The organism is Clostridium sp. MB05 (genome assembly GCF_046581255.1).
In the GTDB taxonomy this organism is placed as follows: domain Bacteria; phylum Bacillota; class Clostridia; order Clostridiales; family Clostridiaceae; genus Clostridium.
The window spans coordinates 2841688-2957030 of the sequence record NZ_CP174370.1 but is presented as its reverse complement, the minus strand read 5'-3'; the positions used below and the strand labels follow the sequence as shown (position 1 = coordinate 2957030).

Sequence of the window (115343 nt, the reverse complement as noted above, 5' to 3'; positions counted from 1 at the left end):
AAATAGAAGTATCAAAGATATCAACTATAATAGAAACTGAACCTTGGGGATATGAAAATCAAGATAGTTTTAAAAATGCTGTTATAGAAATAAAAACTATATTAAATCCAAAAGAGCTTATGACTTTATTATTAAATATAGAAAAAGATATGAAGAGAGAAAGAATTATAAGATGGGGTCCAAGAGTAATAGATTTAGATATTATTTTCTATGATGATTTAATAACTAGCGATGATTTTGTGACAATACCACATCCTAGAATGGAAGAAAGAGAGTTTGTGCTAGCTCCATTAAATGAAATAGCTCCTAATATGATACATCCTTTAAATAAAAAAAGAGTTTTTAGAATGCTAGAAGAAATTAAAAATTAAAATATTAGAGACAGTATATAGATTTTGATTTTATACAAAATCTATATACTGTCTTTTTTAACCTTCGAATCCATTTGATACCTTTTTTATATACTCACAAAATTTATATAAATTATAATAATCTGAAACTTCCTCCATTGAAATAACATCTTCTTCATAAATTCCATCCCAAGGGTACAAGGAAACTAACTTATCATTGTATGCATTTATAATATATTTTGCATCTGAAAATTCTATTATTAACTTATATTGAGGAGTAAGTTCTTTTTCTACCTCAGCATCGTAATTTTTTTCGTTTAAAGAATCTATAAATTCAGGTAAAATGCTATGTTCTTCCTGACTAACATTATAATACTTATATATATCTAAATCAAAAATTTTAATATTATAAGGTTCTTTGTTGTTAAGTCTTTCATGTATTTCATTTGTATAGTAATTAATATTAGGTTTGGTATTTGGCCTTATGTATTGAGCTGTATTAATATTGCAACCAGGTAGAAAGACTATCAGCATTATAAGGATACAAGTAATAAAATGTTTCTTCACGATATGCCTCCTAAAATAATAAGTTATATATAAACTTATTCTGTAAAGAAAGAGTTTAGAACATTTTTAATTAAAAGAGAATAGTATAGATTAATAATAATTTTCCTTGGAGGAAGGGTGAAATACGGAATAGATATAAATAATACTAAAGTTCTAAATGCTATTTCACAGGAATTAAAAAAAAGTGGCAATTTCATTGTAAACTTATCACAAGAGGAAAATAAAAATCAAGGACAAGTATTATTAAAAAAAGTAGTAATAGCAAATATAACTAATATAGATTTTTATATTGGAATAGAATTCAACAGAGATATTTCAAAATGCCAGATATTTTATGATAACAACGAAAAGTCTAAAAAATGTAGTGAAATAATAAAAAATATTTTTCAAAAAAATTTTCAAAATATAACTTGTGAAATAGGTGAGCATCTTTATTTACTTAAGAACACAAATGCACCAGCCCTGTATATTAAAGTACCTTTAGAATATGAATGCACAATAGAAAAATTATATATAGAAGAGATAGTTAATGTATTAATTAATTTGGAAATATGAATTGGAGAAATAATGTTTATGAAAGATTTAAATATGACATAAAATTGCTAAAGATAGTTTTATGTCATATTTTTATGAAATTATATAATTTTATATTTGTAATAAAATTAATGAATCCGTAGTAGAAATAATTAATAACAATAATAGGGAGAGTATCATGCACATAATAGCAACAATAGGACCAAAATCTACAGATAAATGGGTTATTAAAGAACTTATAGAAAATGGAGCAGACATATTAAGATTAAATTGTTCTCATTTTAATAAAGAAGAATTTGAGCAGGTAGTAAAGGTAGCAAGAGAAATAAAAGGAGATTTACATATACTGGTTGATTTGTGTGGAAAAAAAATAAGAGTATCTAAAGAGTTAGATTATATATATAAAATTTATAGTGGACAAGAAGTATATTTTTGTGGAGAGGATTTTTATAAAATTATTGAGATTTCAAAACTTAAGGAAATGAAGCTTATTCCTCTAACAATAGAGACAGAAGAAATAATAAAAAGTGATATAAAGTCCATTTCAATGAAGGATAACTCAATGAACTTTGAAATTATTGAAGTAGATAAAGGGCTAATAAAGGCTAAGGTTCTTAGAGGAGGAATTATAAGAGGGGGAAAAGGATGCAATTTATCTAATATATATAATAACAAAAATTGCTTAAGTAAAAGTGATAAAGAAAGCATACTATGGGCTTTAAATAACGATATAGATATTATATGTCAATCATTTGTTGAAAGTGAAGATGATATAAATCTAGTAAGAGATTTAATTTCTAAGGAAGTTAAGAAGAATAGTTGTGATTTATGGGCTAAGGTAGAAACACCAAGAGGAATAAATAATCTTGAGAAAATATTAAAAGTAGCTAACTCAATAGTTATAGGAAGAGGAGATTTAGTTCCAGAAGCAGGAATTCTAAATGCTGTAGATCTTCAAGAAAAATCTATTAATATGATAAAAAGAAATAATAAAAAGGTGATAATAGCAACACATTTATTAAATAGCATGAAAAATGGACATCCAGCTACTTTGCCAGAAATTGAAAGTATTAGTAAGTTTGTAAAAATGGGTGTTGATGGATTTTTATTAGCAGGAGAAACATCTATAGGAAAAGTACCTATTCAAACAGTTAAATTTCTAAAAAGTGCAATAAATCATTATGATAAATAGGAGTTTTGTATGGATAAAAAAATAGAAACAATTATTAATTCAATATTGTGGGTGATTTTAGGAGTAGTAATGATTTTATTGTTTTTATATGTATATAAATGGGTGGGATAACCACTCTTTTTTATTCTTTAGGAAATTATAAAAAGTTTATTATGTGGATAACTTTTTATAATTTCCTTCCTTCACTTTTTTATTATAAAGTAAATAATAAATCAATAAGTTAATAAATTAATAAATTATATTAAAAAAATAAAGAAAAATATTTGATTTTACTGTATAATAAAATTAAAATAATGGCAAAAGGGGTAGATAAGATGTGTAATATAGTACATATTGAGCAAAGTGGCTTCTTTTCTAAATTAGTAGAGAGAATAGTTTTAGAAAAGGGTTATAGATACATTAATGTTAAAGATTTTTGTGAAGCAAAAGAAATCTTAGATTCACAAAATGTTAGTCTTATAATAACATCATTATATTCTAAATGTGGAAGTATCGAAGACTTTATAAAAGAAATAGATAAGAAGTTTGATATACCTATATTTGTAGTAACTAGTGATGATATGGGAGATACTAGAAAAGACCTAATTAATCTTGGAATAAGTGAGTATATATTAAAAAAAGATTTAGAAGAAGAAATAAAAAAATATTTAGACACTGTTTTTAGAGAAGATGAGTATATTAAGGATCTTCAAGAAGTGGCTATAGCTATAGTTGAAGATAATGACTTTTTTATAGATTTAGAAAAAGAAATATTAAAATCTAGAGGAATAACTAATGTAGATTATTATAAAGACGGAAAATCTTTAACAGAAAGCGGAAAAAAATATGATATATATCTAATAGATATTATACTGAAGAATGAATTTGGAAAAGACCTTATTAGAAAAATAAGAAGAAATAATATAGATGCATCAATAATAGCCGTGACTGCATTAGATAGTAATAAAGCTTTATCTAAAATACTAGATAGTGGAGCAGATGATTTTATAACTAAACCAATAGATGAGGAATTGTTTATAGCTAAGTTAAAATCAAATATAAGAATCTATAATCTTCAAAAAAAATTAGACAAGCTTAATAAAAATTAAATTTCTTAAGAAAAAAGAAATACTTTCTTATGTCTTTTGTAACAATATTGACATAAAGATATAGTAATATATTTATATAGTTGTTAGCGCAGTTTAGCAATTAATAATTTATCCCCTTAATAAAAAAAATGATATCCAATTTTGGATATCATTTTTTTATATATTATTCTCTAGAAAAGCTTTCACAATTAGTTTCACTATATAACTTAACATCACTACCAGAAACATTTATAGAATTTAATGAACATAATTCATTTTCGTTATATCTACAAGTGTTAACTTTACAAACTAAACAACTACAAGGCTCACCCTCATCATAAGTATTATTAGTTAAATTTCCGTAAATAGCTCTATCTAAGAATGATGCACAACATGTATCACATTCTTTATCTGAATTTTTTCCAACAACATTTGTACGATTGGAAAAACAAATATTTTCTTTATTATGAGAACAATTATTTGCACTACAATAAATTTTTTGCATAAAAATCTCTCCTTTTTAACAATTATTAATTAAAGTATCTATCTAGCAAGCCTTTAAATGCACAACCATGCCTAGCTTCATCTTTACACATTTCATGAACAGTATCATGAATTGCATCAAGATTATTTTGTTTAGCTAAATCAGCAAGCTTTTTCTTACCATCACAAGCACCATATTCAGCTTCAACTCTAGCTTGTAAATTTGCTTTTGTATCGGCAACAACAACTTCACCTAATATTTCAGCAAACTTAGAAGCGTGTTCAGCTTCTTCGTAGGCTATTCTTTTATAAGCTTCAGCTACTTCAGGGTATCCTTCTCTATCAGCTTGACGAGACATGGCTAAATACATACCAACTTCAGTACATTCACCTATGAAGTTAGCTCTTAATCCTTCTAAAATATCAGAATCAATATCTGCTAAAGTGCCAATTTTATGTTGGTCTGCCCATTTCATTTCATCAGTAATTTCTTGGAATTTTTCAGGTCCTACTTTACAAACAGGACAAAATTCAGGTGGATTATCTCCTTGATGGATATAACCACAAACGGTACAAACAAATTTTTTCATTTAGAATCCTCCTTAAAATAAATTTAGATAATGATCTAAAATGTAATAGTAGTATTTGCTAAAAATCATAAAAAATACATAATGTTATAAAAATATTGAAAAAGTTGTATTTTTGAATGAAAAATTTCTTTAGTTGTATATTTTATCTAATATTAAAATTGAATAAGGAAGTAACAAGCTAAATGTTATATATTTATTTGTATTTAATACTATATTTTGTTAAAATATAAGGGTAAAAGTGGAAAAATGTAGAGATGCAGATTGTAAAGACATTGAGCGGAGGATGAATTATGAGGTTTATAAGAAGTTTACTTAAAGTGATAAATGAAAACTTAAAAATTAAAATAGGATTATGTGTTTCTTTAGTAATAATTTTAATGTCCGTAATTATAGGAGGGATGATTTATTCTAACAACATAAATAAGAAAAACCTATCTCTAAAAGTAACTACAAAAAAAGTAAATGATCCTAAAAAAGAAGATAAAGAGAAAGATATAAAAAATGAGAAAGTTGAAAAGATAAACTCCATAAAAGATAAGATAAAAGAGTTGGATGCTAATATAGATTTAACAAAGACTGAAAATGATATAGATAAAGATTTATTGTTTTATGAAAATTTGTATAAGGATTTATTAGTAAAGAAAGAAGAGGAAGAAAAAGCAAAGAAAGAAGAAGAACAAAAAAACGAAGAAGACAACAATAGATTGATAGAAGATAATAGTAGTAATATCTCTACAGGAAATAGTAATTCAAATAATATTTTAGAAGAAGTAATAAAGCCACAACCAGAAGTGAAACCGGATCCAAAGCCAGAAGTAAAACCGGATCCACAACCAACACCAGATCCACAACCAATACCTGATCCAGTACCAGAAGTAAAGCCAGATCCGGGACCAGAAGTGAAGCCAGATCCACAGCCGGAAGTAAAACCAGATCCAGTGCAAGGAATAAAACCGGAATTGTAGAAAGAAGTAAAGTAAATAAAAATTTATTCAATAATAGAATGATTTAAAAAGGGTAGGAAGACAATCTTTCTACCCTTTCAATTTCATATTGTTTAAAATTACCATAAATAAAAAAAGCAAAAAGGTAAATCATAAGATGTAATGAATTTTTTAATTAATACAAAAACATCAAGTTACAAGGAGGAAAATAAATTGGAGCATAAATTGAAGAAATTTTTATTTCTTTCTGTAAGTATATTTCTTATTGCTTTTATATATGCACAAAATATGACAAGTATATCTGTAGATTCTATAATAGAAAATAATGAAGAGTTTGATGCAAATCTGAATAGTAATAATAAAAAAGTTATATATTTAACCTTTGATGATGGACCAAGTTATAAAGTAACAAATAAGATTTTAGATATACTAAAAGAAAAAGAAGTAAAAGCAACATTTTTTGTAATTGGTAATCAAATTGAAGATAGAGAAGATACATTAAAAAGAATTAATAATGAAGGTCATAGTATAGGATTACATACATTTAGTCATAAATATAACTGCGTTTATTGTAGTGAAGATATATTTATAAAAGAAATGGTTGATTGTCGTAATGAAATAAACAGAGTAACAGGAACTTCACCAAATATAATTAGATTTCCTGGAGGGAGTTATAAGCATTTAAATAAGAAATATTTAAAAAGACTACATGATAATGATTTTAAGATATATGACTGGAATGCAGATTCTACAGATGGCTTAAATCCAAAACTAGCACCTAGCAAAATATATAGAAAAGCAACAAAGGGAAGTGAAGATTTACAAACTATTAATTTACTTATGCATTGTACAGATATGCACAAGAATACTTGTGAGGCACTTCCAAAGATAATAGACTACTATAAAGAACAAGGATATGAATTTAAAACTATTGAAGAAGATACGCCAGAGATGTATTTTAGAGTATCATAAGAAATAATTAAATAATTAAATAATTAATAAACAAAATGCCGTATTATTCAAAACTTAATATATGGTATTTTTTATTTTATATTTATAAGATATTAAAGATAAATAATTAGTTACGTGAAAGGATAAATATTTATAAATTAAAATACTGTAATATAAAGCAAATTTTATATTAAAGAACAACTATGTAATGCTAAGAATATATTAAAGTATACAAAAGTGAGAAAGTTTTTAATTAATAAGTGTAATATTTGATAGGGGGAATGAAATTAATGAAAAAATATGGAGTTTATGTCCCAATGGCAGGATATATTTATAGGGAAATTGAAGCGAATAATAAAGAGGAAGCTTTAAATAAATTAGTAGAAGAAGGATATGACTATGAAGATATAACTGGATTAGTAATGTATAATGATATAGTTAAAGAAGTAATTGATGAATGGATTAAAGAGATAGATTAGTAGCTATAATTAGAGTAAGAAAGCAATATAATATATAATTTAGTGTAAATAAAAAGAAGTGACTTTGGTTGTTACTCCTTTTTATTTTATGTTAGATGATAGGGATATTAAATTAGTGTGTTAAATAGATAAATAAAAGGTACATTATTAATAATATACCTTTTATTTATAATATAGGTGCAAATTTAGTTTATCATTCCATAGTTGATTCAGTTTTTATTGTATTAATATCAGCTTGAGAAGCTGGCTGAGCAGGTTTATAGTATCCTTTTTCCTTTGCTTTTTGATAAATTGTATATTGACGTATTTCATCTTGATTTCTCATTTGTTGTACTGTTTGGCGCAATTCTTGATTGTCTGTTTGAGCTATTATACTAGCATATCCGGTTAAACTACTATTAATCATACTTAAATAATCATTCATTATATCTTTTTCTTTCATTTTAAATACCTCCTATTTTAAGAATGAAATTAATTTTTCTTTACTAGTTCTCGCTTCTTGAGCATCTCTTTGAAGCATTTGAGTTATTTGAGGATCGGTACATTGTTTTGCATATTCATCAAGCTTATTTGCAATTGTTCCATGGGCACCTATAAGATGTCTTAAATTTTGTAGTTCTAATTGATTTAAATTACACATAAGATCACTCCTTATTTAATAGTTCTATACTATTATGGCAATTAGCAATTTTAATTATTCTTATTATAAACAAAATAACTAACTAGTAAATTATGAAAGAATTTATCAAAATTTTTAATAGATTTACTTCATTTATAAAAGAGCTTAAAATTGAAAATATAAAAGGGGGGAATAAAAATTATAAAATAAGTTAATGTAAATAATCATAAAATAAATGTATTTACAAAAGGAGAAGGGAATGTAACTGTAGTTTTTACTGGAGGACTAAATGAGCCAAGCGCTTATGCAGATTTTTATCCTCTTTATAATGTAATTTCAAAACATGCTAAAGTAGCTGTTTATGATAAGCCAGGACATGGATGGAGTGAAATAACAGATGTCTCAAGAGATATTGATTCAATTGTGGATGAAATGCATACAACTCTTTCAGAATCTGGGCAAAAGCCTCCATATGTATTAGTTGGACATTCGTTAGCATCATTGACATCAATAAGGTTTGCACAAAAATACAAAGATGAGGTTTCAGGAATTGTATTAATTGATGGTGGTAGTCCTGAATATTATTTTGAAAATAATCCTGAAATAAGTAGTAATACAGGTTTTAAATATCAGATGCTAAAATCATTGGGAACTGCTAGACTAGCAATGTATCATACAAGTTATTCTTCAAAAATTGTATCAGGACAAAATAATCAAAAATTATTACCCGATGATTTGAAAGAGTTATATATGTCAATGACTCTTAAAACTATGTATAATAGAAATATTATATATGAAAGTAAGATGGCAAGTAATAATGCAAAAATAATTTTAGACAACGGGAAATTAGGAAATATTTCCCTTAGAATATTTACTGCTGAAAGTAATACTTTAGCAATTCCTGAATGGGAAAGTAGTCAGATAGACTTGAAGGAGTGGTCTACTGATAGTACTCAAATGGTTGTTAAGGGCTCAAGACACTCTATACATCAATTTGAGCCTGATATCATAAATGATGAGATAATAAAATTAATAAAAGAGTATTAGTATCTAAAGTACAAAATAACTAATAAAAATACCGTATTATTGAAAAAAAAATATGCAGTATATTTTATTATTCTGCAATTATAAAATATTAAAAAAGAAATTGAAGAGTTTTATGCGAAGTTAAGTGGAATACTAGAAGTATTTGAGCTTAGAGGTGATATAAATCTTAATAGGTATAGGACTATGGTTAATAGGTGTGGCTTTAATACTAATGTTTATTAGAGGAGCCACAAGAAAAGGTGGATAAAATAAAATATGTTCTTTAAATTTGAAAAATATGGTATAAAAAATATGTAATATAATATATAATTTTTTATATAACTTAATAGATTGTTTTATGTAGAGGGGGAGGTTACAGGTGGAAGTTGTGAGTGGTCTCCAGAAAAAGGATTTGTAGATAGAATATAGTATATATCCAGTGTTATGTTATTTTAATAAGATTAAAATATTAGAGATATTATCAAAAGAAGTAAATATAAAAAATACAAGAAAAGAATCTAAAATAGGTAAATATTATAGAGCTTATTTAGATATAGAGTAGGTACTAAGAAACGTATTGAAGTAACTACAAGGAAGTGATATAAATGTATTGTGTAATACAAGAAGTAGAACTTAAAAAAGAGAATGCTTATGGAGAATATAAGGAATTAAAATCTACAGTTAATGATTTTGTTATTTCGGGAGAGAGAAAAATATCATATAGTCATAATTATTCAGATGAAAGGTTTAGAAGGCCTATAAAGAAGGCTTATAAGATAAGTATTCATAAGAGCTATAGAGAGGATGGCAAGGTTAAAAAGAAACAATGGGTACTTGGTACTATGGATTATTATTATATAGCAACATTTGATGGATATATAGGAGACTTCTGTGATTTAGGGGAGAGAGCAGAAACGATAGGTATTACAGTAGATGAATTATTTGATATTGTATCAGTTAAGCTAGAGCCATTAAGGGAGAGAATAGAAAAAGAATATAAAGAAACAGAAGAATATAAAACGTATAAAAAACACAGAGAAATACTAACAAAATATTTAGAAGATAAAGCGAAATTTGAGAAAGCATATGGTTCAAATAGTTACGATTATTGCTATGATGTATTTGGAACTCTTAGAAATAAAGAAATACTAGAGAATATAAAAAGTCAATATGAATCAGCTAAAGAGCAGCAGCGTAAAGAATCTGAAAACTTTAAAAGTAATTACAATAATTATAATTCATATGGTAGTTATCAGAGTAATAAACATAGTAACTACAATGAGGAAGATAAAAGTAAATATAAGAAACTATATAAGACTTTAGCAAAAGCATATCATCCAGATATAGTAAAAGATAATGGTGAAATGATGAAGATAGTTAATAAGCTAAAAGAAGAATGGGGTATATAGTAGTTATCAAATAAAGTTATATAGTAACTACATTTAAAGTTTTGAAATATTTTGTATTAGAGCTTATATAAAATATATATTATTGACTTAAAAGTAGGTAAATATAAGTAATGGGAGAAGAAATTTTGAATAAATGTTGTTGTGAAAATACAAGGAAATCTTCTTGTAATATTGAAAAAAACAATTTATGTCCTGTGTGCAAAAAACAGGGTAATCCTGTAAAAAAAATCACAGTAAAACATATGGTAGTTGAGGAACTAACTGAACAAGTTAGACATGATGAGTATTCCTTATGTATGAGTGAGGAATGTGATATTACTTACTATAATACAGAATCTAATACCAAATTTAATAAACAGCAGATAAGAGTACCAATATGGTTTAGAAAAGATGCAGATCCTAAATATGTCTGTTATTGTAGTAAAGTTACAGAAGAAGAAATAATAAATGCTGTAGTGAAAGATGGAGCTACTAATATGATGGAGGTTTTAAAAATTACTGGAGCAATGAATAATTCACAATGTCAAAAGAAAAATCCATTAGGCAAGTGCTGTCATCAAATAATTCAGGATGCAATAGATAAAGGACTATCAATGAAATAAAATGTACCTTTTCTGAAGGAAGGTTTAAAAAATTAATTTAGGGAGAAGACATATGAGCATAAAAATGATACACCATATATGCATTCAAACAGAAAAATATGAAGAATCACTAGACTTCTATACAAGAATATTAGGATTTGAAATGATTAATGAGACACCCAATTTTCATGGAAGAGATTTTAATACGTGGGTAAAATTAGATAACTTTATGATAGAACTTCAAACGCCTAAAGAAGGTGAGAAATTCAATAAATGGAGTTCTTTAAATGCTGGGCCAGTTCATATGGCATTTATGGTTGACAATGTAGAACAGGAATATGAGAGAATTATATCTTTAGGATATAATGATTTCAAACTAAAAAATGGTCAAGTTGTTTATAAAGTACTTGGAGAAAGCCTATTTAAAATAAAGGCACCAGAGGGAACTGAAATAGAAATTAGAGATACTGAGATTAAATAAACTTTCTACATTGTAGTAATGTTATTTAATAATCAGCACTTAAATAGTATTAAGAAGTGTTAGGAGTTAAGAAAATGATACAATCAGTTGTCCATATAGCTCTAGTTGTTAAAGACTATGATGAAGCTATAGAATTTTATACGAAGAAACTTCACTTTACATTAATTGAAGACACATATCAACCTGAACAAGACAAACGTTGGGTAGTTGTGTCACCACCTGGTTCTTCTGGAACTACGATATTACTTGCAAGAGCATCTAATTCTAAGCAAGAGGAATTTATAGGTAATCAAGCAGGGGGGAGAGTCTTTCTATTTTTAGGTACTGATGATTTTTGGAGAGACTATACGGAAATGCTTTCAAAAGGTATAGAATTTGTAAGAGAGCCTAAAGATCAAACATATGGTACCATTGCGGTATTTAAAGATTTATATGGGAATCTATGGGATTTGGTTCAATTTAAAGAGAACCACCCCATTGCAAAACGAGTAAAATAAACAATTAAATATACAAGGTGATAATATGTTTTGTTCAGTAAAGAATGATAGTGAGAATAATAAATATAAAGATAAACATAGTAATAAAATATAATTAGTATTACACTTGAGAACGTGGAAGGTTTGTAAGGCCATGGAAATTATATCAGTTTAGACTGATATAATTTCCATGGCCTTTTTATTTTTAATAAATATAAGAAATTTTATTGATTTAAACAATAAAATATGTTCTTTGAAAATTGAATAATGAGGTATTAAAAGTAATCACAGCAATACAGCCTAAATATTAATATAATAAAATATAAGTTCATATTTAAGAACAATTATGTAATATTATGAATATACTAAAGTATACAAAAGAAGAAGGTGATTAATGTGGGCTTTGGATTTGGCGGATTCGGGTTTGGCGGATTTGGATTTAATAGATGTTGTTGCTGTTGTTGTTGTAGAAGACGTAGAAGACGTAGAAGACGTAGTTAAATTATACCATTAATTAATTGACTATAGCTAAATTAATAAATTAAGATACCGTATTATTCAAAAATGAATATGCGGTATTTTTATATTTAAATAATAAATGAGTGGACTACATAAGTAATCCACTCTATATACAATATGTTCTTTAAAAATTGAATAATGCAGTATTGGGAAAATATGCTATAATGAATAGATAGTCATAGCATATTGTTTATTTAAAAGGGAGATAGAAGTATGAGTTCACTATTAAAATTTATAGCAGGGATGGGCGAAATTACTATGTTTGTTACACCATTGACATTAGTAATAGGAATTATAAATGCTATAAAGAAACCTAAAGGAGAATCAAAGGGATATACAATAATGGCAGTAATAAGTGCATATTTAATTATTGTTCCTTTAATCTGGAATTCTTAAACAGTATAAAACATAATTAAATATTTATAGTGATACCGTATTATTAGAAAATGAATATGCGGTATTTTTTATTATTAAGGAGGGATAGAATGGATAGAGAACTATTTAGAAAGAAATAGTTAATCAACTAAAAGAGGAGTGGGGTATATAGTAGTTACCTAATAAATTCATGTAGTAACTACACTTAAATTGTTGATATAACAAGCTTTTAAAGATGTTTTATGCTGAAACAAACATAAACATAATAATTAAATAGAATTAGTACCACACTATTTTAGTAGATGGTTTTATATAGGAGGCTGTAGGAGGTATATCAGTTTAGGCTGAAGAATATCCTGCTGTCTTTTTATTTTTAATATAAGCAATTTTTGTTAATCTAAATAATAAAATATGTTCTTTGAAAATTGAATAATACGGTATATAAAATAATCTATCTAGCTATAAGTATATGGTATAATTTGTATATTGATAATTCGCGATTGTAAAATATTGTGATGATTTTATAATAATTTAAGAGGTAAATAGAAATGAAAAAAGTATATAACTTATTATTTGTTTTACATGTATTTGTGGGTTTAGGAGCCATAGGTGGAGGGAGTATGGCTATTCTAAATCCACAGGGGCCAGGGGGAATATCGACCGAGGTTTTAAAAAATTCACCTTTTAGTAATTTTCTTATACCCGGAATTATCTTATGTACAGTAATCGGACTTGGAAATGTATTTAGTGCTGTATCAATTATTTTTAAATCAAAATACCAAGGATATATAAGTAGTATTGTTAGTTGGGCTTTAGTAGTCTGGATTATTGTTCAATGCATAATGCTTGAAATGATTATTTATCTACATGTTATATTTTTTATAGTAGGTTTAGTCCAAGCCTTTTTATCAATTATTATATTGTTTAAACAGCATTTATTTCCTACAAGCATTATTCTCAATATTATAACAAAACTAGAAAATAAATTTCCTGAAAGTATTATTCTGAAGATTATAGCTAAATTAGGAAAGAAGTTTTATGGAGCGTAAGTTGAGTTATTTCGAGATTTTCTTATAATAAGTAACAACTATATAAATAAATAATTTTTTTAAAAATATCGTATTATTCAGTAATGGACTTTACCGTATTTTTATTTCTCAATTCTAATAAATGAGTGGACTACATAAGTAATCCACCCTATATAAAATATGTTCTTTGAAAATTGAATAATGCAGTATTTAAATATGGTATAATTTACTTAAAATAGAAATGTAAATTTGTTCAGATTTCTAATGGAGGTAAAAATAATGGGTATAATTGCGGTGCACTTTTATCCGATAAAAGAAAGAGATAGTATTTATTATGAAATGAATCTTGAGAAAGAATTAAACCTTGGAGAAAATGAGGAAATAGAAGAAAAATTAATAGATGTTATTGGAAATGAAATTTCTTTAGATTGTATAGATTATCTATATGATTTAGAGCAACATTATGTTATTTACATGAAATCAATAAATGTACTATCCTCTGTTAAAAAAATTTATAAATTATTGGATAAATTACTTCCACAAAATAGTGAAATTATTATAGAGATAAGTATATGTAATTCAGGAAATTATACTGTGCAAGAACCAATTTATAGGATACAGAGAAATTTAGGAGATAAAAATGGATGCAATAGAAATACTCAATGCTAATTATAATGGAACTCAAGAAAGTTTTATATATTTTCTTCATGAAGAATCAAAATTTCATAAAGAAAGTTTTTGGGATTATTATATTTGTCTTGTGGAACTAAGTAGGCAATCTATTTCTAATGGGATCGATAATGAAATTTCATACAAAATTATTTTTACTTATGGATATATATTAGAAAGTATTGCGCATCACTTTGACCCAAATGATTTGTATAAGATTAAATATTTTCCTAGGAAAAAATATAATTTATATCTTGAAAGACTTAGATTTGCAATGGATGGATATTTTTTAGGAAGGATTTATGAAGAAGATATTTTTGAATTAAATAATCCAAATTAATAAAGTGTGGATTTTATGATGAATTCTGGTCATATTAGAACATTATCAAGTTGAAATTGTTCTAATATGGGTACAAAGAGAGTATGTTTAAATCACAATTGTAGAAGAAAGAGAAGTCTAAATTAAAATAAAAAAATATTAAGGGAAATGTGGAGGAAAAAACAATGGAAATTAAATCGCAGACAATAATTAAAATGAAAATAATCAAAAAGAATGGATATTGCCCTATATTTAATGAAGGAGATGAAATAACTATAAAAAAACATTGTTTTGATATCTCCGAAAACAAATTACAGAAATATTGTTATGCAACGCTAACTGATATTTATCCGAAATATTCAAAACTCAGAGAAATGCCAATTGGAAGTAAAGATATTTTTAAGTGTAGAGATAATGGAATTATTGAAATTGAACTTGAAAGATATGAAGATGAGTTATATGATTTTGAAAGAAAATAATAAATAGAAATATAGTGTTAAATCTCAAGGTATATGGTGGTTTTGTAAAACTCAATTTTAAACGGTGTAGAACTTTTAGCACATTAATTAATAAACCTAAAATTTGTAATATCAGCTTTTATAAATATATATTATATTCAAGAAAGGTTTTTGAAATGAGAAGCCTTACTTGAAGGTAATTCAGAAGCTTATTTATATAATTGATAATGAATCAATTCCATCCTTTAAAGAAAATATCAGAGAAAGTCACAATTATTTTGACAGCACTTTTTAATTCGCATACTTCTATAAAGGTACAATAGCTATAAAACCAAATAATTTCTTAAAATACCGTATTATTCAAAAATGAATATGCGGTATTTTTATATTTAAATAATAAATGAGTGGACTACATAAGTAATCCACTCTATATAGTAGAGGTAAAATTAAGAAAAATAAAAAATAAGCTTTTAAGAAATAAACACGTTACCATTACCAACTATTACAAGTCTATAGTCTGGCTTTAAAGGAATTAAATTATATTTATCAGAAGTAGGGGATAGATGAATTGATTGCAATAAATTTTGATTTTCATCAAAAACCTGAATAAAAACACCACTATTTTGAGATATATTTTGAACAATATATTTATTTTCTGGTGAAAAATTGAAATCAGCTGCTTTATAAACGCCTTCATTAAAGATATTTACAGCATATGCAGATTGAGTAAAAATACCAAATGATAAAGATAAAGAAATTAAAAGCATAGCAATGAGTTTTTTCATTAGCAAAACCACCTTTCAAGGTTATTTTGGCTAGATAGATAATTAAATATACATAATAGATTAAGGAGAGATAGAATGGATAAAGAACTATTTAAAAAGACAGAAGAAAAGTTATATAGATATTATAATAAGATAAGTAAATAAATTTATTAATAATTATAATTAATATGGTAGTTATCAGAGAGATAAACATAGTAACCACAATGAGGAAGATAAAGACAAGTATAAGAAGATATATAAAACCTTAGCAAAGGCATATCACCCCGATATAGTAAAAGATGATGGAGAAATGATGAAAATAGTTAATCAACTAGAAGAGGAGTGGGGTATATAGTAGTTACCTAATAAATTCATGTAGTAACTACGCTTAAACCATTGATATAACTAGCTTTTAAAGAGGTTTTATGCTAAAACAAACATAAACATAATAATTAAATAGAATTAGTACCACACTATTTTAGTGAATGGTTTTATATAAGAAACTGTAGGAGGTATATCAGTTTAGGTTGAAGAATATCATGTGGTCTTTTTATTTTTAATATAAGCAATTTTTATTAATCTAAATAATAAAATATGTTCTTTGAAAATTGAATAATACGGTATCATTGTTAGACATATATTCCAAATTATACATTTAATATAATATATTGTATAATTTATATAAATTTGTGAGGTGAAACAGATGGATATAGAAAAGAGTAAGGAGCAAAAAAATTATTTTAAGATTATAATTAGTGCATTAGTTGGTACTATATTAGGGATAATAGCTTATTCAAATAATTGGTTGGGTTAATAATGTCGAAAATAAGTATATATTTTAAATTACAATAATTTGCTTCCATAACTTAATTTGATAATCTATAAAAAATAGAGGAATGGACTACATAAGTAATCCACTCTATATAAAATGGTTTAATTAAGAAACAAATAGCTTTCCATTACCAATAATTGAAACTCTATAATTAGGTGATAAAGGGAGTAGATTATATTTTTTAGATGAAGGATCTAAACGGATGGTTTGCATAGTAATTAAATTTTCATTAAAAACCTGGACATAAACCTGATCATTATTAGATATATTTTGGATAATGTATTCATGTCCAGATGGAAAATTAAAATCAGATACTTTATATACTCCTTCAGTATATACATTAGAAGCAGGATTAGGCTGAGCTTTAACAATATTAAAATTTAAAAATAAAGAAACTAAAATAACAGAAATAAATTTTTTCATTATAATAACCACCTTTCAAGGTTATTTTGGCTAGATAAGTATTTAAATATACAAAAATGTATAGATTAAGGAGAGATAGAATGGATAAAGAACTATTTAAAAAGACAGAAGGAAGGTTATATAGATAATATTATAAAAGAAAAAGCAAAATACATGAGATTAAAGAAAAAATAGCTTGTCTAGAAAATAAAAGAGAAACATAGAATATGATATTAGATATTCAAATGTAGTCATAGATTAGTATCAAAATGGAATAGGAATAAATAAATTAGTCTACCCTTTTTTTTACTGTCCTTGGCAAAGGATACAGTTTTAAATTAAATGGTAGATGCTTTTAATATATTCTTTTTTAGTATATTATTATATTAATAGTAATATATGGAGGGGTATGTATGAAGGGTATAGAAAGATATGTAGCATTATTATTATGTGTTTTAGGGATCCTTTTTGGGGGATATTATCTTTATTTAGGTAGTTATATAAAAGCTCTACTATTCTTAATACTTGGTATTGGTTGGGGTTATATTGTATTTTTAGGAAAGCGTAAAAGATTTCGCGGATGAACTATATAGAAAGCATTAAAATAAAGAATATACTTAGCTAGTATTTTAATTAAGCACTTACTTATGTAGGTGATTTTATTATCATTGTAACAAAAGTGAAAAAAACAAAAATGACCTTATCAAAAGGTGTTTAAACCTACTGACAAGATCATTTCTTTGAAATATTGGTGCCGGCAGTGGGAATCGAACCCACACGGTTTCCCGCATGATTTTGAGTCATGTGCGTCTGCCAGTTCCGCCATGCCGACTGACTGCAAAAATTATTATATCAGATGTGGATTAAAATAGCAAGAAGTAAAATTTTATACCATAAAAGACATTTTTTTATAAGATTATATTGTTAGAGTTATATTCATCTGTTATTATAGATATAGGATAAATTTATCCCAGTGGGTATAGATTTGTCCCGATTACTTGTAGTCTACATATATTAAAAAGGTGTTCATAAACCTAATAAGACTATAGCAATCTATAATTAGGGAGGAGATATAATATGATGTATTCAAGAGAAGTTGAAGAAATGTGCGTTGTTGCTAAGGGACCAAATCATGGGTCTGCGCCAATTCCTGTTGAAGGAAGATGGGTACAAGCTAAAGAGGTTAAAGACATTTCAGGATTAACTCACGGTGTGGGTTGGTGTGCACCTCAACAAGGAGCTTGTAAATTAACTTTAAATGTTAAAGATGGGGTAATCGAAGAAGCATTAGTTGAAACTATCGGATGTTCAGGTATGACTCACTCAGCTGCTATGGCGTCAGAAATCTTACCAGGAAAAACTATATTAGAAGCATTAAATACAGACTTAGTTTGTGATGCTATAAACACAGCTATGAGAGAATTATTCCTTCAAATAGTTTACGGAAGAAGCCAAACTGCTTTCTCAGAAGGGGGACTACCTATAGGAGCTGGACTTGAAGATTTAGGAAAAGGTCTTAGATCACAAGTTGGTACTATGTACGGTACAGTTGCAAAAGGATCAAGATATCTAGAAATGGCAGAAGGTTATGTAACTAAAATTGCTTTAGATGAGAACAATGAAATTATTGGATATAGATTCGTTCACTTAGGAAAGATGATGGAAATGGTTGCTAAGGGAATGGATGCTAACGAAGCTATGGAAAAGGCAACAGGCCAATACGGCAGATTTGACGAAGCAGTTAGAACTATTGATCCAAGACACGAATAGTTTGAAGGGGGAAAAGTATTATGCCATTATTTGAAAGTTATGAAAGAAGAATTAATCAAATCACTCCAGTATTAGAAAAATACGGAATGACTAAAATAGAAGATGCAAAAACTGTTTGCGATGAAAAGGGTATAGATGTTTACGATATCGTAAAATCAACTCAACCAATCGCTTTTGAAAATGCTATGTGGGCTTACACTTTAGGAGCTGCAATAGCTATAAAGAAAGGTTGCACAAAGGCTGCTGAAGCTGCTGAAGCTATTGGAGAAGGCTTACAAGCTTTCTGTATCCCGGGTTCAGTTGCAGATGATAGAAAAGTTGGTTTAGGCCATGGTAACTTAGGAGCTATGCTTTTAAGAGAAGAAACTAAATGTTTTGCTTTCTTAGCAGGACACGAAAGCTTTGCAGCAGCAGAAGGTGCTATAAAGATAGCAGAAAAAGCTAACAAAGTAAGACAAGAACCATTAAGAGTTATATTAAATGGTTTAGGTAAAGATGCTGCATACATCATATCAAGAATAAATGGATTTACTTATGTTGAAACTAACTTTGATTTCTACACAGGTAAATTAGAAATAGTTAGAGAAGTTCCATACTCAAAGGGACCAAGAGCTAAGGTTAAATGCTATGGAGCAAATGACGTTAGAGAAGGTGTTGCTATAATGCATCACGAAGGAGTTGACGTATCAATTACTGGTAACTCAACTAACCCAACTAGATTCCAACATCCAGTTGCAGGAACATACAAAAAAGAATGTGTTGAAATGGGCAAGAAATACTTCTCAGTAGCATCAGGTGGTGGTACAGGAAGAACTCTTCACCCAGATAACATGGCTGCAGGTCCAGCTTCATACGGTATGACAGATACTATGGGAAGAATGCACTCAGATGCACAATTCGCAGGATCTTCATCAGTTCCAGCTCACGTTGAAATGATGGGTCTTATCGGAATGGGTAACAACCCAATGGTTGGAGCTACAGTTGCTGTAGCAGTTGCTATAGAAGAATCAATGAAATAATTTGATCTTTAATTGTAGAATTAAAATGAATATTCCCAACTTATAAAAGACTTCTCCAAAGTCATAAAAAGTTTGGGAAGAAATAAATAGATAAATTAGCTCCGTGTTTAGCAAATGGCTTTATACGGGGCTTTTTTGAGGGAACTTTATTATAAGGGAACATAAATAAAATTACGATACACGTTATTTTATCAGAAATGCTAATGACGTGTATCTTTTTTAGATGCAAAAAGGATTGTTAATATTAAAAAAAATAATGAAGAGTTTTAAAATTTAATTGCTCAAAGTAGGTAAAAAAGCAATTTTGAATAATTAAAATATCAGTTTTATATAGATTTTGTCGATATGTGAAGGAATAGTAAATATTTTGCAGAATATAATGTTTAGAACTATTTTTTTATAATCTAAGAATGGAGTTGATAGTATGAAAAGTAACCAGAATAAAGTAAAATTGAAAAATCACAAATTAGAACTTTTATCATTATCAATTAGTTTTATACCGATAATTGGGATTGCTGGAATATTTATAATAACTATGATGATGGAGATATTTTTGCTCATTCCATATGACAAGAACATAAACATAAAAATATATATTGCAATGAATATATTTTTCTTAATTAATATTATAGGTTTAGCAATTGGAATTATGTCCTTCTTTAAGAAGGAATATAAAAAGACTTTAGCAATTCGGGGAATTATTCTTAATTCAATTATACCTATTTTGATGATTGTAAGTGTTCTGACAAATTTATATTTATAAAATTTAAGTTTTATTAAATAACCTATACGTATATAAGTGATAGAGAGGCTTTAGCATTTATTATATCTATTACAATCATAAGGGATTGGTAGATAAGAATGAAAATGGTATATAAAAATATAGTACACTTTATGTTAAATTTGACATAGAGTGTACTTTTTTATGCTCAGAGATGAGTATTATAAGCGTATAGTTTACATAAATATTATAATATTATTTAAAAAGCATAATATAAACTCATAATTATATTGTTTTTTAGTATACATTTAAGGAATGAGGTTTTCTTGTAAAAACTAAATAAATAATTAATTGGAGGTTTAGATATGAATAAACTTATGCAAATTTTAGTGTTCTTAATAATAACGGTATTCTTAATTTTTAATCCTATTTCTTTAACAGGTATAAATAACAATTTAGTAAAGGCTGAAACTATTACGGATACTCCGATAGCAAATTTCATGGTAGTTTCCGACATTCATGGTTACTTAGATAATTTAAAAAATGCTATTACCGATGCAAAAAATAATAATTGTAGTGCAATAATATTTAATGGGGATTTAACAGAGTCAGGAAGCGATTCTCAATACAATTCATTAATATCAACTGTAAATACAAATATAGCAAATAGTACACTTTCACCATATTATGTAACTGGTAATCATGATCTTAGATGGTTATCAGGAGGATATAATGAGGGGAAAAATAGATTTTTATCAAAAACAAATATGCCAGGTATGTATTATGATCAATGGATTAATGGGTATCATTTTATCTTTTTAGCTTCAGATCAAGATCTTAAAGATCAGGCAACACTTTCAGATACTCAATTAAACTGGTTGGATACAAAGCTTAGTGAGGATGCTAGTTCAGATAAACCAATTTTTATTTTTATACATCAAGCTTTGGTTAAAACAGTATCTGATACCTATCCAGAACAAGGATATAATAAGTCATATCCTGATGGAGTTGTACAAGATCAGCAACTTAGAAGTATTTTAAGTAAATATCCTCAAAGTATTCTTGTTACTGGTCATACTCATGCTCCTGTAACATCAAGTATGAATTTTTTTCCATCGTCATCATTTAAAATGATTAATGATGGTACTATAAAACAAAGTCAAGGTCTTCTTTTTAATATTTATAATGATAAGGTAGTTATTCAAGGAAGAGATTTCTCAAATAAAAGCACAGTATCAAGTTGGACTATTAAATATGGTGCGCCAGAAACACCTTTTGATAGTAATGCCTATTATACTATAAAAAATATTTTTAGTGAGAAAGTAATGGACGTAAGAGGTGAATCATATGCAGATGGTACAGATATAATTCAATATTCACCTAATAATAAATTAAATCAACAATGGAAATTTGTTAGTACAGAAGATGGTTATTACAAAATCGTAAGTAGATTAACTGGGAAGGTCGTATGTGTTACTAATGATTCTTTAGATAACAATGCAAAACTATCTCAATGTACAGATACTGGTGCTGACAATCAACTTTGGAAAATTGAAGATATGGATGGCGGAGTATATAAGTTTATAAATAAGAAGAGTAGCAAAATAATTGATGTTCCTGGAAGTTCAACTTCCAATAGCACTATCTTAATTCAATATTCAGATAACAACACAGCAAATCAATTTTGGAATATTAAGAGGGCTGAATAAAAATGAAATTTAATTATTATCATTTTGTTAATTAGTTATGACTAAGGTTGAAATGATGTTTTTATAAAGTTTTAAAAGTATAAGTCTCATGCATGATTTTTATAATATGTGCATGAGATTTTTTATTCTTTGGGAAATTATAAAAAGTTTACCCTGTGAATAACTTTTTATAATTTCCTTCCTTAAGCTTTGAAGTTCACCTATGTAATTTTGCGATGACTTGGAGCGAAGTGACGGAATAAGCAAAACTTACATAGGTGAACTTTTTTATTAAAGTAGTTAGTATATTATATCAGAATTCTAAAAGTATGAATTATTAGTAGAGTAATAGTTATTAAAACTTTGTTGGTGGTATAAATAATATAGTATGTCTATTTATTAGAGAAAATAACGATGCTATTATAAAAAAATAGTGACAAGTACTAAAGTTGAAAAGAAAAAGAGGAAAATGTACAAGAAAATGATGAACTATAGAAATAATAGTACTAAATAATTATGTTATAATAATTAAAATGGTATAAAAAATGTTTAACGGAGGTATTTATTTTGGGAGAGGATATTATTTTAAAACCTATAGGAATTATTCACAGTGAATTTAAGGATATAAAAAGCATGCCTATTCAACCTACTGGTGATAATGCTGATAAGGGTAGAATAGAAGTAGACTCTAAGTATTTAGAAGGACTAAAAGATTTAGATGGATTTTCACATATAATAATTATTTATAATTTTCATAAAGCAGAACAAGTTAAACTTACTGTAAAGCCATTCTTAGATGATAATACTCACGGAGTTTTTGCAACTAGAACTCCAGTTAGGCCGAATCATATTGGAATTTCCATTGTTGAAATTGATAAAATTAATGAAAATAATATTTTTGTAAAGAATATTGATGTATTAGACGGTACACCTGTAATTGATATAAAACCTTTTGTTCCAGGATTTGATGTACCTAAATCAGATGTTAGAATAGGATGGTTAGAATCAAATATAAAGAATGTTGCAACAAGACTTTCAGATGATAGATTTAAATAGTTTATATTAGCCTTGTGCTTAGAAAATAATCTAGGTACAAGGCTTTTTAGCATATTAAATTATCTTTTAATGTTTAAATATCATTGTAAGAATATCAAGTTTCTATTATCTAAATCATTAATATTCCATTGTAAATTTCCCGAATTATAAGTCTATAATTACTCAAAAAATAAAGTTATGTAAATATTATCACAAAAAATAATTTAAAAAAATAAAAAAATATTCGCATATATACTTGGCATTTATAGAAAAATGTTGTATTATAGTTCAGGGAATTATAAAATAAGACGAAAGAGGGATAAGATGAAAAATTTATTAGACAATTACTTTGGATTAACTGAAAAAGGAACAAATGTTAGAACAGAGCTTTTAGCAGGTGTTACTACATTTATGACAATGGCTTATATATTAATAGTTAACCCCTCAATACTTTCTGCTGCAGGAATGGATAGTGGAGCGGTATTTACAGCAACAGCAGTCTCAGCAGTTATTGCTACATTAATAACAGGGTTATATGCTAACCTTCCTTTTGCTCAAGCACCTGGAATGGGTTTAAATGCTTTCTTTGCTTTTACAATAGTACTACAGATGGGATATTCATTTCAATTTGCATTAACAGCAGTTTTTTTAGAAGGTATAATATTTATTTTACTAACTTTATTTAATGTTCGTGAAGCAATTGTGGATTCAATTCCTGACAATATAAAGAAGGCGATTTCAGTAGGTATAGGTCTATTTATTGCTCTTATTGGTTTAGAGGGAGCAGGGGTTGTGGTTAAAGGAGAAGGGGTTTTAATTTCTCTTGGTGATATAACACATGGACCAGCATTACTTGCTATTATAGGAATAGTTATAACAGGAATATTAATGGCTAGAAAAATAAAGGGTGCTTTATTTATAGGTATGATAATAACAGCTATAATAGGTATTCCTATGGGAATAACACATCTTCCAGAAGCTGTTTTAAGTGCTCCACCATCAATAAGTTCTGTGTTTATGAAATTTGAATGGAATAATATATTTTCAGTAGATATGGCAATAGTATTATTTACATTATTATTTATGGATATGTTTGATACTATAGGAACTTTAGTTGGAGTTACTACAAAGGCTAAAATGTTAGATAGTGAAGGTAAGGTTCCAAACATTAAGAAAGCTTTATTTGCAGATGCAGTAGGAACAACAATTGGAGCTTGTCTTGGAACTAGTACTGTAAGTACTTTTGTTGAAAGTGCATCAGGAGTTGCAGAAGGTGGTAGAACAGGTTTAACTGCAGTATCAACAGCTATTATGTTTGCCTTTGCTTTATTCTTTGCTCCTTTATTTGGAGTAATAACTCCAGCTGTAACATGTTCTGCTTTAGTTTTAGTAGGTTTATTTATGTTAGAACCTATAAAGGAAATAGATTTAGAAGATTGGACAGAAGCTCTTCCAGCTTTCTTAACTATAATAATGATGCCATTAGCTTATAGTATTTCGGATGGAATAGTATTCGGAGTTGTTTCATACATATTAATTAAATTATTTACAGGTAAATATAAAGATATAACTATACCAACAGTGATAGTTGGAGTAGTATTTGTTTTAAAGTTTATAATATAAATCTGTAAGCATAAAAGCTTAGGAATAATCTATTAAATATTCTTAAGCTTTTTAATATTATAAATAAAAATGAGGGAATTTGTAACATCATAAGAATTTTTGCTATATTATAAGAATATAATATAAATAATCATTAAAAAATAAAATATTATCAATAAAGTGTTAAAAAAATATCAAAATAATAAATTTATATTTAGTATAAAAATTTTAATATTGTGAGAACATATTGGGATTGATAAAATTATTAGGAATTAATTTTTTGTAATTTAATAATTGAGGAGGCACGTTATGGGAGAAGACGCTAAAAAAATTAGGTGGTATAACCTTGCGTTAATGGCCTTTGTATCTGTTTGGGGATTTGGTAACGTAGTTAACAATTTTGCAACACAAGGCTTAACCGTAGTTGTATCATGGGTATTAATAATCGCTTTATATTTTGTACCTTATGCTTTAATGGTAGGAGAGTTAGGCTCAACCTTTAAAGATGGAAAAGGTGGAGTAAGTACATGGATTAAACAAACTATGGGACCAACTCTTGCATATTTTGCAGGTTGGACTTATTGGGTTGTGCATGTACCTTATTTAGCTCAAAAACCTCAGTCTGTTTTAATAGCTCTTGGTTGGGCTGTAAAACAAGATGGAACTCTTATAAAAGGAATGAATACACTTGTAGCACAAGGCTTAACATTAGCAGTATTCTTAGTATTCCTATGGATAGCTTCTAGAGGAGTTACATCACTAAAGAAAATTGGAACAATTGCAGGTACTTCAGTTTTCGTAATGTCTATGTTGTATATATTACTAATGGTAGCAGCACCTGCAATAAGAGGTATAGAACCTGCTACTACTAATATAACTATTAAATCAATGATGCCACAATTTAATTTTGCATATTTTACAACATTATCAATGTTAGTATTTGCAGTTGGTGGAGCAGAAAAAATCTCTCCATATGTAAATAACATGAAAAATCCAAGCAAGGAATTCCCAAAAGGAATGATTGTATTAGCTGGTATGGTTGCAGTTTCAGCTTTACTTGGATCAATAGCTATGTCAATGATGTTTGATGCAAATAATATTCCAAAAGACTTAATGATGAATGGACAATACTATGCATTTCAAAAGTTAGGGGAATATTACGGTGTAGGTAATTTCTTATTAATAATATATGCTATTGCAAATATGTTAGCTCAAATTTCAGCGTTAGTATTTTCAATAGATGCTCCGCTTAAAGTTTTAATTGCAGATGCTGATGAAAATTATATACCAAGAAAATTAACTAAAACTAATAAGTATGGGGCTCCAATTAATGGATATATAATGACAGCTATATTAGTTGGTATATTAATAATAGTTCCAGCTTTAGGAATTGGAGATATGAATTCATTATTTGATTGGTTACTAAAGCTTAATTCAGTAGTTATGCCATTAAGATACTTATGGGTATTCTTAGCATTTATTATGCTTAAGAAGTATTCAGATAAGTTTAAGTCAGACTATAAATTTGTAAAGAATAATAAAATTGCACTAGGCTTTGGTATATGGTGCTTCTTCTTTACAGCTTTTGCTTGTATAATGGGTATGTTCCCAACTGGAGTAGAACTATACTCAAAGGATTGGTGGTTTAGAATATCACTTAATGTAATAACACCATTTGTATTATTAGGATTAGGGTTAATACTACCAAAGATTGCAAGAAAAGATAAAACTACATCTTAATAATATTAAGAGTTATAATAAACCTTTTAAAGAAATAAATTTTATCTCTTGTTGAAAATAATTTTTTGCTATGGTATAATAGTTTTAATGTAGTGAAAAATAACAATATTAAATAAAAGAGGTAGATTTATTATGAGTAATGGATTGAAGACAGGATTATACATAGTTAGTACAGTTTTACTAGTAGGAGTAATAACAGTTTTAGCTGTGCAACTTTTAGTTTGGGTGCTACCTATTATATTAGGTTTATATATTTTCTTTAAAATAAAAGGATATATCAATAATAAAAAAGGTAAAAGCGCATCAAGTACTAGTTACAATTCAGGAGCTCAAACAAATTTTAGTAATGACTATTCAACTAAAGTTGACGATTCTGTTGGAGAAGTAATTGATGTAGAATATGAAGATGTAAATAATAAATAATATTGTAGAACTCAGCATTTGCTGAGTTCTTCTATTATATAATAAGGGGAGGATATTGTGAATTTTAGGAAGCTTAAGATATTTTATGAAACTGCTATATACTTAAATATGACAAGGGTTGCAAAGGAAATGTATATAAGCCAGCCTTCTATAAGTCAGAGCATAAACGAATTAGAAGCAGAGCTGGGTGTAAAGCTGTTTGATAGAATAGGAAAGAAATTATTTTTAACACATGAAGGAGAAGTATTTCTAAATTATACTAGAAGAATACTTAATTTATATGATGAAAGTGTAAAAAGTATTAGGGATTTTGCAGATAATAAAAAAGGGAAAATAATAATTGGAGCAAGTACAACTATAGGAATTTATATATTACCAGATATAATTAAAGATTTTTCAAGCAAATTTAAAGATATAGAAATATCACTTATAATTGAAAATACAAAAAACATTGAAAAGCTAATACTTGAGAATAAAATAGATTTTGCCTATGTAGAGGGAGAAGTCCACTCTGATGAAATACATAAAGAAATTGCTTGGAAGGATGAATTAGTATTTATTTGTGGTGATGAAAATAAACTTAAAGATTTTAATGTTGTTTCAGCTAAAACCTTAGAAAGGGAAAAATTTATAATGAGAGAAGAGGGGAGCGGAACAAGAGAGCATACAGAGATGTTTTTAAAAAAGAATAAAATAAACTTTAATACCTTTTTAGAGCTAGGAAATACAGAAGCAATAAAAAGAACTGTTGAAGCTAACTTAGGTGTAGGGTGCATATCTTATAGGGCAATAGAAGATAATTTAAACCTTGGAAAATTATTTTACTTCAGATTAGAGGAAGGAAAAATTGAGAGAGATTTATATTTTATAATGCATAAGGATAAATTTATTTCAAATAATATGAGAATATTTATAGATTATGCCAAGAAGAAATATTCATATATAAGTAATTACTTATCATAATAATAAAATAATAATAGTTTAACTTTTAATTAATAATATTTATAATTAGTCTAGAAAACAAATGATTTAATTTATATATTTAGGAGTGAACATATAGTGAAAAAAGTAAAAGGTATATTGCCAGGATTAATAATTTGTCTAGTTATAGGTATTATTTCTCAGGCGTTAGGTAAAAAATTTTCTACAGTAGGAGCTGCAACTTTTGCCATATTTATTGGAATATTAGTTGGAAATACTATATTTAAAGGAAATAAATATGATAGTGGAACTAAGTTTGCAGAAAAAGATCTTTTAAACTATTCTATAGTACTTATGGGGGCCAATTTAAACTTAAGTGAAATATTAAAGCTTGGATTTAATGGACTTATATTTATAATAATACAAATGACATTAACAATTACAGCAGCATATTGGATAGGGAGAAAACTTAAATTTAATAGAAAGTATTGTTTACTTATGGCATCAGGAAATGCTGTTTGTGGATCATCAGCTATAGGTGCAACAGCTCCTGTTATTGATGCAGATGATTCTGATAAGGTAATAGCAATAACTATAGTAAATGTCATAGGAACTATAATGATGATTTCATTGCCTTTTTTAACAGCTTTTTTATATAATAATGAAGCACTGCACACATCAGCTTTAATAGGAGGAATTCTACAATCAGTAGGACAAGTAATAGGTTCTGCAAAATTTATTTCAGATGATGTTGTAAAATTAGCAACTGTTTTTAAAATAATAAGAATAATATTATTAGTTGCAGTTGTTTTAGTTTATGAAAGAATAGATTTTTCTAAAGAAAATAATAATCAAGAAAATAATAGTAAAATAAGTGAAAATGAAGAAAGAATTGAAAATAAATCAAAGAAAAAGAGAAGAATAAATATTCCATGGTTTATTAATGGATTTTTTATAATTTGTATATTATATACTATAGGGCTAGTACCTCAATTTATATCATCTAGTTTTAAATGGATTAGTAGCAATTTTGAAATAATAGCCCTTGCAGGTATAGGAATGAGAGTGAAAATAAATGATTTAGTAAAAGAAGGACCAAAGGCAATGCTTTATGGAGGTACTGTAGGGGTTTGCCAAGTAATTTTCGCTGTAACTCTTATTTCATTCTTATTCTAAAACTATATATAAATACTATTAAGTAAAAAATAAGATTATAAAGGTATAGCAATTTTTGCTATACCTTTATTGCATTATGAACTATATTAGTTTTATATATTTAAATATAATTGTAAAATAGAAGGTTATAATGTATAATTACTTTTAAATTATACACTTGGGGGGCTAAAAATGAATAAAATAAAGATGAAAACACCATTAGTTGAAATGGATGGGGATGAAATGACAAGAGTTCTATGGGGCATGATTAAGAAGGAGCTTTTAACTCCATTTATAGATTTAAAGTCAGAATATTATGATTTAGGATTAGAATATAGAAATAATACTAATGATAGTGTTACAGTAGAAGCTGCAGAAGCAATAAAAAAATATGGTGTTGGAGTAAAGTGTGCAACTATTACAGCAAATTCAGAAAGAGTTAAAGAATATAACTTAAAGGAAATGTGGAAAAGTCCAAATGGAACTATAAGAGCTATCTTAGATGGAACAGTATTTAGAGCGCCTATAATAGTAGACTCTATTAAACCTTATGTAAGCACATGGACAGAGCCTATTACAATTGCAAGACATGCTTATGGAGATGTTTATAAAGATGTTGAAATGAAAATAGAAGGCAAAGGAAAAGTTGAGTTAGTTTATACTAATGAAAATGGAGAGGAAAAAAGAGAACTTGTTCATAATTTTAATGGAGATGGAGTAGTTCTTGGAATGCATAACTTAAATAAATCTATAGAAAGTTTTGCAAGAAGTTGCTTTAACTTTGCAATAGATACAAAGCAAGATTTATGGTTCTCTTCAAAAGATACTATTTCTAAAAAGTATGATCACGCCTTTAAGGATATTTTTGAAGAAATATTTAATAAGGAATATAAAGATAAATTTAAAGAATTAAATATAGAGTATTTTTATACATTAATTGATGATGCAGTAGCGAGGGTCATTAAATCAAATGGTGGGTATATATGGGCATGTAAGAATTATGATGGTGATGTAATGAGTGATATGATTGCTACAGCCTTTGGATCTCTTGCAATGATGACATCAGTATTAGTTTCACCAGAGGGTTATTATGAATATGAAGCAGCACATGGAACTGTGCAAAGACATTATTATAATCACCTAGAAGGCAAAGAAACTTCTACTAACTCCATAGCAACTATATTTGCTTGGTCAGGTGCTTTAAGGAAAAGAGGAGAACTTGATAATATAGATGAATTAGTTCAATTTGCAAATAATTTAGAAAAAGCTTCTCTGCAAACTATTAATGAGGGATATATGACAAAGGATTTAGCTATTCTTTCAAACATAGAAAATATAACAGTTACAAATTCTTATGATTTTATAAAAGAAATAAGAAAAAGATTAGAAAAATTTTATAAAAATAATTAAATTGTAATAATAAAATATACTAGTATTATTAACTTGAATTTTAAAATATTGCTTAGAATAAAAACAGTTAATTGGCTTAAAATATATTTAAGACAAGGAGGTGTTTTTATATGGCACATAAGAATAATAAAAATTCAAAGAAAAATAAGAAGTCAGGGCAAAAAACTAGGACAGAATTAAAGAAAATGCAAGTAGAAGTAGCTGATGAAGTTGGGTACTCTAAGGAATCTAGAAAGCTTGGAAAAAATAAGCCAAGATCTGAAGATAAACATTAAAATTTCTATAAAAAAATAAAAGGAGAATATCCTTTTATTTTTTTATAATTAGGAAAGTATAAAAATTTAAAGTTTTGAAAATGTAACTATATAAGGATTTTAATAATTCAATGTGAAAAAGTAGATTTGTTTTATGCTTTCCTTTCTTCTCTTCAGTTTTCAAGTGAAAATATATAAGTTTACGTTGACTTGGAGCGAAGAGACGGAATAAGTAAACTTATATATTTCCACTTTCTTATAGAAATTTATTAGAAAAAATGTAATAATATTATTAATATAAGGTATAAAGAGGGGGATTCAAATGAGTGATTACACTAGAAGTATTGTAGTTAATAAACCTATAGAAAGGGTATTCAAAGTATTTATAGATTTAAATAAAAAGCAAATGCCTAAATTTAATGATAAAAATCCTACAGAAGTTAGTTATAAGAAAGTTATAAAAAATGTAGGAAAACAAAAGATAGAAATGGTAACTAGTATAACTGGGTATGAGAAAAATAAATTATATGAAGTAACAAATACAATAAATAATGATAAGTATGTTTCAAAGTATATATTTAATGAAATAGACTTAGACTCTACAGAGATAGTTTTAAATGAAAAGCAAGAAATTTACGCATTTTCATCTGCTGTAGCTTTGTTCTTTCAAAAAATTACTGCAAGAAAGAAGATAAAAGCTAAGATGGAAGGTATAAAAGGGGCATTAGAAGAGGAAATTGAAAGAAGAAACAGAAGAAATAATATTTCCAAAGGTGAAGAAGAATAAAAAAAGCTTCGGTCAAAATTTTGACTGAAGCTTTTTTGTTAAAGAGTTAAAATATTAGTAAAATTAAAATGCCCAATTTCCAGAAGTAAATATTTTAATTTCAGTATTATCAGAAGTATATCCTAATATATCTAAATCATCTGTACCAACCATAAAGTCTACATGGATTATAGAGTCGTTAGCTCCTTTTTTAGATAAATCCTCTGTGCTTAAATCTTCTCCATTAACTATACAAGTTGGATAAGCTTTACCAAAGGCTAAATGACAAGCAGCATTTTCATCAAATAAGGTATTGTAAAAAATTAAGTTAGAGTTCGAAATAGGAGAATCAAATGGAACTAAAGCAACTTCGCCTAAATAACTTGCTCCTTCATCACTAGATAATAATTCTTTTAAAGATTCAAATCCTTCTTCAGCAGTAAAGTCAACAACTTTACCATCTTTAAAAGTAAGAGAGAAGTTATTTATTAGGTTTCCACCATAGCTTAAAGGTTTTGATGACACTACAGTACCATTAACTCCATCTTTTTTAGGTAGTGTATAAACCTCTTCAGTTGGCATATTAGCATTAAAATCTATTCCAGAAGAACATTTTTCTGAACCACCAAGCCAAATGTGTTCTTTAGGAAGTTCTATAGTTAAATCGGTACCCTTAGAGTTTCTAAAGTGAAGCTTTTCAAACTTGTTAGAATTTAAAAATTCTAAGTTTTTGTCTATATTGCTATTATGTTCATCCCAAGCTTTAATTGGATCCTCTTTATCTAATCTAACAACATTAAATATAACATCCCAAAGCTTAGCTATAGCTTCTTCAGAGTTAGAATCATTAAATACTTTTAATGCCCACGCTTCAGTAGGAGCAGATACTACAGTCCAACGTATTTTATTTGCCATAGAATAATCGTAGTACTCTCTTAACGCTAGTTGACGATGTTTTTGGAATATAGATATTTTTTCCATTGGTATTCCTTTATAGGCATCAGGATCAAAAGCTGAGATAGATATAACAGCACATCCTTCTCTAGCATAAGAATTATAGGATTCAGATATCCAGTTTGGTACTTCTTTTAAAGTATCAACAGAAGCATACTCAAGCTTAAGTCTTTGTAGCTTTTGATCAGCATAATGAACTATAACCTCTTTTGCACCTTCTTTGTATGCAACTTCAGCAATGGCTCTTGCAAAGTCTGAGCATTCAACTAGTGAGTTGACAAGTAAAACTTGATCTTTTTGCAAGTTAACACCTTTTTTCACAGCTAACATTGCATATTTTTGTAACATATTTTTCATATCCATAAAATCACCTCAGTTTTTTAATTTTATACTATTTATTCTTACATAATATAGTAAAATAGTCTAGTTAAAAATATAGAGGTATAAATTACCTTGTGTATAATAATAATTATTAATATAATAGAAATACTTAGTTATAAAGGTAGGATAATCTAAAGATAGTAAGAGGTGATATTAGTGTTTAATTTATTAAATACATTAGTTGATAAAAATAGAAAATACGGTAAAGATGGAAAGCTTGCATCATACATTCCAGCTTTATTAGAAGCAAATCCTAATGATTTAGGAATATGTATAGTTGATTTAAATGGAAAAGAATATTATGCAGGAGAATGTGATACAAAGTTTACAATTCAAAGTATATCAAAGGTTGTTACTTTGATTTTAGCTCTTAAAGATAATGGAAGGCATAATGTTTTTAAAAAGGTAAATGTAGAACCTACGGGTATGGGTTTCAATTCAATAGTTAACTTAGAAGTTAGAGATAGAGTAAGACCATATAATCCAATGATAAATGCAGGTGCAATTGTAACAACTTCTTTAATAGACGGAAAAACAGTTGATGAAAAGCTAGATAAGATTTTAGAATTTATAAGAACTGTAACTAACAATAAAGATATATATGTAAATGAAAGAGTCTATTTATCAGAAAAAGAAACTGGAAATAGGAATAGGTCTTTAGCATATTTTATGAAAAGCACAGGTATATTAGATGGAGATGTAGAAGAAATATTAGATTTATATTTTAAACAATGTTCAATAGAAGTATCTGCAAGGGATTTAGCTAGATTTGCTTCAGTTCTTGCAAATGATGGGGTTATACCTTGGACTAATGAAAGAATTATGTCTAGAGAAGTGTGTAGAATCGTAAAAACTATTATGGTGACATGTGGAATGTATGATGCATCAGGAGAATTTGCAGTTCATGTTGGTATACCAGCAAAGTCAGGAGTTGGTGGAGGAATTCTTGCTGCTGCTCCAAGAAAATATGGAATAGGGATATATGGGCCATCTCTAGATGAAAAGGGAAATAGTATATCAGGACTACATGCAATTAAAGATTTATCTGAAGAATTAGATTTAAGTATTTTTTAATATTTATATATGAATTAATATATTGAAATGTGGAGATTTTTATAAGGAAAACAAATTTATTTATTAATTAAAATGTAATGATTTGTTATTGTAAAAATAGTATAATTTATATTAAACAAAGCTTTAAGGATTTAATTCCTTAATTGGAGGAAGATATGGAAAGATTATTAATTTTAGACTCTAACTCACTTTTAAATAGGGCATTTTATGCAGTTCCAGAATTAACAACTACAGATGGAATTCATACAAATGCAGTTTATGGGTTTACAAATATGCTATTTAAAATGAAGGAAGAGTTAAAGCCTGATTATATAGTTGCTGCTTTTGATAAAAAAGGACCAACTTTTAGACATAAAGAATATGAAGATTATAAAGCTGGAAGAAAGAAAATGCCACAAGAGCTAGCTGAACAATTTCCTATTGTAAAGGAACTTTTAGGTTTATTGGCTATAAGTAAATATGAAATTGATGGATTTGAAGCTGATGATATAATAGGTTCTCTTGCAAAATATGCTGAGAAAAACGAAATTGAAGTTTACATAGTTACAGGAGATAAAGATGCACTTCAATTAGCTTCAGAAAATATACACGTGGTAATAACTAAAAAAGGTGTTACTGAGACAGCTATATATGATTATAAAAAATTTGTTGAGGACTTTGGAGTTACACCAACTCAATTTATAGATGTTAAGGGTCTTATGGGTGATAAGTCAGACAATATACCTGGAGTTCCAGGAGTTGGAGAAAAGACTGCTTATAAATTAATTCAAACTTATGGTTCTGTAGAAGAAGTATTAAAGAATATAGATAATATTAGTGGGAAAAAATTAAAAGAAAATCTAGAGAATTTTAGAGAGCAAGCTATATTTAGCAAAAAGTTAGCTACCATAATTACAGAAGTGCCTATAGAGTTCGACTTAGAAGAGATAAAAAGTCAAGAATCTTACGATAAAGATGGATTAAGAAAATTATTTTTCAAACTTCAAATGAAGTCAATGTTAGATAAACTTCCTGAAAGTAATGAAGAGCTAAACATAGAAGAAGAAGAGTTAGATTTAATTACAATTAAAGATTCTAAAGAGTTAATGGATTTATCAAAAGTCTTAAAAGATATATGCTATATTACTTATGAATCAATAAATAGTGGAAAATATTCAGAAATAGAATTAAAGAACTTTTATTTATCAAACGATGGTAAAGTATATTTAGTTGATTTTAAAGAAGTTCAAAATTCTAATTCTAATGAAGCTTGTTTAGCTTTAAAAGAAATTATGGAAAATGAATCCCTAAAAAAAGTAATTCATGATGGAAAGTCTTTAGTTACCATATTAAATAAAATGGGCATTGTTACAAAGGGGTTTGAGTTTGATACTGCAATAGCTGCTTACTTAATAGACTCAGCAAGGTCATCATATGATTTGTTAATATTAATAAATGAATATTTAGGTCAAGACATAAGTGGTGATAAAGAATTATTAGAAGGAAAGATAAACTTTAAGCTAAAAGATATTTATGAGTTATTAAAGAAAAAGATTCAAGAAGAAAAAATGGATGAACTTTATTATGAAGTTGAACACCCATTAATATTTGTTCTTTCTTCAATGGAATCTTTAGGATTTAATATAAATAAAAATATGCTGGATGATTTAGCAGTTAAATTTAAAGAGGAGATTACTAGAACAGAAAAAGAAATTTTCGCTTTATCAGAAGAGGAGTTTAATATAAATTCTCCAAAGCAATTAGGAAAAATACTTTTTGAAAAGTTAGATTTACCTGTAATTAAGAAAACAAAAACAGGATACTCAACTAATGCAGAGGTTTTAGAAAAACTTCAAGATAAGCATGAAATAATACCAAAAATAACTTATTATAGACAAATAACAAAACTTAATTCTACTTATGTGGAAGGCCTTAAGAATGTTATAGATAATGATGGACATATACATTCTAGTTTTAATCAAACTGTAACTACTACAGGAAGATTATCAAGCACAGAGCCTAACCTTCAAAATATTCCTATAAAATATGAAATGGGAAGAGAAATAAGAAAGGTATTTATACCTAATGAGGAAAATGATATTTTATTATCTTGTGACTATTCACAAATAGAATTAAGGGTTCTTGCTGATATGTCAAAGGATGAAAATATGATAGATGCGTTTAATCATCATAGTGATATACACACAAAAACAGCATCTGAAGTATTTAAAGTACCATTAAATGAAGTAACATCATTAATGAGAAGTAGAGCTAAGGCTGTAAACTTTGGAATAGTTTATGGAATAAGTGATTTTAGTCTTTCTCAAGATTTACACATAACTAAAAAAGAGGCTTCAGAATATATGGAGATTTACTTTGATAGATACCCTAAAATTAAAGGATATTTAGATAGTGCAATTGAAGAAGCGAAAGAAAAAGGATATGTGTTAACAATTTTAAATAGAAGAAGATTTATACCAGAAATTAAGTCTTCAAATAGAATTGTTAAGGCTTTAGGAGAAAGATTGGCAATGAATGCACCTATTCAAGGAAGTGCAGCTGATATAATAAAATTAGCTATGGTTAAGGTTTATAATAAGCTAAGAGAAAAAGGATTAGAAAGTAAAATAATATTACAAGTTCATGATGAACTTATATTAAATGTTAAAGAAAAAGAGTTTGAAGAGGTAAAACAAATAGTAAAAGAAGAAATGGAAAATGTTTTGGAGATGAAAGTGCCTCTTGAAGTAGATATTAATATAGGTAAAACATGGTATGAGGCTAAGTAAGGGGGCTTAACTGAAAATGATTAAAATAGGGTTAACAGGAGGAATTGGTTCAGGTAAGAGTACTGTTTCAAAGATGCTTAGTGATAAGGCCTTTAAAATAATTGATGCAGATACAATATCTAGAGATGTCCTTATTAAGTACCCTGAAATTCTAGATAAAATAAATATAGAATTTGGATCAGGTTTTTTCGATTGGAGAGGGGAATTTAGAAGGAGGGAATTTGGAAATCATATTTTTAGGTTTCCAAAGCAAAGAAAAAAATTCGAGGATATAATAATTCCATATATAAAAGAAGAAATTTTTAAAAGCTTAGAGGAATATGAGAAAAATGGAGAGTCTATGGTGATACTTGATGCACCAACTTTAATAGAAAATAATCTTCATCAATATATGGATTATATAATCGTAGTTTGGGTTGATAACAATACACAAATAATTAGATTAAAAAATAGAGATAGGCTATCAAAGGACGAAGCTATAAATAGATTAAATGCGCAAATATCATTAGATAGAAAAAAAGAATATGCTCATATTGTTATTGATAATAATGGAGATTTAATAAAAACTAAAAATCAGGTAGATAAAGTTATGGGATTTTTAAAGGTAATTAGTAAGTAAGGAGAAAATAATGAAGTTTAAGCGTATAGTAACTATTCTAATTGTAATATTAATTACTTACTTTGGAATAACATTAATAATGAAAAACTATGTATATCCTTACAAATATACTGAGTATGTAAATAAGTATAGTGAGGAATATGAAATAGATCCATATCTTGTATTAGCAGTTATTAAAACAGAGAGTGATTTTAATAAAGAAGCAGTTTCTAAAAGAGAGGCTAAAGGGTTAATGCAAATAATGGATACTACAGGACAGTGGGCGGCAAAGGAAATAGGAATTAATTATTTTATGCCATCTATGCTTTTTGATCCAGAATTAAATATAAGAATGGGATGTTGGTATTTAAAAGCATTAGAAAAGGAATTTGATAATTTAGATTTAATTCTTGCAGCATATAATGGTGGGAGTGGGAATGTTAATAAGTGGCTAAGTGATGAAGAGTATTCTTCAGATGGAGAAAGTTTAAATTATATACCATTTCCAGAAACTAAAAAATATGTTGATAAAGTAAAAGCAAATTATAACATATATAAATACTTATATAATAAATAAAAGATGCACCTATTTTGGTGCATCTTTTATTTAAATGTAGCAGTTATCCACTCATTGGTTTGATATTTTTTTTCTAATTCAAATCCGTAGCTTTCTACAATGCTTTTAACTTTGTCAAAACTCCACTCGACTAATCCAGATACAAGAAGATTACCATTGTTATTTAAATGGGTTTTTATAAAATCCATAAACAATTCAGTTTCTTCTCCACCTATATTTATATAAATCCAATCATATTTATCTTTAATCTCAACTTCTTCAGTCAAAGCATTACCAACTAAAACTTCAACATTATATAATCCATTTAATGAAGCATTTAACTCAACTTCTTCTTTTACATCTCTTATATCTAGTGCAGTAACTTTAGCTGCTCCTATAATTGCAGATGCAATTGATAAAATTCCTGAGCCAGTTCCTATATCCAATACTGTTTTATTACATAAATCAATTTTAGTTAAGATTATATTTAGTAAATCCTTTGTTGTTTCATGTAAGCCAGTACCAAATGCACCTTGAGAAATAAAAGTGATTTTATGTTTATTCTTATCATTTATAACTTCATCAGGAGAGGCTAAAACCCAGTTATCATTTATATGAACTGCAGGTAAATCATAATTCTCATAATCATAATTTACCTCTTCAAAACTTATACAATCTGTTTCTAAAAGTGATGAAACATTTTCTTTAAATAAAGTTAAATTAGCATCATCTAATTCATAGGCAACTTTAATATCGATAGTGTCTACAGGTTTCTCTAAATAACCATAACCATATTCATCTGTGGTTATTTCCAAAGGACTTTCATAAAATACATTGAAGATATCATTTATTTGTAATATTTCAATTTTTTCATCCAGTTCTTCAAATTTAATTTTATAGGTTAGTATAAACATAGTTTAATCCCCCAATTTAATTAATTGTAACATTATAGAGTATAGATAGATTTTTAATTTATGTCAAGGAAAGCATTTAATTTTTACTTTCTTCTAGTAGGTTTTAAAGTTTTTTTCTTGGAGCTTCTTGTATTTGAATAAGTTTTCTTATTATTTTCTTTAGGCTTTTTAGCTACAGAAAATCCAAAGGAGCCTATAGCATTTTGAGGAAGTTTAAAGTATTCCCCATGACAATAGGAAATTAAATCACCCTTTTCAAAATGGATTTTGCCTTTATCATCTATTAAATTGTTATTTATATGTGAACCAACAACTTCAGCTATAAACATATCATGTGTACCAAGTTTGATTATATCCTTTACTTTACACTCTATAGCAACAGGACATTCATCTATGTAAGGAACGTTAACATTAGCACCTTCTTTCATGGTAAAGCCCATATCTTTTATTTTATCAAACTTTCTACCAGGCTTTACTCCACAATAATCAACAGCTTTAACCATTTTAGAAGAAGGCATATTAACGATAAATTCTTTTGTCTCTGATATATATTCATAAGATAATCTTTCAGGTCTAATTGATATAGAAAGCATTGGAGGTTTGGTACATATAGTTCCAGTCCAACCAACTGTAAATACATTATCTTTACCATCTTTATTTCTTGAAGTAATTAGTACAACTGGAACAGGATTTAAAACAACACTACCTTTAAAATCAGTTTTATTCAATAGTATCTCCCCTTTAAAATATTTTCTTTAGGATTATAGCATATATTTATAATTATTTATATAAACAAGATTTTAAATAAAAAAGTGGACATATGTAAGTTTACTTATTCCGTCGCTCCGCTCCAAGTCAACATAAACTTACATATGCCCACTTATAAACTGAAGGAAGGAAATTATAAAAAGTTATTCACAGGGGAATCTTTTTATAATTTCCTAAAGAATAAATAATAAAAGGCAGATTTAATCTACCTTTTATTTTAATAATAGTATCTTCTTCTTCTTCTCTTTTTCATATTTATAATTTTAACTATAAATATTATTAAAACTAATATAACAACAATTATTAATAATGATAATAAATATATAGGTAAATTTGTTTTAATAAGTTCTAAAGCAGAAACTTTTATAATCCCAGATATCTCTTCAGTATGACCTGGAGTAGAGAAAGTTAATTTAACTTCCTTATCACCACTTAACTTCCAAGCATCTTTTACATCACCATTATAAGAAATTAGAGCGTTTTTATCGTTAAAATCATTTTTGTAATATTCTACATCTTCTTTTACAACTATAGGAGCCTTAATTTGTTTTTCAGGACCAAAAAATTTAAATGCTTTATAAGATAAATCTATACTACCAACTTCATCTCCAGCATTTTTATATACTTCTTTTTGTGCTAAAAATCCATAGTTAGCTATTTTTTCAGTATCTTCGAATACATTAAGTCCAGTTGCACCATATTCAGATTTTAAAACTACAGTAACTAAGTCTCTTCCATCTTTTTCATAGAAACCAACAAAGCAATGTCCTGCTAAATCTTCTGTACCAGTTTTACCACCTATATTACCATTTTTACCAAGAACTTTGTTCCTAGATTCAATTATTACTGGAGACCCTGCAAGATTTACAGTAATTTGACCAGTTTTAGGTGCCATAGTTTCTCTAACCCAATCATTTTTAAAAGCAGCAATACCTATTTGAGCTAAATCGTATGCTGTAGTTTGATTTATATCTTTATTGTTTGGGTTTAGAGGATCAATTTCTAATCCAGAAGGATTGACAAAATGAGTATCTTTAAGACCTAACTCCTTAGCTTTTTCATTCATCATAGTGACAAAGTTATCTACTGTTCCACCTACTGATTCAGCCATTAAATAAGCAGTATCATTTGCAGAGAATATCATTACAGCTTTCATTGTATCTTCTGCAGAAATTTTATCACCAGGATTCAGTTTTTTATAATAGTTAATTGATGTTTCAGTAACTTTTAAAACTGTATCACTAAAAGTTAAATAATCAGATTTTGACTTGTTTTCTGCAAAAAGTAGAGAAGTCATAAGCTTAGTTGTACTTGCTGGTGATAACTTTAAATCAGCGTTCTTTGAATAAATTACTTCACCTGTGTTAATATCCATAGTTACAGCAGCTTCTCCAATAATTTCTGGAGCTTGAATATTTGTCTCTTGTGCACTAACTTTATTAGCAAAAGGAGCTAATAATGAAATAGAAAGAGCAACCGCCAGTGATTTTAATAAATTTTTTCTTTTCAATTTCATCTCCCCATTTCTAAAGATTTTAATATATGTATTCATTTAATTTAGCACATTATTAAGTATATGCTTTATACACATACTTTAAAGTATAACATCTACTTTATATAATCACAACATAAAGAAGGTTTATTAAGTGGTTTAATTTACATATAATATAAATTTAGTAATTGAACAAAATAGGAATATAAGTAGGAGGTGGTTAATATCAAAAAGTTTAACAAATATTTTAATTTTTTCATAATGCTTATATTCTTTAATAATATGAATTATATCCCAGTTTCTGCATTGTATGCAGAGAATAATAGAAAAACTGTATATTTAACTTTTGATGATGGGCCATCAGCAAATATAACTAAGGGATTAATTAGTGTATTAAATAATAACGAAGTAAAAGGTACTTTTTTTATAGTAGGTGATTATGCAGGTATATATCCATATGTTTTAAAGTCTTTAGATGAAAATGGTATGTGCATAATGCCACATTGTAATATACATCATTATGCTACATTATATAAAAGTGAAGAAAAATATTTTGAAGATTTAAATAAGTGCAAATCTATTATAGAAGATACAGTAGGTAAGAAAAATTTAAACTTTATAAGATTACCGGGTGGTTCTGATAATACTGTTTCTAATGCCAATGTATTAACTAATATAAAGAATACTATAATAAATAATGGTGATTATTATATAGATTGGACAGTAGCATCTGGTGATGCTGAGCTATCAGAAACTTCAGCAGATTTTATAAAATCACGAATACGAGATGAAGGTGGGCTATATAATGTAGAAGTAGTTTTAATGCATGATTTAGGAGGGAAATCCACTACTGTAGAAGCACTTCAAGACATAATAAGTTTTTATAAAAATAAAGGATATACTTTTAAAACCTTGAATGAAATTGAAGAATGGGAAATTAATTATCTAAAAGATATAAAGGTTTTGAATAAATAGAAATAAAAAAATAAGACAAATCATTATTCTTCCAAATAATAATTTGTCTTATTTTTATTTTTTATTATCTAACTTTTTTATAATTACTTCTTTAGCTTTTAGTTCTAGGTCATCATTAATCGGTTCTAGAGTTATATATCCATATTTTTTAGATAAAGCTAAAGTTAAGAATCTATCAGCTAAATCAGGATTCTTAGATAGTAGGGATCCATGGAAATAGCTACAAAATGTATTTTTGTATATGCAACCTTCATTTCCATCTTCACCATTGTTACCATATCCATGGATGCATTTACCTAGAGGCTTTAAACCATTAGTGTAAGTTCGGCCAGAGTGATTTTCAAAACCTACATATGTTTCATTAAACTCTTCGTTATATATAACTGTATTTCCTATGAAACGAGTATCTCCACCCTCAGTATATATATCTAGTATACCAAGACCTTCTATTTTTTCTCCATTTGGAGCTATATAGTATTTTCCAAGTAATTGATATCCACCACAAATGGCGATTACAACTTTTTCATCCTCTATATATTTTTGTAAGCTTGGTTTTTTTATAGTTTTTAAATCATTAGAAACTATTGATTGTTCAAAATCTTGTCCGCCACCGAAAAATAAAATATCTGCATTTTCAGCATCAAAATTATCATTTAGCGATGTATTAATTATATTAACTTTTATCCCTCTTTGTTCTGCTCTATGTTTAAGTATCAAAATGTTACCAACATCACCATAAACATTAAGTAAATCAGGATAAAGATGACAAATATTTAATTCCATTTATAAGCCTCCCTCTTTACCAAAGTTTTTTGATGTAACCTTTTGAATGAAGATATTTTCTAAAATTAATCATAGCAGTATATGTAGCAAGAACGTAAATCTTATCATTTTTACTATTTTTAATCTTTTCTGTTAAGTCTTCAAAGGTTTCTTCAATTATAAACTTATCTTTATTTAAACCAGCAACTTTTAGTCTAACAGCCATGTCATAACATCTTAAACCAGATATAAATATTTCTTCAATACTAAGATTATGTAGCTTTTCAAAATCAACATCCCATATCCAAGAAACATCAGTACCATCAGCATAATTATCATTTAAAAGGAATGCTGCTGCAAAGGAATCTTTGTTTAAACAAAGCGTATCTAAAGCTTGATTATATCCAGCAGGATTTTTAACTAAAATAATCTTTACATCTTTACCATCTATGTTTAAAGCTTCTTGTCTTCCAAAGCTAGAATCTTGATTTTGTAGAGATTTCTTTATTGCTTCATCATTTACACCAATTTCTTTAGTTACAGAATAAGCACAAAGGCCATTATAAATGTTATAAACACCAGACTGACTTATAGTAATATCTAGATCATTAAATTTTACTGTTGAGCTATCAGGAGTTAGTTCTAATACATCATCTACAGCATATTTTAAAGAAGCTCTTTTAAATCCACAACCTGTACAGTAGAAGTCACCTAAATGGTTGTAAGTAATATGGTTATATTCGTAAGGAGACTTGCAGAACTTACAAAACTTTGCATCTGCATTTATTTCTATATCTTTATTATCTCCTATATTAGCATTAAAACCATAAAATACAGTTTTATTTGGAAGATCTAATTTGCCTAAAAGAGATTCATCTCCATTTAAAACTAAAGTAGCTTTGGGAGAAAGTTGAATTCCTTCCAATATCTTAGATAATGTAGTATAGACTTCACCATATCTATCTAGTTGATCTCTAAAAAGGTTTGTTACAGTTATTATTTCCGGAGAAATATATTCAGTTACATATTTTAAATTAGCCTCATCAACTTCAATAACTGCATAAGAATTTTCAACTTTACTGAAGAATTTATAGTTGTCAATAAAAGTTGTGACTATTCCAGAAAAAAGATTTGCTCCAGTATTATTGGTAATAACTTTGTTACCAGATTCTTTTATTATGTTATAAATCATACTAGTTGTAGTAGTTTTACCATTGGTTCCTGTAATTAAAACTACTTTATAGCCTTTTGATACTTTAGAAAGTATGTTTTTATCTATTTTTAAGGCCACTTTTCCAGGGAAGGTTGTTCCCCCTTTTAGTATTGTTTTTGTTAGAAAAATTGTAATTTTTGAAGCTATAATGCTTGCTATTGATTTAATACTAATCTTCTTCACCACCCTATAATACTTATCAAATATTATATACAATAATATTAACAGATAATCAATAATTAAAAATAAATTTGATTTTAACTATGAATAGTATATCACAACTTTATATACATATAAAACAAGGTTATTATAAGATTTTATTAATTTCTTGATGTTTGACACTTATAAATATAAAGAAGATAATATAATAAAGTAAAAAATGGGAGGAATTAGTATGGATAATTTTATTTTTAAGAATAAAGCTGGAGCAAAGATTAATTGCTATAAGTGGATAAATAATTCTCAAAAACCAAAAGCTATAATTCAAATAGCCCATGGTATGTCAGAATTGGCTGAGAGATATGATTATTTTGCTAAAAAGCTAGTCGACGAAGGGTATATAGTTTATGCTCATGATCATGATGGACATGGTCATAGTGTAGAAAGCACTGATAAATTAGGATTTATAAATGGAGAAAATAAATTTTATTCAATGCTTGAAGATATAAAACAATTTAATGATATTATCAGAAATGAAAATAAAGAGTTATCATTAATACTGTTTGGACACAGTATGGGATCCTTTTTGAGCCAAAGATATATACAAATGTATGGAGATTCTATAGATGCTCTTATACTATCTGGAAGTAATGGAAAACCAAAATTATTTACTAAAGCAGGGTTAATAGTATCTAAGCTACAAATACTTTTTAATGGAGAAAATAAAAGAAGTACTTTAATGGATAAATTATCTTTTGGTGGATTTAATAAAAGTGTTAAAAATTCAAGAACTAATTTTGATTGGTTATGTTCAAATGATAGTGAAGTAGATAAGTATATAGAGGATGATTATTGTGGATTTATATATCCATCTCATTTTTATTATGACTTAATAAATGGTTTATGGGATATTCATAAAGTGGAAAATATGGAGAGGGTTAAAGAATTAAATATACCAATATACATTTTTTCAGGAGATAGAGATCCGGTCGGATATTTTGGAGAAGGAGTAAAAAATCTTTATGAGGGATATAAAAAGATAGGTGTAAAAGATTTAACCTATAAGATGTATAAAGATGGAAGACATGAAATGCTAAATGAAAATAACAAAGATGAAGTTATAAGTGACATTATAAAGTGGCTAGAAGAACATAATAAATAGTATATATAAGTATATATGTTTCTTATAGAGATATATATACTTATTTTATTCGTAAAAATTTTTAAACTTATTCACATATAAAAGGAAATGATGTAAAATTATGTAGTAATAATATAAAGATGAGGGAAAATATAGTGGATTATAATAGTTTTAGAGAAAAAATTTATTGTATTGAAAAAAGAAGGTTAGCTATATATATATTGCTAAGCTTAATTATATTTAGTTTACTTCAAATAGCTATAGTAAACGATAGTAAAATTGTTAACGACTTTATTAGCGCAGCTGAGTTAATTATAATTATGATATTACTTATGTTTGCTATACATTTAAAAAGTATTAGTAAAAGAGAGATATACGGAGTAATTCAAATATTTCTATTTACAATTTGTATAATTTCTATTATTTTTTTAACTCCGAAATACCAATTTCAAGAAATAAAGATATTTTTAAGCAGAATTGGATATGGCCAGAGCAGTGAATTTTATTTGCTAAATATAATAATGATGTATTATATGATAGCTAAATACAGAAATATTGAAAATAATAGTGATGTTTATTTTGAATATTTGATTTTATTTGGAGTAGTTTTATCTATTACCTTTATAAACAATGTAGTAGATGCTACTTGGATATACTATCTATATATTACAATTACGGGAATATTTTTAATAAATATATATAGATACTTAGATACATTCAACTTTTTCTCTGAAAGTAAAATAGACTTATTTAAATTAAATGTAAATATGGCAGCTATAAGTTTTATTGCTAGGGTACTTGGAAATTATATGAAATTATATATAATAACTGATTCAATAAGTATTGTAAGGTTAATTATTTTCGTAAGCTCAATATTTGCCATTATAGTGAATATAACAAAAGAAAATTATAATTTTATATTTAAAGAAACTATTAATACAAATAAAAAGTTAGAGGAACTAAATAAAGAAATAATATATAACAACTATGAGTTAGAGAATGCTTATAGGAAGTTAAGTAATAGACAAAATTTATATAAAGAATTTTTAATGTGTTTACCTAATCCAATAGTAATTATAAATAATAATCTAAGAATATCCTATTGTAATGAGAAGTTTTTAAGCATAATAGGAAAAGATAATTTAAGAGAGGTTGTAAACAGAAGAATAGATTACTATATAAATTTTAATTGTGATATAAGGAAAATTGTTCGGGATATAAATAAAAAACCTTATTCAACGACAATAGATAAGGATGATAAAAAGATAGAGGCAAGATTCTTTTCTTTGAATGAAGAAGAAACAGAATGTATATTACTACTGAAGGATTTGACTGAGGAAATAAAGATAGCTTCTATGAAAGAAGAGTTGAAAAGTATAAAAATGAAAGAAGAAATAAAGAAAAACTTTTTATCTAATATTTCACATGATTTAAAAGTTCCTATAAATGTTATATATTCTGCTATACAGCTTGAAAAGATATTAATAGAGAATAATGACACTGAAAAGTTAAGTTCATATAATGAAATAAGTAAGCAAAACTGTTTTATACTTACCAAGCTTACCAATAATCTTATAGATATTAGTAAAATAGATTCAGAAAACTTAGAAGCAAATCTAGTTTTAGATAATATAGTAGAATTTGTTGAAGATTATTTATTTTCACTTTCACCTTATATTAAAAATAATGGACTTAATGTACTTTTTGATACAGATGAAGAAGAAATTTTTATCTGCTTTGATAAAGAAATGATGCAAAGAGTTATATTGAATCTAGTAGCAAACTCGTTAAAATTCACTGATGAAGGAGGAACTTTCTTTATAAATATTAAAAATACTAAAGATGGAGTTTTAATTAAAGTTGGGGATACTGGTATAGGAATGAACAAAAATTTCGCTAAAAGAGCTTTTAATAAGTATGAAAAGGAATCAAGATCTAAAGATAGTAATAGTAGTGGATTTGGAGTAGGACTTTTTGTTGTTTATAATTTAATAAAAGCTCAAAATGGTAATATAGAAATAATGAGTGATTTAGGAAAAGGAACTATTTTCACTATCAAGTTCAATAAATGAAGGGTGATTGAATAATAAATGTTAAGTAAGAAAACAGATTATAGGCATAAAGGTGTAATGTCTAATATATTTATACCTGTACTTTTGGTATTAACTATTATTAACTTATCTTTTGAAATGGTGGATGAATATGCTTTTGTAACAAGAATACTATGTTTTTCAATATCTGTCCTAATATTTATAATAAGCATTATTAAAATTAATAATAAAGATTTAGGAATAATAAGATATATGGGAATTGGGTATTTTTATATAGCTATTGTAAGATTTATAGAATTAGAGCAGATGTTTAATAATCACAAAATTAGTATGACTTTAAATTTTATTCAACTAATAACATATTTGGAGATTATAAATATAATATCAAGTATTATATTATTTAAGAAAAAATACTCTCCAAAGGTTCAAAATATAGTATTTATTCTAGTTATACCTATAATTTTTGCTATTATAGAAAGTTCATGTGATTTTTTAAATATTAGAGAAAGTATTTATATATTTGATAAGCCGATTATTATTAATGGGATAATAATGATTATATTATTATTTTTAATAATATATATATATAATAAGATGAATATAGATATAAGATATAAGTGGGTTATACATGCTAGTTTATTTATAGTATTAAGTAATTGTTTTATCCTATTAACAGCCATTTTAGACAAAGATCTTTGGTTTTTTGTATGGATAATTAAATTATCATCATATTTTTTTGTTTATGATAAAGTAGAAGAAGCTCTTTTGTATAATTCATATGAAGGTGCATATGAAAATTTAAATAGAGCAAAAAAAATAAAAATTAATTTAAATAAAAGTTTAAAGCGAAGAGAAAAAGAATTAAAAGAATTAAACCTACTTTTAGAAAAGAGTGAAAAGAAATACTATGATGTAGTCCAAGCCTTTTCAGATGGAGTATTAGTTTTTGAAGATGATATTCTTATGTATTCTAATTACAGTGGAGAGTTACACTATAATACACCAGGTGGAATAATATATGATAAAGATAAATTAAGATTAAATAATATACTAAGTAAAATTACTGAAGAGGAGTATTCAGTTGATGATGAAGTAAACGAATTTACTGCGCAAATTAGTGTTGTTAATGAGAATGGAGAAATAAAAGAACTAGAAATTGATTTAGTAAAGATTTATAATAACAAAAAAATATTAATGTTTAATGATGTAACAGAAATAATAAAGCAAAGAGAAGAAATAGTTAAACTTGAAAAGACAATAAATGATGAAAATATTAAAGAAGAATTTTATTCAAATATTTCTCATGAGCTTAGAACACCTATAAATGTTATATACTCTGCACTTCAGTTAAACGATATATATTTAAAAAAATGTGAGATAGAAAAAATAAATAGAAACAATAATGTTATAAAACAAAATTGTTTAAGATTAATTAGAACAATAAATAACTTTATGGATAGTAATAAACTTTCAGAAGGATATTTAGATGTAGATAAAAAGGTGTATAATATTGTAGATATAATAGAAAATGTTGTTTTATCATGCAATTTTTATATGGAGTTTAAAGAAACTAAATTAACCTTTGATCCACAATATGAAGAAATATATTTTTATTGTGATAAAAACTGTGTTGAAAGAATAATGTTAAATATATTATCCAATTCTCTAAAATATGGGAAGTACAAAGGTAATATATATGTAATTTTAAGAATAGATGATAAAAAGAATATAGTAATAGAAGTTATGAATGATGCAGAAGCAATTCCAGAAGATAAAAGAAAGGTTATTTTTGATAAATTTACAAAAGTAAATACATCATTAAACAGACCTTCGGAAGGTAGTGGTCTTGGATTGTTTCTAACAAAGGGATTAGTTGAATTGCATGAGGGCGAAATTACAATAGCTGCGGGTAAAAAATATGGAAACATATTTAAAATAACCTTTCCATATAAAGATAATATTAGGAGAAAGAGTAATTATATTAATAATAATGTTGAAATAAATGAGTTACAAGAAAAGGTGAATATAGAATTTTCGGACATATATTTTTAACTACATAAATATTAATATTAATGCATATATAATAATAAATATTTTATAGAGGTGCATTACATGAAAAATAAAGAAAATTCTAATAATAAAAAACTTGTAAATAATCCTAAGAAAGTAAAAAAGAAAAAAGATGTAAGAAAAAGAAAAAGCTTTAATATATTTAAAGTTAATGGAGAATTTAAATTAATTCCACTTATAATTAATATATTAATTCCATTGGGCGGAGGATTTATAGTTGCTTATATAAATAGAAATTCTATTGCTACATATGAAACACTAAATAAATCTATATTTTCGCCACCAGCAATATTGTTTCCAATAGTATGGGCTATATTGTATATACTAATGGGAATAGCTGCATATAGAATATACATGAGAAATAAGCAAGGTGTTGATGATAAAGGTGCATACTTTTTTTATTTAGTTCAGCTTATAGTTAATTTTATGTGGTCTTTTATATTTTTTACTTTTAGATTATATGGAATTTCATTCTTATGGATACTACTATTATTTGTACTAGTAGTAGTAACTTTTATTAAATTTATAAGAGTTGATAAAGTTGCTGCAATATTATTAATTCCATACATTATATGGCTCGTTTTTGCAGGGATTTTAAATTATTTTATCTGGTTACTTAATGAAATGTAAATTAATATGTAGTATAATAAAAATAAGCCTTCTTTCGAAGGTTTATTTTATTTAGAAAGGAAGTTTCTATGGGGAAAGCTTTATTTGTAGCAGAAAAACCATCAGTAGCTATGGATTTTGTAAAGCTACTTAATGTTAATGGGAAAAGAAATAATGGATATATAGAGGGAGAAAAAAGTATTTTTACATGGTGTGTTGGACATATGGTTACTATGAGTTATCCAGAAGTTTATGATGAGAAGCTAAAATTTTGGAACTTAAGAGATTTGCCTTTTTTGCCTAGAGAATATAAATACGAGGTTATATCTTCAGCTTCAAATCAATTTAATATTGTTAGTAATTTAATGAATAGAGAAGATGTAGATAGCATATATGTATGTACAGACTCAGGGAGAGAAGGAGAATACATATATAGGTTAGTAGATGATATGGCTGGAAACCCAAATAAAATAAAAAAAAGAGTTTGGATTGACTCTCAAACAGAAGAAGAGGTTAAAAGAGGAATAAAGGAAGCAAAACCCTTATCAGAGTACGATTCATTAGCACACTCAGCATATTTAAGAGCAAAAGAAGATTATATATTTGGTATTAATTTTTCAAGGTTATTAACTCTTATGTACGGAAAAACATTAGCTAATGCTTTAAAAAAAGATAAAAATGTAGTTGTTGCAGTTGGAAGAGTTATGACATGCGTTCTTGGAATGGTAGTAGATAAAGAAAGAGAAATAAGAAATTTTAAAAAAACATCCTTTTATAAAGTTTCAGGAGAGTTTTTAAAAGAAAAGGATGAGGCAATAATAAAGGGTGATTGGAAAGCTATTGAAGGATCGAACTATTTTGAATCACCTAAGCTTTATAATGAGGTTGGCTTTAAAAAGAAAGATGATGCAGAAGTTTTAATTAAGGAGTTAAGAGATATAGGTTTTGGAGTAGTTAAAGAAGTAAAGAAAACAAAAGAGAAAAAGAATGCACCGCTTTTATATAATTTAGCGGAACTTCAAAATGAGTGCACAAAAAGGTTTAAAATAAGTCCAGATGAAACATTAAAAATAGTTCAAGGGCTTTATGAAAAAAAGATGGTTACATATCCAAGAACTGATGCTAGAGTATTATCTACTGCAGTAGCAAAGGGGATAAAGAGTAACATAATAAAACTTAAAAATATGCCTATTACAGAAGAATTAACTAGTATTGCAGAAAAAATATTAGAAAAAGATTATTCAAAATCTATAATGAAAAGTAAGTACGTTGATGATAGCAAGATTACAGATCACTATGCTATTATACCAACAGGAGAAGGAAAAGATACTCTATCTAAATTAGGAAATTTAGATAAACAGGTGTACTATCTTATACTTAGAAGATTTCTAGCGATTTTTTATCCACCAGCACAATACAATAAAATGTCTGTAACAATTGGAGTTGGAAATGAAAATTTTATTTTAAATAAAAAAATATGTATAGATAAAGGATATTTAATTGTAGTTGGAAATGAAAAGGAAGAGGATCAAGAAGCTTTTCCAGAAAACATAAGAAAAGGAATAAAGTTAAACATTAAGGATTTAGAAATAAAAGAAGGTGAAACTTCGCCTCCAAAGAGATTTACAACAGGTTCTATGATAATAGCTATGGAAAATGCAGGTAAATTAATAGAGGATGAAGAGTTAAGAGAGCATATAAAGGGAGCTGGAATAGGTACATCAGCTACAAGAGCAGAAATACTTAAAAAGTTAATAAATATAGAGTATATTCAATCAAATAAGAAAACACAAATTATAACACCAACAGAGCTTGGAGAAATGATCTATGAAGCTATAAATGCATCGATACCGTCACTTTTAAATCCATCATTAACAGCTTCTTGGGAAAAGGGACTAAAGATGGTTAATGATAAAGAAATAAATCCTGATGAGTTTATGTTTAAATTAGAAGCATATACTAGAAAGAATACAGCAAGAGTGCTAAATAATTCTAATATAACACTTCTAAATACAAAGCTATTAAAAATAAAAAATCAATAATAATTCAATAATTTGGGTAATAAATTTAACATATGTGGTAACTTACGTATTTAGAATGTTTTTTACTATTTAGGAAATTATATTTTTATATTTATTATGTATTGCCATTTTAAGATAAATAAAAATTCAAAAATTAGTAAAGTTAAATTGTATAACTGTACTAATTTTTGAATTTTATTTTTTAATTCTTTATTTTATAAACATTAAAAATAAACTATAAAAGGCAGGAGCCAGAAATACTGTCATTATACCAGCAATTCCAATTGAAAGAGAGCTCATTGCTCCTTCAGTTTCACCAAATTCTAAAGCTTTTGTTGTTCCAATGGCATGAGAGGCTGTCCCTAATGCAATTCCAATAGCTACTTTGTCTTTAATTTTAAAGAATTTGCATAATATAGGACCTATAATAGCACCTATTATTCCTGATAAAATTATAGATAAAACAGTTACAGGAGCTAAGCCGCCAAGTTGGTTTGTTATTTCTATACCTATAGGTGTTGTTACTGATTTTGAAAGTAATGATATAGTAATAACATTCTCTACACCGAATACAGAACATAATATCAGTACTGATATTATGCCTATACTGCTTCCTATTAGAACCCCAGTAAAAATTGGAAGCAGATGCTTCTTTAATAGTTGCAATTGCTTGTATAAAGGAACTGCAAGTACCACTGTAGCAGGGCCTAAGAACATATTTATAAACTGTCCGCCTTTATTGTATGATTCAAAATCTATGTTAAATACTATTAAAAATCCTATAACTATAGCAATAGCTATTAAAAGTGGATTAAATAGTGGAAATTTAGTTTTCTTGTAAACAAATAGACCAATTTCGAATGCTATTAGTGAAATTACTACTCCGAATAATATATTTTCAGTTAAAATATTCATTATTTTGATTCAGATCCTTTCTTAATATTTTTCCTTTGTAAATTCATAATAAATTGAACAATTAATCCTGTAGTTACTATTACAATAGCTGTAGTAACTACACAAAGTAATATTATTAAAAGTAAACTATCCTTAATAGATGTGAATGAGTTTAATAATCCTACACCTGCTGGAATAAAGAAAAATGCCAAATGATCCAAAAAGAAATCAGATATATTTTCAACTTTTTCAACCTTTATTACTTTAGTACATAATAAAACTAACAATATTAACATTCCTAAAATATTACCTGGTATAGGCAAAGAGAACCATCGAGAAATTATCTCTCCAAGCAAATAAATGCCAAGTACTATTATAGCTTCTCTAAATATTTTCATTTTAAGACCTCCTTAGTAATCCAATTAATAATTTATCACTATTGATTAAATAAGTAAATGATGTGGTAAGCTTTACTTTAAAATTTATTTATTAAAGACATAAATATAGTATAAAGTAAATTAAAAATTAAAAAGTCTTATTTTTTAACAAAATTAGAGTCAATTTCATACTATAAAGCATAGTAATGATTAGAATTAGAATGTAGATTTTAGGAGGGGAAATGAAAAATAAGTTAATTAAAATTGCATCATTAGTAGCGTTAATAGGAATAACCACATTTAATTTTATTTCATGTGCGAAAGATAAGGAACCTATAGAAAAAGAATTAACAAAGGTTAGATTAAATGAAGTTGTTCGTTCTGTTTTTTATGCACCAATGTATGTTGCCATAAATGAAGGATTTTTTGAAGAAGAGGGGTTAGTGATAGACTTATCAACAGGCCAAGGTGCAGATAAGACAATGCAACAAGTTTTAAGTAAAAATGCAGACATAGGATTTTGTGGACCAGAACAAACAATTTATATTAATAACCAAGGAAGAGAAGACTATCCAGTGCTTTTTGCTCAATTAACACAAACAGATGGAGCCTTTTTAGTTGGTAGAGAAGTAGAAGAAAGTTTTGATTGGAAAAACTTAAAGGGAGCAGAAATTATAGGAGGTAGACCAGGTGGAGTACCTCAAATGGCTTTTGAATATGTATTAAGACAAAATGGTATAGACCCTAAAACAGATGTTAATCTAGTAACTAATATAGACTTTACAGCTACAGCAGGGGCATTTAAAGCTGGGACAGGTAAATATGTAACACTATTTGAACCAACAGCTTCAATGCTTGAAAAAGAAGGTAGTGGAAAGGTAATAGCATCAATAGGAAAAGCAGTAGGAGATTTACCTTATACTTGCTTCTTCTCAACTAAATCATATATGGATAAAAATCCAGAGATAATACAAAAGTTTACTAATGCAATTTATAAAGGTCAGAAATGGGTAGAAACACATAGTAATGAAGAAGTAGCTGAATCAATAGCTTCATTTTTCCCAGGAACAGATAAGGATATAATAATTTTAGTTGTTAAAAATTATAAGGAAATAAATGCTATAGCAATTAAGCCGTCAATAGAAGAAGAGGATTTAACTAGATTAATGGATGTTATAGAGAGTTATGATAAAACTTTATTACCAAATAGACCATCATTTGAAAAGATAGTTAATAATGATTTTGCAGAAAAAGCTATGAAATCTAAATAAATCTTCAAATGCTAGCTCTAGAGAACTAGGGCTAGCTAACAAACTTCTTTCTATAGATATTTACATAAACTAGAAGGGAGGTATAAATTTGAGTTTAATAGATATATCAAATATTAGTTTAATTTATCATTCTTTAAAGGGAGAAACTAATGCCATAGAAGATTTGAATTTTTCAATAGAAAAGGGAGATTTTGTTAGTATAATAGGGCCCTCAGGTTGTGGAAAATCAACATTATTAAATATATTAAGTGGTCTTTTAAAACCTTCAGGGGGAGAAATTGTTTATAATGATAAAAATGTTGATAATAGATTAGATAAAATGGGTTATATGTTTCAAAAGGACTATTTGTTTGAATGGCTTTCAGTTTGGAGTAATGTCTTATTAGGTTTAAAAATTAAAGGATTAGATAATGAGGAAAATAGAAAAAGAGCAGATGAGCTTTTAAGAAACTATCAATTAGCAAAATTTAAAGAGCATAAACCAAGTGAACTTTCAGGAGGTATGAGACAAAGAGTAGCATTAATAAGAACTCTTGCTTTAAATCCAGATGTGCTGCTTTTAGATGAACCTTTTTCAGCCTTAGATTATCAAACAAGACTTAAAGTTTGCGATGATGTGAAAGGAATAATAAAAAAAGAAGGAAAAACAGCAATAATGGTTACTCACGATTTAGGTGAAGCAATTGCAACTTCTGATAGAATAATAATGCTTACTAAAAGACCAGCAAAGTTAAAGTTAGATATAAAGATAGATTTCAAAAATACTGAAGCAACTCCATTTCAAAGAAGAAAAGAACCAGAATTTAATGAGTACTTTAATTTATTATGGAAGGAGATTGACAAGGTAAATGAGTAAGGAACATGAAAAATATATAAAAAAAGTAAAAAGAGATAGAATAAAAATAGCTGTCTTTAGAATAGCTATTTTAGTTATATTTATTGCTCTTTGGGAAATTGCAGCAAGACTTAAATGGATAGATCCATTTTTAACATCAAGTCCGTCTAGGATAGTCGATTCCTTTATGTCTTTTGCAAAACAAGGAACTTTAGTAACTCATATACTGGTAACTTGCTATGAGACTATATTAGGATTTACGTTAGGAACGGTGATTGGAACAATAATAGCTATAATATTATGGGCATCGCCTTTCACTTCAAAAGTATTAGATCCATACTTAGTAGTTTTAAACGCATTACCAAAGGTTGCTCTCGCACCAATAGTAATATTTTGGGTTGGAAATGGAACTACAGCTATAATAGTTATAGCACTCCTTATTTCCATAGTAACAACTATAATTACAGTTTTAACAGGTTTTAATGAAGTTGATAAAGGTAAATTAAAGCTTATGCAGACACTTCAGGCAACAAAGTTTCAAACACTAAAATATCTTATATTCCCAGCTAATATTCAAGTGTTAATTTCAGCACTTAAAATAAATGTCGGATTATCATGGGTAGGCGTTATTATGGGAGAGTTCTTAGTTGCAAGAGAGGGTTTAGGGTTCTTGATAGTATATGGTGGACAAATATCACAATTAGATATGGTTATGATGAGTATAGTAATTCTTTCAGTAATAGCATTTATAATGTATAAGGCTGTATCAAAATTAGAAGAAAAATTAAAAAGTATAAATTAAATCTAGTATTTGAATAGAAAAGCTAATAACGATAAATGTTATTAGCTTTTTAAAATTGACTTAAATATAAATTTAAATATATTTAAAAATTTTTGTTTGTTTTAAATATATTTAAAATGAAACTTAACTATAGGGGAAAATTTGTAAATATTTCAATTGTAAATATTAAAAATATCTGATAAAATGTATATTATGTTATTAATATGTAGATAAAATAAAAAGGTGGAGGAAGTTATGAAAAGAATAGAAAAGCTTTTTTCTACTATAAGAAAGCCTTTGAAATCGTTTTTTGGAAAGCTAGGAAAGATATTTAAACCAATTATAAATGGAGTTAATAGGACAAGTGGTAAAGTAAAAACTATTTACAAAAAAGCAAACGATAAAAATCCTTATGTAGAGCCTATTGTTGTAATAGGAGTTTCTTGTTTTTTTGTTCTTGTTATGATATTAGGAATAAAGAGTTTTACAACTGTAGAAGAAGTTAACATAACTAAAAATAATGCAGAATATTTATATTATGAAGGCAAATACGATGAAGCAATAGAAGAATATAATAAAATGCAAAATGATGAAAAGTGGCCAATATGGAAAGCAAAAGTAGCAGATTTATACTCATTAAAAGGAGACTTTAAAAAGTCAAATACTCTTTTAAAAGAAGTAATGATAAAAAGAGATAAACTTATAAAAGAAGAAGGTTTTGATAAATATAAAGACAGAGACGCAGAACTTATAAATTCTATGCTATTTACATTTATAATGAATAAACAATATGATGAAGCTATTTCATTAGGAGAAAGCTATATAAGTAGCCATGGACAAAATAAGGAAATTTTAAAAACTTTATTTGCAGCTTACATTTCAAATAATTATATATATAAAGCAGAAGAATTAACTGAAGCATATCCATTAGATAAAAATTCTTCTTATGATATATCTGTTTTAGCCAATATGAATATGCTTATTAATAGATGGGATAATGGGTTAGAGTTATTAAAAGATGCGTGGAATTTAAATAGTAATGAGATAAAAGTTTACGATGTAATAAGTGATATGTATGTATTTAATAAAGAAGTGCTAATTAAATCATTAGAAGAGAGTGTAGATAAAAACCCAAATGAAGATGCTTATAAGATGTTATTAGCAAAGGCATATTCAATGTCTGCTAAAACGGCTAATAAGGGGGAAGATTTAATTAACTTGCTAGAAGATAAAAATATAACTGGTTCAGCTAATGATCTTATAAAGTTTGAAATTTACAATATTACTAATAAAAAAGACGAGGCTGAAAAATATTTAGATGATGCTTCTAGAAAAGCTAAAAAAGAAAATAAAGAATCATATATGTCATACTACATCTCATCATTAAAGGCTTTTAATGATAAGAAATATGATGAAGCTTTTACTTTAGCAAAAAAAGCTATATTAGCGCAAAAGGATTATCCTAATAGCTATGGGGTCTTAGTTCCAAAAATATTATTAGAAAAAGGAATTGTAAAACCTACTGAGTCTTACTTAAGGGTTGCGATGCAAAAGGAGCCTTTTAACTACCGAATGGTACTTAGAGTAGCTGATTATTATTCCAATTTAGAATCAAATAATGAGAAGGCAAAAGAGTATTATGGATGGGCACTGAATATTAAAAAAGATGACAGCAACTTATTATATAAATTAGCTAATTTAGATATAGTAGATGGAAAATGGGATGAGGCAATAAATAAATTAAATGAAGCATTAAAAATAGATGAAAATAATTCTAAATACTATAGAGCATTAGGAGCTGTATATTTAAATAAAAAAATGAATGAAGAAGGAATAGAACTTACTAGGAAAGCTTATTCTATGAATGAAAATGATATACTAGCATTAAATAATGCAGGTTGGTATTATATAAATGTTGAAAAAGATATAGCTAGAGGATATGAAAACATTAAAGGAGCTTATGAGGGAATACCAACAAGTATGGATGAAACAATTAAGAACTCTATTATAGACAACTATAATAAATCTAAGAAGTTATATGAAGAGTTTTTAAAGGATGAGTCAAAAGAATTAAAAATTCCAACATTAACATTGTTTTATTAAAAAGTGCCAACAGGCACTTTTTTAATTTATAAGGAAATTTACATATATCCACTTTTTTATAGAAAAATAATAGATTTTCTAGTATTATTATAATTATATTATATATATAATTATATTTGGGAGGGGAATTAATTGAAAAAGTTAAAAAAAGTAATAAGGTCAGTAGTAATCATTTCTATAATAATCTTAGGTGTAATATTAATTGTTAAATTTAATAATGGTAATGATGTAACAGTTAAGAAATGGGATAATGTATATAACGAAAATAATATAATGTTTTTTTATGGAAACAAAGATGATGATAAAATAAAAGTCTTAAAAGAGATGTACAATTTAGAAAGTGAAATCTCAAAAGAAGGAGATAATTTAAAAAAAGCAATAAAGGTATCAGAAGTATTGAATAGTATAATAACATTTGATGATGTAGCAAATTCTAAGGCAATAAATGGATATGATATATTAAAAGAAAAGAATGGTGCAAAAAAAGCATCTGCTAGAGACCTTGGTATAATTTATCGAGACTTTTTACAAAGTGTTGGATTTACAGCAAGGCTTGGTGAGTTTAAAAGAACTAATGTTAAAGATAGCAAGCAAACTTCATACTATGTTGTAGAATATTGGAGTAAAAAAGATAATAAATGGATAATGATTGATTTTATTGATAGAGGATATTTTGACAAAGAAGGTTTCCCTTGTAGTGCAATGGAACTATTAGATGTAGATATTAGAAATTTAAATTATACAGGAATAAGCAATAGAAGTGATTATATTCCAATGCTAAAAAAATCATTATATACTTATACAATAAGTATAGATAATACAACAGATATGAAAAAAAGCAATAGCTATATAACTTATGTAAAGGATATAAATGATATTATTTTTAGGTTTAAAGGAAATTATATTCCTCCTACTATATTTACTCAAAATAAAGAATTAATGAATAAAAATCCTATAGATAATAGCATAGGTGTTGATGAAAAAGCATATATAATTTTAATGAAGAAGCAAGAAGAGGCTGAAAATAAAGATAAAAAAGAAGAAAGCTTTGTAGTTGGTGCTTTTAAAGATGGAAGAATAATGGGTGAATATTATATTAGAGAAAAAGGTAGTGAATTTAGAAAAGTAAAAAACTATTCAGATATATTATTAACTAAGGGAAATAACATAATAGAGCTTTCTTTAGATGGAGAAAATGTAATAAGTAGTATAGAAATAGATTATAAGAAATAAATAGTTATGAAATTCTTTATTAAAATTTATAAATTCTTTAATATAATCTTAATATTTAATGGAATATAAATAATAGACAGTATAGAGTTATAAGGGTATAATAAGATTTGTTATAAATTAGAACATGTCTTAAAAGGAGGAAAAAGAATGGGGTTAGATTTTATCTATATATTAAAGGCTATAATAATAGCCATAGTAGAAGGTCTTACAGAGTTTGTACCAGTTTCATCAACAGGACATATGATTTTGGTTGGAAGTTTAATAGGATTTTCATCAGGTGCTGCTGGTGCAGAAGAGTTTGCTAAGATGTTTGAAGTAGTTATTCAGCTAGGTGCAATATTAGCAGTAGTAGTATTATATTGGAATAAGCTTTGGGGAGCCATAGTAGATTTCTTTACTTATATATTTACACTAGGTAAAAAGGGACAATCAGGTTTTAGATTTGGTATAAATGTAATTATAGCTTCAATACCAGCTTTAATATTAGGTGTTACTTTATATAAAAAAATAAAGTCATTATTTAATCCATCAGCTGTAGTTATTGGATTCATAGTTGGGGGTATACTATTATTAATTATAGAAAATAGATTTAGAAATAAAACATCAAAAAGAGGAAAAACAGCAACAGTGGATGTATTTGATTTAACACCAATGCAATCATTAAAGGTTGGATGTTTTCAAGTTTTATCATTTTGGCCAGGAATGTCAAGAAGTGCTTCAACAATTATGGGAGGATGGATTGCTGGTCTTTCTACTCCAGTAGCAGCAGAATTTTCTTTCTTTCTTGCAATTCCAGCTATGATTGGATCATCTGCTATGGACCTATTCAAGTTTGATTATTCTATAATGAATTCTACATATATAGTAGCATTAATTATTGGTTTTATAGTAGCTTTTATAGTATCAATAATAGTTATGGATATGTTTGTAAGCTACTTAAAGAAGAGACCAATGAGAATATTTGCTATCTATAGAATTGTAGCTGGTATAGTTTTATTTGCATTATCAGTTGCTGGAATAGTAACTTTAACTATATAAAATAAGAGTGCTTTTGCACTCTTATTTTATTTTTTTAATTCAATCTCTAATTCTTTTTTTAGATTATCTATTTCTTTAAGGTAATTTTGAGATTTATTTGTTAAGTTAGATTGAATTATATTTATTTTAGATTTTAAAGCTTTAGTAGAATCTAATGCTGAATTTATTTTTCCTTGAATAAAGTAGTCTGTAAAGAAATTATCAAATACATAATCCATCACACTGGACATGTTATCGAGATTTAAAGAAACATTAATTTCATCACTTAAATCTTTTAACTTTGAGTTGTACCTATTAAGTAAAATTTTAATTGTATTAATTGATTTTGAGGCATCATCCATCTTTGATCTTTTAGCCATTGTAGCAATAATATCTCCACCCATCATATCGTATATACCCCAATTTTGAGCACTATTTAAATTAGAGATTGCTTTTTCTATGTAGGGAAGAAGTTTATCCCCCTCAGATAATGCTTCTCTTATTTCCTTTAATTCCATAGAAAGACTTTTAATTTTTTCTAAAATTAATGATATTTTTTTACTTTCTTCATTATTTAAGGTTAAAACATATTGAGCTGAATTATTTAAAGGATCATCATATTTTAAATCAATGCTACCAATGTCATTTATATCATTTAAGATTGATTTTTTATTAGATATTAATCTATTTAGGTAATCTTCTGTTTCTATAAATTTAGCTTGAATCTCTAGAAACTCAATTTTTCCCTTAGATAGTTTTTCATCTATGAAACCTTTAATTTTATGGAATAAGTAAGTTAAAGTAAAAGATTCTAAATTATCTACATCCTTTTTTTCTTTAGATAAGGTTTCTTTTAATGATTCTAAGGATTTACTTACTTTGTTTATTTCAGAATCGATGATAGTAAGTTTTGAATTAAGTTTTCTTAAAGAGATTCTTTCTTCTTCAAGTTTTAAAAAATCTTCATTAAAGCTATACATAAATTTTCCACCTTCTCCATGAAAATGATAAACATAAATATATTACAAGTTATATTATACCATATAGCAATGTGTTTTTAGTTTATTTTATATAAATATAAAAAGGTATTTATGTGAAAATTACTAAAATGAAAAATTTATTGCAAATATAAATAATTTTACTTTTCAGTATAAAATCTTTATGATATCATTAAGATAGAAAATTAACAATAGTACTTTGAAAACAATTGCATAAATTGAGTTAAAGACTATTAAATTTTTTTTATTTTAAATTAACAGAAAATTTAAAATGTATAATCAATTTAAAAGTAACTGAATCGGGTAGGGGGAGTTTGAAATGTCACAACAAATTAAAAAAATAGCATTACTAACAGGTGGTGGAGATTGTCCAGGATTAAATGCAGTTATAAGAGCCGTAACAAGAACAGCTATAATAAATTATGGAATGGAAGTAATAGGTTACAAGTTTGGATATAGAGGATTATACAATAATGATTTCGTACCTCTAACTCTAGATAGTGTGTCAGGTATTCTTCATAGAGGAGGAACTATACTATATAGCTCAAACAAAGACAACTTATTTAATTATTCAGTAGAAGAAAATGGAGTTACTGTTAAAAGGGATGTATCTGATGTAGCGGTAGAAAACCTTAAAAGAGAAGGTGTAGATGTATTAGTTGTTATAGGCGGAGATGGAACTTTAACATCAGCAAGAGATTTTGCAAGAAAAGGAGTTAAAGTTATTGGAGTACCAAAAACAATTGATAATGATTTAGCATCAACAGATGTTACATTTGGTTTTAATACGGCTATAGATGTAGCTACAGAAGCTTTAGATAGATTACATACAACAGCTGAGTCACATCATAGAGTAATGATTTGTGAAGTTATGGGAAGAGGTGCAGGATGGATAGCATTAGAATCTGGTATTGCAGGTTCAGCAGATGTAATTCTTTTACCTGAAATGCCTTATGATATAAATAAAATTGCTGAAAAGGTAAAAGAAAGAGAAGCAGAAGGAAAGAGATTTAGCATAGTGGTAGTAGCAGAAGGAGCAAAACCAAAGGATGGGGAAGTGGTAGTAGCTAAGATAGTTGCTGATAGTCCAGATCCAATTAGGCTTGGTGGAATAGGGAATAAATTAGCTGGTGATCTTGAAAAATTATTACCAGATAAAGAAATAAGATGTACAGTACTTGGACATATTCAAAGGGGTGGCATAACTTCAACATATGATAGAATATTATCAACTAGATATGGAGTTGGAGCTGTGGAGCTAATTAATGAAGGTAAATTTGGTGATATGGTTTGTCTTAAAGATGGAAAGATGTCAAGTGATAGTCTAGAAAATGTTATAGGACAAAAATCAAAATTAGTTGATCCAAACGGAGAATTAGTTAAAATGGCCAAAAAAATAGGAATTTCATTTGCAGATTAGAGGTAAAATAAGTGGTAGAGAATTAACTCTACCACTATTTTTTTTGAATAGATGTAAAATATCTAATAAAAGTTATATAAAATTTTATTAGATACTTCAAAATTTTCTGAAAATATGCTATAATTTTCTTAGGCAGAGATTACAGTAAAGAAAGCTGGAGGGTATTATGAAAGAAATAAAGAAATATTTAGAATCAAGAATTGGAACATATGGATTTTTCTTTGAGGATTTAAAGAGTGGTTATATTTATGGGTATAATGAAAACGTTCAAATGGTAGCAGCAGGATGTATGAAGTTGCCTATATCAGTATCATTAATTAAGGCTGTAGAAAATAAAAAAATAGATTTTCTAGATAAAATTAAAATAGATGGAAAAGATAAGGTTTATGGTACTGGAATAATTCATGAATTTAATGAGAGAGAATATACTGTTTTCGAATTATTAGTTGCAATGTTAATTCAAAGTGATAATACAGCAGCGAACAAGATAATAGATATAGTTGGAATGGATGAGATTAATAGAGATATAAAAGAAATGGGATTAAAAAACACAGTTTTAAATAGAAAAACTACTGATGAAAGAAAGGGGAAAAATGAAGTTGAAAATATAACATCAGCTCTAGATCTTGCTAGAATTTGGAGACATTTATATAACTCAACTTATCTAAGCCCAGAAAATAGTCAAATGTTAATTGATATTCTAACAAGACAACAAATAAAAAATAAGTTAGCATTATATATTCCAGATGATTTAAAGTATGAAATTTCAAGCAAAACTGGTGATAAAAATGGTGTGGAAAACGATACACAACTAATTAGATTATCAAAAGGAAACTTTACATTTACAGTTTTATCTATGGGGATACCAAATAGTGTTTATGGGACTGTAACATTAGCGAAATGTGGTAAAATGATGTGGGATAATGTAATGAATAACTGGCATTAATAAAAGAAATGAGATAACTCCTAGGTTTCTAGGGGTTATCTCATTTCTTATAGATAGATTCGTCAAAAAATCGTTAAAAATTATATTTGAAAAATTTTACTTATTAATTTAGCAGCTTCTTTCATAATATCATCTGTTGCATGACAATATGTTTTCATTATTTGCTCTATATCATGGCGAAGTACAGTATCAGCATTTTTAAAACCTATCCTATTTCTAAATGTAAAGTAGGGTTAATCCATTAATAAAATGTGGTCCTTGAAAATTGAATAATACGGTATTAAGAAAGTATGTTATAATGAATTCATAATAGTAAGAAAGTATGAATAAGTTTTTTATTTAACTAATATATACACTTAAATTTGAAAAGGAGAATTAATTATGATTGAATACAAGTTTGATACCCAGTTACTAATTGAGGGCCATGATCTTTCGGAAGATGAAATTAATGAATATATAACTAAGAATATTGAAGGGGATTGTCTGCTTGCAGTTGGTGATGAAGATTTGATAAAGATCCACTTCCACACTAATACTCCATGGAAAGTGCTTGAGTATTGTGCTTCGTTGGGCGATATTTACGATGTGGTTATAGAGAACATGGAACGCCAAGAGAATGGGTTACAGGGTTAGATGGTGCAGGAATTTCTAGTTTATCCAATTAGAAATATATAAATAATCTTAACAAATTACAAAAATAAATTTAAAATTAATTGTTATGAAAATACCGCATTATTCAATAGAATATGCGGTATTTTTTATGTCCGCAATTATAAATAGTTAAGAATAGAATACATAATTAATCCACTCTATATAAAAAATATTTCTAAATAATTAATAAAATTTGTTCCTTGAAAATCGAACAATGCGGTATTAAAAATAATTATAACTACATCAATACAGTAGAAGTATTAATATAATTTCATATTTAAGAACAATTATTTAATGTTATGAATATATTAAAGTATACAAAAGAGGAAGGTGATAAATATGTGTTTCGGCTGTGGATTTGGTGGCTTTGGTGGCTTTGGTAGCTTTGGTGGCTTTGGATTTAATAGATTTAATAGATGCTGCTGTTGTTGCAGATGTCATAGAAGACGTAGAAGACGTAGAAGAAGTAGTTAAATTTTAATATGATATGAAGTAATTTGTTATAGCTAAATTAAGATGCCGTATTATTCAAAAATGAATATACGGTATTTTTTTATTATTAAGTAGAGATAGAATGGATAAAGAGCTATTTAGAAAGACAGAAGGTTTTATTTTAAATTAAAAAATCTTACTGGAATCAAAAAAACCAGTAAGATCTAATGAAAACATCCTAATTAATAAAAATTATTTATAATGTTTTAATAACTAAAATCTATTCTTTTATTAAAATGAATTTATATAGATAGTTAACACTAAAGTATATCATCAGTACTAGTATTAGTGTTAGTATTAGTATTGGTATTAGGGTTAGTGTTAGTATTAGTATCAGTTTCACTCTCAGTAGAAGTAAGTCCATTAGTTCCATTAATGGTAACATTTAATGTTATAGTATTTCCATTAGAGGTAGTGTCTGTATTAGAAGTTGCTTGAGCTTGTTCTTGAGTTTGAGCTTGAGTTTGAGCTTGAAGTTGAGCTTGAAGCTGAGCTTGAACTTGGGCTTGAGCTTGAAGTTGAGCTTGAAGCTGAGCTTGAACTTGGGCTTGAGCTTGAAGTTGCCTTTGTAATTCATACAATAAACTTAAATAATTATTAGAATTAGTATTTGTATTTCCTGATTCACTTGAACATTCAGAATCATAGTTTTCTGATTCACTTGAACATTCATAATCATCATAATATCTACTCATAAAAATATCTCCTTATCCTTAGTTTTAACCATCATAAATACATGAGGGTTTTACTTTATAATATGATGATCATGCAAATATAGTCACACATTTAATTTAAAATAAAGAAATTATTATTAGGTTTTTATAATAAAATATAAAATATTTAAGAAATATAAAATCTTAGGTATTAGTATTTTTATTGACAATATTTTAGAATAGTGTTATTCTATGAAAAAAAGATAACCTTTAATTTAATCCAGAGAGATTAACAAGGAAGCGATTGTAATAGCAAACGAATGTTATTTAGGCCTTATCATACCTTCCTTGAAAAAGGGAAGGTTTTTTTATTATAAAACTTATAAAATACCTTTAAATTTAACACAGAGATGTTAACAAGGAGTGAAGTAAATGAATATGAAAAACAAACATTTAATTGATCCAATGGATTTTTCTAAAGAAGAACTACAAGAAATTTTTAAATTAGCACACCAAATAATAGCAAATCCAAGAGAGTATTCTCATATCTGCGATGGAAAAATTTTAGCTACTTTATTTTACGAGCCAAGCACAAGAACAAGGTTTAGCTTTGAAGCTGCAATGATGAAACTTGGTGGTAAAATTCTAGGGTTTTCGGAACCAAATTCAAGTTCAACTGCAAAAGGAGAGACTTTAGCAGATACAATAACTATGGTATCAATATATTCAGACATAATTGCAATGAGACATCCAATGGAAGGCTCAGCTAAGCTTGCAAGTATGTATTCAAATGTATCAGTAATAAATGCAGGAGATGGAGGACATCAGCATCCAACTCAAACATTAACAGATCTTTTAACTATAGAATCCTTAAAAAATGGATTAACGAATCATACCATAGGAATATGTGGAGACTTGAAAAATGGTAGAACAGTTCACTCACTTATAAAAGCCATGTCAAGATACGAAAAAACTAAATTTATCTTAATTTCACCAAAGGAATTATCTATACCAGTTTATATAAGAGAAGAAATACTAATAAAAAATAATATAGAATTTAAAGAGGTTGAAAAATTAGAAGATGTAATAGATGAACTAGATATACTGTATATGACAAGAATTCAAAAAGAGAGATTTTTCAATGAAGAGGAATATATAAGACTTAAAGATAGCTACATTTTAGAGGTTGAAAAAATGAATTTAGCTAAAAAAGATATGATAGTTATGCATCCATTACCAAGAGTAAATGAAATTTCCATAGAAGTAGATAAAGATGAGAGAGCTTGCTACTTTAAGCAAGCTGAGTATGGAATGTATGTAAGAATGGCTTTAATAGCAAAACTTTTGGGGGTGGCGTAAATGCTAGAAATAACAAGTATTAAAAATGGATTAGTAATAGACCACATAAAGGCGGGAATGGGAATAAAAATATTTAATTATTTAAATCTTGATAAGGTTAATAGTCAAGTTGCTTTAATTATGAATGCAGAAAGTAATAAGGTTTATAAAAAGGATATAATTAAGATAGAAAATTCTTCAGAAATAAATTATACAGTTTTAGGTTTATTATCACCAAATCTTACTATAAACGAAGTTAGAGAGGGAGAAATAGTTAGAAAAATTAAACCAGAACTTCCTAAAAAAGTAGTAGATATATTAATATGTAATAATCCAAGATGTATAACAGAAGAAGAAAAATATGTGCCACATACATTTAACTTAATAGACGAAAATAAAGGAACTTACAAGTGCGACTATTGTGATCATATAACAAAGCTATCTGATTTATAGATTTAAATATAAGCTATGAGGTGAAATTATGAATTTACTAATAAAAAATGCTAGAGTAGTTGATTGCTCACAAGATTTTATTGGAGATGTTTATATAGAAAATGGAAAGATAAAGGAAATAGGATTAAATATAGAAAAAGATAATGTAGAATGTATAGATGCTAAAGGACTTACTTTAATGCCAGCATTTGTTGATACTCATGCGCATTTTAGAGAGCCAGGACTAACTTATAAAGAGGATATAGAAACAGGATCTAAAGCTGCTTTAAGAGGGGGATATACTGGAGTATGCTTAATGGCAAATACACAACCGATATGTTCAACTAAAGAAGTCCTAGAAAAAGTTAGAGGTAGAGAAAAAGAGTTAAACTTAATAGATTTACATCAATGTGTTTCGGTTACCAAAGGATTCGATGGAAAAGATATAACTCATTTAGACGAATTTAGCACTGATAATAAACTTAAAGCAATATCAGATGATGGTGTTGGTGTTATGGATTCAGAAATAATGTATAAGGCAATGCTTAAAGCAAAAGAAAATGGATGGGTAATAATGTCTCATGCAGAGGATCATAGTTTCTCAGATATAGATATGAGAATAGCTGAAAATATAATGACATTAAGAGATATATACTTAGCAAAGGAAACAGGGGCAAGATTGCATATGTCTCATGTTAGTACAAAGGAAGCTATAAAATATATTAAAGAATCAAAAGGGAAGTATAATAATATAACATGTGAAGTTACTCCACATCATATATGTTTAACAAAAGATGTAAATAATTATAGAGTAAACCCTCCTATAAGGGAAAAAGAAGATGTAAAAGAAGTTATAAGAGCAATAAAAGATGGGACTGTTGATTGTATAGGTACAGATCATGCTCCTCATACAAAGGAAGATAAAGAAAAAGGCTCACCAGGAATGGTAGGCTTAGAAACAGCCTTACCAATTTGTTACACAAGCTTAGTTAAGTCTGGTGAAATAAACTTAAATAAATTAAGTGAAATTATGTCCAAGAACGGAGCTAAGATTCTTGGAATGAATAAAGGAATAATTAGTCCAGGAATAGATGGAGATTTAGTAATACTAGACTTAGGTAAGAAAATAACAGTAAATTCAAAAGAATTCCATTCAAAAGCTCAGAATACACCATTTGAAGGAATGGAGTTTTATGGAGAGGTTCAAATGACTATAAAGGGTGGAAAAATACTTTATAGAAAATAGGAGGATAAAATGAAAAGTTTAATAATGGATAAGTTATATAATAGAGTAAATGAAAGAGGTGTAGTATGTGTTGGTTTAGATACAGCCATTGAATACATACCTAAGCATCTTTTTGAAGGAAGAAGCGAAGCTCAGGCTTTAGTTGAATATAATAAGCAAATAATAGATGCAACAATAGATGTAGCTGCTTGTTTTAAAGTACAGATTGCTTACTATGAAGCTTTAGGATTAAAAGGGATGTTAGCTTATAAAGAAACATTAGACTATTTAAGAGAAAAAGATGCGATAATAATTGCTGATATAAAAAGAGGAGATATAGCTGCCACAGCAAAACAATATGCAAAAGCACATTTTGAAGGGGACTTTGAAGCTGACTTTATAACTCTAAGTCCATATATGGGAATGGATAGTATTGAGCCTTATATACCTTATATGGAGAAAGGAAACAAAGGAGTTTTTTCTCTAGTCAGAACATCTAATAAAGGGGCAGAGGACATAGAAATGCTTAAAACTACAGATGAGAGAGATGTCTATAAAGTAGTTGGTGATAAACTTACTGAGCTTGGTAAGGAAATAGTAGGTGAGTGTGGATACTCAAGCATAGGTGGAGTAATAGGATGTACTCATGTAGAAGAGGGTGTAGAAATAAGAAAAAGATTTAAAAATATGTTCTTCTTAATACCAGGTTATGGTGCTCAAGGTGGAAAGGCTGAAGATGTAGCCTTATATTTAAATAATGGAAATGGAGGAGTTGTAAACTCTTCAAGAGCTATACTTCTAGCATATAAAAAGCAAGAAGAAAGAGAAAAAGAATTTGCTTTATGCGCAAGAGAAGAAGTAATAAGAATGAGAGATGAAATAAGAGTTGCTGTAGAAAGTAGATAGGGGGAAAACTAATGAAGACGACTTACACTAAATCAAAGGTTATATCAAATGAAAAAATAGTTGATGGAATATATAGAATGGTCGTTAAAGATAACAATGAAGTAAGAGCTGGACAGTTTTATATGTTAAAGCTAAATGGACAAACTTTACTTCCTAGACCAATAAGTGTATGTGAAAAAAATGAAGGAACTATCACTTTCTTATATGCAGTAGTTGGGAATGGTACTAGAGAATATATTAGCTTAGAAAGAGGAGATTATATAAATCTTATAGGCCCTTTAGGAAATGGATTTAATATTGAAGAATCTTTAGGGAAAGTAGCTTTAGTATCTGGAGGAATTGGAACTGCACCAATGCTTGAACTTGCTAAAAAGTTAAGAGAAAAGAATAAAGATTCTAAAATAGATTTATATGCAGGTTTTAGAGATGATATATATCTAATAGATGAAATAAAAGCATATGTTAATGAAGCATATGTAAGTACAAATACAGGAAAATATGGGCACAAGGGCTTTATAACAGATATTTTAAAAGCAGAGGAATATGACACAGTTCTTTGTTGCGGACCCGAAATAATGATGAAAAAGGTAGTAGATATGTGCAAAGAAAAAGGCGTTAAGGTGTATGTATCTATGGAAAAACATATGGCTTGTGGTGTAGGAGCATGTCTTGTATGTACATGTAAAACTAAAGATGGGCATAAAAGGACCTGTAAGGATGGTCCAGTATTTGATGGATATTATGTTGAACTTTAAAATCAAAGGAGGAATTTTATAAATGTTGAAAGTAAATATAAATGGAGTAGAATTTAAAAATCCAGTAATAGCAGCATCAGGAACCTTTGGTTTTGGACAAGAATATAATGATTTCTATGATGTGGGGATTTTAGGTGGAATATCATCAAAAGGTTTAACTTTAAATCCTAAAGATGGGAATGAAGGAATTAGAGTATATGAAACTCCATCAGGAATGATGAACTCAGTTGGACTTCAAAATCCAGGAGTAGATAGATTTATAAAAGAAGAACTTCCAAGGATGAAGAAGCTTGGCACTAACATAATTGCAAATGTTGGTGGAGGATGTATGGAAGATTATGAAGAAGCTATTGAAAGGCTAAAAGGAACTGACATAGATATGATTGAACTTAATATATCATGTCCAAATGTAAAGTCAGGAGGAATGGCTTTTGGAATAAAATCAAATGTAGCTTACGAAGTAGTTTCTAAGATAAAGAAAATTACAGATAAGCCTCTTATGGTTAAGCTTTCTCCAAATGCTGAAGATATAGTTAAGATGGCAATAAGTTGTGAAGAAGCAGGCGTTGATTCAATATCTTTAATAAACACCTTAAAAGGTTTTGCAGTAGATCCATATAAAAGGAAGCCTATATTTAATAATGTATATGCAGGACTATCAGGACCAGCTGTAAAGCCAATAGCATTAAGAATGGTGCATGAAGTATCAAAAGCTGTAAATATACCTGTAGTAGGACTTGGTGGAATTTCTAATGGACTAGATGCAATAGAATTTATGATGGCAGGAGCATCAGCAATTCAAATAGGAACAATAAACTTTGCAAATCCTATGGCTGGTAAAGAAATAATAGATGAAATGGAAAGATTCTGTATTCAGCAAGGAATAAAGGATATAAATGAAATTATAGGATGTATAAAGTAATAAAAAAATACAGGTAGATTAATATAATGATCTACCTGTATTTTAAAATCCATTAAGACAGTAAATAAATTTGTGTAAAATGAAACCTATGTACTGTATTTTAATAAAATATATTATATATTATTTTTTTAAGAATACTCCAGTTATTATATTTATAATATCCTTTATTGTATCTAATTGATTAACAATTCCATCTTTCATAACTATAGCTTCAGCAGTAGTTTCAATTGCTACATCACTTATATCTTTAACATTTTCAGATATACCATTTAAGTTCTTAATTGTATTATCTAAATTAGATTTATTATCTTTAAGAGCAGTATCTATGGTACTTATAAGAGATATAAGCTTTCTTAGTGCTAATATAAGATAAACTAATGCCACAACGGCAACAATAACGATAATAGTTAATAAAAGAGTATTAACATCAATAGTAATAGTCATTTGTGTAACCTCACTTAATATTTATTAAAATAAGTATAATTAATTAACTATTTAGATAGTTGAATCCTCTTTTATTTCATTAACAACTTCCTCTGATACTTCCTTATTTAATACTTCTTCATTAGATTCATCTAGAACTTCTTCAGCAACTGCTTTTTTTGATTCAAGATATTTTGAAACCTTATCTTTAGCTTCAGAAAAGTTTGATTTTGCATCTTCAGCAACATTTGAAGCTGTATTTTTTATTGTATTATTTAAATCACTGGCAGTTTCCTTTATAGATTTTCTAGTTTCTTTACCTGATTTAGGAGCGAATAATAATCCACTAGCTAGTCCAGCGGCAACTCCAAGTGTTGCACCTAAGGCAAGATTTTTAGCAGTTTTAGTTTTTTCTTTTTTAGCCTTTTCTTTTCTTTTTTGTTCGATTAAATTTGTCAAATTCATATCAAAATCCTCCTTTTATGGTAAATTATTTATAGTGTATATAAATGATTATAAATCAACCAGGGTATAAACACAAGTTATATGCAGAATAAGCTAATCTTATTAAAAGATGTACAAGTTTCCAATAAAAAACTTTATATTATAGCTTAAATAATGTAATATATATATGAGTAAGAATTAAGATTTTATTAAAATCATTGTATTAATAAGTATCTAGTTATAAATAATATTATATAAAGTTAAGGAGGATACAATGAAAGTTAAAAAAGGAAGTATAGTTTTTAGTATAGTAATTGCAATTTTATTATTATCTATAGTATTAATAGTAAAAAATATATTAAATAAAGAATCAAAAGAAGTTGTAGTAGCTAAAAAATTTATAGAAAAATTATGTAAAAACAATATGATAGAGGAATATAATAATTCTAAAAGTATAGTTGAAGAGGGGCATTTAAATAAATTAGCCAATAAAAATTCTCAAATACAGTATTCTGTAATAGTAGGAAAGTATGGTGTTGATATAGATAAAAATTATAATGTATTAGGATTTTCAAATAAAAATACAAGTATAGAAAAGAATAAAAACATTATAGCTGAAAATGAGGCTGTTAGTTTAGCCACTAGATATGTTAGTGAAATTACAGATGATGATTTTAGATTTAAAGAAGTAAGGGTACGAGAAGGCGAGGAAAGTCCTTGTCACAATGTAGTATTCTATAAATATAGAGATGGATATCCTTATTATAAACAAGAAATAAATGCAATGATCGATAAAAGAACTGGTAAATTAGAAGGGTATTCAAATTATCCACTAGATCACATAAAGCATATAGATAAAATTAATATTAATGAAGAAGATGCAAGTAATAGTATAAAGAAATATTTTGTTAATCTTAATTTAAAAGCTGAAATTTTAGGTGATCCTACGCTTTATTATATTTCAATAAAAGATGATAAGATGGCACTAGCATATGTGTACAATGTAAAAGTCATTAATTCAGATAACAAAGAAGAAAAGGTTACTATATTTTTAGAAGCAGATTCAGGAGAGATAATAAATTCTAATTTGGAAGCAATGGCAAAAAGTTAATAAAAAGGGATATTTGAATTAAATTTAACTCAAATATCCCTTTTTTCTTATATTTAAAATATTTTTATTACCATTCTGTTACTTCATCTCCAAGCTCAGGAATTGATGAAGCTGTAAATACTGGATCCTTTATACCAGATTTTTTTTGTTTTTTATAATCCTCTAATGCTCTAAATGCAATCTTACTTAATAATACAATTGCTACTAGATTTATTATAGCCATGAATCCCATAAATACATCAGCTAGGTTCCAAACTATATCCATGCTAACAAGAGAGCCAAAGAATACCATTGCTCCAACAGCTATTCTATAAACTTGTAAATAAATTTTTTTGTTAGTAATAAATTGAATATTTGCTTCTCCATAATAGTAATTTCCAACTATAGAGCTAAATGCAAATAATAAAATACATATTGAAATAAATATTCCACCCCAAGAACCTACTTGAGAAGTTAGAGCCATTTGTGTAAGCTCTATACCTTTAACACTTCCATCAAGAGGAGCATCAGATAGCAGTATTATAAAGGCAGTACAACTACAAATTATAAGTGTATCTGTAAAAACTCCAAGTGTTTGAATAAATCCTTGTTTAACAGGATGCGACACAGTAGCAGTAGCAGCAGCATTAGGAGCAGATCCCATACCAGCTTCATTAGAAAATAGTCCTCTTTTTATACCTTGCATTAATGCAGCCCCGATTCCACCACCAACAACTTGATGTACACCAAAAGCATTCTCAAAAATCATTTCTAATACTGCAGGAAGATGTCCAATATTTTTAATAACTATAAACAATGCTACAACTATATAGGCAATAGCCATAATAGGAACTAAAACACTTGAAACTTTTGCAATTCTATTTACTCCTCCAAAAATTATTACTATAGTAAGAAATGTTATAAGAGCACCAACAATAGCTCTATTAAATCCAAAAGAAGTATTTAAGGAAAGGGTTATAGTATTTGCTTGAACTGAGTTAAATACTAATCCAAAGGCGATAGTTATAAGAATTGCAAAAGTAACGCCCATCCATTTCTTCTTAAGTCCTCGAGCCATATAGTAGGCAGGACCACCTCTAAAGGTATTACCATCTTTAACTTTATAAATTTGTGCTAAAGTAGATTCTATAAAGCTTGAAGCGGCTCCAATAAGTGCTATAAGCCACATCCAAAATATTGCACCAGGACCTCCAATAGCAATAGCAGTTGCTATACCAGCTAAATTACCAGTACCAACTCTAGAGGCTGTGCTTATACAAAAGGCTTCAAATGACGATACAGAATGATGGTTTTTTTCACCGGTAGCACCATCTCCTAGCAATCTAAACATTTCTTTAAGATTTTTAAATTGAACAAATTTTGTTTTAAAAGTAAAATAAAGACCAATTATAATAAGCATAGCAATTAAAATATAAGTCCATAAAAAATCATTAAATTTTAAAATTATATTATTAAAAAATTCCATATAATGAAAATCCCCCTTTTCTTTTGCTACAAATTAAATTTTATCTTAGAATATAATATATATTATTTATAATCAAATTGCAAGAAAAAAGTTTTGGTATTTCATAAAATGGGTAAAAGTGTGATGATTCTTATTATAAATAGCATATAATGAATTAATAACTGACAACTTATTCATAATGGTGATTTTGTTTAAAATTTTATAATAAAAAAGAGAACCAATGTTGGTTCTCTTTAAAATAATTAATCTTCATTAGGATTAGGAGCTGGTTCAGATCCACCAGCCTCTTGAGATTCCTTTAATTCTATAACAATTGTATCACCTTTTTTAGCTTTATCAGATGATAAACTTTTAATTATTCTAGTTTTTGCATTGTTATTAGAAATCTTAACATTTACTCCTTTAGATTTTAATAAACTTATTGCATCATCTGCATTTCCACCTACAGCAATTCCTAAGTCAGATAGTTTAAACTCTTCATCCTTTGGAGGATTTGGAGCAGGTTTACTATCATCTTTTTCTGTTGGAACAATATATTTATAATCAGCTGCACCTGAATATGGGTTATCTTTTCTTATAAATACTCTTTCTTCAATTAAACCTTTAGGAGTATTTTCTGTTGCTAATTTATTATTATTTTTATTAACTTTAGCAGTTACATGAACATCACAAACTCCTGTAGGCTCAGTTCCAGCTATAAATAATTCATTACGTACTCTTGAGCCTCTAGGATCTCTAGCGCATAAATCAGTAGGTCTTTTTCCGGAGTCTCTACATACAGCTACACTTGTAACACCACCAGGATTTTCATCGAATTCTTTATATTCTAATCCTTGGTGAACTGGAGCCATAATTGCTCCCCATAAAGCAGCAGCAGAAGAACTATAACTTCTTCCTCCCATTACTCCATGATTATCGTATCCAATCCATACAGAAGCTGAGTAGTATGGAGTTAAACCTGCAAATAAGAAGTCCGTAACATTATTAGTTGTTCCTGTTTTACCTATAACAGGCATATTAGGTATTTTAGCTTTATCACCATCAAAAGTTAAAGGACCTTTAAGTAAATCTCTCATAATATAAGCAGTTTGAGGAGAAAATACTTGGTCTTGCTTAAGTTTAGGCTCTAATATAACTTTTCCATTTGCATCAACTACTTTAGTATATAAAATTGGATTTGTGTACAATCCATTATTACCAAAGCTTCCAAAAGCAGATGCAAGCTTAAAAGTATTACCACCGTCAGGGCTTCCGTCTTCCCCTGTAAATTCACCTAAAGCTAATGTTGCTAAAACTTTAGACTTTTCACCATAAACCAAACCTAATTTTTCACCGTAAGATAAACCATTTTCAACTCCAAGCTTATCTTCAACTATTATAGTAGGTATATTCTTAGATAAAGCAATAGCTTCTCTTGATGTAATTAAACCATCAGAAACGTGGTTCCAGTTTGCAGGGTTCCAGCCAGGATACTTACTTTGAATAGAAGCTGGAAGCAGTGCATCGTCTATAGCAGTTGCAGCAGTTATAGTTTTAGTATCTATTGCAGGACCATAAACAGTTATAGGTTTTGTAGTTGATCCTATAGATCTTAAAGCGTCATAAGCTCTATTTGTAGATCTAGCTGGCTGTTGACCTCTACCACCAACAAGAGCTTTAACTTGACCAGTTCTATAATCAGTTATTACAGCAGAAGCTTGTAATGCTGGAGTACCATTTTCATCAAGAGTTTCTGGATTAGCATATATATCTATTTGAAGATTGTCTCTATTATCAAGAGCAGCTTGAGTAGAGTCTTGCATTTTTCTATCCATAGTAGTATAAATTTTAAGACCACCAGTAGCAAATAATTTATCTACTTCTTCATCAGTATACTTATAAACTTCTTTTAAGTCATTTTTTACTTGATCTAAAGCAGGATAAACAAACCATTCATAGTTTATTTTATAATCAACAACTGTTTGAGAAAAAGCAAATTTATTTTCATTTGTGAATGCATAAGCTTCATCATATTCTGCTTGAGTTATATATCCTAAATCTCTCATTTTCATAAGAACAGTTTTAGTTCTATCTAAGTAAAGTGTAGGATCTTCTTTATTAGCAGGATTATATGGGCTATAAGCACTAGGTGCTTGAGTTAATCCTGCAATAAATGCCGATTCAGGTAAATTTAAATCCTTAGCATCTTTATCAAAGAAATAATTTGCAGCGGCTTCAACTCCATAAATTGTTCCACTTAAAGGAATTGTATTTAAATAAGCCTCTAAAATTTGATCTTTTGAAAGTTTGCTTTCTAATTTTAAAGAAAGATACATTTCTCTTATTTTTCTTTCAACTTTAACGTCATTTGTTAAAAGAGTATTTTTTATTAATTGCTGAGTAAGTGTAGATCCACCTTGTACACTACCTTTTCCCGTAAGATAAAACATTGCAGATCTATAAGTTGAACCTAAAGTTCTTTTTACATCTACACCTTTATGTGTATAGAAACGCTCATCTTCAATTGAAACATAAGCATCTTTTAAATATTTTGACATTTCATCCAATTTTATTTTATATCTTTCTTCTTTTGTTGGAAGATTATCAATATATTTACCTTCACTATCATATAGCATAGAAGGTTCATTTAAGTTTAAAACTGCATTTACATCAAGAGGTGGTGTACTTTTAATTATTGCAAACACATAACCAAGACCAACTACAAAGCATAGAAGTCCTGCAATTAATATTGTAAGAAAAGTTCTCTTTATTATTTTTTTATATCTAGGTTGATTTTTTTTCTTTTTAGAGCTTTTGCCATTGTTCTTATTGTTATTAGTATTGGCTTGGCTTTTTTCTGTTCTAGAAGTGTCTTTATTAGCCATTTCTTCCTCCCTTAAAATTAAAATTATTTAATATTATAAAATAAATAATATAGAATATTATAGCATATTTATATAAAGAATAAAATAATAACTCTAGAAGGTGCTTATGAAGTATTATACAAAAAAACCCAAAATGCGATTTCAAATTAAACATCCTAAACTTATAATGGTTATTATTGCCTTTTGCATCTTATTTAATTCTATATTGTATTTTTTTAATAAAAGTATTTTACCAGCAGTTATGAAGATAGCAGAAGAGAAGTTAAAAAGAGAAGCTACAGATATAATTCATGAAACAGCTTTAGATATTTATTCTAATGAATTTGATTATTCTGATATGATAATTATTGAAAAAGATAATGATGGTAATATAACTATGTTAAGAGCAGACACAGTAAAATTAAATTACTTATCATCTAAATTAGTTTTAGCGTCAAATGATAAAATAGAAGAATTACAAGAGGTGGGGCTAGATGTTCCATTAGGATACATGAGTGAAAATTTAGTAATTCATAATTTAGGTCCAAAAATAAATATAAAAATGAATCAAATAGGAAATATAACTAGTAGTTATGAATCAGTATTTGAAAGTGCAGGAATAAACCAAACAAGGCATAAAATATATTTAAATGTAAATATGAGGATGAAAGTAGTTATACCGCTAAACAGTAAAGATGTAGAAATAGCATGTCAAATACCAATATCAGAAACTATAATTGTAGGAAAGATTCCTAATACAGCAATTGAATTAAATAGACCGTAACTAAAAAAGCATAATGAATAGTGGAAAATTAAGAAAAAACTCCCTTATGGGAGTTTTTAATTTTAAATATTTTTGCAATTATTAAATCTTAATTAATTTCTAAAGTATCCGTTATGTATTTGTGAGTTTATAATTATTTTTCTTCCCAATTAAATACGTAAGGTACATTTCTATAGAAACTTTCATAGTCAAGACCGTATCCAACTACAAATAAATCTTCTATTTCAAAGCAACAGTAATCTGGCTTTAAATCAACTTTTCTTCTAGAAGGTTTATCTAATAATACACAAGTTTTTACTGATTTAGCTCCACGTTTCTTTACATAATTTATAACAAATTCCATTGTATATCCAGTATCTATTATGTCGTCAACTATTAATACATCCCATCCTTCTATATTATCTGGGATATCATTTACAACCTTAACTTCACCAGTACTTTCTTCTCCATGTCCGTAGCTTGAAGTAGTCATAAAACCAACGTTGGCTTTGCAATCAATAGCTCTAAATATATCTGCCCCAAATACAAAGCTTCCTCTTAGAAGTGGAAGTACATAAAGGTTTTTATCTTTATATTCCTCAGCAATTACTTTTCCAAGTTCTGTTATTCTAGTTTTAATTTGATCTTCTGTAAAAAGTATGTTTCTTTTCTTGTCATCCATTAGTATAATCCTCCTAAAAATGAATATTTTTAAAAGCTTAAAGCCGTATTTACAATAAATTTTAACGTTATTATTAATATTACATATTTTTTATAATTCTTGCAACTTATTTTTTAAATACTATAGCATAAGAATTTTTACATATGTCCACTTTTTTTATTTGGAAATATTTGAGAATATTTGTTAGAATCATGACTAAAAATTAATAATTATGTATTCTTAGTGTAATAATTTTGTAACTTTTTTTAGAATATAAAAACTATAATTAATATTGAGTAATAATTAAGGCATAATTGGTGGGATTAAATATGAAAAGACTAATATTATTTATTGTAAGTACAGCAGTAACATTTTCAACAATAGGAGGTATTTTTTCTGGAGCTTTTATGATAAAAAAAGACAATAATGTAGAAGAAGCAAAAAAAGTTCTAACAGAAATAGAAAATAGAGATTTAAGTAAAATAGAAGATACTTTAGAAAAGGAAAGAGTAAATTTTGAAAAGCAACTAAATCCTGAAAAAGATGAAGAAGTTAATTTTTTTAACTTCTATGGAAATACTGTGTTTTTAGGAGATTCCATTACTGAAGGGTTATCGGAATTGGAAATTATAGATGAATATAATGTTGTATCAGAAAAAGGTGATACTGTAGTAAAGGCCATGAACCAGTTAGATAAAGTTAAACAAATGAATCCTAAAAATATTGTTTTGTTATATGGAATGAATGATGTTATTGAGTTTGATGATTCAAGTGAAACACGAACTCCAGAATATTTTAAAGAAAAATATGTGGATTTAATTAACGAATTAAAGAGAAGGCTACCACGATCTAATATATATGTGACGTCACCTACATCTGTTATGGCAAAGGCACAAAACATAAATAGTAGATTAACTAATGAAAATATAAATAGTTTTAGAGAAATGACAAAAATGGCATGTGAAGAAACAAAAGTTAAGTATGTAGATATTTCTAGCTTTATAGATGGAAAAGATATGTTACATGAACAAGATGGAATTCATTTTAAATATGATTTTTATAATATATGGCTTACATACTTAAAAGATATTATTGAGGCAGGTTAATAGATGAAATTATGAAGAAAGACAGATATTTTAAGTATTATATTATTGAACTAGTAGTAGTAATTGTAATTTTTATTTCAGCTTATCCAATGTTAAGAGTTAGGGATTTGGATATGAATGGAGTTAGAAATTCCTTGGAAAGTTTTAAAAATAATGAAACTATGGAGGAAGGGGATATTAAATCATTAAGAAAATTATATTATATAAATAAAAACCAAGTTGAGGATTTTGTGTCATCTGTTCCTAAAAGTAATATGAATGCAAATGAAATCTTGGTTTTAAAGGTAAAAGATGAAAAAGATATACCTACAATTAAAAGTGGTATTGAGGAAAGAATAAAAAAGCAAGGTGAAAGTTTTAAAAATTATAGGCCTGAAGAGTGTACTCTAATAGAAAATGCAATATTAGAAGTGGAAGGTAATAACATAATATTTATAATTTCTAAAGATTCATCTCAGATAAAAGAGGCTATAGACAGTAACTTTAAGTGATTTTGACGTAATTGGAGTGATAAATTTTGGTATTTAGTAGCTTAATATTTATATTTATGTTTTTACCAAGTGTATTAATTATATATTATTTGGTGCCTAATAGGTTTAAAAACTTAGTATTATTTATTTCAAGCATAGTTTTCTATGCATGGGGAGAGCCAATTTATATAGTTTTAATGATATTTTCAATATTAATAAATTATTTAGCAGGTTTGTTAATAAAAAATAATGATAAAGATAAGAGTAAAAGAAAATTTATATTTTTTACAGTAGTATTAATTGATATAAGTGTACTTTTGTTCTTCAAGTATTATGGTTTTTTAATATCTAATATTAATTGGGTCTTTGGATCAAATTTAGAAATAAGAGAACTTCCATTGCCTTTAGGAATATCATTTTATACTTTTCAGCTAATATCTTATATTGTAGATGTTTATATGAATAAGGTTAAAGCTCAAAAAAATATAATAGACTTTGGCGCATATATTTCAATGTTTCCACAGTTAGTAGCAGGACCAATAGTTAAATACAGTGATATTGAAAGTCAGCTTAAAAAAAAGGAATTATCTATTGATAAATTTGGACAAGGTGTAGAGAGGTTTATACTTGGATTAGGAAAAAAAGTTTTAATAGCAAACAATCTAGGCGCTATATGGCAACAAGTAAAAATTATACCTATAGATTCTCTTACTGTTCTTACTGGATGGATAGGGATAATTTCATTTACTTTACAGATATATTATGATTTTAGTGGATACTCTGATATGGCAATAGGGTTAGGGAAGATGCTTGGATTTGAATTTTTAGAGAATTTTAATTATCCATATATGTCAAAGAGTATAACAGAATTTTGGAGAAGGTGGCATATTTCTCTTGGATCTTGGTTTAAGGAATACATATATATTCCCTTAGGGGGAAATAGAAGAGGGAATGTAATTCAATTTAGAAATTTAATGATTGTTTGGTTCACAACAGGATTATGGCATGGAGCAAGTTGGAACTTTATAGTTTGGGGATTATATTTTGGATTAATAATATATTCAGAAAAAATATTTTTAAAGTCAATTTTGAAAAATGTTCCAAATATTATTGCTCATATTTATACAATGACTTTAGTGGCTATAGGATGGATATTTTTTGATTTAAGTAGCTTAAATGATGCAATTGAATATATAAAAGTGATTTTGGGGTTAAATGGTAATAAGTTATGTAATAATTTCTCATTATATCTAATTTCAACAAACCTAATAATACTTATTATAGCAATAATACTATCTACTGATATGATTAATAAAACCATTAAAGATATTAAAAAACGATTAAGAGAAAGAGACATATTTTTATTTGTGTTTATAGAGTTGATAATTTTGATAATAAGTACTGCATATTTGATAGGTGAAAGCTATAATCCATTTTTATACTTTAGGTTTTAAACGAGAAAGCTGGTGAGTGTGTGAGAGACAAAAGAAAAATTGATGGGTCTTTAATTGCAGAAAAAAGAGTTAAAAAGTTTGATAAGACTTATCGTATAATTATATCAATAATGTTTGTAGGATTCCTTACTATATGTATCCTAATAAACTATTTAAAAAAAGATGACATTTATTCAGAAGTGGAAAATAGAAATTTAAAAACAAAACCATCTTTCTCATTAAAAGAGTTCTTTTTAGGAAGCTATACTAGTGATTTCGATAGCTATATTTCTGATCAATTTTTTGGAAGAAAAGAGTTTATATCATTAAAAACAAAAATACAACAGCTAGGAGGAAATAACAAGATTAACAATGTATATATAGGTAAAGATGGACAACTATTTGAAGACTTTAAAATTGAATCAGATGAAAAAATAAATGATAAGATTCAAGTAATGAATGACTTTAAAGAAATGAATCCAAATACTAATATAGAATTTATGCTTATACCAACAGCTACTAGTGTATTAAAAGATAATCTTCCTAAATATGCTCCAATAGATAATGAATTAGATTATATTAATAAAGTAGGAGAGGGGTTGGATAATTCTATAAAATTTATAAATCCATATAAAAATCTTAAAGAGAATAGTAACGAATATATATATTATAAGACAGATCATCATTGGACTTCTGATGGAGCTTATATTGGATATAAGAGCTTTTGTGAAGCAAATGGAATAGAAGCAAAAGAAAAAAGTGACTTTGATGAGTTAGTTGTATCAGAAGCTTTTTATGGTAGTTTATCTTCAAAAGTTGGAGTATATGGAAGTAATGCTGATAAAGTAAAAGTTTATGTTCCAAAAGAAGATAATATAGTTGTTAATTATGTTTCTGAACAAAAAAAAGTACCAAGCCTATTTGACAGCGAAAGTTTAAATAAAAAAGATAAATATCAAGTTTTTACAGGAGGAAATCATCCATTAATTAATATTAAAACGGCAAATAATCTAGATAAAAAATTACTTATAGTAAAGGATTCATATGCAAATAGTATGATTCCATTTTTAACAGAAAATTATGGGGAAATTGATGTTATAGATCTTAGATATTATACAGATTCTTTACAAGATTTTATTAATACAAAAAATATTACAGATGTATTATTTATGTATAATGTAAATACATTTAATGGAGATGACTCTATATTTAATATAAATGAATAGAGAAATATAAAATACTTCTTATAAAAGCTTAAAGATATCTAATATATTAGGTGTTTTTAAGCTTTTAATTTATATTTTAGGCTTTGTTGATATGATAGTTGCGTAATCACATATGAGCAAGTTTTTAGAATTTCATTCTTTCTATAGTAAATATTGCGTTAAGAAGTTTTAATGTTTGAGCATAGCGAGTTTTAAAACTTTAGTAATATTTACAGAAGAAATAATAGAAATTCTTAACGTAGTGAATTAGTGATAAAGTGACTCTCATATTAATATTTTCATCTAACACAGCCTTATTTAAATCTCAAGAAGTTCAACAAATTTTTCTGTAGCTGTAGACATAGAAACACCTTTCTTAGTTGCAAATCCTATAATTCTTTTAGGGATGGGTTCTTGAAGTTTAATTTCATATAGTTTCTTTTCTTTTAATTCTTTTTCAATATAATTTTTAACTACACAAGCAGCTCCAAGACCTATTTGTGCAAATTCAACTAGAAGCTCTACTGTACTTAATTCTATTTCAGGGGACACAGATATCCCATTAGAGTTAAAATACTTGTCTAAAAAATCCCTAGAGTTACCGCCTTTTTCTAATAAAAGAATAGGAGTGTTATTAACTATTTCTGATAAGGATATAGTTTTTTCTGAAAGATATTTGTACTTTTCATTTACCACAAAACAATCTTGTAAATCTATTGTTTTAATAATATTAAGAGAATCTTTTTTATTAACATTCATGTTTAATATGCCTAAGTCTATTTTTCCACATTCTAATAATTCAATAATTCTATAGGAAGATTCATTTGTAACTTTAATTTTTATATTTGGGAATAGCTTATTATATTTTTCTAAGTATTTAAGAAGAAAGTGTTTGCATACTGCATCACAAGCAGCTATTCTTACTTCTCCAAAATTAAGGTTTTTAAGTTCATGAAATTTTCTCTCTCCATTTTGAATAATACCATAGCCTTGTTCTATATATTCAAACAATATCTTACCTTCTAAAGTAAGTGAAACACCCTTTGGAGTTCTATAAAATAACTGGCCACCGAGTTTTTCTTCTAATAATTTTATTGAATGACTAACAGCTGGCTGTGAAGTGAAAAGTTCCTTAGCTGCTTTAGATATACTTCCTAATTTTGCAGTTATATAAAATGTTCTATAAAGCTCAAGATTAATATACATATAAAATTTTAATATACCTCCTATATTAGATATTAATTTTACTTATGTTATTGCATTAATTATAATTACTTCAAGAAGCGTAGTCAATAAATAAAAGAATTGGAGGAGGCAGTGTGATATTTACATATTATTTACTATCATTAATAGCAGGATTTGCTTTAACGTTGCAAGTAGGGATAAATGGAGGGCTCCGTTTAAAATTAGAAAATCCCATACTTTCATCTCTTATTAGTTTTAGTGTAGGAGCTCTAGGGCTTTTAGTAGTTTTTATATTTTCATTATTAAATGGTTCTACTACATGTATTAACATTAACAATATTAAAAACATAAAATGGTGGATGCTTATGGGAGGATTACTTGGAGCATTTTATATACTTATGACTATATTAGTTCCTCCTAAAATTGGATTTGCTAATATGTTAAGTATCGTTATATGTGGACAAATAGTTCTGGCAGTTATTTTTGACCATTTTGGAATATTAGGAAATGAAATTCACTTAATAACTCCAATAAGAATAATAGGAGTTATGGTATTAGTTTTAGGTGTTTATATAATTCAGGCTAACTAATAGCTAGAATTATTAAATAGCAGTTTTATAAACTGCTTTATAGAAATATAACAAAAAGATAAATGGAGGTAATATTAATGAAAAGAATATGCGTATATTCAGGATCTAATTTAGGAGTACAATCAGAATATAAAGAAGTAGCTAAATTACTAGGTAAAGAATTAGCTAAAAATAATATTGAATTAGTTTATGGTGGCTCTCAAATAGGACTTATGGGAGAAGTAGCAAATGAGGTTTTAAAAAATAATGGAAAGGTAATAGGAGTTATGCCTAAAGGACTTTTTTCAGGTGAGATAGTTCATAATGCCTTAACAAAGCTTATTGAAGTTAATGATATGCATGAAAGAAAGCATACTATGTTTGAACTTTCGGATGGGTTTATAGCTCTTCCAGGAGGCTTAGGAACTTTTGAGGAGTTATTTGAAGTGCTTAGCTGGGCTCAAATTGGGATTCATAAGAAGCCTATTGGAATATTAAATATATCAAATTTCTTTGATAATCTTTTAAAAACACTTGAAAGTGCCTGTCAAGAAGGCTTTATGAAGGAGTCAAATATGAAACTTCTATCAATATCTAAAGATCCATCAATATTAATAGAAAGAATGGAAAACTATGTTCCACCTACTATGGAAAAGAAATGGAATCAAATAATATAAAATATAGCTCTTAGTAATTATTACTAAGAGCTATATTTTATATTTAAGGCTTTTTTGTATAGTAGTTAATATATACTTTATCTTTAATTTTAGTATTATCTAATTAGGTTTACAAGAAACTGCTAATGGTATAAAATTATATGAAAGTTGTTAATAGTATAAGATGAGGTGGTATTTAATGATATTTGGAAATATAGATGGTGTTAAAAAGTCTTATTTAGATGAACTTGAAAGACTTTATAAAGTAAAGGTTTTAAAAGATGAAGTTTGTAGCAGGGAAATAATAGAGATAATATCAAGATTGACATCTATTTTAGAAAGAGAAATTAGCGTTGCAGTAGATAGAAGAGGAAAGGTTGTTTCTGTTGCTATTGGTGATTCAACTTCAGTAGAAGTTGCTATGATAGATATAAGAGAAAAAAGATTATCTGGAGTTAGAATTATACATACGCATCCTAATGGTTTTTCAAATTTATCAGCCCTTGATTTATCAGCTCTTTTAAAGTTAAAGCTAGATGCAATAATGGCAATAGGAGTCCATGAGGGCAATATAATAGACTGTTCATTAGGAATGATTACAATAACTAATGATTTATTAGATTATGAAGAAAAATTAAATCTTTCAGTAGACCAAGTACTTTCAATTCATATATTAGATAAAATCCAACATATGGAAAGTATTATAAAAGAAAAAGAAATAGCAGAGGATGAAGGTGAAAAAGCTATCTTAGTTGGGTCAGACACTAAGGAAAGCTTAGAGGAACTTAGAGAACTTACAAAAGCTTGTGATATACCTGTATTAGATATGATGTATCAAAGTAGGAGTAAAATTGATCCAGCTTTTTATATAGGTAAAGGAAAAGTTTTAGAAATAGCAAGCTTAAGGCAAAGTAAGCGTGCAAATCTTATAATTTTTGATGATGAGCTTTCAGGGTCTCAAGTTAGAAATCTAGAATCTGCAATAGGAGCAAAAGTAATAGATAGAACAACTTTGATACTAGAAATATTTGCAAGAAGGGCAAGAAGCAAAGAGTCTAAAATTCAAGTTGAGCTTGCACAACTAAAGTACAGATTAGGTAGATTACAAGGTCTTGGAACTGTTTTATCAAGAACAGGTGGTGGAATAGGTACAAGAGGACCAGGAGAAAAGAAATTAGAAACAGATAGAAGACATATAAAAGAAACAATATATGATTTAAATGATGAGCTTAAAAAAATAAAGAAGATAAGAGAAGTTCAAAGGGAAAAAAGAAATAAAGAAAGTATTCCAAAGGTTTCTTTAGTTGGATATACAAATGCGGGAAAATCAACTCTTAGAAATAAGCTTTGTGATGTAGCTGCTCAAAAAGAAGTTCAAGGGAAAGAAAAAGTTTTTGAAGCAGATATGTTGTTTGCAACATTAGACATAACTACAAGATCTATCGTATTAAAAAACAAGGGCATAGTTACTATAACAGATACAGTAGGTTTTGTAAGAAAACTTCCGCATGATTTAGTTGAGGCTTTTAAATCAACTTTAGAAGAAGTTATTTATTCTGATTTATTATGTCATGTTGTAGATACAGCTTCAGATTATGCAATTGAACAAATAAAAGCTGTAGAAGAAGTACTAGAAGAGCTTGGAGCAAAAGAAAAAGAAACTATTATTGTTTTAAACAAAATAGATAAGGCTTCAGAAGAACAAATAGAGCAGGTTAAAGAGTCTTTATCTAACTATAAAATAATAGAAATATCTGCTAAAGAAGAGATAGGGTTAGATAATCTTTTAGATTTAATAGAAGAAAATTTACCATATAAAATGAAAAAATGTGAATATCTAATTCCTTACGATAGGAGTGATATAAATTCATATCTTCATAGAAATGGAAGAGTTTTAGAAGAAGATTATAAGGATAATGGAACCTTTATGATAGTTGAGGTAGATGATGAAGTTTACAACAAATCAAATGCTTTTATAATAAAGGTACTTTCTTAAGAATATACTGTAACAAGCAAGTTATGGAGATGATTAAGTGAATGGGATATTAGATGAAATTTCTATAGATTCATCAGCTAATGAAAATGATGTAGTTGCTGAGGAGGGTGAAGTAGCAAATGCAGGAAATGATATACAAAATAATGTAGATGCAAATGGAAATCCCGCTTCGCAAATACTAAATGATGAACAAGTTAATCCTTTAGATGAGAGAGTAGCAAGGATAACAGCATTATCAGCTGCAGTAAATAATATTCAAACAAATGTAGCATCACTACTTATAGGTGGAGAAGAAGAAAGAATTTTTTATGATAGAAAAGTTAGACCATTATTAGATGAAGTATATTTTTTATCCGCATCAGCAGAAGGTGTATCTATAGCAGCTCAAAATTTACAGTCTAACGCTTATGCAAAAAAAAGACAGATAAAATTATCAGTAGACTTAACTTATGAATTAATGAAGGAAGCTTATTGCATATTAGATACTTTAAAGAAAAGAAATGCTGTATATAGAAGAGTAGTTGAAGATGATATAGAAAGATGTGGAGGATTACCTAGCAACTATAAATCATGTTTTGATGCTTTAGATGAATATTACACTAATAATGAAAAAGATGAAGACTGTGATAAAGATTAGACTTTATTACAGTTTTTTTATATAATTGATTGTAATAATACAATAATATGTAAATAGGGGGATAAGGTGTGGCAAAAGCAATAATAGATTACCAAAATGCTTATAAAGAAATTACAGAAATTCTTATAAAAAATAAAAATATTTTAGCTATATTTGTATTTGGTAGCATGGTTACTGGTGACCTATGGGAAGAATCAGATATAGATTTATTTGCAATATACAAGGATGATTTTCAAGAAGTTAGAGATGTATATTCAGAAATTATGGGAATACCCATACATATAAAATTTCTAAGTAAAGAAGCTTTTAAAAAAGACTATTATGAATCAGGAAAAAGAGGTGTAGTAAGAAATTCATTATTATCATCAAAACTTATATATTCAATAGATTATGAAATATCTGAATTATACCAAAAAGTTTTATATACTATAGATTCGGATAAAGGAAGATGGAATTTAGTTTATTTAGGCAATCTTTTAAAGGAAATAGGAGTATGTAAGAAGTATTTAAGTACAGGAGGAAGCTATACGTCATATGAACTTCTTATAAGAGCTTTAGACAATTTTTCAAAGCTTTACTTAAGTATTAACGGATATTCTGTTAGCAAGGATTCATTAAATATGGCATGTAACTTAAATGATGAGTTAAATGAAAAAGTTAGAAATTTATTTTATATGGAAATGAATGATGAGAATATAAAAAGTGTACTAACCTATATAGAAACATATCTAGATTACAATATAGAAAAAGCTTCAAAAGAAATACTAGAATTTTTAAGAGAGAAAGATCGTCCTTTAAGTGCTTATGAGATTAAGAGTGATAAGTATTTTGTGAATTTTGATGTTAAAGTAGAAGATATTTTAAAAGTACTATGTAAAAATAGTATGGTAATTAAGAGTAAAAGAGAGTTTAGAGATTCTTATGGGAGTTTACTAGCAATGGAAAATGTTTATAGCTATAAAGATTAAATAAAGCTTTGGGGGAAATATGAAAGACATTTTTAATATATCGTTTGAAGAGGATATTCCTAAATATATACAAATAGCTAATTATATAAAAAAGTTAATAGATAACAAAGATATAAATGATGGAGAAAAATTACCTACTATAAGAGACTTGGCTAATAATTTAAGGGTGAACAATGTAACCATAGTAAATGCATATAAAAAGTTAAAAGGAGATGGATATGCATATCAAAAGGTTGGTTCAGGGACATATGCTAAAAGAAAAGAAATAATATCAATGTTTAGTAGAGAATATTCTAGGATATTTAAAAGCTTATTACCTAATGATTTAGAAAATATTATAGACTTTTCTGGAGAAACAAATACAGAAGTTTATTTTCCTATAAAAGAGTTTAAAAATGTAATAAATGAAGTATTAGATAGAGACGGAGCTAATGCCTTAATAATGAAAGAACCACTTGGCTATGAAAAGCTCAGAAGAACTATAAATAAGTCATTTTGGAATAATTCTTTAGATTTAAATAATATATTAATTGTTTCTGGTGCACAACAAGGAATAGATATAGCCTCTAAAGCAATAGTTAATATAAATGATAATGTTATAGTAGAAAGACCAACTTATGGCGGAGCTATTTCTGTATTTAAATGGAGAAGAGCTAATATATTTGAAGTAGAAATAAAAGAAGATGGAATAGACTTAGTAGCATTTGAAGAGATATTAAAGAAAAATAAAATTAGTTGTTTTTATACAATGAGTTATTTTCATAATCCTACAGGTATAAGCTATAGTCTTGAAAAAAAGTTAAGATTACTAGAATTAGCTAAAAAATATGACTTTTATATTATAGAAGATGATTACTTATCAGAACTTATATATGATAATAATATAATTCATGAACCTTTAAAAAAATTAGATAAATATGAAAGAGTAGTTTATATAAAGAGCTTCTCAAAAATATTTTTACCTGGGATAAGGCTTGGATACATGGTTATACCAGATTCATTTACAGAAAGTATGCAAACATCTAAGATTAATACAGATATTGCAACATCTAGTCTTATGCAAAGAGCATTAGAGCTATATATAAGAGAAGGGTATTGGAAAGAGCACATAGCTTATCAATGTAAAGAATATAAGTCAAAATATGAAATTATGAAAAATATAATTGAAAATGAATTATTAGATAAAGCAACATATATGGATCCTAAAGGGGGACTTTATTTTTATATAAAGTTGAAAGATAAAAATTTAACATCAAAGGAGCTTTTTTATAAGCTAAAGAAAAAAAATGTTTATATTACACCAGGAGTAATATTTTTCAAAGATTCAAATAGGGGAGATTATTTTTTTAGAATTAGTTTCTCACAAGTAAGCAAAGAAAAAATAGTAAAAGGGATAAAAATAATAAAGGAGGAGCTTAAATGAGTTACATTACTATAAGAGATTTTGGAGAAGATGAATTTATAGAAAAAAAGTCAGAGTTTATAGGTTATGCAAAGAGATGTGAAAGTGAAGAAGAAGCAAAAGCTTTTATAGCAGAAATTAAGAATAAACACAAGCAGGCTACTCATAATTGTTGGGCATATGTTATAGGAGAAAATATGGTGGTTCAGAGATATAGTGATGATGGAGAGCCACAAGGAACAGCTGGAATACCAATATTAGAAGTAATGAAAAAAAGTAATGTAACAGACTGTGCAATTGTAGTAACAAGATATTACGGTGGCATTTTATTAGGGGCAGGTGGACTTACAAGAGCATATACAAAAGGTGCTTCTATTGCACTTAAAGCAGGTGGAGTAGTAGAAAAAGTACAAGGAATAAGATTATTGTTTAATATGGACTACGATATGTTAGGAAAGGTTCAATATATATGTAATGAAAATAATTGGTATATAGAGGATACTGAATATACAGATAAAGTTGTAGTTCATATATTAGCTGAAGTAGAATCATCTAAAAATATAGAAAATGAAATGATTGAGTTAACTAATGGTAAGATATCAGTAAATAAAAGAGATGAAGGAATTTATTTTAAGGAAGAAAATAGATTATATAAAATAATTTAAATTCTTTTATAGAAGAGCCAGTTCTCTATTTGAAGACTAGTTTTATTAACAATGAATATTTGTCATGATAATATAATTGTGTTATAATTCCAATATGTTTACAAAAATTTTTCGATAGATGTTGGGAGGAATAAAAATGTCAGGACATTCAAAATGGCATAATATACAAAACAAAAAAGGAAAAGCAGATGCTAAAAGAGGAAAGGTCTTTACAAAGTTAGGTAAAGAAATAGTTATTGCAGTTAAAAATGGTGGTCCTGTGCCCGACACTAACCCAAAATTAAGAGATGTAATTGCAAAAGCAAAGGCAGCAAACATGCCTAATGATACAATAACAAGATCTATAAAAAAAGCTTCAGGAGAACTTGCATCAGTAAATTATGAAAAAATAGTTTATGAAGGTTATGGTCCATCAGGAGTAGCTGTAATAGTTGAAACTTTAACAGATAATAAAAATAGATCAGCAGGAAATGTAAGAAGTGCCTTTACAAAAGGTGGTGGTAACATGGGAGCAACAGGATGTGTTAGCTTTATGTTCCAAGAAAAAGGTGAAATTGTTATTGAAAGAGAAGATAAAGATGAAGATGAGGTAATGATGTTAGCTTTAGATGCTGGTGCAGAAGATTTCGCAGCAGAAGAGGAAGTGTTTATCGTTACTACTACACCAGAAGATTTTAGTACAGTGATGGAAGCATTAGAAGCAGAAGGATTAGAATTCTTAGAAGCAGAAGTTAAAATGATACCAGATACATATACTGCTATAAATGAAGATGATGCTAAGAAGTTCCAAAAGATGTTAAACCTTCTTGATGATGACGATGATGTTACAGATGTTTATCATAATGCTGAATTCCCTGAAGGATGGGAAGAATAGAAGAATATTAAGGCTTCAGGTAAGTATATGTAGTTTACTAAAGTATGATGTACGTATTTTTAAGTAAAGTTTTATGATATATGAATACTTTCTTATCAATTTAAATATTGGTAAGAAGGTATTTTTTTTACTCTATAGGAAATTATATTTTTTAAATTTGTAGATAAATTATTTATATAATATAAGTTATTAAAGTTAGTACTATACAGTAGAAAATAGAATAAAGTGCGTGTGCAAGATTTTACCTCAGGCAAGCTTCTAGCACTAAGTATTTTAACTTCAACTAACCAAATATAAAATTTGGAGTGTCATTTAAATGCACATGCGCGAAAAAAGTCGACGGCTTGGCAAGCTTGCCTTGGCGACTTTTTTATTATAAAACATTATTTACCAGAACACTTATTAATTAATATATGCATATATTTGCAGTATTTTATAAATATAAGCTAACTAGAAGGTGATATTTGATTATAGATGACTTTTTAATGGAATATGTATATAAATAACCGAATTGACAGTATATATTGATTTATATATAATTAATCATAAAAATCTTGGTTACTAATTGTAATTAAGGGATATATTGTATCCAAGAGGGAGTGGACTTTAATGAAATTAATGAAAAAAATTAAACCAGGAAGAATTATTGTATTGGGATTTTTAACTGTAATTTTACTAGGAGCTATATTATTAAAACTTCCAATATCAATAAATGATGGAGTTGAAGTTTCTTTTGTAGATGCTTTATTTACATCAACTAGTGCAGTTTGTGTAACTGGGTTAATAGCTGTGGATACAGCTGATACATTTACTGTATTTGGACGAACTGTTGTAGCTTTATTAATACAAATAGGAGGTCTTGGGGTTACATCTGTTGGCGTTGGATTTATTTTACTAATGGGGAAAAAGGTTAGTATAAAAGAAAGAACTCTTATAAAGGAGGCTATGAATTTAGATTCAATGAAAGGACTTGTAAAATTAGTCAAGTCAGTTTTAATGATGACGTTGATATTTGAAACTATTGGAGCAATATTAAGTTATATAGTATTTTCAAAGGATTATTCACCAATGGATGCCTTAGGTATTAGTGTATTTCACTCAATCGCGGCATTTAATAATTCAGGGTTTGATATACTAGGAGGGTTAAGAAACTTAATACCTTATCAAAATAATGTACTGTTAAATTTAACTACTTGCGGATTAATTATATTTGGTGGATTAGGATTTTTAGTAATTAAAGAGATAATTCTAAAGAAGTCTTTTAAGAAGTTTAGTTTACATACAAAAGTAGTTCTTACTATGACAGGAATATTATTATTAGGGGGAACTATACTTTTAAAACTTACAGAAGATATATCATGGCTTGGAGCATTCTTCTTTAGTACATCTGCTAGAACAGCTGGATTTAGCACTTATTCATTAGGAAACTTTACAAATGCAGCATTATTTGTATTAGTTGTTTTAATGTTTATAGGAGCATCCCCAGGATCAACTGGAGGAGGAATAAAGACAACTACTTTTTTTACGTTATGTAGAAGTATTTATAGTACATCTACCAATAAACATTGCACTGCATTTAAAAGAAAAATTCCTACTAATATAGTGTTTAAAGCTTTTAATATTACTTTGCTAGCTATGTTTGTTGTATGTATGGGAACATTTATATTAAGTATATTAGAGCCTAATTATACTTTTATGCAATTATTATTTGAGGTAACCAGTGCTTTTGGCACTGTAGGATTATCAACAGGAATAACTCCTGATCTTACTGATTTAAGTAAGATTATTATTTCATTAATTATGTTTATAGGAAGATTAGGACCGATGACAATAGCAACTATTTGGTCTTTTAGGGAAGCATCAAATGCTTATTTTTCAGAAGAAGCAGTTATAATAGGATAGGAGAGAGAAATATATGTTTAATCATAGGTTTGTAGTAGAGTTTGGGATAATTGGTATAGGAAGATTTGGATTTGCACTTGCAAGAACATTAATAGAAGCTGGAAAGGAAGTCATAGTTTTAGATAGTGATGAAAATAAGATAAAACAAATTAGATCACTTACAGAAAATGCATTTGTAGTTAATAATCTAGATAAAGAAACTTTAGAAGAGACGGGTATTCAAAATTGCGAAACTGTATTTGTATGTATAGGTGAAAAGATAGATGTAAGTATATTAACTACGTTAAATGTTATTAATATGGGTGTAAATAGAGTTATTTCTAAAGCGACAACTTATGAGCAAGGTTGTGTTTTAAGGAAAATAGGTGCTGAAGTTGTATATCCAGAAAATGATATGGCTATAAGAATTGCAAATAGATTGTTAAATGAGGAAGCCTTAGAGTTTATTGAATTAAATAATGATATTCATATAGAGGAATTAAAAGTAACCTCTAAGATAGATGGAAAGACAATACTAAAATCTAAAATACGTAATGATTTTAACTTGAATATTATAGCTTTAGAAAGAGGCGAAGAAACTATAATAGAAGTTGATCCAAATTATATTTTAAGAGAAAATGATTTAATTGTAGTTATAGGAAAGAAAAATAATATAAGAAATTTTGAAGAATATTTAAATAGTAAATAATCAAAATAATAAGGTCTATTTTTATGGACCTTATTATTTTTAAAATATAATAAAAAAGAGTGACTTGCCCAAATCACTCTCCACAAATATATTGTGTATTGTTTTTTCACTCCCCTTGGAAGATACTAAAACGTATTTTTATGATATCAATATATTGTGTATCTTTCAATAGGATTTTAATTTTAAATTATGAAAAAAGTATATATATTATAATTTATAGTATATTAAGTTATATTTTGGAACATTACAAAAATATTAAGTATTCCATATCCCCACTGAGGGTTTGGATATACGTCTCCAGGTCTTTGAGTTACCCCTCTAGCTAAATAAGCTTTTATAGTTTGTGCATACATATTTGGGTTATTACCTTGAACATCACCCCATTCAAATAGCATTGAACATGCTCCAGAAACTATTGCAGCAGCTACACTAGTACCATTTACAATAGCTGTTTTATTGTTAGGAGCAACTGTAAGGGCGTTTACTCCACCAGCAGCAACATCTATAACACCTGCATAATTAGTATTAAAGGCCATACCAGAATAATTTAATATATTATTATTATTTTGATTGTATGCAGCAGCAGTTACTAGAACTGTAGCGTTCCCAGGACTAGTAATAGTACCATAAGGATCTTCAGGAATAAAATGAGTACCACCAACAGATATACCTTGTTGAGGAATCCATGCATTAAAGACTCCATCTAAAATAAGATCTCCAATTACTCTAAATATCCATATACCAGGTTGTAGCTTAGAAAAACGAACTCTTATTAATTGAGAACCTGAGCTTTCTTCAGGGATATAGTAATTAACTTTCAATTCTGTTTTTTCAAATAGGAAAGTATAAGTTGTAGTTGTATTTATTAAGTGATTTATTATACCAGTGTTTTCTCCAGAAGGAGATATAATGTCAAGGGATATTATATTAGGAGGTTCAGTCCAAATTTCAACTATTATATTTTCTTGTTCTGGAGATACATCTAATTCTATTGTTCTAGTGGGTTCACTAGTGGAAAGCACTCCAGAAGCATGGCCGCCAGAAGCACGTTCATTACCAGTTCCACTAACAACAACTATGCCACTAATTAGACAAATGCTATCTATATATTTTGATAATAAATCATTACCTTTATGACTTCCTAAGCTAGTCCCAAGAGGGAAATATATGACCATAGGAAAAGAAGACATTAATTGATACTTAGATAAAAAATTTAATGCAAAAAAAACTGATGTTACATTAAAAGTAGGTATCTTTATATTAAATTGCTTTTGAAATCCGTAGTCTTCAATGAGTTTAACTACAACGAATTTACAATTAGGTACAACTCCTCTTAATAGAGGGTTTTTACCAGTAGATCCAATTATTCCAGTCATTTCAGTTCCATGACCAATTTCATCTTTACTAGGAACTATGCTATAAGGATCTCCGCCTGATTTAGATAAATTTATTGCTTCTTGTATATCTTCTTTAGAATAAGTTACTCCAAATGGAACCTTAATACGATTAGGTCTATCAATAAAATCAAGAGTTTGATCCCAAATATATTCGATTCTAGTATTGCCCTCATAATCCATAAATTCTTCATTTAAATAGTCTATTCCAGTATCTATAATTGCCACAAGGGTGTTTCTGCCAGTTAAGTTCAAAGGAAGATTTAGTTGTAAAAAGCTTGCTTGGGATGCCTCCAGTGGAGATATTTCTTGGAGTGTATACATATCATAAGGTTTAATAGCTACAATAGTACTAAAATAAGGAAGCTCTGATATCTCTTGAACCTCTTCAGGCAAAGAAATTATAGCATATCTATCATTAATAATGTTTACATAATAAGTAGGATAATTTAAAAATTCCTTTTCAATATCACCCTGATATTGAACAACATAATGAGAATAAGTTGGATCTTTAAAAATATTTTCTTTAATTGGTGGATTTCTATTCATCTAAAACCTCCAGCATATTTCTAGGAATTCTTACAACTAATTTATTAATATTAAACTCTATAAATTCATTTTTAAAGTCAATACTTCTATTTGAATTATTTAAAGAATTTCTTACATTACTATATATTCCTCCTATAACATTAAATGTACCAAGTAAGTTAAATTCACCATAACCTGTTTCTCTATTTGGAAATTTATAAATTTCGTTTCTAGTAGCACCATAGAGCAAATAACTTCGAATTTTTATAGAATACATAGTTGGGTCATTTCTTTTTACAACTCCCCATTCTAAAAGAAGAGCACAAGCACCAGCAACTATAGAAGAAGCAGCAGAACTACCAGATAGTGTAGTAACTTTTCCAGAAGTATCTATAGTTAAAACATTAATTCCTATTGTAGCTACATCAGGATTTATTAAACCATTAGTATTAAATCCTTTACCAGAAGAAGCGACAATAGAATTGTTAGGTCCTAAGTATGCTACAGTAACAACACCTCTAGCTGTAGCCGGAACGGTAACAGTACTAAATGGATTGGGATTTAAAAATACTAAACCTTCTGGTATTGTATTATGTGAAGGTAACCATATATGGTAGCTTCCATCTATAATATAAAATCCTATTAATTCTATTCTCCATATTCCTGAACGTATATCTCGAAATGTTACGTTTATAACTTCATGTCCAGTAAAATTTTCTGGAGTAAAGTATCTAATGGTAACTTCTGTATTTGTAAATACAAATTTATATGTTTCAATTTTATTAGTTTTTGGTTTTATTATTTTAGTAGATTCACCGCTAGGTGATACTATATTTATAGATGCGCTATTAGGAATTCGAATCCATATATTAAAAGTAAGACGCTTTAAATCTCTTGGTACATTTAGTTCTTGAACAGAAACATCTCCTACATGTGTCATGTTTCCAGAAACGTGACCTTGTGCAGCACCTTCGTTACCTACTCCAGAAACTAAGCATATACCTCTTAAATTTCCAAATTGAGCTAAATATCTAGATACTAAGCTACCACCGTCATGAGCACCTTCTGAAGAGGAAACTCCAAGATACATAACCATAGGTCTATTTAATCTAAAAAATTCATTTTTTAAGAACTCTAATGCAGATACAAGTTCAGAAATATTATAAACAGGAGGAGGAACTAAACCATTTTCACGTATTATTTTTTTTAAGTTTGAAGATTCAAAAAGTTTTACCACAACAAAATCACAGTCATGTGCAACTCCTTGAATTTCACTGGTATAGCCTCTAGCACCAATTATTCCAGCAACTTTTGTTCCATGGCCAACTTCATCTTTTGAAGGGACAATAGCATAGGGGTCTTGGTTATTTTTAGAAGCCAGTATTGCAGAATTAATTTCTTCGTTAGAATATCTTTGCCCTATATATAAATCATTATTTGGCTTAGAGAATTCAGGGTGTTCATATTCATTTATACTTTGATCCCAAATGCTAAGTATTCTAGATGTACCATCTTCTCTAATAAACTCAGGATTTAAATAGTCTATTCCTGTATCAATAATTCCAACTATAACACCTTTACCTGTTAAATCTAAATAAGGATTTATCTTTATATTATTTATGTTATCAGCATAGGAAGGTGAAATATCCTGCAAAACTGCCCCAGAACGGAAATCAACATAAACTATAGATGGTACATCTTTTCTTAATCTACTTAAATCATTTTCATTAACTGCAATTACTCCAATTGTATTTGTAATGATAGCACCACAAGCATAAGATACTTTATCTATTTCTTCTTTAAAATTTCCGCGATATTGGATTAAGTAATTTCCTGCATTAGGATCATAAAATAAACTACATTGTTTTCTACTATTCATATATAGACTCCTAAAATATAATTATTGACCTTATATAATATGTATTATATAAGGTCAATAATTATAACCTAGTAACCATTTTAAATAATAAAAATTAAAAATAGTATTAAATAGATATATATGATCTATACTATATTTAAAGATTTAAATTGCTTTGCAGAAAAATTATTATAAGATAACATAGGTTTAGCATGGAGGAAAAATGAAAAAGTTATTTATATTTAGTAGTATAATTTTAATAATTTTAATAACAGGTACTAATAAAATTAGAGCTATAGAGCTAGAGAAAGCTCCTATAAAAATAGGCGTATTATTATACAGAGAGGATGATTACTATATTTCTTCATTAAAAAATGATTTATTAAAAATAGAAAATGAAAATAAGGATAAGATAGACTTTATATTTTATGATGGAAAAGGAAATCAAGAATTACAAGATCAACAAATAGATGAAGTTATAAACGAGAAGGTAGACCTTATATTATTAGATCTAGTAGATTTAAAAAAATCATGTTTACCAGTAAATAAAGCAAAAGAAAATAATATACCTATAATATTTTTTCATAGGGAACCTTCTTCAATGGATTGTATTAAATCCTATGGAAAATCTTTATATATAGGAACAGAAGCTTGTGACTCAGGAAATATACAAGGACAAATGATAATTGATGAATGGAAAAATAAAAATATAATAGATAGAAATTATGATAACATTATAGACTATGTTTTATTAAAGGGAGAAAAAGACAATTTAGATGCACAAGCTAGAAGTAGTTGTGTTATAAAAACAATTAAAGAAAGTGGACTAAGAACTAATGAAATTGCATCAGAATATTGCAATTGGGAAAAAGAATGTGCAAGAATTAAAATGAAAGAATTAGTTTCAAGATATGGAGATACCATAGAACTGATAATTTCTAATAACGATGAAATGGCAATAGGAGCTATTATGGCTCTTCAGGAAATGGGCTATAATAAGGAAGGTTCTAAAAAGCATATTTCAGTTGTAGGTATAGATGGAACAAAGGAAGCAAAAGATCTAATACAAAGTGGAGCTATGACAGGTACAGTTATACAAGATTCTGAAGGTATGGCAAAAGCACTTTATACAATAGGAATGAATTTAGTTCAAGGAAAAGAACCATTAAAGGATACAGAATATAAATTTGATGAAACAGGAGCAAGAGTTATGATACCTTATGGTAATTACATAACAAAAAATTTATTAAAATCATAAATAAAAAATAATAAGATTAAAAAAATTATATTATAAATTAATTTATAGTTAAAGTAAATTTCAAGGTAATATATAGGGAGGATAAAATGAAGAAGATAGTACTATTAAGTAGCATTATTATAGTTATGATTATTGGAATATATAGTACCAATACAAATGCTGATATTATTAATAAAGGCCCTATAAAAGTAGGTGTATTAATATATAAAGAAGATGACTATTTTATTTCTTTAGTAAGAGATGAGTTGTTAAAAATAGAAAATGATAATAAGGATATAGTAGATTTTATATTTTATGATGGAAAATCAAATCAAGAAGTACAAAATAAGCAAATTGATGAGGCTATAAATAATAAAGTAGATCTTATATTAGTAAATCTTGTAGATATAAATCAATCAGATACTGTAATAAATAAAGCAAAAGAAAATAACCTACCCATAATACTTTTTAGTGGGGAACCATTATCATTAAATGGGATTAAATCTTATGGTAAATCTTTATATATAGGAACGGAAGGTTGTGAATCAGGGAATTTACAAGGAGAAATGATAGTAAAAGAATGGAATAATAGAAATATAATAGATAGAAATGAAGATAATAAAATACAATATGTGTTATTACAGGGAGAAAAAAATGATTTAGAAGCACAAGATAGAAGTAAATGTGTTATAAGAACAATAAATCAAAAAGGGATTCAATCTAGTCAAATAGCATCAGAGTTTTGTAATTGGGATAAAGAGTGTGCAAGAATTAGAGTAGAATCATTATTTTTGGGATATGGAGATACCATAGAATTAATAATTTCTAACAATGATGAAATGGCAATAGGAGCTATTATGGCCCTTCAGGAAAAAGGATATAATATGGGAGATCCTAATAAATATATTCCAGTTGTAGGCATAGATGGTATAGATGAAGCAAAAAAATTAATAGAAAATGGACTTATGACAGGAACTGTAATACAAGATGCAGAGGGAATGGCTGAAGCTCTTTATAGAATAGGAATGAATTTAGCGCAAAACAAGAAACCACTAAGTGATACAGATTATAAATTTGATTCAACAGGTGTAGCCATTAGAATACCATATAAGGGTTACATAATAAGAAATTCACCAAATCTATAAATTTTATCTTTAACAAGTAAAATTTTTATGATATAATCGTGGAGTATTTTGGAAGAATGGGGGAGTATAATCATGAAACATATCAAGACAATCAATAAGACTAATATTAAAAACAGCCTAGTAAAACCTGGTTGTAAAGAATGTGCTAACTCATGTCAATCAGCTTGCAAAACTTCATGTACAGTTGCAAACTTAGAGTGTGAAAACTAATTAACAAGAAAGCGGCAACAAATAAGTTGCTGCTTACTTTTTAGTTGAAGCAAAGCTTTTGGAGGGATGGAAAATGTCTTTAATACACAAATTTAAACAAGGTGATAATTATTTTATATTAGATGTAAACACAGGAGCTGTTCATATAGTGGACGAGCTAGTGTATGATTTAGTACATGATGATGGAATGAAGGATAAAGAAGAAACATTAAAGCTTTTATGTAATAAATATGAAAGAGATACGATTATAGAAGCCTATGATGAAATAATGGAGCTTGTTAAAGATGGCTTATTATATTCAGAAGATAAATATGAAGATATAGCTCATGGATCAATGGAAGATAGAGATTATATAAAAGCAGTTTGTCTAAATATAATTCATGGATGTAATTTAAGATGTAAATATTGCTTTGCAGATGAAGGAGAGTATAATGGCCATAAGGGAGTTATGTCCATAGAAACTGCTAAAAAAGCAATAGAATATGTAGTTAAAAGAAGTGGTCCAAGAAGAAATATAGAAATAGATTTGTTTGGTGGAGAACCAACTATGATTATGGATACTGTAAAAGAAATAATACAGTATGCTAGAGAAAATGAAAAAGAGTGGAAGAAAAATATAAGATTTACAATGACTACTAATGCTACTCTTTTAAATGATGAAATGATGGATTTCATGGATAAAGAAATGGGAAATATCATACTTTCATTAGATGGTAGAAAATGTGTTAATGATAATGTAAGAATAAAAGTTGATGGAAGTGGATCTTATGATGATATACTTCCAAATATAAAGAAAATGATTAAAAAGAGAACGTCTGGTAAGATGTATTATGTTAGAGGAACATTTACAAGAGCAAATACTGATTTCTTTGAAGATGTAATGGCTATGGTAAATGAGGGCTTTGATGAAGTTTCTATTGAACCAGTTGTTTTAGAAAAGGGACATCCTCTTGCATTAAGAGAAGAAGATTTATCAGAAATAATGAAGAATTATGATAAGCTATATGAAGATATGGCAAGAAGAAAAAGAGAAAAAAATGGAGAATATAATTTCTATCATTTTAACGTAGATCTTAATGGAGGTCCTTGTGTTTACAAGAGAATTTCAGGTTGTGGAGCAGGTTTTGAGTATGTAGCAATAACACCACAAGGAGATGTATATCCATGTCATCAATTTGTAGGAAAAGAAGAGTTTAAGCTTGGAAGTATATATGATGATACATACAAAAAAGATCTTGGCAAAGAATTTAAAAAAGCTCATATATATAATAAGCCTAAATGTAGAGATTGCTGGGCAAGATTCTATTGTAGTGGAGGATGCCAAGCAAATAACTTTAGCTTCAATGGAGATATGAAAATACCTTATGAAGTTGGTTGTAAAATGCAAAAGAAGAGAATTGAATGTGCAATTGCTTTAAAGGCAGAATAATTTTAAATATAAAAGTTGGTATTTGAGTATGTTCAAATACCAACTTTTTATATTATTATATAATTAATAAAATTATAGGGGGACCTTATGAAATATAAATTAATAAATAATTTAGAAGTTATATATAAAAGAACAACATCAATGTTAACATCTATCTGTATATCAATAGATGCAGGAGCTTGTAAGGAAGAAGAGTTGCTTGGTTTAGCTCACGCAACAGAACATATGATTTATAAGGGGACAAATAAAAGAAGTGAAGAGGAAATAAATAAAGCCTTAAGTCAAACTTTTGGATTCCAAAATGCAATGACAAATTATCCATATGTTATTTATTATGGAACTATGTTAAAGGAAGACTTTGAAAAAGGAGTAGAAATATTTTCAGATATAATTTTAAGACCAAAATTCTCTCCAAAAGGCTTTAAGGAAGAAATGGATGTAATAAAAGAAGAGTTAAAAGAATGGGATGAAGATCTTGAGCAATATTGTGAAGATAAATTATTTTTTAATAGTTTTAATGATAGAAGAATAAAGTATCCAATAATAGGAACAGAAGAAAGTTTAAAAAATATAACCTTAAAGGATTTAAAAGATTTTTATCAAAGCAATTACTTGCCAAGTAAAACTTCTATAGCTGTAGTATCTTCTTTAGATTTTAATGAAGTTACAGAGTTAATAGAAAAGTATTTTCAAGATTGGAAAAGAAAGAATAATGACACAGATAAAGAGATTATTTATGAGAAACCAAATGTCACTACTTATAAAGACTTAAAAGAAGGAACAAATACCTGTAAAGTTGAGATTATATTTCCAATAGATGAGCTAAGCAATAAGGAAATTAAGGCCTTAAGAATATTTAATGAGTATTTTGGAGAAGGAGTAGATTCGTTGCTATATGATAGGTTAAGGACAAAGAATGGACTTGTTTATGATGTTTTAACTAAAATAGCTTTTGAAAAATATATAAAACTTTATAAAATTAATTTTAGTACTTCTAAGGAAAACTTAGAGAAATCATTAGATTTAATAGATGAGTGTATAAAAGATATAGATAGATTTAAAGAAGAAATAACAAAAGAAGACTTAGCTATATTTATAAAGACAATGAAACTTAAAAGGCTGTTTAGGGAAGAACAAAATATAATACTAGCAAAAGAATTATCTACTTACAATACTATGTTTAGAGATGAAAATATTTACCTAGAAGAATTTAATGAAATAGATAATATAGATAAAAGTTTTATATATGAAGTTGTAAAAAAGGTATTTAACTCAAAGACTATAGAGATAGTATGTAGCTGAATTAAAGGTATTAGTGAGGAGAAATAGATGAGAAAAGCACCTTTATTAGAAGAATTATTAAAATATCATAAAGAAAATAATTTAATTTTATCTATGCCAGGAAATAAAAGTGGAAAAGCATTTTTAAGAGACGATTTAGGAAAAGAATTTATGTATAATCTTGGGAAGTTAGATATAACTGAAGTAGATCCATTGGATAACTTGCATTGTCCAGAGGGTGTTATAAGAGAATCAGAAAATCTTTTAGCAGAAACTTATAAGGTTAAAAAAGCATATTTTGTTGTAAACGGAAGTTCAGCTGGGAATTTAGCTTCGATATTTTCAGCTTTTAAAGAAGGTGATGAAATATTAGTAGAGAGGAATTGTCACAAATCAATTTATAATGGAATTATTTTAAGAAAGCTTAAAGTGATTTATATTGATGCTGTAGTTGATGATAATTTAGGAATATTTTTACCTCCAACAGAAGATGAAATAAATGAGGCTTTAAAAAAATCAACTAAACCAAAGGGAATAATACTTACAAGTCCAAATTATTTTGGAATATCTTATAATATAGAAAAAGTTATAAAATCCTTAAAGGAAAAAGGTTTAAAAGTAATAATTGATAGTGCCCATGGAGCTCATTTTGGAGTGAATAAAAATTTACCTAAGTCCTTAGCTAAACTTGGAGACTACGTTGTATTAAGTGCACATAAAACTTTGCCAAGCTTAACACAAGGAGCTTATTTATTAGTAAATAATGATGAAGGTAATATAGAATTTTATCTAAGAGCTTTTATGACAACATCTCCTTCATACTTAATAATGGCATCTTTAGACTATGGAAGATATTATCTAGATAATTATGGGGATAAGGATTATGGTACTCTTATAGAGTTGGCAGAAAATTGGAAAGATAAAATAAATTTCTTAAACAAAGTAGAAATAATAAGTGATTATAACTTGAAAAAAAGTTATACAATTGATAAAAGTAGATATTTAATGATTTTAAAAGATGGATATAGTGGACATAAGCTTTTGGATTATTTAAGATATAATAAAATACAAGTTGAGATGAGTTTCTCTAGAGGGATAGTTTTAATTCTTTCTCCATCAAACACAGTAGAAGATTTAGAAAGAATATACTTGGCTATAGAAAAATTAGACTTAAACCTTTTAAAGGTAGGTAAAGAAAATACAAATTATACAAGTATATCACCAATTAAAAAACTAGAACCATATGAAGTATTTACTTTAAAAGACATAATTATTAATATTGAAGAAGCTGTAGGAAAAGTTGCTAAGGAAGCCTTAATACCATACCCACCAGGAATTCCTTTAATTTGTCCTGGAGAAATAATTACAAAAAAAGCTATAAATATAGTAAATGAATATATAAGCAGCAATTTAACTGTAATTGGAGTAATAGATAGCAAGGTGAAAATAGTAGATATATAAGTTCTAATAAAGTGTATTAATTTATTTAAAGTAAATACACTTTGTTATAGTATCAGTAATTCAGTATTACACGAACTTATATATAAAATTAAAAAATATATATGCTTCTAATTTTGCTTCGTATTCTGTTAATGAGACTTTACTATAAAATAACTAATACAAAAATATAATGTAAATTATTAATTAGAACATATATATATGAGAATTAAGGCTAAATTTGAAGAAATTTATAAAATATGGTTGTTAAGTTAAATATATTTATATAATATTATTTATATATACGTAAAGAATAGAATTTTAAAATATTATAAATGAGAGGTGTACTATGGGAAATTCTAAGCAAACGATACTACAAAGTACTTTTGGTTCTGTTTTTACAACCTTAGGTGAAGAAGAACTAAAGAAAACTACAGAGAACAAAAAAAACATAATAGCTATTTCAGGAAAAATAAAGAATCCAGGACTAATAGAAGTAGAAGAAGGGATGAGCCTTGAAGAAATAATATCCTTAGCGGGTGGCATGATTAATAATAAGCCTTTTAAATGTGCTCAAATAGGATTTCCTTTTAGCAATTTTATAAATATAAATCAATTAAGTTTACCAATTGATTTAAATTCATTTAAGGATAGTGTATATAGAAATATAATAATACTTTCTGAAGAAGATTGCATAATACAATTTTCAAAGTTTTACATAGAATATCTTTTAGGTAAGATAGAAGATCCACTTTTTACTGAATATAATGAGTGTAAAAATGAGATTTTAAGAATTTGGAGAATATTAGATAGAATAAGCAAAGGAAAAGCTAATAGTAGAGATATATACTTATTAAGACAACTAGCTAGTGGAATAAAAAGTACTATAAATCAAAATAGAAATATAATTTTAGAATTAATAGAAAATTTTTATGAGGAAATAGAAGAGCATATAGAAGAGCACAAGTGCTACGCTGGAGAATGTCCACAGCTTACAAAGCTTAGAATAACTGATAAATGTATAGGATGCCATGCATGTACAAGAGTTTGTCCTGTAGATTGTATTTCAGGTGGAATAAAAGAACAACATGAAATTAACAATAATAGATGTACACATTGTGGTCAATGTATAGTGGCATGTCCTGTTAGTGCTATAACTGAAGGAGACAATACATTTAAGTTCTTAAGAGATTTAGCAACTCCAAAAAGAATAGTTATAACTCAAATAGCACCAGCAGTTAGAGTTACAATAGGAGAAGCTTTTGGCTTTGAGCCAGGAGAAAACTTAGAGAAAAAACTTGTAGAAGCTCTTAAAAGATTAGGAGTAGATTATGTATTTGACACAACTTGGGCAGCTGACTTAACTATAATGGAAGAAGCAGCAGAGCTTAAAAATCGTTTAGAAAGACACTTTAATGGCGATGATTCTGTTAAGCTACCTTTATTAACTTCTTGTTGTCCAGCTTGGGTAAAGTTTATAGAACAAAACTATCCAGATATGTTAGATGTACCTTCTACAGCTAAATCACCTATGCAGATGTTTGCAACTATAGCAAAAGATATTTGGGCAAAAGAAAAAGGTTTCAAGAGAGACATGGTTACTTCTGTAGCTATAATGCCTTGCGTTGCTAAAAAGTACGAAGCATCTAGAGAGGAGTTCTCACGTGGTGATAACTATGATACTGATTATGTAATAACTACAAGAGAACTTATAAAAATATTAAAGGAATCTAATATAGATTTAAGTGATCTTCAAGGTGAAGAATTTGATAACCCTCTATCAGAGTATAGTGGTGCTGGAGTTATTTTTGGAAGAACTGGTGGAGTAATAGAGGCAGCTACAAGAACAGCTTTAGAAAGTATAACAGGCAAGAGAATAGACAATATAGAATTCACTTCATTAAGAGGATGGGAAGGATTTAGGTCCTGTGAATTAAATGTAGGAGATATAAATCTTAAAATAGGCGTAGCTCATGGACTTAAAGAAGCAGGAAAAATGCTTGATAAAATAAGAGAGGGAGAAGAGTTTTACCATGCAATTGAAATAATGGCTTGCAACGGTGGATGTATAGGTGGCGGAGGTCAACCGAAACCTAAAAAAAGACAAGAGACTATAATTAAAAGAGGAGAAGGATTAAACAAGATAGATAGTTCTCTTAAAATAAGAAGGTCTCATGAAAATGAATCTGTCCTTATGATTTATGAGAAATACTTAGATCATCCTTTAAGTGCAAAAGCTCATGAGTTAATACATACTAAATATTTTCCTAAATTAAAAAGGTAAAAATTAAATATAGTAATAAGAACTAAATATAATAATAAAAACTAAAGGTAGATATATTAAATAACTATATATCTACCTTTTACGAATTTTAGCTTTACATTAAAATGCTAGTGAATAATGAAATTACTCCAGCTAAAGAAATTGATATTATGTTAGTTTTTACTTTTCTTGAAATAGTAATTTTTCTAGATTCTTTAATATTTTTAAAATTATTATTTTGTATAATTGCTTTAATAAATACTAAGAGTCCTAATGTTATAAGAAATATACTTAATGTAAATACATAGATGAATAAAGGGAATTTCATTTTTTCATTTAGATATAAAGATAATAAAGATACAACTAGAAGCCAAGATACAGTATTTAGGATAAGATTTTTCACAATAATCCCTTCTTTACAAATTAATAAATAAATTATTATATAAATATTATATGAGTTTTAAGAATTATTTCACAATATACTTATAAAATATTGTAAGTCTTTTTGTAATTGATTACAAGGCGTGAAAAATACAAATAATGTAGAAAATTAAAGCAATATAAAGTTAAATTTAATAATATAAAAGCTTATTAAGAAAATTATTATAGAAAATGATTTTAGGAGGAAAATGAACTTTAGTAAATATTGACATAAAAATTTATTTTAAATAAAATATTTAGGAAAGAGGAGGGATAATTTATGAATAAGAACAGAGGTAATATTTCAATACACACTGAAAATATTTTTCCAATAATTAAAAAATGGTTATATTCAGACAAAGATATTTTTATAAGAGAGCTTATAAGCAATGGATGTGATGCTATAAGCAAACATAAGAGGTTAGTTTCTTTAGGAGAAGCAAAAGAAGATGAAAATGCAAAATATAAAGTTTTAGTTTCTGTAGATAAAGAAAATAAAACCCTTAAATTCATTGATAATGGAATTGGTATGACTGAAGAGGAAGTTGAAAAGTACATAAATCAAGTTGCCTTTTCAGGAGCAGAAGATTTTATTGAAAAATATAAAGATAAAATGGATGAAGGAAAAGATATAATAGGCCATTTTGGACTTGGATTTTATTCTGCTTTTATGGTTTCAAAAAAAGTTCAAATAGATACTTTATCCTATGTTGAAGGAGCAGAAGCTGTAGCCTGGGTTTGTGATGGAGGAACTGAATATGAAATTTTTCCATCAGAAAATAGAAAAGAAAGAGGTACTACAATAACATTATTTATAGATGATGATAGTACTGAATTCTTAGAAATTAGTAATGTTAGAGAGATAATCAATAAATATTGTTCATTCTTACCAACTGAGATTTATTTAGAAGAAGAAGGCAAAGAAGAGAAAGAAGAAAAGAAACCATTAAATGATACAAATCCATTATGGATGAAATCTCCAAAGGATTGTACTGATGAAGAATATAAGGATTTTTATAAAAAAGTATTCTTAGACTTTAATGATCCTTTATTTTGGATTCATTTAAATGTAGATTATCCATTTAATTTAAAAGGTATACTGTATTTCCCTAAGTTAAAGCATGAGCTAGAAGCCACAGAAGGGCAAGTAAAACTTTATAATAATCAAGTGTTTGTTGCTGATAATATAAAAGAAGTTATTCCAGATTTCTTATTATTATTAAAGGGAGCAATTGATTGTCCAGATTTACCTTTAAACGTATCAAGAAGTTTTCTTCAAAAGGATAAGGATGTTATAAAGATATCTAAGCATATAGTTAAAAAGGTAGCAGACAAATTAGTTGGACTATATAAAAATGAAAGAGAAAACTTTAATAACTTCTGGAAAGATATTCAGATCTTCATTAAGTATGGTTGCTTAAGAGATGAAAGCTTCTATGAAAAAATTAAAGATATAATTATTTTCAGAAGATTAAATGGAGAGTATATAACATTAAAAGAATACTTAGAAAACAATAAAGATAAGCATGAAAATAAAGTTTTTTATGTAACAGATGAAAAGCAACAATCTCAGTATATAAAAATGTTTAAAGAAGCAGATTTAGATGCATTGATTTTAGATTGTTCAATAGATAATCACTTTATAAGCTTCTTAGAGACAAAAGAAATTGGAGTAACTTTTACAAGAATAGACTCTGATATATCAGAAACATTAAAAAATAAAGAAGATGAAGAAAACCTAAAAGAAATAAATTCTAAAATAGAAGAACTATTTAAAGAAGCTGTTTCAAATAAAGTAAATACTATTAAAGTTGAAAATTTAAAAAATTCTGGAACTCCTGCCATGATATTAGTATCAGAACAATCAAGAAGAATGGCTGAAATGAGCAAGATGTTTGGTGGAATGGAAATGCCAAATATGTTTATGGAAGAAAAAACTTTAGTAGTAAATAATAATAATTCAATAATTAAAAAATTAGCTTCAGCAGATTATGAAGCTAAAAATGATGATATGCTTTTAATATGTAAGTATGTTTTAGATTTAGCATTGATAGCAAATAAAGAACTAAGTGCTGAAGAAATGGATGAGTTTATTAATAGAAGCAATGAATTATTAAGTAAATTAATGAATCTTTAGTTTAAAAAGTAGTTAAGCTTTTGAGAAGTTTAACTACTTTTTATTATATTAAATATAAAAACTAAGTTTTATGCTGTTATTATAAATTGTCTATTGTTACTTAGTATTGTATCCATACAATAGACAAAATAAATTTGTTGGATTATTATAGAATAAATAGTTGAAACAAAAGTAGGTGCACTTATGAAGGGAATAAAAAAAGTAGCAACAATAAATGATTTATCAGGAATAGGAAGATGTTCTTTAACAGCAGCAATGCCCATATTATCAGCACTAGGGGTACAGTGTTGCCCTTTTCCAACAGCCATTCTTTCTTCTCAAACAGAGTTTGATAATTTTACTTTTTTAGATATAACTAGTGAAATGAAAAGCTATAAAAAGGCTTGGAATCTTTTAAATTTAAACTTTGATTGTATATATAGTGGTTTTTTAGGTTCAGAAGAGCAAATAAATATAGTTTTAGATTTTGCAAGAGAACATAAAGAATCACTAATTGTTATAGATCCTGTTATGGGTGATAATGGAATAATATACGATACGTATACAGAAAATATGTGTAACAAAATGAAGGAGTTAATATCTATAGCAGATATTGCTACACCTAATCTTACAGAAGCTTGTATATTAACTGGAAATCAATATAATAAGTACAACATGAGTGATGAGAGTATATTAAATATTGCTAAGGATATAAGTAAACTAGGTCCAAGCAAAGTAATTATTACAGGAATTATAAAAGAGAATAGTATTTATAATTTTGCATATAACAAATCAAATAATGAATTTTTTATAGTTAAATCAGAGTTTAATAATGAATCTTATAGTGGTACAGGAGATATTTTTACTTCAGTAGTTATTGGATTATTATTAAATAATCATGACTTTAAGTTTTCTATAGAAAAGGCTACTGAATTTATATATAATGCAATTCAATATACTACTAAATTTAAGACTAACCCAAAAGAAGGAGTTATTTTTGAATTGTTTTTAAAGGAGTTGATTTTAATAAATGAAAACAAATATTAAAACTAAAAATCTAGTATTAACAGCTTTATTTGCAGCATTTATCTGTGTAACAACAGCGTTATTTCATATTCCTACAGGCTTTAATGGGGGATATATTCATCTTGGAGATGCACTTATATATCTAGCAGCAGTTATGTTACCAACTCCATATGCTATGTTAGCGGCTGGATTAGGAGGAGGACTTGCAGATATATTATCTGGAGGAATGGTTTGGGTAATACCAACAATAATAATTAAGCCATTAATGGTTATATTTTTTACTTCTAAAACAGAGAATATATTAGATAAGAGAAATGTATCAGCAGTTTTTATTGCAGGAATAGTAGGATGGTTTGGATACTATTTAGCAGGAGCAGTTATGTCAGGAAATTTTATAGCTCCGCTTACAACTTTCTTTATAGATATAATACAACCAATAGGAAGTGGTATAATATTCTTAGTTGCGAGTTACTCTTTAGATAAAATAAAAATTAGAGAAAGATTAACTATAGAAGCAAAGTAACTTAATTAAAATACGTGAGGTAGAAGTATGAAGGTTATGACCTTTAACTTAAGAACAGATTTTTTATTAGATATAAATAATAGATGGAATGAAAGAAAAGAAGTTGTATATGATATTCTTAATAATAATGAATGGGATATAATAGGTGTACAAGAATTAAATAATAGAATGTTTAAGGATATATCTAAGGAAATAAAAGGATATAATATAGTTGGAAGTCCTAGAAGTGCCAAATACTTTATTGAGAGGAATGATATATTAGTATCTAAAAAACATGAGATATTAGAGCATAATACTTTTTGGCTTTCTGAAAACCCAGATAAAATAGGAAGCTCTATTTGGTATTCTGTTTATCCAAGAATATGCACTACAGCGTTAATAAAACTAGATAATGGCAATATAATTAGAGTGTACAATACTCATTTAGATTTTTTTCTTTCAAAAGCTAGAGAGTATGGATTGAAAAAAATAGGTGAGTATATGGAAAAGCAGTATGAAAGAGATAATTATCCAGCAATTTTAATGGGGGACTTCAATGCAAGCCCTAATAGCAGAGCTATAAAGAATTTTTCAGAAGGGAAATATAATAAAAGAAAGTTTATTGCAGTTCAAGAACATAAAAAAGAAATCTATAATATGACAACCATGAGTAAATTTAAGGGGAATAAAAATGGTGTTCATATAGACTATATATTTGTAACAGAGGAATTTAATATAATTGATACAGAAATTTTAGATTATAATAATAAAGGAAAATATCCTTCAGATCATTATCCTATGGTAGCAACATTAGATATAGTTCATGATAAATATAAAATGGATAATACTTAAAGTTAAGTATTATCCATTTTATATTTTAACTAAGCGTTATCAATAATTTTGAAGAATAGGTTTTCTATATTACCTTCTTCTTCATATTTTTCTTTTAAGTATTCTTTAGTTCCAGAATCCACTATTTTTCCATCTTTCATTAAAATCATAGTATCACTTATTTTTTCCATTGAAGCTAGTATATGAGTACTTACTAATATTGTTTTACCTAATTCTTTTATTTTAGCAAGCATTTCTCTAAATTCTTTTATACCATTAGGATCTAGTCCAACAAAAGGTTCATCTATTAATAGTATATTGGGATTATGAATTAATGCCATTATAATAGAAACCTTCTGTTTCATACCCTTTGATAAATCTTTTGCTAGAGCATCTTTCTTATTTGATAAGTTGAAAACAGACATTAAATCTTCAGCTTTACTTGTCCAATCTTTTATATTATAGGCTAAAGCTATAAATTTAAAATGCTCCCATACTGTTAGTAGGTTATAAAGGTCAGGTGTTTCAGGAATATAAGCTAAGGTCTCACGAATATTTCTGTCTTTAGTAGACTTTCCATCTATTAATACTTCTCCTGAATCCTTTCTTAATAAGGAAAGAATACATTTAAGGGTTGTAGTTTTTCCTGCTCCATTTGGGCCACATAAAATAGCGATTTCTCCAGTATCTAATGAAAAAGATACATTATCTATTGCTTTATTTTTTTTAAAGGATTTAGATAAATTTTTAATTTCTAACATAAGTATCCTCCTAAATTAGTATTCTATATAATCAAAAATCTTATTACATAAAATCATAAGTAATGAGATATAAATTCCTATAACAACTGATAAAACACCAAAGGTTATATATGGATTATTAGTTATACCATAAGTTGCAATGGCTGCAGCAAATGGTATCATTATAAGTATCATTAATACAATAGTTGCAATCATACCAGGACCAGATTCATTATCTTTTGGCATAAGAAGTATAGTTATTAAATTGAACAATTTTACAACTAGGCATAGAGCTAAGGTAATAATATAAATTCCAATACCTAGAATCAAAAATTTAGTATCTAATATAATAGCTGGTATAATCATTAAGCTAACTCTTATAAGTAAAACCAAAAGTTCATCTAAAATTGTTGAAAGAATTTTAAGTATTGGCTTACCAGGAATAAGGTATATATATACATTCTTTAACTCTCTTGAAAGTTCAGAAAAACTAGAAAAAATTAATACAATATAAGAAGTACCTATTGATATAGCTGTAAGTGCAAGAAGTTGTTTTCCATTTAATGTAAAGTATCCACCGGCAATACCAATAGCTATATTTAAAATAAATAATAAGTATCTTTTTACAGGCCTTTGCTTTCTTTTTCTAATTACAGAGGCTTTCCAGTAAAGTGATAATACACCCCATCTTTCTTTGGAATTTCCTTTTAAATTAACATGTTTAATCTCTTTTTCTATTTGAGAATGAACATCTTTTTTGTTGCTTTTTAATTGTTTAATTTTTTCATTTTGTGTAGAAACTTTTTCGGCAATTTCTTCATAATAGTCTACATTAAGAAAAGTAAATAAAGAGCAATTAAATACTATTAAAACAAATAAATAAAATATATCTAAAAAAGGTGGTTTCATTGTTTCTGTAAGAAGTAATGAAATAAAGTTTACAACAGAATATACTATAGGTATTTTATTTAATAAGCTATTAGAAATATATAATAATAAGGCTTTAATATCAAAATCCATTTTCCATAATTTATATAAAAAATATAAAATAATAATACCTGCAATACCTTGTATTATATAAGATATTATTTTTAGTTTTTTAACGGAGCCTGTCTTAACTTTTATTGCAAAAAGTAAATATGATAAGGAAATAAAAAATAAAAATATAAAAAAGAAACCTAAGGCTATAGGTAACAATCCTATTAATGATAAGTTAGTACTAGCTAAAAGCATTAAAATAATAAATAGAAGAGTTAAAAAGAAACTAGCTACGCCTTTTATAGCACTTCTAACCATTGAGTAAAATAATATTAATCTATTATTTATCGGTGAAGGAAAAAGATAGCTTATATCTGAAACAGAAAAATTACTTGGAGAGTAATCATTGAGATAATAAGCTATAACAAATAACATTGTTATAAGAGTTATTAGTGCTACTGCACCTAGAGAGATTTGTTGCATTTCAGCACTTATAGATATTTTAGAATTGTTTTTAAAGGCTGAAATTATAAGAGATGAAAAACAAATTCCAAAGAAAATGATTATTGAAAAAAGCTTTTTCAAAAATAACAATGGGTTATAAAAAATTTGTAAAAAGAAATTTTTTATTTTTAAAAAGTCTAAATAAATTAAAACTCCTAAGTCTTTCATTTAAAATACCTCCAATATTAATCTGATATATTATACCAAAAATAATAGATTAATACAATTAATCTATGTATATACAAATTATAAAAAATTAATAATAAGAATTTTAATCTCTGCTGTTTGACATAAATTGCACCAGAATATATTATAAAATAAAGAATACATAAGATAGAAAGCTAAGGTGGTGAAATTTAATGGAACTTTCAAAGGTTCAAAATAGATTTATAAAGCAAAAAACTTCAGGATATAAGCTTTTAAAAGGTAAAGAAGGAACAGGAAAAAGCACAGCTTCAATATATAAAGCAATAAACTTAGAGAATAATTACTGTATTTATGAAGAGGATAAAATATTATTTATAACTTCAGATTATAATAAAACATCAAAAGCTATAAATCTTTATAAAAAAGAAAGTAATGAAAATTATTTTTACTCACTATT

113 protein-coding genes and 1 tRNA gene (2 of these 114 only partly in view) are annotated in these 115343 nt (G+C 27.4%); 85 read left to right on the top strand and 29 right to left on the bottom strand.

The genetic code is table 11. From position 1 onward, the window contains the following. On the top strand, positions 1-371 hold the 3' portion of the coding sequence (gene folK, locus ACH36K_RS13880; protein ID WP_411168204.1) for a 2-amino-4-hydroxy-6-hydroxymethyldihydropteridine diphosphokinase. The gene continues 445 nt to the left of window position 1, outside the view; only the last 371 of its 816 coding nucleotides appear in the window; the start codon falls outside the window, past its left edge; its stop codon occupies positions 369-371. A 57-nt stretch (positions 372-428) separates the two neighbouring features. On the opposite strand, the gene ACH36K_RS13875 is transcribed toward folK, so the two are convergent. Next, positions 429-917, bottom strand: a complete 489-nt coding sequence (locus tag ACH36K_RS13875) for a DUF4883 family protein (protein ID WP_411168203.1) — start codon at positions 915-917, stop codon at positions 429-431. Between the two features lie 117 nt (positions 918-1034). Here ACH36K_RS13875 and ACH36K_RS13870 point away from each other — a divergent pair, with 117 nt between their 5' ends. The 3 genes from ACH36K_RS13870 (at position 1035) to ACH36K_RS13860 (ending at position 3731) form a co-directional block, all read left to right on the top strand. After that, positions 1035-1472 (top strand): hypothetical protein, encoded by a 438-nt coding sequence (locus ACH36K_RS13870; protein WP_411168202.1) that lies wholly within the window; start codon positions 1035-1037, stop codon positions 1470-1472. Positions 1473-1629: 157 nt separating this feature from the next. Beyond that, positions 1630-2643, top strand: coding sequence for a pyruvate kinase (locus tag ACH36K_RS13865; protein ID WP_411168201.1), 1014 nt, complete (start codon positions 1630-1632; stop codon positions 2641-2643). A gap of 314 nt (positions 2644-2957) precedes the next feature. Then, positions 2958-3731 (top strand): response regulator, encoded by a 774-nt coding sequence (locus ACH36K_RS13860; protein ID WP_411168200.1) that lies wholly within the window; start codon positions 2958-2960, stop codon positions 3729-3731. A gap of 163 nt (positions 3732-3894) precedes the next feature. On the opposite strand, the gene ACH36K_RS13855 is transcribed toward ACH36K_RS13860, so the two are convergent. After that, positions 3895-4215, bottom strand: coding sequence for a DUF1540 domain-containing protein (locus ACH36K_RS13855; protein ID WP_411168199.1), 321 nt, complete (start codon positions 4213-4215; stop codon positions 3895-3897). Between the two features lie 25 nt (positions 4216-4240). Further along, positions 4241-4783 carry an NADH peroxidase gene (locus ACH36K_RS13850; protein WP_411168198.1) on the bottom strand — a complete coding sequence of 181 codons (543 nt, stop codon included), beginning with the start codon at positions 4781-4783 and terminating at the stop codon, positions 4241-4243. 290 nt (positions 4784-5073) lie between these two features. Here ACH36K_RS13850 and ACH36K_RS13845 point away from each other — a divergent pair, with 290 nt between their 5' ends. From ACH36K_RS13845 to ACH36K_RS13835, 3 genes are all read left to right on the top strand, one after another. Then, complete coding sequence (locus ACH36K_RS13845; protein WP_411168197.1) at positions 5074-5748, top strand: hypothetical protein; 675 nt, start codon at positions 5074-5076, stop codon at positions 5746-5748. Between the two features lie 192 nt (positions 5749-5940). After that, a complete protein-coding gene (locus ACH36K_RS13840) occupies positions 5941-6699 on the top strand; it encodes a polysaccharide deacetylase family protein (protein ID WP_411168196.1) in 759 nt (252 codons plus the stop codon). A 269-nt stretch (positions 6700-6968) separates the two neighbouring features. Continuing rightward, positions 6969-7157: a hypothetical protein gene (locus tag ACH36K_RS13835; protein WP_322382024.1), complete on the top strand. Its 189-nt coding sequence runs from the start codon at positions 6969-6971 to the stop codon at positions 7155-7157. A gap of 193 nt (positions 7158-7350) precedes the next feature. On the opposite strand, the gene ACH36K_RS13830 is transcribed toward ACH36K_RS13835, so the two are convergent. Next, a complete protein-coding gene (locus ACH36K_RS13830; protein WP_411168195.1) occupies positions 7351-7599 on the bottom strand; it encodes a spore coat protein in 249 nt (82 codons plus the stop codon). 12 nt (positions 7600-7611) lie between these two features. Further along, positions 7612-7797, bottom strand: a complete 186-nt coding sequence (locus ACH36K_RS13825; RefSeq protein ID WP_411168194.1) for a hypothetical protein — start codon at positions 7795-7797, stop codon at positions 7612-7614. 210 nt (positions 7798-8007) lie between these two features. Between ACH36K_RS13825 and ACH36K_RS13820 the strand changes: the two genes are divergently transcribed. The 11 genes from ACH36K_RS13820 (at position 8008) to ACH36K_RS13770 (ending at position 15138) form a co-directional block, all read left to right on the top strand. After that, on the top strand, positions 8008-8823 hold the full coding sequence (locus ACH36K_RS13820) for an alpha/beta hydrolase (protein WP_411170708.1): 816 nt from the start codon (positions 8008-8010) through the stop codon (positions 8821-8823). A gap of 418 nt (positions 8824-9241) precedes the next feature. Further along, a complete protein-coding gene (locus ACH36K_RS13815) occupies positions 9242-9364 on the top strand; it encodes a hypothetical protein (RefSeq protein ID WP_322382557.1) in 123 nt (40 codons plus the stop codon). Between the two features lie 43 nt (positions 9365-9407). Continuing rightward, the gene (locus tag ACH36K_RS13810; protein WP_411168193.1) at positions 9408-10211 is read left to right on the top strand and encodes a hypothetical protein; all 804 of its coding nucleotides are present in this window, start codon (positions 9408-9410) and stop codon (positions 10209-10211) included. Between the two features lie 110 nt (positions 10212-10321). Continuing rightward, complete coding sequence (locus tag ACH36K_RS13805; protein ID WP_411168192.1) at positions 10322-10813, top strand: Csac_0668 family 2Fe-2S cluster-binding (seleno)protein; 492 nt, start codon at positions 10322-10324, stop codon at positions 10811-10813. 52 nt (positions 10814-10865) lie between these two features. Further along, positions 10866-11273: a VOC family protein gene (locus ACH36K_RS13800; protein WP_411168191.1), complete on the top strand. Its 408-nt coding sequence runs from the start codon at positions 10866-10868 to the stop codon at positions 11271-11273. 74 nt (positions 11274-11347) lie between these two features. Further along, a complete protein-coding gene (locus tag ACH36K_RS13795; protein WP_411168190.1) occupies positions 11348-11770 on the top strand; it encodes a VOC family protein in 423 nt (140 codons plus the stop codon). Positions 11771-12481: 711 nt separating this feature from the next. After that, positions 12482-12664, top strand: coding sequence for a hypothetical protein (locus ACH36K_RS13790; protein WP_411168189.1), 183 nt, complete (start codon positions 12482-12484; stop codon positions 12662-12664). Between the two features lie 527 nt (positions 12665-13191). Beyond that, positions 13192-13692, top strand: a complete 501-nt coding sequence (locus tag ACH36K_RS13785; RefSeq protein ID WP_411168188.1) for a hypothetical protein — start codon at positions 13192-13194, stop codon at positions 13690-13692. A gap of 258 nt (positions 13693-13950) precedes the next feature. Further along, positions 13951-14340: a hypothetical protein gene (locus tag ACH36K_RS13780; RefSeq protein ID WP_411168187.1), complete on the top strand. Its 390-nt coding sequence runs from the start codon at positions 13951-13953 to the stop codon at positions 14338-14340. Beyond that, positions 14312-14680 carry an RNA polymerase subunit sigma gene (locus tag ACH36K_RS13775; protein WP_411168186.1) on the top strand — a complete coding sequence of 123 codons (369 nt, stop codon included), beginning with the start codon at positions 14312-14314 and terminating at the stop codon, positions 14678-14680. Before ACH36K_RS13780 ends, ACH36K_RS13775 begins: the two co-directional genes overlap by 29 nt. Positions 14681-14844: 164 nt before the next feature. Next, positions 14845-15138, top strand: coding sequence for a hypothetical protein (locus ACH36K_RS13770; protein ID WP_411168185.1), 294 nt, complete (start codon positions 14845-14847; stop codon positions 15136-15138). Between the two features lie 449 nt (positions 15139-15587). Here the strand turns inward: ACH36K_RS13770 and ACH36K_RS13765 are convergent, their stop codons facing one another. Further along, positions 15588-15902: a hypothetical protein gene (locus ACH36K_RS13765; protein ID WP_322397199.1), complete on the bottom strand. Its 315-nt coding sequence runs from the start codon at positions 15900-15902 to the stop codon at positions 15588-15590. A gap of 916 nt (positions 15903-16818) precedes the next feature. Beyond that, positions 16819-17136: a hypothetical protein gene (locus tag ACH36K_RS13760; RefSeq protein WP_411168184.1), complete on the bottom strand. Its 318-nt coding sequence runs from the start codon at positions 17134-17136 to the stop codon at positions 16819-16821. A 392-nt stretch (positions 17137-17528) separates the two neighbouring features. On the opposite strand from ACH36K_RS13760, the gene ACH36K_RS13755 reads away from it, so the two are divergent. After that, positions 17529-17699: a hypothetical protein gene (locus ACH36K_RS13755; protein ID WP_411168183.1), complete on the top strand. Its 171-nt coding sequence runs from the start codon at positions 17529-17531 to the stop codon at positions 17697-17699. A gap of 165 nt (positions 17700-17864) precedes the next feature. Here the strand turns inward: ACH36K_RS13755 and ACH36K_RS13750 are convergent. Further along, a tRNA-Leu gene (locus tag ACH36K_RS13750) sits at positions 17865-17947 on the bottom strand. Positions 17948-18192: 245 nt separating this feature from the next. Here ACH36K_RS13750 and ACH36K_RS13745 point away from each other — a divergent pair. The 13 genes from ACH36K_RS13745 to ACH36K_RS13685 all read left to right on the top strand — a co-directional run bounded on the left by ACH36K_RS13745 (position 18193) and on the right by ACH36K_RS13685 (position 31640). Beyond that, entirely contained in the window at positions 18193-18885 is a 693-nt protein-coding gene (locus tag ACH36K_RS13745; protein ID WP_411168182.1) for an iron-sulfur cluster assembly scaffold protein, read from the top strand. A gap of 20 nt (positions 18886-18905) precedes the next feature. Next, complete coding sequence (locus ACH36K_RS13740; protein ID WP_411168181.1) at positions 18906-19904, top strand: GGGtGRT protein; 999 nt, start codon at positions 18906-18908, stop codon at positions 19902-19904. Between the two features lie 424 nt (positions 19905-20328). Continuing rightward, positions 20329-20667 carry a hypothetical protein gene (locus ACH36K_RS13735; protein WP_411168180.1) on the top strand — a complete coding sequence of 113 codons (339 nt, stop codon included), beginning with the start codon at positions 20329-20331 and terminating at the stop codon, positions 20665-20667. Positions 20668-20990: 323 nt separating this feature from the next. Then, entirely contained in the window at positions 20991-22334 is a 1344-nt protein-coding gene (locus ACH36K_RS13730) for an RICIN domain-containing protein (RefSeq protein ID WP_411168179.1), read from the top strand. A 546-nt stretch (positions 22335-22880) separates the two neighbouring features. Further along, positions 22881-23369, top strand: coding sequence for a tRNA (N6-threonylcarbamoyladenosine(37)-N6)-methyltransferase TrmO (tsaA, locus tag ACH36K_RS13725; protein WP_411168178.1), 489 nt, complete (start codon positions 22881-22883; stop codon positions 23367-23369). 303 nt (positions 23370-23672) lie between these two features. Beyond that, a complete protein-coding gene (locus tag ACH36K_RS13720; protein WP_411168177.1) occupies positions 23673-24971 on the top strand; it encodes an NCS2 family permease in 1299 nt (432 codons plus the stop codon). 288 nt (positions 24972-25259) lie between these two features. Then, complete coding sequence (locus ACH36K_RS13715) at positions 25260-26690, top strand: amino acid permease (RefSeq protein ID WP_411168176.1); 1431 nt, start codon at positions 25260-25262, stop codon at positions 26688-26690. A 132-nt stretch (positions 26691-26822) separates the two neighbouring features. Then, positions 26823-27113 carry a hypothetical protein gene (locus ACH36K_RS13710; RefSeq protein ID WP_411168175.1) on the top strand — a complete coding sequence of 97 codons (291 nt, stop codon included), beginning with the start codon at positions 26823-26825 and terminating at the stop codon, positions 27111-27113. Between the two features lie 57 nt (positions 27114-27170). After that, on the top strand, positions 27171-28076 hold the full coding sequence (locus tag ACH36K_RS13705) for a LysR family transcriptional regulator (RefSeq protein WP_411168174.1): 906 nt from the start codon (positions 27171-27173) through the stop codon (positions 28074-28076). 93 nt (positions 28077-28169) lie between these two features. Continuing rightward, entirely contained in the window at positions 28170-29210 is a 1041-nt protein-coding gene (locus ACH36K_RS13700; protein ID WP_411170707.1) for a YeiH family protein, read from the top strand. A gap of 171 nt (positions 29211-29381) precedes the next feature. Next, positions 29382-30599, top strand: a complete 1218-nt coding sequence (locus tag ACH36K_RS13695; RefSeq protein WP_411168173.1) for an NADP-dependent isocitrate dehydrogenase — start codon at positions 29382-29384, stop codon at positions 30597-30599. Positions 30600-30709: 110 nt separating this feature from the next. After that, complete coding sequence (locus ACH36K_RS13690) at positions 30710-30874, top strand: small, acid-soluble spore protein, alpha/beta type (protein WP_411168172.1); 165 nt, start codon at positions 30710-30712, stop codon at positions 30872-30874. A 301-nt stretch (positions 30875-31175) separates the two neighbouring features. After that, the gene (locus ACH36K_RS13685) at positions 31176-31640 is read left to right on the top strand and encodes a DUF3284 domain-containing protein (protein ID WP_411168171.1); all 465 of its coding nucleotides are present in this window, start codon (positions 31176-31178) and stop codon (positions 31638-31640) included. 63 nt (positions 31641-31703) lie between these two features. Here the strand turns inward: ACH36K_RS13685 and ACH36K_RS13680 are convergent, their stop codons facing one another. After that, the gene (locus ACH36K_RS13680) at positions 31704-32936 is read right to left on the bottom strand and encodes an aminopeptidase (protein WP_411168170.1); all 1233 of its coding nucleotides are present in this window, start codon (positions 32934-32936) and stop codon (positions 31704-31706) included. Between the two features lie 174 nt (positions 32937-33110). Between ACH36K_RS13680 and glsA the strand changes: the two genes are divergently transcribed. From glsA to ACH36K_RS13660, 4 genes are all read left to right on the top strand, one after another. Beyond that, positions 33111-34028 (top strand): glutaminase A, encoded by a 918-nt coding sequence (glsA, locus tag ACH36K_RS13675; protein WP_411168169.1) that lies wholly within the window; start codon positions 33111-33113, stop codon positions 34026-34028. A 155-nt stretch (positions 34029-34183) separates the two neighbouring features. Further along, a complete protein-coding gene (gene polA / locus ACH36K_RS13670) occupies positions 34184-36796 on the top strand; it encodes a DNA polymerase I (RefSeq protein ID WP_411168168.1) in 2613 nt (870 codons plus the stop codon). Between the two features lie 16 nt (positions 36797-36812). Continuing rightward, complete coding sequence (gene coaE, locus ACH36K_RS13665; RefSeq protein WP_411168167.1) at positions 36813-37415, top strand: dephospho-CoA kinase; 603 nt, start codon at positions 36813-36815, stop codon at positions 37413-37415. Positions 37416-37425: 10 nt separating this feature from the next. Continuing rightward, positions 37426-37971 (top strand): lytic transglycosylase domain-containing protein, encoded by a 546-nt coding sequence (locus ACH36K_RS13660; RefSeq protein WP_411168166.1) that lies wholly within the window; start codon positions 37426-37428, stop codon positions 37969-37971. Between the two features lie 26 nt (positions 37972-37997). Here ACH36K_RS13660 and ACH36K_RS13655 read toward each other — a convergent pair whose 3' ends face one another. From ACH36K_RS13655 to ACH36K_RS13645, 3 genes are all read right to left on the bottom strand, one after another. Beyond that, on the bottom strand, positions 37998-38864 hold the full coding sequence (locus tag ACH36K_RS13655; RefSeq protein WP_411168165.1) for a 50S ribosomal protein L11 methyltransferase: 867 nt from the start codon (positions 38862-38864) through the stop codon (positions 37998-38000). Between the two features lie 83 nt (positions 38865-38947). Next, a complete protein-coding gene (locus ACH36K_RS13650; RefSeq protein ID WP_411168164.1) occupies positions 38948-39592 on the bottom strand; it encodes a flavin reductase family protein in 645 nt (214 codons plus the stop codon). 257 nt (positions 39593-39849) lie between these two features. Continuing rightward, positions 39850-41142 (bottom strand): D-alanyl-D-alanine carboxypeptidase family protein, encoded by a 1293-nt coding sequence (locus ACH36K_RS13645; RefSeq protein WP_411168163.1) that lies wholly within the window; start codon positions 41140-41142, stop codon positions 39850-39852. Positions 41143-41406: 264 nt separating this feature from the next. Between ACH36K_RS13645 and ACH36K_RS13640 the strand changes: the two genes are divergently transcribed. Beyond that, complete coding sequence (locus ACH36K_RS13640; protein WP_411168162.1) at positions 41407-42099, top strand: polysaccharide deacetylase family protein; 693 nt, start codon at positions 41407-41409, stop codon at positions 42097-42099. A 54-nt stretch (positions 42100-42153) separates the two neighbouring features. On the opposite strand, the gene ACH36K_RS13635 is transcribed toward ACH36K_RS13640, so the two are convergent. Both ACH36K_RS13635 and ACH36K_RS13630 read right to left on the bottom strand, forming a co-directional pair. After that, positions 42154-42882, bottom strand: coding sequence for a type 1 glutamine amidotransferase (locus ACH36K_RS13635; RefSeq protein WP_411168161.1), 729 nt, complete (start codon positions 42880-42882; stop codon positions 42154-42156). Positions 42883-42898: 16 nt separating this feature from the next. Beyond that, positions 42899-44257 carry a MurT ligase domain-containing protein gene (locus ACH36K_RS13630; RefSeq protein WP_411170706.1) on the bottom strand — a complete coding sequence of 453 codons (1359 nt, stop codon included), beginning with the start codon at positions 44255-44257 and terminating at the stop codon, positions 42899-42901. Between the two features lie 211 nt (positions 44258-44468). Here ACH36K_RS13630 and ACH36K_RS13625 point away from each other — a divergent pair, with 211 nt between their 5' ends. The 5 genes from ACH36K_RS13625 (at position 44469) to ACH36K_RS13605 (ending at position 52146) form a co-directional block, all read left to right on the top strand. After that, a complete protein-coding gene (locus tag ACH36K_RS13625) occupies positions 44469-45395 on the top strand; it encodes an alpha/beta fold hydrolase (protein WP_411168160.1) in 927 nt (308 codons plus the stop codon). Positions 45396-45529: 134 nt separating this feature from the next. Next, positions 45530-47446: an ATP-binding protein gene (locus tag ACH36K_RS13620; RefSeq protein WP_411168159.1), complete on the top strand. Its 1917-nt coding sequence runs from the start codon at positions 45530-45532 to the stop codon at positions 47444-47446. 18 nt (positions 47447-47464) lie between these two features. Further along, a complete protein-coding gene (locus tag ACH36K_RS13615) occupies positions 47465-49477 on the top strand; it encodes an ATP-binding protein (RefSeq protein ID WP_411168158.1) in 2013 nt (670 codons plus the stop codon). A gap of 60 nt (positions 49478-49537) precedes the next feature. Next, on the top strand, positions 49538-50125 hold the full coding sequence (locus tag ACH36K_RS13610) for a TspO/MBR family protein (protein WP_411168157.1): 588 nt from the start codon (positions 49538-49540) through the stop codon (positions 50123-50125). A 68-nt stretch (positions 50126-50193) separates the two neighbouring features. Then, entirely contained in the window at positions 50194-52146 is a 1953-nt protein-coding gene (locus tag ACH36K_RS13605; protein WP_411168156.1) for a DNA topoisomerase, read from the top strand. A gap of 189 nt (positions 52147-52335) precedes the next feature. Here ACH36K_RS13605 and ACH36K_RS13600 read toward each other — a convergent pair whose 3' ends face one another. Beyond that, a complete protein-coding gene (locus tag ACH36K_RS13600; RefSeq protein ID WP_411168155.1) occupies positions 52336-53040 on the bottom strand; it encodes an LrgB family protein in 705 nt (234 codons plus the stop codon). Then, the gene (locus ACH36K_RS13595) at positions 53040-53417 is read right to left on the bottom strand and encodes a CidA/LrgA family protein (RefSeq protein ID WP_411168154.1); all 378 of its coding nucleotides are present in this window, start codon (positions 53415-53417) and stop codon (positions 53040-53042) included. Before ACH36K_RS13595 ends, ACH36K_RS13600 begins: the two co-directional genes overlap by 1 nt. A gap of 221 nt (positions 53418-53638) precedes the next feature. On the opposite strand from ACH36K_RS13595, the gene ACH36K_RS13590 reads away from it, so the two are divergent. The 6 genes from ACH36K_RS13590 to ACH36K_RS13565 all read left to right on the top strand — a co-directional run bounded on the left by ACH36K_RS13590 (position 53639) and on the right by ACH36K_RS13565 (position 60657). Next, positions 53639-54667, top strand: coding sequence for an ABC transporter substrate-binding protein (locus ACH36K_RS13590; protein ID WP_411168153.1), 1029 nt, complete (start codon positions 53639-53641; stop codon positions 54665-54667). Positions 54668-54755: 88 nt separating this feature from the next. Then, the gene (locus ACH36K_RS13585; RefSeq protein WP_411168152.1) at positions 54756-55523 is read left to right on the top strand and encodes an ABC transporter ATP-binding protein; all 768 of its coding nucleotides are present in this window, start codon (positions 54756-54758) and stop codon (positions 55521-55523) included. Next, positions 55516-56304, top strand: coding sequence for an ABC transporter permease (locus ACH36K_RS13580; protein WP_411168151.1), 789 nt, complete (start codon positions 55516-55518; stop codon positions 56302-56304). Before ACH36K_RS13585 ends, ACH36K_RS13580 begins: the two co-directional genes overlap by 8 nt. Before the next feature lie 234 nt (positions 56305-56538). After that, the gene (locus tag ACH36K_RS13575) at positions 56539-58386 is read left to right on the top strand and encodes a tetratricopeptide repeat protein (protein ID WP_411168150.1); all 1848 of its coding nucleotides are present in this window, start codon (positions 56539-56541) and stop codon (positions 58384-58386) included. A 132-nt stretch (positions 58387-58518) separates the two neighbouring features. Continuing rightward, entirely contained in the window at positions 58519-59619 is a 1101-nt protein-coding gene (locus tag ACH36K_RS13570; protein WP_411168149.1) for a hypothetical protein, read from the top strand. A 147-nt stretch (positions 59620-59766) separates the two neighbouring features. Further along, positions 59767-60657, top strand: a complete 891-nt coding sequence (locus ACH36K_RS13565) for an undecaprenyl-diphosphate phosphatase (protein ID WP_411168148.1) — start codon at positions 59767-59769, stop codon at positions 60655-60657. Positions 60658-60683: 26 nt separating this feature from the next. Here the strand turns inward: ACH36K_RS13565 and ACH36K_RS13560 are convergent, their stop codons facing one another. Next, positions 60684-61616: a hypothetical protein gene (locus tag ACH36K_RS13560; protein ID WP_411168147.1), complete on the bottom strand. Its 933-nt coding sequence runs from the start codon at positions 61614-61616 to the stop codon at positions 60684-60686. Between the two features lie 337 nt (positions 61617-61953). On the opposite strand from ACH36K_RS13560, the gene ACH36K_RS13555 reads away from it, so the two are divergent. From ACH36K_RS13555 to ACH36K_RS13545, 3 genes are all read left to right on the top strand, one after another. After that, the gene (locus tag ACH36K_RS13555; protein ID WP_411168146.1) at positions 61954-63054 is read left to right on the top strand and encodes a 6-phosphofructokinase; all 1101 of its coding nucleotides are present in this window, start codon (positions 61954-61956) and stop codon (positions 63052-63054) included. Positions 63055-63220: 166 nt separating this feature from the next. Beyond that, on the top strand, positions 63221-64000 hold the full coding sequence (locus ACH36K_RS13550; protein ID WP_411168145.1) for a serine hydrolase: 780 nt from the start codon (positions 63221-63223) through the stop codon (positions 63998-64000). 381 nt (positions 64001-64381) lie between these two features. After that, on the top strand, positions 64382-64633 hold the full coding sequence (locus tag ACH36K_RS13545; protein ID WP_411168144.1) for a kinase to dihydroxyacetone kinase: 252 nt from the start codon (positions 64382-64384) through the stop codon (positions 64631-64633). 770 nt (positions 64634-65403) lie between these two features. Here ACH36K_RS13545 and ACH36K_RS13540 read toward each other — a convergent pair. Continuing rightward, on the bottom strand, positions 65404-65838 hold the full coding sequence (locus tag ACH36K_RS13540) for a hypothetical protein (protein WP_411168143.1): 435 nt from the start codon (positions 65836-65838) through the stop codon (positions 65404-65406). A gap of 390 nt (positions 65839-66228) precedes the next feature. Between ACH36K_RS13540 and pyrB the strand changes: the two genes are divergently transcribed. Genes pyrB through ACH36K_RS13510 form a run of 6 tightly spaced genes read left to right on the top strand, consistent with a single transcriptional unit; the run spans position 66229 to position 71374 of the window. Continuing rightward, on the top strand, positions 66229-67155 hold the full coding sequence (pyrB, locus tag ACH36K_RS13535; RefSeq protein ID WP_411168142.1) for an aspartate carbamoyltransferase: 927 nt from the start codon (positions 66229-66231) through the stop codon (positions 67153-67155). Next, entirely contained in the window at positions 67156-67587 is a 432-nt protein-coding gene (locus tag ACH36K_RS13530) for an aspartate carbamoyltransferase regulatory subunit (RefSeq protein WP_411168141.1), read from the top strand. 28 nt (positions 67588-67615) lie between these two features. Beyond that, entirely contained in the window at positions 67616-68812 is a 1197-nt protein-coding gene (locus tag ACH36K_RS13525; protein WP_411168140.1) for a dihydroorotase, read from the top strand. 9 nt (positions 68813-68821) lie between these two features. Further along, positions 68822-69697, top strand: a complete 876-nt coding sequence (gene pyrF, locus ACH36K_RS13520; RefSeq protein ID WP_411168139.1) for an orotidine-5'-phosphate decarboxylase — start codon at positions 68822-68824, stop codon at positions 69695-69697. Positions 69698-69708: 11 nt separating this feature from the next. Next, the gene (locus ACH36K_RS13515; protein ID WP_411168138.1) at positions 69709-70452 is read left to right on the top strand and encodes a dihydroorotate dehydrogenase electron transfer subunit; all 744 of its coding nucleotides are present in this window, start codon (positions 69709-69711) and stop codon (positions 70450-70452) included. Between the two features lie 22 nt (positions 70453-70474). Continuing rightward, positions 70475-71374, top strand: coding sequence for a dihydroorotate dehydrogenase (locus ACH36K_RS13510; RefSeq protein WP_411168137.1), 900 nt, complete (start codon positions 70475-70477; stop codon positions 71372-71374). 120 nt (positions 71375-71494) lie between these two features. Here the strand turns inward: ACH36K_RS13510 and ACH36K_RS13505 are convergent, their stop codons facing one another. After that, the gene (locus ACH36K_RS13505; RefSeq protein WP_411168136.1) at positions 71495-71818 is read right to left on the bottom strand and encodes a hypothetical protein; all 324 of its coding nucleotides are present in this window, start codon (positions 71816-71818) and stop codon (positions 71495-71497) included. Between the two features lie 51 nt (positions 71819-71869). Then, entirely contained in the window at positions 71870-72262 is a 393-nt protein-coding gene (locus ACH36K_RS13500) for a YtxH domain-containing protein (protein WP_411168135.1), read from the bottom strand. A gap of 253 nt (positions 72263-72515) precedes the next feature. On the opposite strand from ACH36K_RS13500, the gene ACH36K_RS13495 reads away from it, so the two are divergent. Next, a complete protein-coding gene (locus ACH36K_RS13495; RefSeq protein WP_411168134.1) occupies positions 72516-73352 on the top strand; it encodes a hypothetical protein in 837 nt (278 codons plus the stop codon). A 67-nt stretch (positions 73353-73419) separates the two neighbouring features. Here ACH36K_RS13495 and ACH36K_RS13490 read toward each other — a convergent pair whose 3' ends face one another. Beyond that, positions 73420-74817 (bottom strand): alanine/glycine:cation symporter family protein, encoded by a 1398-nt coding sequence (locus ACH36K_RS13490; protein WP_411168133.1) that lies wholly within the window; start codon positions 74815-74817, stop codon positions 73420-73422. Positions 74818-75059: 242 nt separating this feature from the next. After that, positions 75060-77681 (bottom strand): transglycosylase domain-containing protein, encoded by a 2622-nt coding sequence (locus ACH36K_RS13485; RefSeq protein ID WP_411168132.1) that lies wholly within the window; start codon positions 77679-77681, stop codon positions 75060-75062. A 106-nt stretch (positions 77682-77787) separates the two neighbouring features. Between ACH36K_RS13485 and yunB the strand changes: the two genes are divergently transcribed. Continuing rightward, positions 77788-78444, top strand: coding sequence for a sporulation protein YunB (gene yunB, locus ACH36K_RS13480; protein ID WP_411168131.1), 657 nt, complete (start codon positions 77788-77790; stop codon positions 78442-78444). A gap of 133 nt (positions 78445-78577) precedes the next feature. On the opposite strand, the gene hpt is transcribed toward yunB, so the two are convergent. Further along, positions 78578-79105 carry a hypoxanthine phosphoribosyltransferase gene (gene hpt, locus ACH36K_RS13475; RefSeq protein WP_411168130.1) on the bottom strand — a complete coding sequence of 176 codons (528 nt, stop codon included), beginning with the start codon at positions 79103-79105 and terminating at the stop codon, positions 78578-78580. Between the two features lie 308 nt (positions 79106-79413). On the opposite strand from hpt, the gene ACH36K_RS13470 reads away from it, so the two are divergent. The 4 genes from ACH36K_RS13470 to ACH36K_RS13455 are packed head-to-tail and all read left to right on the top strand — an operon-like array spanning position 79414 to position 83319. Then, positions 79414-80190: a GDSL-type esterase/lipase family protein gene (locus ACH36K_RS13470; RefSeq protein WP_411168129.1), complete on the top strand. Its 777-nt coding sequence runs from the start codon at positions 79414-79416 to the stop codon at positions 80188-80190. An 11-nt stretch (positions 80191-80201) separates the two neighbouring features. Further along, the gene (locus ACH36K_RS13465; RefSeq protein ID WP_411168128.1) at positions 80202-80681 is read left to right on the top strand and encodes a DUF4358 domain-containing protein; all 480 of its coding nucleotides are present in this window, start codon (positions 80202-80204) and stop codon (positions 80679-80681) included. A gap of 26 nt (positions 80682-80707) precedes the next feature. Then, positions 80708-82114 (top strand): MBOAT family O-acyltransferase, encoded by a 1407-nt coding sequence (locus ACH36K_RS13460; protein WP_411168127.1) that lies wholly within the window; start codon positions 80708-80710, stop codon positions 82112-82114. 20 nt (positions 82115-82134) lie between these two features. Next, complete coding sequence (locus ACH36K_RS13455) at positions 82135-83319, top strand: DHHW family protein (RefSeq protein ID WP_411168126.1); 1185 nt, start codon at positions 82135-82137, stop codon at positions 83317-83319. A 297-nt stretch (positions 83320-83616) separates the two neighbouring features. Here the strand turns inward: ACH36K_RS13455 and ACH36K_RS13450 are convergent, their stop codons facing one another. Continuing rightward, positions 83617-84504 (bottom strand): LysR family transcriptional regulator, encoded by an 888-nt coding sequence (locus tag ACH36K_RS13450; RefSeq protein WP_411168125.1) that lies wholly within the window; start codon positions 84502-84504, stop codon positions 83617-83619. Between the two features lie 113 nt (positions 84505-84617). On the opposite strand from ACH36K_RS13450, the gene ACH36K_RS13445 reads away from it, so the two are divergent. The 10 genes from ACH36K_RS13445 (at position 84618) to ACH36K_RS13400 (ending at position 94840) form a co-directional block, all read left to right on the top strand. After that, entirely contained in the window at positions 84618-85073 is a 456-nt protein-coding gene (locus ACH36K_RS13445) for a DMT family transporter (RefSeq protein WP_411168124.1), read from the top strand. Between the two features lie 77 nt (positions 85074-85150). Further along, a complete protein-coding gene (locus ACH36K_RS13440; protein WP_411168123.1) occupies positions 85151-85729 on the top strand; it encodes a TIGR00730 family Rossman fold protein in 579 nt (192 codons plus the stop codon). A gap of 178 nt (positions 85730-85907) precedes the next feature. After that, entirely contained in the window at positions 85908-87704 is a 1797-nt protein-coding gene (gene hflX / locus ACH36K_RS13435; protein ID WP_411168122.1) for a GTPase HflX, read from the top strand. A 37-nt stretch (positions 87705-87741) separates the two neighbouring features. After that, entirely contained in the window at positions 87742-88341 is a 600-nt protein-coding gene (locus ACH36K_RS13430) for a hypothetical protein (protein WP_411168121.1), read from the top strand. Between the two features lie 68 nt (positions 88342-88409). Next, positions 88410-89309: a nucleotidyltransferase domain-containing protein gene (locus tag ACH36K_RS13425; RefSeq protein WP_411168120.1), complete on the top strand. Its 900-nt coding sequence runs from the start codon at positions 88410-88412 to the stop codon at positions 89307-89309. 19 nt (positions 89310-89328) lie between these two features. Further along, positions 89329-90732, top strand: coding sequence for a PLP-dependent aminotransferase family protein (locus ACH36K_RS13420; protein WP_411168119.1), 1404 nt, complete (start codon positions 89329-89331; stop codon positions 90730-90732). After that, positions 90729-91376, top strand: coding sequence for a YigZ family protein (locus ACH36K_RS13415; RefSeq protein ID WP_411168118.1), 648 nt, complete (start codon positions 90729-90731; stop codon positions 91374-91376). Before ACH36K_RS13420 ends, ACH36K_RS13415 begins: the two co-directional genes overlap by 4 nt. Positions 91377-91512: 136 nt before the next feature. Beyond that, positions 91513-92250 (top strand): YebC/PmpR family DNA-binding transcriptional regulator, encoded by a 738-nt coding sequence (locus ACH36K_RS13410; RefSeq protein ID WP_411168117.1) that lies wholly within the window; start codon positions 91513-91515, stop codon positions 92248-92250. Between the two features lie 609 nt (positions 92251-92859). Continuing rightward, the gene (locus ACH36K_RS13405; RefSeq protein ID WP_411168116.1) at positions 92860-94152 is read left to right on the top strand and encodes a TrkH family potassium uptake protein; all 1293 of its coding nucleotides are present in this window, start codon (positions 92860-92862) and stop codon (positions 94150-94152) included. Positions 94153-94165: 13 nt separating this feature from the next. After that, positions 94166-94840, top strand: coding sequence for a potassium channel family protein (locus ACH36K_RS13400; protein WP_411168115.1), 675 nt, complete (start codon positions 94166-94168; stop codon positions 94838-94840). Between the two features lie 224 nt (positions 94841-95064). On the opposite strand, the gene ACH36K_RS13395 is transcribed toward ACH36K_RS13400, so the two are convergent. Together ACH36K_RS13395 and ACH36K_RS13390 are read right to left on the bottom strand one after the other, a co-directional pair. After that, entirely contained in the window at positions 95065-96783 is a 1719-nt protein-coding gene (locus ACH36K_RS13395) for a S8 family peptidase (RefSeq protein ID WP_411168114.1), read from the bottom strand. Continuing rightward, on the bottom strand, positions 96776-98641 hold the full coding sequence (locus tag ACH36K_RS13390) for a S8 family peptidase (RefSeq protein ID WP_411168113.1): 1866 nt from the start codon (positions 98639-98641) through the stop codon (positions 96776-96778). Before ACH36K_RS13390 ends, ACH36K_RS13395 begins: the two co-directional genes overlap by 8 nt. 202 nt (positions 98642-98843) lie before the next feature. On the opposite strand from ACH36K_RS13390, the gene ACH36K_RS13385 reads away from it, so the two are divergent. The 7 genes from ACH36K_RS13385 to ACH36K_RS13355 all read left to right on the top strand — a co-directional run bounded on the left by ACH36K_RS13385 (position 98844) and on the right by ACH36K_RS13355 (position 107643). Further along, entirely contained in the window at positions 98844-99878 is a 1035-nt protein-coding gene (locus ACH36K_RS13385; RefSeq protein WP_411168112.1) for a galactose ABC transporter substrate-binding protein, read from the top strand. 86 nt (positions 99879-99964) lie between these two features. Beyond that, complete coding sequence (locus tag ACH36K_RS13380) at positions 99965-101002, top strand: galactose ABC transporter substrate-binding protein (RefSeq protein WP_411168111.1); 1038 nt, start codon at positions 99965-99967, stop codon at positions 101000-101002. A 72-nt stretch (positions 101003-101074) separates the two neighbouring features. Then, positions 101075-101212 (top strand): six-cysteine ranthipeptide SCIFF, encoded by a 138-nt coding sequence (gene scfA / locus ACH36K_RS13375; RefSeq protein WP_016208429.1) that lies wholly within the window; start codon positions 101075-101077, stop codon positions 101210-101212. A 73-nt stretch (positions 101213-101285) separates the two neighbouring features. Continuing rightward, the gene (gene scfB, locus ACH36K_RS13370; protein ID WP_411168110.1) at positions 101286-102641 is read left to right on the top strand and encodes a thioether cross-link-forming SCIFF peptide maturase; all 1356 of its coding nucleotides are present in this window, start codon (positions 101286-101288) and stop codon (positions 102639-102641) included. 87 nt (positions 102642-102728) lie between these two features. After that, entirely contained in the window at positions 102729-103943 is a 1215-nt protein-coding gene (locus ACH36K_RS13365) for a M16 family metallopeptidase (protein ID WP_411168109.1), read from the top strand. 27 nt (positions 103944-103970) lie between these two features. Further along, positions 103971-105383, top strand: a complete 1413-nt coding sequence (locus ACH36K_RS13360; protein ID WP_411168108.1) for an aminotransferase class I/II-fold pyridoxal phosphate-dependent enzyme — start codon at positions 103971-103973, stop codon at positions 105381-105383. Between the two features lie 325 nt (positions 105384-105708). Next, positions 105709-107643 carry a [FeFe] hydrogenase, group A gene (locus ACH36K_RS13355; RefSeq protein ID WP_411168107.1) on the top strand — a complete coding sequence of 645 codons (1935 nt, stop codon included), beginning with the start codon at positions 105709-105711 and terminating at the stop codon, positions 107641-107643. A 94-nt stretch (positions 107644-107737) separates the two neighbouring features. On the opposite strand, the gene ACH36K_RS13350 is transcribed toward ACH36K_RS13355, so the two are convergent. Then, positions 107738-108025 carry a hypothetical protein gene (locus tag ACH36K_RS13350; protein ID WP_411168106.1) on the bottom strand — a complete coding sequence of 96 codons (288 nt, stop codon included), beginning with the start codon at positions 108023-108025 and terminating at the stop codon, positions 107738-107740. A gap of 297 nt (positions 108026-108322) precedes the next feature. Between ACH36K_RS13350 and htpG the strand changes: the two genes are divergently transcribed. The 4 genes from htpG to ACH36K_RS13330 all read left to right on the top strand — a co-directional run bounded on the left by htpG (position 108323) and on the right by ACH36K_RS13330 (position 112538). After that, a complete protein-coding gene (htpG, locus tag ACH36K_RS13345; protein ID WP_411168105.1) occupies positions 108323-110179 on the top strand; it encodes a molecular chaperone HtpG in 1857 nt (618 codons plus the stop codon). 183 nt (positions 110180-110362) lie between these two features. After that, positions 110363-111205 (top strand): pyridoxamine kinase, encoded by an 843-nt coding sequence (locus ACH36K_RS13340; RefSeq protein ID WP_411168104.1) that lies wholly within the window; start codon positions 110363-110365, stop codon positions 111203-111205. Next, a complete protein-coding gene (locus ACH36K_RS13335; protein ID WP_411168103.1) occupies positions 111189-111707 on the top strand; it encodes a TIGR04002 family protein in 519 nt (172 codons plus the stop codon). Before ACH36K_RS13340 ends, ACH36K_RS13335 begins: the two co-directional genes overlap by 17 nt. A 27-nt stretch (positions 111708-111734) precedes the next feature. Next, the gene (locus ACH36K_RS13330) at positions 111735-112538 is read left to right on the top strand and encodes an endonuclease/exonuclease/phosphatase family protein (RefSeq protein ID WP_411168102.1); all 804 of its coding nucleotides are present in this window, start codon (positions 111735-111737) and stop codon (positions 112536-112538) included. Positions 112539-112567: 29 nt separating this feature from the next. On the opposite strand, the gene ACH36K_RS13325 is transcribed toward ACH36K_RS13330, so the two are convergent. Further along, positions 112568-113278, bottom strand: a complete 711-nt coding sequence (locus ACH36K_RS13325) for an ABC transporter ATP-binding protein (protein WP_411168101.1) — start codon at positions 113276-113278, stop codon at positions 112568-112570. 15 nt (positions 113279-113293) lie between these two features. Beyond that, positions 113294-114907 (bottom strand): putative ABC exporter domain-containing protein, encoded by a 1614-nt coding sequence (locus ACH36K_RS13320; protein WP_411168100.1) that lies wholly within the window; start codon positions 114905-114907, stop codon positions 113294-113296. 191 nt (positions 114908-115098) lie between these two features. Between ACH36K_RS13320 and lexA the strand changes: the two genes are divergently transcribed. Next, positions 115099-115343: the 5' portion of a transcriptional repressor LexA gene (gene lexA, locus ACH36K_RS13315; protein WP_411168099.1), read on the top strand. The gene runs 1186 nt beyond the window's last position; only the first 245 of its 1431 coding nucleotides appear in the window; its start codon is at positions 115099-115101; the stop codon falls past the right edge of the window.

Excerpts from the sequence above, each read along its gene's own strand:
- ACH36K_RS13320 (WP_411168100.1), bottom strand. The coding sequence starts at position 114,907 with ATGAAAGACTTAGGAGTTTTAATTTATTTAGACTTTTTAAAAATAAAA.
- ACH36K_RS13825 (WP_411168194.1), bottom strand. The coding sequence starts at position 7,797 with ATGTGTAATTTAAATCAATTAGAACTACAAAATTTAAGACATCTTATA.
- pyrF (WP_411168139.1), top strand. The coding sequence starts at position 68,822 with ATGAAAAGTTTAATAATGGATAAGTTATATAATAGAGTAAATGAAAGA.
- ACH36K_RS13485 (WP_411168132.1), bottom strand. The coding sequence starts at position 77,681 with ATGGCTAATAAAGACACTTCTAGAACAGAAAAAAGCCAAGCCAATACT.
- ACH36K_RS13740 (WP_411168181.1), top strand. The coding sequence starts at position 18,906 with ATGCCATTATTTGAAAGTTATGAAAGAAGAATTAATCAAATCACTCCA.
- ACH36K_RS13790 (WP_411168189.1), top strand. The coding sequence starts at position 12,482 with ATGAGTTCACTATTAAAATTTATAGCAGGGATGGGCGAAATTACTATG.
- scfB (WP_411168110.1), top strand. The coding sequence starts at position 101,286 with ATGTCTTTAATACACAAATTTAAACAAGGTGATAATTATTTTATATTA.
- ACH36K_RS13340 (WP_411168104.1), top strand. The coding sequence starts at position 110,363 with ATGAAGGGAATAAAAAAAGTAGCAACAATAAATGATTTATCAGGAATA.
- ACH36K_RS13800 (WP_411168191.1), top strand. The coding sequence starts at position 10,866 with ATGAGCATAAAAATGATACACCATATATGCATTCAAACAGAAAAATAT.
- ACH36K_RS13390 (WP_411168113.1), bottom strand. The coding sequence starts at position 98,641 with ATGAATAGTAGAAAACAATGTAGTTTATTTTATGATCCTAATGCAGGA.
- ACH36K_RS13695 (WP_411168173.1), top strand. The coding sequence starts at position 29,382 with ATGAATAAAATAAAGATGAAAACACCATTAGTTGAAATGGATGGGGAT.
- scfA (WP_016208429.1), top strand. The coding sequence starts at position 101,075 with ATGAAACATATCAAGACAATCAATAAGACTAATATTAAAAACAGCCTA.
- ACH36K_RS13500 (WP_411168135.1), bottom strand. The coding sequence starts at position 72,262 with ATGAATTTGACAAATTTAATCGAACAAAAAAGAAAAGAAAAGGCTAAA.
- ACH36K_RS13545 (WP_411168144.1), top strand. The coding sequence starts at position 64,382 with ATGATTGAATACAAGTTTGATACCCAGTTACTAATTGAGGGCCATGAT.
- ACH36K_RS13835 (WP_322382024.1), top strand. The coding sequence starts at position 6,969 with ATGAAAAAATATGGAGTTTATGTCCCAATGGCAGGATATATTTATAGG.
- ACH36K_RS13735 (WP_411168180.1), top strand. The coding sequence starts at position 20,329 with ATGAAAAGTAACCAGAATAAAGTAAAATTGAAAAATCACAAATTAGAA.
- ACH36K_RS13860 (WP_411168200.1), top strand. The coding sequence starts at position 2,958 with ATGTGTAATATAGTACATATTGAGCAAAGTGGCTTCTTTTCTAAATTA.
- ACH36K_RS13495 (WP_411168134.1), top strand. The coding sequence starts at position 72,516 with ATGAAAGTTAAAAAAGGAAGTATAGTTTTTAGTATAGTAATTGCAATT.
- ACH36K_RS13730 (WP_411168179.1), top strand. The coding sequence starts at position 20,991 with ATGAATAAACTTATGCAAATTTTAGTGTTCTTAATAATAACGGTATTC.
- ACH36K_RS13450 (WP_411168125.1), bottom strand. The coding sequence starts at position 84,504 with ATGTATATTAATCTTGAGCTTTATAGAACATTTTATATAACTGCAAAA.
- ACH36K_RS13635 (WP_411168161.1), bottom strand. The coding sequence starts at position 42,882 with ATGGAATTAAATATTTGTCATCTTTATCCTGATTTACTTAATGTTTAT.
- ACH36K_RS13510 (WP_411168137.1), top strand. The coding sequence starts at position 70,475 with ATGTTGAAAGTAAATATAAATGGAGTAGAATTTAAAAATCCAGTAATA.
- ACH36K_RS13765 (WP_322397199.1), bottom strand. The coding sequence starts at position 15,902 with ATGAAAAAACTCATTGCTATGCTTTTAATTTCTTTATCTTTATCATTT.
- ACH36K_RS13845 (WP_411168197.1), top strand. The coding sequence starts at position 5,074 with ATGAGGTTTATAAGAAGTTTACTTAAAGTGATAAATGAAAACTTAAAA.
- pyrB (WP_411168142.1), top strand. The coding sequence starts at position 66,229 with ATGAATATGAAAAACAAACATTTAATTGATCCAATGGATTTTTCTAAA.
- ACH36K_RS13605 (WP_411168156.1), top strand. The coding sequence starts at position 50,194 with ATGGGGAAAGCTTTATTTGTAGCAGAAAAACCATCAGTAGCTATGGAT.
- ACH36K_RS13580 (WP_411168151.1), top strand. The coding sequence starts at position 55,516 with ATGAGTAAGGAACATGAAAAATATATAAAAAAAGTAAAAAGAGATAGA.
- ACH36K_RS13660 (WP_411168166.1), top strand. The coding sequence starts at position 37,426 with ATGAAGTTTAAGCGTATAGTAACTATTCTAATTGTAATATTAATTACT.
- ACH36K_RS13690 (WP_411168172.1), top strand. The coding sequence starts at position 30,710 with ATGGCACATAAGAATAATAAAAATTCAAAGAAAAATAAGAAGTCAGGG.
- ACH36K_RS13575 (WP_411168150.1), top strand. The coding sequence starts at position 56,539 with ATGAAAAGAATAGAAAAGCTTTTTTCTACTATAAGAAAGCCTTTGAAA.
- ACH36K_RS13395 (WP_411168114.1), bottom strand. The coding sequence starts at position 96,783 with ATGAATAGAAATCCACCAATTAAAGAAAATATTTTTAAAGATCCAACT.
- ACH36K_RS13440 (WP_411168123.1), top strand. The coding sequence starts at position 85,151 with ATGAAAAGAATATGCGTATATTCAGGATCTAATTTAGGAGTACAATCA.
- ACH36K_RS13640 (WP_411168162.1), top strand. The coding sequence starts at position 41,407 with ATGAATTATATCCCAGTTTCTGCATTGTATGCAGAGAATAATAGAAAA.
- yunB (WP_411168131.1), top strand. The coding sequence starts at position 77,788 with ATGAAGTATTATACAAAAAAACCCAAAATGCGATTTCAAATTAAACAT.
- ACH36K_RS13415 (WP_411168118.1), top strand. The coding sequence starts at position 90,729 with ATGAGTTACATTACTATAAGAGATTTTGGAGAAGATGAATTTATAGAA.
- ACH36K_RS13490 (WP_411168133.1), bottom strand. The coding sequence starts at position 74,817 with ATGGAATTTTTTAATAATATAATTTTAAAATTTAATGATTTTTTATGG.
- ACH36K_RS13810 (WP_411168193.1), top strand. The coding sequence starts at position 9,408 with ATGTATTGTGTAATACAAGAAGTAGAACTTAAAAAAGAGAATGCTTAT.
- ACH36K_RS13360 (WP_411168108.1), top strand. The coding sequence starts at position 103,971 with ATGAGAAAAGCACCTTTATTAGAAGAATTATTAAAATATCATAAAGAA.
- ACH36K_RS13410 (WP_411168117.1), top strand. The coding sequence starts at position 91,513 with ATGTCAGGACATTCAAAATGGCATAATATACAAAACAAAAAAGGAAAA.
- ACH36K_RS13610 (WP_411168157.1), top strand. The coding sequence starts at position 49,538 with ATGAAAAATAAAGAAAATTCTAATAATAAAAAACTTGTAAATAATCCT.
- ACH36K_RS13355 (WP_411168107.1), top strand. The coding sequence starts at position 105,709 with ATGGGAAATTCTAAGCAAACGATACTACAAAGTACTTTTGGTTCTGTT.
- ACH36K_RS13715 (WP_411168176.1), top strand. The coding sequence starts at position 25,260 with ATGGGAGAAGACGCTAAAAAAATTAGGTGGTATAACCTTGCGTTAATG.
- ACH36K_RS13685 (WP_411168171.1), top strand. The coding sequence starts at position 31,176 with ATGAGTGATTACACTAGAAGTATTGTAGTTAATAAACCTATAGAAAGG.
- ACH36K_RS13615 (WP_411168158.1), top strand. The coding sequence starts at position 47,465 with ATGTTAAGTAAGAAAACAGATTATAGGCATAAAGGTGTAATGTCTAAT.
- ACH36K_RS13385 (WP_411168112.1), top strand. The coding sequence starts at position 98,844 with ATGAAAAAGTTATTTATATTTAGTAGTATAATTTTAATAATTTTAATA.
- ACH36K_RS13680 (WP_411168170.1), bottom strand. The coding sequence starts at position 32,936 with ATGGATATGAAAAATATGTTACAAAAATATGCAATGTTAGCTGTGAAA.
- ACH36K_RS13785 (WP_411168188.1), top strand. The coding sequence starts at position 13,192 with ATGAAAAAAGTATATAACTTATTATTTGTTTTACATGTATTTGTGGGT.
- ACH36K_RS13550 (WP_411168145.1), top strand. The coding sequence starts at position 63,221 with ATGAAAGAAATAAAGAAATATTTAGAATCAAGAATTGGAACATATGGA.
- ACH36K_RS13365 (WP_411168109.1), top strand. The coding sequence starts at position 102,729 with ATGAAATATAAATTAATAAATAATTTAGAAGTTATATATAAAAGAACA.
- ACH36K_RS13850 (WP_411168198.1), bottom strand. The coding sequence starts at position 4,783 with ATGAAAAAATTTGTTTGTACCGTTTGTGGTTATATCCATCAAGGAGAT.
- ACH36K_RS13595 (WP_411168154.1), bottom strand. The coding sequence starts at position 53,417 with ATGAAAATATTTAGAGAAGCTATAATAGTACTTGGCATTTATTTGCTT.
- ACH36K_RS13525 (WP_411168140.1), top strand. The coding sequence starts at position 67,616 with ATGAATTTACTAATAAAAAATGCTAGAGTAGTTGATTGCTCACAAGAT.
- polA (WP_411168168.1), top strand. The coding sequence starts at position 34,184 with ATGGAAAGATTATTAATTTTAGACTCTAACTCACTTTTAAATAGGGCA.
- ACH36K_RS13530 (WP_411168141.1), top strand. The coding sequence starts at position 67,156 with ATGCTAGAAATAACAAGTATTAAAAATGGATTAGTAATAGACCACATA.
- ACH36K_RS13805 (WP_411168192.1), top strand. The coding sequence starts at position 10,322 with ATGGGAGAAGAAATTTTGAATAAATGTTGTTGTGAAAATACAAGGAAA.
- ACH36K_RS13600 (WP_411168155.1), bottom strand. The coding sequence starts at position 53,040 with ATGAATATTTTAACTGAAAATATATTATTCGGAGTAGTAATTTCACTA.
- ACH36K_RS13760 (WP_411168184.1), bottom strand. The coding sequence starts at position 17,136 with ATGAAAAAATTTATTTCTGTTATTTTAGTTTCTTTATTTTTAAATTTT.
- ACH36K_RS13400 (WP_411168115.1), top strand. The coding sequence starts at position 94,166 with ATGTTTAATCATAGGTTTGTAGTAGAGTTTGGGATAATTGGTATAGGA.
- ACH36K_RS13405 (WP_411168116.1), top strand. The coding sequence starts at position 92,860 with ATGAAATTAATGAAAAAAATTAAACCAGGAAGAATTATTGTATTGGGA.
- ACH36K_RS13555 (WP_411168146.1), top strand. The coding sequence starts at position 61,954 with ATGTCACAACAAATTAAAAAAATAGCATTACTAACAGGTGGTGGAGAT.
- ACH36K_RS13325 (WP_411168101.1), bottom strand. The coding sequence starts at position 113,278 with ATGTTAGAAATTAAAAATTTATCTAAATCCTTTAAAAAAAATAAAGCA.
- htpG (WP_411168105.1), top strand. The coding sequence starts at position 108,323 with ATGAATAAGAACAGAGGTAATATTTCAATACACACTGAAAATATTTTT.
- coaE (WP_411168167.1), top strand. The coding sequence starts at position 36,813 with ATGATTAAAATAGGGTTAACAGGAGGAATTGGTTCAGGTAAGAGTACT.
- ACH36K_RS13830 (WP_411168195.1), bottom strand. The coding sequence starts at position 7,599 with ATGAAAGAAAAAGATATAATGAATGATTATTTAAGTATGATTAATAGT.
- hflX (WP_411168122.1), top strand. The coding sequence starts at position 85,908 with ATGATATTTGGAAATATAGATGGTGTTAAAAAGTCTTATTTAGATGAA.
- hpt (WP_411168130.1), bottom strand. The coding sequence starts at position 79,105 with ATGGATGACAAGAAAAGAAACATACTTTTTACAGAAGATCAAATTAAA.
- ACH36K_RS13330 (WP_411168102.1), top strand. The coding sequence starts at position 111,735 with ATGAAGGTTATGACCTTTAACTTAAGAACAGATTTTTTATTAGATATA.
- ACH36K_RS13755 (WP_411168183.1), top strand. The coding sequence starts at position 17,529 with ATGAAGGGTATAGAAAGATATGTAGCATTATTATTATGTGTTTTAGGG.
- ACH36K_RS13655 (WP_411168165.1), bottom strand. The coding sequence starts at position 38,864 with ATGTTTATACTAACCTATAAAATTAAATTTGAAGAACTGGATGAAAAA.
- ACH36K_RS13865 (WP_411168201.1), top strand. The coding sequence starts at position 1,630 with ATGCACATAATAGCAACAATAGGACCAAAATCTACAGATAAATGGGTT.
- ACH36K_RS13470 (WP_411168129.1), top strand. The coding sequence starts at position 79,414 with ATGAAAAGACTAATATTATTTATTGTAAGTACAGCAGTAACATTTTCA.
- ACH36K_RS13540 (WP_411168143.1), bottom strand. The coding sequence starts at position 65,838 with ATGAGTAGATATTATGATGATTATGAATGTTCAAGTGAATCAGAAAAC.
- ACH36K_RS13515 (WP_411168138.1), top strand. The coding sequence starts at position 69,709 with ATGAAGACGACTTACACTAAATCAAAGGTTATATCAAATGAAAAAATA.
- ACH36K_RS13775 (WP_411168186.1), top strand. The coding sequence starts at position 14,312 with ATGGATGCAATAGAAATACTCAATGCTAATTATAATGGAACTCAAGAA.
- ACH36K_RS13420 (WP_411168119.1), top strand. The coding sequence starts at position 89,329 with ATGAAAGACATTTTTAATATATCGTTTGAAGAGGATATTCCTAAATAT.
- ACH36K_RS13625 (WP_411168160.1), top strand. The coding sequence starts at position 44,469 with ATGGATAATTTTATTTTTAAGAATAAAGCTGGAGCAAAGATTAATTGC.
- ACH36K_RS13565 (WP_411168148.1), top strand. The coding sequence starts at position 59,767 with ATGGGGTTAGATTTTATCTATATATTAAAGGCTATAATAATAGCCATA.
- ACH36K_RS13855 (WP_411168199.1), bottom strand. The coding sequence starts at position 4,215 with ATGCAAAAAATTTATTGTAGTGCAAATAATTGTTCTCATAATAAAGAA.
- ACH36K_RS13720 (WP_411168177.1), top strand. The coding sequence starts at position 23,673 with ATGAAAAATTTATTAGACAATTACTTTGGATTAACTGAAAAAGGAACA.
- ACH36K_RS13505 (WP_411168136.1), bottom strand. The coding sequence starts at position 71,818 with ATGACTATTACTATTGATGTTAATACTCTTTTATTAACTATTATCGTT.
- ACH36K_RS13795 (WP_411168190.1), top strand. The coding sequence starts at position 11,348 with ATGATACAATCAGTTGTCCATATAGCTCTAGTTGTTAAAGACTATGAT.
- ACH36K_RS13560 (WP_411168147.1), bottom strand. The coding sequence starts at position 61,616 with ATGTATAGCTTTAATGAAGATTTTTTAAAACTTGAAGAAGAAAGAATC.
- ACH36K_RS13710 (WP_411168175.1), top strand. The coding sequence starts at position 26,823 with ATGAGTAATGGATTGAAGACAGGATTATACATAGTTAGTACAGTTTTA.
- ACH36K_RS13590 (WP_411168153.1), top strand. The coding sequence starts at position 53,639 with ATGAAAAATAAGTTAATTAAAATTGCATCATTAGTAGCGTTAATAGGA.
- ACH36K_RS13465 (WP_411168128.1), top strand. The coding sequence starts at position 80,202 with ATGAAGAAAGACAGATATTTTAAGTATTATATTATTGAACTAGTAGTA.
- ACH36K_RS13780 (WP_411168187.1), top strand. The coding sequence starts at position 13,951 with ATGGGTATAATTGCGGTGCACTTTTATCCGATAAAAGAAAGAGATAGT.
- ACH36K_RS13770 (WP_411168185.1), top strand. The coding sequence starts at position 14,845 with ATGGAAATTAAATCGCAGACAATAATTAAAATGAAAATAATCAAAAAG.
- ACH36K_RS13380 (WP_411168111.1), top strand. The coding sequence starts at position 99,965 with ATGAAGAAGATAGTACTATTAAGTAGCATTATTATAGTTATGATTATT.
- ACH36K_RS13745 (WP_411168182.1), top strand. The coding sequence starts at position 18,193 with ATGATGTATTCAAGAGAAGTTGAAGAAATGTGCGTTGTTGCTAAGGGA.
- ACH36K_RS13335 (WP_411168103.1), top strand. The coding sequence starts at position 111,189 with ATGAAAACAAATATTAAAACTAAAAATCTAGTATTAACAGCTTTATTT.